Below are 103,899 nucleotides of genomic sequence, written 5' to 3'. Positions count from 1 at the left end.
CCCGCACCCACTACGACGAAGCGACCGCATGGTCGCACCACGCACACCTCCAAGCCGCTTGACCTCTAACGGCATGGGGTGTCTGACACCGCAGCAGCTGCGCATCGCACGTCACGTGGCCGAGGGTGCCACCAACCGGGAGGTGGCGCAGCGCCTCGCGGTGAGCACCCGCACGGTCGACTACCACCTGCGCAACGTCTTCGCCGTCCTCGGCCTGCGCTCCCGGGTCGAACTGGCGCGCATGGTCGAACAGACGGAACCGACCGGTGCACGACCCTAGGGACCGACCGGACGGTATGCCATCCTTCGGGGCAGGACGCCTCGGGTGGCAGGCGCCGCGAGAAGGGCCGTGGACCGGCAAGTGGTCCGCCGCGGGCGCGCTGCCGCGCCGCCGAACGTGGGGGAGGACCGTGATGCACCACGCCGTACGGCCACGACCAGCGCACCGCCCCGGACCGGTGCCCGCCCCGCAGCCGCGCACCCGGCGCGTGCGGTCGTTGATCGACGCCGACGCCCTGCACGTCCTCCATCGCGCCGCCCGCGTGCTGCTGGACGACCTGCCCGACCTGACCGACCGGCTGCTGGCCGTCCTGCAGGAGCAGGAACCGGCCTACCGGGCCGCGGTGGAGAGCGACCCCGTCGGGACCTGGCAGGAGGTGCAGCGGTCGCTGCGGCACAGCGTGACCTCGCTGCTGGACCCCCGCAGCGCCCGGGACGCGGCCCGCCGCTGCTCGTGGAAGATCGGCGCCACCCGCGCCGAACAGGGGCTGCCGCTGGACGCCCTGCTGCACGCGTTTCGCCTCGGCGGGTCGCTGGTGTGGCAGGGGCTGGTCGAGGAGACCTCCAGGACCGCTCCCGAGGACCTACGCCTCCTCGTCCACGTGGCGTCCGACGTCTGGAACTTCGTCGACGAGCACTGCACCCTCGTCGCGGACGCCTACCGCCAGGTCGAGCGGCAGCTGACCTGGCGCCGCGAGAACCGGGTACGGCTGCTGGCCGCCGCCCTGCTCGAGGGCACCAGCCGCATCGCCGACCTGCCCGAGACCGCCCAGGTGCTGGACCTGCCCGAACACGGGCGGTACGCCGTCGTCGCGGTCGCCGGCGAGGACCCCGCCGGATGTGCCGCCGCCCGGGCCGCGGCGGTGCCAGACGGCCTGCGCGTCCACTGGCACACCGGGGTGGAGGTGGACTACGGAATCGTCCTGGTCGGCACCACCGAACCACCGGAGCCGGCGCCCCGGCCGGACGGGCCCGGCTCGGGGATCAGGATCGGCGTCGGCGGCGCCGTCGAGGGGCTGGCCGGCATCGGCGACGCCCGCAGGCAGGCCGACACCGCGCTCCGCATCTGTCCCGCGGGCGGCGGTGCGGTCCGGCTGACCGACCACCTCCCGGCCGCCCTCGTCGTCTCCAGCCCGGAACTCGGCAGGGCGCTGGCCGACCGGGTGCTCGGCCCGCTGCTGCGCCTGGAGCCGGGGGACCGGGACGTGCTCCTGGAGACCCTGGCCACCTGGCTGGCCTGCGACGGCTCCGCGCAGCGGGCCGGCGAGCGGCTCTACTGCCACCGCAACACCGTGCTGAACCGACTGCGCCGCTGCGAGCACCTGACGGGACGCTCGCTGGCCCGCCCCACGGACGTGGTGGAGATCAGCCTGGCCCTCACCGCCCGCCGGCTGCTGCGCGACTGAGGACACCCGCCGTCCCCGTACCTCCTGGGCATCCGCACAGGCTCACCGGGCGGGCACTGGGACGGCGCCCCGACCGCGCGCCAAGTCCTGTACCGGCGGCCGACGCGCGTGCTGTCGTGAGCTCCCCTTACCCCGCAGCCCGTGCCGCCCGGCACGGATCCGAGGAGCCGCGATGCCCGCAAGCCCACCGGACGAGGAACGCGCCGCCCTGCACGTCGAGGATCTCGACGTCGCCTACGGCCGGGCCCTGTCCGCACTCCGCTCCGTGTCACTGACCGTCCCGCACGGCGGCGTCGTCACCCTGCTCGGTGCCAACGGCGCCGGCAAGACGACCCTGCTGCGTGCGGTGTCGGGCACCCTGCGGCTGCACCGCGGGGCGATCACGGGCGGCCGGATCCGTTACGGCGACACCGAGCTCGACGGCCGGGACCCCGTCGCCGCGGTCCGCGCCGGAGTCGTCCAGGTGCCCGAGGGCCGACGCGTGTTCGCCGGGCTCACCGTCGACGAGAACCTGCGCAGCGGCGGCCTCGGTCTCGGCCGGCGCAGCCCGGCACTGGTGCGCGAGGGCCGGGAGAGGGTGTTCACCCTCTTCCCCCGGCTCGCCGAACGCCCCCACCAGGCCGCCGGTCTGCTGTCCGGGGGAGAACAGCAGATGCTGGCCATCGGCCGCGCCCTGATGGCGGCCCCCCGACTGCTCCTGCTCGACGAGCCCTCGCTGGGCCTCGCTCCCCGGATGGTGGCCCGGATCGCCGAGGTCGTCCGCGAGATCAATGCCCAGGGCACGGCCGTCCTGCTGGTCGAACAGAACGCCGGCATGGCGCTCTCGCTCGCGGACCACGCGCACGTCCTGGAGGTGGGGGAGATCCGACTGTCCGGACCCGCCGACGAACTCGCCCGCACCGACGCCGTGCGGCGCCTCTACCTCGGCGAAGAGACCGGCACCGACCACCCGTCCGACGCCGGCCAGGGGGTCGCGTGAGCACCTCCGCACCACGTCCGCAGGCCACCGAGCCCTCCGGGCCCCCCGAACTGCGGGTACGGGACGTCACCGTGCGCTTCGCCGGGCTCACCGCGCTCGACGACGTGTCCTTCACCGTCTCCCCGGGGTCGGTGCACGCGCTCATCGGACCCAACGGCGCCGGCAAGTCCACCTGCTTCAACGTCCTGTCCGGCCTGTGCCGGCCCGCCTCCGGCACCGTCCGGCTCGGCGACGCGGAACTGACCCGGCTCGCCCCGCACCGGATCGCCGCCCTGGGCGTGGCCCGCACGTTCCAGAACATCGTCACCACGGAGGGCACCGTCGCCGACAACCTCATGCTCGGCCGGCACGTGCACTCCCGGGCCGGCTTCACGGCAAGCGCCCTGCGCCTGCCGCGGGCCGTACGCGAACAGCGCGAGCACCTCGCCAAGGCCCGCGAGATCGCCGAACTCACCGGCCTGGAAAGGCACTTCGACACACCGGTCGCACTGCTGTCGTACGGCGACCGCAAGCGGGTGGAGTTCGCCCGCGCCCTGTGTCTGGAGCCGAGCGTGCTGCTGCTCGACGAACCCGTGGCCGGCATGAACGCCGCCGAACGCGCCCGCACCGCCCGGACCGTCCGGGACGTCCGGGACGAACTCGGCCTGTCCGTCGTCCTCGTGGAGCACGACATGGGCCTGGTCATGCGCCTCGCCGACGAGGTCACCGTCCTCGACTTCGGCCGCCGCATCGCCCACGGAACACCCGACGAGGTCCGCGGCGACCCCGAGGTGCTGCGCGCCTACCTCGGCACCGAAACCCCGCAGGAGGACGTGGCATGACCGGCCTCCTCGACAACCTCCTCAGCGGCCTCGCCCTCGGCTCGGTCTACGCGCTCGTGGCCCTCGGCTTCGTCGTCATCTTCAAGGCGTCGGGCGTGCTGAACTTCGCCCACGGCTCCCTGCTCCTGCTCGGCGGCTACCTGATCGCCGTCCTGCACGACGACCTCGGCTTCGCCGGCGCCCTGGCCCTGGCCCTGGTGGTGACGGCGGCCGTGGCCGGAGCGCTCGACCGCTTCCTGCTGCAGCGCGGCGAACCGGATCCGCACGCCGCCCACGTGCAGACCATCGTGACGATCGGCATCGACATCATCCTGGTCACCGACCTGTCCCGGCGCATCGGCGGCGACCTGCTGTCCCTGGGAGACCCCTGGGGCGACTCGGTGCACGACCTCGGGCCGGTGACCGTCGCCGACAGCAGGCTGGCCGCGATCGTCGTGTCCGCCGTGGTCATCGGCGCGGTCTTCGCCCTCTTCCGGTACACCGCCTGGGGGCTGTCCCTGCGGGCGGCCGCCGAGGACCTGGAAGCGGCCTCCCTCATGGGTGTACGGCTGGTGCGGGTACGCACCCTCGCCTGGTGCCTGGCAGGCGCCCTGGCCGCCCTGGCCGCCGTCTTCCTCGTCGCCTTCCCGGCGCCCGGACTGGAACGCACCACCGGACAGATCGCCCTCAAGGCCTTCCCGGCCGCGATCCTCGGCGGGATGACCTCACCCGGCGGTGCCCTCGCCGGCAGCGTGCTGATCGGCCTGACCGAGGCCTTCGTCGTCGGCTACCAGTCCGAACTGCACGTCCTGGGCGAGGGCTTCGGCGACGTCGCCCCGTACGCGGTGATGGTGCTGGTGCTCCTCGTACGGCCCACCGGACTGTTCGGCGCGAGGGGAGCGGCACGTGTCTGAGCCCACGGCCCGCACCCGGGCGCTGCACTGGGGACGGAGAGCCCTTCCCCTCGTCCTCCTCTGCGTCCTGCCCTTCTACCTGGACGCCTTCTGGCTGCGCATCGGCCTGTTCTCCCTGGCGGCCGCCATCGGCGCCGTCGGCCTCGGCCTGCTGACCGGCACCGCGGGACAACTCTCCCTCGGCCACGCCTTCTTCCTCGCCGTGGGCGCGTACGGATACGTCTGGCTGGCCGGCGAGCCCGGACCGGGACTGCCGCCCGTGCTCGCCCTCGTCCTGGCGGTGCTCCTCGCCGGCGCGGCGGGCGGACTGTTCAGCCCCGTCGCCGGCCGGGTGCGCGGCATCTACCTGGGCGTCGCCACGCTCGCGCTCGTCTTCCTCGGCCACCACGTCCTGCTGACCGCGGACTCCGTCACCGGCGGATTCAACGGCCGCTCGGTCCCCCCGCTGCCGGGCTTCACCGACAGCGATCCCCAACTGGTGCTGCTGGGCGTGCCGTTCGGGGCGGCGGAACGGCTGTGGTACCTCGGCCTGGCACTCTTCGCCCTCACCTGGTTCACGGCACGCGGCCTGCTGCGCGGACGCCCCGGCCGTGCCCTGACGGCGCTGCGCGACAGCGAGACCGCGGCCTCGGTGATGGGCGTGCACGTGGCCCGGTACCGCTCGACGGCCTTCGTCGTGTCCTCGATGTACGCGGGTCTGGCCGGGGTACTGCTGGCACTCGCCTTCCGCCGGGTGGTGCCCGACTACTTCGCCCTCGCGCTCTCGGTCGACTACCTCGCGATGATCGTCATCGGCGGTCTCGGCTCCGTGGCCGGAGCCACCGCGGGAGCCGTCTTCGTCACCGCGCTGCCGCTGCTCATGACTCGCTACGCCGACCAACTGCCGCTGGTCGCGGCACCGGGGGCGGCGGACGGCGTGGTCGGCCCGACCGAGGCGGCCCGCTACCTCTACGGCGCGGCCATCGTCCTGGTCCTGCTGTACACACCCGACGGACTGCGCGGGCTGACCCGGCGCCTGCGCACCCGGCGCCGCCTCGAACGTCCACCGGCCACCGCGACTTCGTCCCGGGAATCCACCCCAGCCGTACGAGCCAAGGAGCACACCCCGTGAACGTCAAGCACCACAGGAACCGCCTCACCGGGATCGCCACCGCCGCAGCCGTGGCCCTGCTCATGGCGGGCTGCAGCTCCAAGGCCGGCGACCAGAGCACCGGCGACGGCGCCGACGGCGTCAAGACGGGCCCCGGCGTCACCGACAGCACCCTCAGGCTGGGCGCGCTGACCGACCTGACCGGCCCCTACGCCACCCTCGGCAAGAGCATCGTGCAGGCCCAGAAGATGTGGGCCGACGAGACCAACGCCAAGGACGGCATCTGCGGCCGGAAGGTCGAGATCGTCGTCAAGGACCACGGCTACGACGTGCAGAAGGCCGTCGCCGCGTACGCCGACATCGCGGCGGACGTGGTGGCGCTGCCGCAGGTCATCGGGTCGCCCGTCGTCGCCGCGCTCCTCGACGACATCGAGCGCGACCGACTGCTGACCTTCCCGCAGGCCTGGGCGGCCTCCCTGCTCGGCAAGGACTCCGTGCAGGTCCTGGGCACCACCTACGACGTCGACATGATCGCCGCCGTCGACTTCCTCACCCGCACCAAGAAACTGGGCAAGGGCGACACGATCGGCCATGTGTACTTCGAGGGCGACTACGGGACCAACGCGCTCGAAGGCTCCCGCTGGGCCGCGGGGCGCGCGGGCATGAAGGTCGTCGACCAGAAGATCAAGGCGACCGACACGGACCTGTCCGCGCAGGTGTCCGCGCTGCGCAAGGCGGGCGTGAAGGCGGTCCTGATCAGTGCCGGACCGGCCCAGACGGCCTCCCTGACCGGGGTGGCGGCCTCCCGAGGGCTGCGCGTGCCGATCGTCAGCAGCGCCCCGGGCTTCGCACCCCAGCTCATGAAGACGCCCGCGGCGCCCGCGCTGGAGGGCATGCTGCACGTGGTGAGTGCGGCCCCGGCCGTCAGCTCCGACCTGCCCGCGGTGCGCCGCATGGTCGCCGCCTACCAGAAGAAGTACCCCGGCTCCCCGGTCGACTCCGGCGTGCTGTCCGGGTACAACGCCGCCCAACTCCTGGGCGCCGACCTGAAGAAGGCCTGTGAGGGGGGCAGCCTGGCCCGGGAGGACGTGGTCAAGGCGCACCGCGCACAGAAGAACGCCGACACCGGCCTCGGTTCACCGCAGGACTTCTCGGACGTGGCCCGGCCCGCGAGCCTGGCCACCTACGTGCTGCGGCCCGACCCGAAGGCGGTCGGCGGGCTGGTGGGCGTGGAGGACGCGCACCGCGCCCCCGGAGTCGAGGAGTACCTGACGTCGAGCGGCTCCTGACCTCGCGACAGCTACCGCACCCCGCGTAGCTCCTGTCCGAGAACGGATTCAGCGCCCCGGCTGCTGAATCCGTTCTCGTTCTTCTATTGGACCTTCGGGGCCCGGTCCGGCGACGCTGGAGGGCGTCCGGCGCCGCCGTGCACCCGTTCCGGCGTGCCGGACGCCCGTACCGCGCGACAGCCGAAAGAGGTCACGAGCCCATGGACACTCGCCGTATCGGTGACGTCGACGTCAGCGCCATCGGCCTGGGCGCCATGCCCATGTCGATCGAGGGACGCCCGGACGAGACCCGCTCCCTCGCCACGATCCACGCCGCCCTCGACGCCGGCATCACCCTGATCGACACCGCGGACGCCTACCACCTGCACGCCGACGAGGTCGGACACAACGAGACCCTGATCGCCAAGGCCCTCGCCTCCCACGACCGGGGCGGGGACGTCCTGGTCGCCACGAAGGGCGGCCACCTGCGACCCGGGGACGGGAGTTGGACGCTCGACGGCAGCCCCCGGCACCTCAAGGACGCCTGCGAGGCCTCCCTGCGCCGGCTCGGCGTGGAGGCCATCGGGCTCTACCAGTTCCACCGTCCCGACCCGAGGGTGCCGTACGCGGAGTCCGTCGGCGCGATCCGGGACCTCCTCGACGAGGGGAAGATCCGCATGGCGGGGATCTCCAACGCCGACCCCGCACAGATCGGGCTGGCCAACGAGATCCTCGGCGGCCGGCTGGTCGCCGTGCAGAACCAGTTCTCCCCGGCTTTCCGCTCCAGCGAGCCGGAACTGCGTCTGTGTGACGAACTCGGCATCGCCTTCCTGCCCTGGAGCCCGCTCGGCGGCATCTCCCGAGCGGGCGAGCTGGGCTCCGCCCACGCCGCCTTCGCCACGATCGCCGAGGCGCGCGGGGTGAGCCCGCAGCGGGTGTGCCTGGCCTGGATGCTCGCCAAGTCGCCGGTCGTCGTACCGATCCCGGGCGCGAGCCGCCCCGAGACGATCCGCGACTCGGCAGCCGCCGTGGACCTCGTCCTCACCACGGACGAACTCGCGGAACTCGACGCCGCCTGAGACCGGGTGGGGGCGCGGACTGGCATCCGCGAACGTCCGGTCTCTAGGATGGACTCCCTGTCCTGCCAGGCCAGTTGGCGTGGCACGAAGCTGGGGGAACGATGGAGACCGGTAACAAGCTGTCCACGTCGATCGACGCGACGGTGCCCACGGCCGCGCGCATGTACGACCACTACCTGGGTGGCAAGGACAACTACGCGGCCGACCGGGCGGCGTGCGAGGAACTCGACAAGGTCGTGCCCAGCACGCGCCGGCTGGCCGTGAACAACAGGCGTTTCCTCCAGCGGGTCGTCAAGACGCTGGCGGCGGAGCACGGCATCCGGCAGTACCTGGACCACGGCTCAGGCCTGCCCACCCAGGACAACGTCCACCAGGTCGCCCAGCGCATCGACCCGGACACACACGTGGTCTACGTCGACAACGACCCCATGGTGCTGGTCCACGGCCGCGCCCTGCTGGAGCAGGACGAGCGCACCGCCGTCATCCACGCCGACATGCGGGAGACGGACGCGATCTTCTCGCACCCCGAGACGCAGCGCCTGATCGACTTCGACCAGCCGGTCGCCGTGCTCTTCAACTCGGTGATGCACTGCATCCCCGACAGCGAGACGGACGGCCCCCTGGCCGTGGCCCGCCGCGTGGCCGAACGGCTGGTGCCCGGCAGCTACATGGTGATGTGCCAGCTGGTCAGCGAGGACCCCGAGGTCCGTAAGTTCGTCACCGACTTCATGGACCAGGCGACCCAGGGCCACTGGGGCCGGGTGCGTGAGGAGAAGGACGTCGCCGAGTGGTTCGAGGGCCTGGACATCCTCGACCCCGGCCTGGTCGAGGTCTCCACCTGGCGCCCGGACTCCGAGGTCGCACCCCGTCAGCTCACCCACGAGTGGATCGAGTTCGGCGGCGTGGGCCGCATTCGCTGATCCCCCGGCAGAGCGCGAAAACGCCCCTCACGAGACATCCCCGTGAGGGGCGTTGCCATGCGGTGCCCGGTCTCAGACGCCGTAGCGTCGCTCCATCGTCTCGCGCAGCAGCTCCAGTGAGGCCCGCGGTTCGAGCGCCTCGTCGGCCAGCCGGTCCAGCGCCAGCCGGTACTCCTCGGTCTCGTCCTGGTCCTCGAGGAAGTTGGCGCTCTTGATGTGCTCGAGGTAGACGACGTCGGGCAGATCCAGGCCGCCGAAGCGGAGATAGGTGATCGGGATGGACGGCGCCGAGGCGTTGGTGACGTCCAAGGGCACGATCTGCACGGTCACATTGGGGCGCTGGGCCATCTCGACGAGGTGCTCCAGCTGCGCCCGCATCACGTCCTTGCTGCCCATGACCCGCAGCAGAGCCGACTCGTCGATGATCGCCCACAGCTGCGGGGCGTCCGCGCGCAGCAGCAACTCCGCCCGCCGGGTCCGCAGTTCCACGCGCCGCCTGACCTCGGCGGAGGCCGCGGCGGGCAGACCGCGCTCGACCACCGCCCGCGTGTAGTCCGGGGTCTGCAACAGGCCGGGAACGTACTGGATCTCGAACGTACGGATCGCCGCGGCCGCCTCCTGGAGGCCGACCAGCCGGTCGAACCACTCGGGCATCAACCGCTTGTCGTAACGCTGCCACCAGCCGGGCTCACCGGCACGCTGCAGCAACTTCAGCAGCACCGAGGCCTCGTACTCCTCGGTGTCGTACAGCTCCAGCAGTGCGCGGACGTCGCCCTCGGCCGGAGGCCGGCGGCCCTTGCCCGACTCGATGCGGGACAGCTTCGCGGCGCTGAACCCGAGGGCCCGCGCCGCCTGCTCCTGAGCGAGCCCGGCGTCCTCGCGGAAACCGGCCAACTGCACGCCGACCAGCATCTTCAGCAGGGTCGGAGCCGGCTCGGGCCGGTCCAGGTACGGCTGCAGTCGGGAGATGCGCTGCGAATCGGCGGACATCCAGACTCCCAGTGAACCGGCATAGAGACGACTTACATTATCGCACTCCACCGTCTCGCAGCGCATCCGTCCGTACACGCAAGGGAGTTGGACCCTCTTGGCCCCGGACCTCACAGCAGATGGTCGAACTCGCCCTCCTTGGCACCCGCGACGAACGCCGCCACCTCGGCCGGTGTGTAGACAAGCGCCGGTCCGTCGGGAAAACGGGAGTTGCGCACCGCGATGCCCCCGTCGACCAGAGTGGCCACTTCGACACAGTTGCCCTCGGCATTGCTGTGACGGCTCTTGATCCAGCGGGCGTCCAACGAGCTGGCCCGCACTCCGTTCTGCACTGGTGGCACCGCATTCTCCTTGCTGTTCACGTTCCTCGTGCCGGGCGCTGTGCCCGGCTCCCCGGGTGGGCCGGGCCGGATGTCACCGGCCCCTCCCGCCCCACCCGACTTTCGTGCAATTTCTCGTGCAATTGCACGCGGGCGCTTTCAGCGTGGATAATAGCTGTGGCGTCAACCCCCGGGGAGACGCCCCGTCTTGACGTCGCATCAGGGAGATGCCGTGTCGTCACCTGCGAACCACGTGCTCAGGGAGCCGAGTCGGGCTGCGCCGGGAGCAGGTGGAGCGGACATGACCGGTCTTCCGTCGCGGCTCCGGCCGGTGGACCTCGGCGAACATCCGGCCTTGAGGCCCACGCCTCCGGATGAGGCCACGACCTCCGCCGCGCTGCGCATCAGATGCAGCGGGGACGGGTTCGCCCTGGCCCGCACCTTCACCCGGGACACCTTGCGCTGCTGGTCCCTCGACCACCACAGCGACGACGCCGTCCTCGTGATCACCGAACTCGCCGCCAACGCCGTCGCCCACGCGGTGCCCCGGGCGCCCGCGGGCGAGACGGAGGTGTGGCTGGGGCTCCTGCTCGACCCCGCGCACGTGCTGCTCACCGTCTCCGACCCGGGCGACAACGCGCCCGGGTTCACCGGCGCCGACACCACCGACCTGCGGGAGCACGGCCGAGGGCTGTGCATCGTCGACGCCCTGGCCGAGGAATGGGGCTGGACCCTCAAACCTCCGGCCGGCAAGACCGTCTGGGCCAGGCTGTCGACCTGCCCTCCCCCCTGAGACCACCGTCCGACATGACCGCCGTGGAAAGGCCCCACGCCATGCGCACCGCTCCGACGCACCGACCGAGCACCGAGCGCACCGACGACCACCTGCCGCCGACCGGAGTGGCCAGGACCACGCCCCTCATGGCGCTGGAACGGGTGCCGTGGCGGGACATCAAGGACTCCACCGGCTGCGCGGCCGCCATCCCCCTGCTCCTGAGCAGCGTCGCCTGGGGAGACCCCGAAACCGCCCGGGCCGCCCTCGCCGATCTGCGGATGCGCATCTGCCAGTACGGCTTCGTGGTGGAGCAGGCGACCGCCGCCACGGTCCCCTTCCTGTGGGAACTCGCCCAGCTTCCCCATGTGACCTGCCGCGCGGAGATCATCCACTTGCTCAAGAGCATCGCGGACGCCCGGCAGTGGGAGTCCACGGCCGCCGTCTACCCCAAGCTGCTCAACCACCGCGAGAACCCAGTGGTGTGGGAGCGCGCGGCGCGGCAGGCCGTCCGCGACCGGCGCGGCGCCCTGCGGCGGCTCATGGCCGAGGAGGACACCGAGATCGCCCGGGCGACCACGGAACTGGCCCGCGCGCTCGGCGAGTGACGACCGGTCCGCGAACCCGCGACCGTCCGCTGGCCGCAAGCGCCTTCCCCTGCCCGGTGTAGTCCCGGCCGGCAAGGGAAGAAAGCGCTTGCCCCAAGGACGGAAACCGGGAAGGACCACCGCCGATGGCGTCGTCGCTCGAGAGACCCCTCGACCATCGCTACCGAGGCGAACACCCGATACGCACCCTCGCCTACCTGTTCCACGCCGACCGACACCGCCTGGCGGCGGCGGTCGGCATCTTCACGGTCAAGCACAGCCCCGTGTGGCTGCTGCCGCTGATCACCGCGTCCATCATCGACACCGTCGTCGAGCACCGGCCGATCTCCGAACTCTGGACGAGCACCGGGATCATCCTGTTCATCCTGCTGGTCAACTACCCGCTGCACATCCTCTACGTCCGCCTCCTGTACGGCAGCGTGCGCCGCATGGGCACCGGGCTGCGGTCCGCGCTGTGCACGCGCATGCAGCAGCTCTCCATCGGCTACCACTCCCGCGTCAGCGCCGGTGTGCTGCAGGCGAAGGTGGTGCGCGACGTCGAAACCGTCGAACAGATGGTGCAGCAGACCGCGGAGACCGGGCTCGGCGCCACCACCGTGCTCGTCGGCGGCCTGGTCATCATCGCCGTCCGCACACCGGAGTTCGTCCCCGTCTTCCTCGTCGTCGTACCCGCCGCCGCTCTCGTCGTCGCCCGCCTCAGGTCCCGGCTGCGCACCCACAACGAGCACTTCCGCCACGAGGTCGAAACCCTCTCCTCCCAGGTCACGGAGATGACCCGGCTCATCCCGGTCACCCGCGCCCACGGCCTGGAGGGCAAGGCGCTGCGCCGCATGGACGGCACCCTGCACCGGGTCCTGACCTCCGGGATGCGCCTCGACCTCGTCAACGGCCGCTTCGGCTCGCTGGCCTGGGTCGTCCTCAACGTGGTCGGCGTGCTCGTCCTCGCGGGCGCCGCGCTGGTGTCGTACTACCGCGTCTGGGGCGTCACCGCCGGCGACGTCGTCATGCTCAGCGCCTTCCTGACCACCCTCACCAACTCCACGACAACGTTGGCAGGCCTCGCCCCGGTCATCACCAAGGGCCTGGAGTCCGTCCGCTCGGTCGGCGAGGTCCTCCAGGCACCCGAACTGGAGGACAACGCGGGCAAGGCCGAACTCACCGCGCTGCGCGGCGCCGTCACCTTCGAGGGCGTCGGCCACGCGTACGACAGCGGCCGGCCCGCCGTACGGGACTTCACCCTGTCCGTTGCGGCGGGCGAGACCATCGCCCTGGTCGGCGCGTCCGGCGCGGGCAAGTCCACCGTCCTCAACCTCGTCATCGGCTTCATCCGGCCCACCTCGGGACGCCTGCTGCTCGACGGCACCGACATGGACACCCTCGACCTGCGCACGTATCGCCGCTTCGTGTCGGTGGTGCCGCAGGAGTCGATCCTCTTCGACGGCACGATCCGCGAGAACGTCGCGTACGGCATGGACGACGCCGACGAGAAGACGGTGCGGGCTGCTCTGCGCGACGCCAACGCGCTGGAGTTCGTCGACCGGCTGCCGCAGGGACTGGACACCCTGGTCGGCGAGCGCGGGGCCCGCCTCTCCGGCGGGCAGCGGCAGCGCCTGGCCATCGCCCGCGCCCTGATCCGCGACCCCAGGGTCCTGATCCTCGACGAGGCCACCTCGGCGCTGGACACCACGTCGGAGGCGCTGGTCCAGGAGGCGCTGACGCGGCTGCTGAACGGCCGCACCACGTTCGTGGTCGCGCACCGCCTGTCCACCGTGCGCGGCGCGGACCGCATCGTGGTGATGGGCGACGGCCGCATCCAGGAGATCGGCACGCACCAGGAACTCCTGCGCAGGGGAGGGGCGTACACGGCACTGCACAGCGGCCAGGTCGCCTGACGGCGCACGAGCCGCGGACTGCCGCGCACACGGGCCGTGCGCCGGAACGTAACAAAATCCCGCCAAATGCGCCCCCAATGGCCGCCAACACGAATGGTCTTGCGCTGTTCGGGCATACGCAGCGAAAAATCGAGAGAGGGGCGCTACGTGCTCGTTCCGGACCCGAAGGTCGTCAGGAAGCTGCTGACTCGCTACGCATCGCTGCGGATCGCTCAGGCGGAGAGGGAAAGGGAGGCCACGGCACGGGAACTGGAGGACGTCAGCTACACGCTGTGCGTGATGATGGGCACCACCGACATCCATGACGCGGTCGGCAAGGCGGACGCCCTGCTCGCCGACGCCGGGCGCACGCCGGCCACCACCGACCCGGACGGGGAGAACGGTCTGCGGCTCGCGGTGTGAGGCCGTACCGTCCCGGCTGCCGAAGGGCTAGGAGCGTGCCGCCGGGACGGTGTCCGCCTTTCCGTGGAAGGCGGCGCGGTAGGCCTGTGGGGTGGTGCCGACCACCCGGCGGAACCGTTCGCGGAACGCGGTGGGCGAACCGAACCCCGCCTGCCGCGCGATCCGTTCCACCGGGTGGTCGCTGTTCTCCAGCAGGTACTGGGCACGCCGGACCCGCGCCCGCAGCAGCCACTGCAAGGGCGTGGTGCCCGTCTGTTCGCGGAAACGACGGCTGAAGGTGCGCTCGCTCATCCCCGTGCGGGCCGCCATCGCCGCCAGGGTGATCTCGTCGGCGAGGTGGTCCTCGATCCATTCCAGGAGCGGCTCGAGGGTCGAGCCCTGCGGTACGGGCGGGTACTCGTGCACGATGAACTGCGCCTGTCCGCCCTCCCGTTCCAGCGGCATCACGGACATCCGGGCGCAGTGTGCGGCGACGGCCGAGCCCAGGTCCCGGCGGATCATGTGCAGGCACATGTCCATGGCCGCGGCAGCCCCGGCCGACGTCAGGATCTGCCCGTTGTCGACGTACAGCACGTCCGGCCGCACGTCGACGCGCGGAAAACGGCGGGCCAGCGAATCGGCGGCCACCCAGTGCGTGGTGGCGCCGAGCCCGTCCAGCAGCCCGGCCTCCGCCAGCACGAAGGCCCCCACGCACACGGACGCGATCCGCGTCCCGGCCTCGGCGGCCCGCCGCAGTGCCGCCAGTACGGCGGCGGAGGGCGGCCCGGCCTCCTCGGAGCAGCCCGGCACGATGATCGTGTCGGCGTCCGCCAGCGCCTGAAGCCCCCACTCGACCCGCAGGCCGAAACCACCGTCGGAACGCACCTCAGGTGACTCCGCGCACAGGCGCACCCGGTACGGACGGCGCCCGTCGGGCAGCCGCGTCCAGTCGAACACCGTCATGGGCGCCGCCATGTCGAACGGCACCACATGGTCGAGAGCCAGGATCGCCACTGTGTGCATGACCGCCACGATAGGCGGATTCCCGCCAGGGCCGTAAACCACTGCTGAGCGCGGAAGCCACCCGGTGGGGACCTGAACAGGGCGTTGGCGGGAACCCGTTGGAACCTGTCGTTTCCGCCCCTGTGTGATCAACCGGGCGTTCCCTAGGTTGGGCGGGCACCGTCGACCGCAGCACCGAAGGACACTCCACCCGATGACCAAGTTCCTGCTGACCCTGCACGTCCTGGCCGCCATCGTCGCCGTCGGCCCCGTCACCGTCGCGGCCAGCATGTTCCCGCCCGCCGCCAGACGCGTCCAGGTGGACGCGGACCGACCCGACACGGCGGGGATCGGCACCGTACGGCTGCTGCACCGCATCTGCCGCGTCTACTCCGGCATCGGCCTGGCGGTCCCCCTCCTCGGATTCGCCACCGCGGCCGCGATGGGCGTCCTGGGCGACGGCTGGCTCACCACGTCCATGGCCCTGACCGCCGCGGCCGCCGGCGTCCTGGTCGCCTTCGTGCTGCCCCGCCAGGAGGAACTCCTCGGCGAGCTCACCGAGCACAGGGCCGTCGAGCGCAGCGGCACGGTCCAACTCGCCATGTTCACCGGCGTCTTCAACCTGCTGTGGGCGACCGTCACCGTCCTCATGATCGTCCGGCCCGGCTCCACGACCGGGGCCTGAGCCGCTAACGGCAACCGGCGTTGACGTCAAGCCCTCCACCGGAGTGTGCGTGTCGGTGTGCGGGGGCGCCTACACTCGACAGTCGTGCCCAGGTGCATGGGCCATGACACGAAAGGCGCGTTGACGGGTGTTCCAGGATTCCCCCATCTACGACCGGCTCGTCGCGGAGCGCGGCGACGTTCCCGCCCAGGTACGCAGGGAGGCCGAGCGGGTGACCAGGGAGCTGGAGTACGTCATGCGCCCGCTGCAGTCCTCCCTCGGCTCTTCCCTCGGCTCCTCCCTCCCCACCGACCGTCAGGCCGCCCCGGGCGCGGGCTGGCAGCGAGCGGCCCTGCCCGGCCCGCGGTCCTACTGACCCGGACTCAGCGCACCGCCGAGTCGGCGCCGTTGACGCGGGCCCGCGGCTGCGGGCCGGGTCGGGCGAGCCACTCGGCGACGCTGAGGGCTATCGGCTGGCCCGTGTCCATCTCGACGAAGCCGAACTGCCCCGACTGGTTGCACTCCAGGAACCACCACATCCCGTCCGTGTCCTCCGCGAAGTCGAAGGCGCCATAGGCCAGTTCGGCGTCACTGACGTACGCCTGGACCGCCGCGGCCACGCGCGGCGGAACCTCGACGGGACACCAGGGCGCGGTGCTCGGCGCGAAACGGACGTCCACCGCGTCGGGGTCCGCGTCCTCGGCGACGGCCTTGCGCGCGGCCAGCATCCGCTCGCCCACGACGGTCAGGCGGATGTCGGCCCGCTTGGCGACCCGCCGTTGCAGCAGCGTCGGACCGAACGCGACGGCCGAGAAGTCGGTGTCCGGGGCGACCCGGCTGGTCGGCACCGCCCGGGGCGGGTCCTGCGGATGCGCGCCGGAGACCGGCTTGACCACCAGGTCCGGGTAGCGATCCGCGAACTCGCGGGCGGCCTGCGGAAACGTCGTGATGAGCGTGGCCGGCACAGGCAGCCCGCAGCGCTGCGCGAGCCGGAGCTGCCAGGGCTTGTGGCGGGCCCGGCGCGCCGCGTCCGGATGGTTCATCCAGGGCGCGCCACAGCCACGAAGCATGCCGTAGAGCGCCTGCGAGGCCTCCTCGGTCAGCCAGGCGGAGGGCGCGGCCGACCGGGCGGCCGGGATGCCCGGCCTGCGCACCCAGATGGACCGCAGCCCGTCGATGCTCACGAGGCGCCCCCCGGACGACAGATGGCCCCGAAACGCGCCGTGCACGAACTCGCCGGACAGCGCCACCCCGCCGGTCAGGTCCGCAGGGTCGAGCCGGACCACCGGAACCCCCGTCGCGTTGAGGTGCACGACCACCATGTCGGCGGTCACGTCCTCTTCACAGGTCAGAATCAACACGGTCATTTCGGCCGCGCCGTGTTCAGTCGTCGAAGTGCGTCTTGGAGCCCGCGGTGGAGGTCGTGGTCCCCAGTTCCCTCATCAGGCCGTGGTCGCGGGCGGCTATCCGCCCGTCGAAGAGCACGTTCAACTGCAGTCCGTAGTCATAGACGTACGGAGTCGTGGCTTCCAACTCCGCTGCCGGACGTGCGTAGTTGAGCGCGAACGGTTGCATCGTCTCTCCCTCGCCGGTGCTGCTCGATCAAACGACGGTCGCCCCGCGGCCTCGCTCGGTCCGCCGACTTCCCCGGGCTTCCAGAGACTTATACGAATCGAACGGGTGATTGGTTTCCTTACGGTGCGTAGTCATGGCCCGGGCGGACCTCCTGCTCGCGTCCGCCGGGGGAGGCGCGCAGGGTGCGCAGCGCCAGAAGCAGTACGCCGATGTCGTCCAGGTACACCGGATCGGGCAACAGGTCGGTCGGCAGCACGAAGTACAGCAGCGCGCCCCAGAAGACCCAGCGCGGCCCGGTCGGCAGTCCCGCCCGCCGCAGACTGCGCCGGGCCCGCACCAGCCGCACCAGCAGCGTCACCGCGACGGCCAGTAGCAGAGCCGCCAGTACCGCGGCGACGACGATCACCGTTGTGGTCGAGTCCACGGCCCGCCCCCTCCTCCAGCGGGCGGCAGTGCGCGCCCGTCCCTTGTCGGATTCCCGGTTACGGCCCCGGTATGGCCTGCCGAACGCGGCGCTCATACCTGTGGGTCACCCGAGTGGCACGCCGCGCCGGGGGTGCCTGGTAATGGTCACCGTAACGTCGCACATCGCACATCGGTGGCGCAGGAGCGACCGCACCCTTCCCCTGGAGCCGAGGATGACGATCCGTCCATCAGAAGCCCAATCGAACGCAGCCGACATACCCCTGACCGAACCGACCGTGCCCGCGAGCGATCCCGTCGTCGTGTCGTCGTACGGCGATCCGGTCGGCGAACTCGTGCGTGCCGCCGTGGCCGACCGGTCCCTGGAGGACATCGTCCACCTGGTCACGCTGCTCGAACGGTCGCCGGAGTACGCCCAGGCCACCGTCGCCGCCCTGCGCGCGGTCGGCGTCGACCGTTCCGTGGACGACGTCGCCCGGCTGATCGCCCTGCTGACCCGGCCGCCGCGCGACGCCGACAGCGCGGACGAGGCGATCCGCGCCGCGGCCGAGGGCCGTCCCCTGGAGGACGTGACCCGGCTGGTGGCCCTCCTGCACCGGACCCCGCTGGAACCGCACTGCGGCCAGGAGACGGTCCGGGCGGCCGCCACCGGCCGGCCCGTCGAGGAACTCGTGGAGCTCATCGGCCGGCTCGCCGAGGAGCAACCGGCCCACCCCCAGGCGCCGGCGGAGCAGCCCGGGCCGGACTGGGGCCCTGCCGACGAGGCCGTATCCGCCGATGACACTCCCGCGCGGGACCACTTGGCCGGTCTGCGGCCCGCCCGCGCCCCGGGCCAGACCCTGCGGCCGGCGTCCTGGCCGGCCCGGCTCGCCGCGCTCGCCCTGGTCGTCTGCGGACTGCTCGGCTTCCCGCCGCACCGGGACGGCGAATCCCTGCGCGTCTACGGATTCGCCCTCGGCGTGTCGGTTCTCTGCCTGGCCCTGGGGCTGCTGCTGACGATGCGGCCCGCCGTGCCGGTGCTCGTCGCGGCGGTGCTGGTGCCGGCAGGGGTGGCCGCGACCCAGTTGTTCGAGAACCGGTTCCACTCGGCGGGGCTCTCCCGGGCCATGGACCTCTCCCTCGCCCCGGACTGGCTCGTCGGTACGGCCGCCGTGTGCGCGTCCCTGGCCGCCCTCACCGCCCTGCTCGCCCGCCTGGCGGTGCCGCAGTCACACAGGAGCGTCCCGGCGGAACGGCAGATGGCCGGGGCGAGCCGCGTCGCCGACTGACCCGAACCCGCCGCGCACCCCTCACGGACGCGGAACGCCTGCCCCGGAGCCCGACAGCGGCCGTCTCCCGTTCGTCAGCCGACCTCGCGCCCGGACGTGTCCGGCGGGTCCTGGTCCTGGCCGTCGCCTTCCGCGCGAGTGGGGCGCAGCGCCTTGGTGGAGCCCTTGAGACGTTCGAACGTCCGGGTCAGCTGCTGGAACGGCGATCCGGCGGGCGCACCGGCCGACCCCTCGGACGCCGGGCCCGGCACGGCCTCGCGGTAGGCGGCCAGCGCCTCGTTGGCCCGCTCGGCGGCCTCCCGGTACAGGTCCCGGGACCTGGTCATGGCCTCCAGCGCCTCGGCGTACATGGCCACCAGAGCGCGCTCCCGGGCGAGTTCCTCCTCCAGGGTCAGCAACTGCCACTGCTCCCGCAGCGCGGTGAGCGCCTCGTCGGCGCCGTCCGGCAGGGGCTTGGGCAGCACGGCGTAACGGGTCACGGTCTCGATCAGCTCGGTCGGCTCCGAGCCGTCGAGGAAGACGCTGCGGACGGCGAAGTCGCCGCCGTCGTAGCCCGGCGGCACCGGATGCCCAGGCAGGACCACGGCCCCGCCGCGCGGCACCTCCACCCCGAGGCTCCGCAGGGCCCAGTTCACGACCCGCAGCTGGTCCGGGGCGGCCCGGTGCTCGACCACCCGGTGCCGCAGGCCCGGCGGCAGCCACCGGGTCAGCGGGCGGCGGCCGCGTTCGTCGGTGGTCATGGCCTCGTGGACGACCACGTGGACGGCCCAGCCGCGCACGGCCTCCTTGAACAGGCGCCGTATGGCCTTGTCGTCCGAGGGCAGCGGAGTGAGGTCCCCGAAGGGCAGGCCGGTGGCGGCCTCGTGGTCCCAGGCCGCGTCCGGCGTGTCGGGCCAGAACAGGGTGGCGGGAGAGGGCCACGACAGGTCCCACGGCTGTTCCGCCTCCGCCACCAGCGTCCACTCGGAGCTGTCGTCCCCTGCGGGTACGAGCGTCAGCCGGGCGCGCACGGTCACCTCGCCCGGCACCCGCCATCGGGCCTCGAAGATCCGCTCCGGGGAGTCCTCGGCCGCGGGCAGTTCCTGGAAGTCGTCGAGGGCGTCCTCGTCTTTGAGGCGCCGCAGATGGTGCCGGAGGACGTCGTCAGCGTCCGGTCCGACATGGCGGCCGCGGGCCGCCCAGACGGTGGAGGGGGTGGCGGGACGGTCGGTGGGGGAGCTTGGCATGGATCCATCTGTGAGTGGGAACGGGTGCGAGTTTCAGTATCGTCGCGGCGGGTGGGTGGAGATCAACCGGGGGTCCGGCCCGTGGACACGCGCGGCGTACGGCGGTGAGGTTCCCGCCTGCGGTCACGTGGATCGTCGGCGATCGTGGGCAGGAGCACAGCGGCCGACCGTATCGCGGGAGAAGGAGTGACCTCATGCACCTCGACCTGACCGGGCGCACCGCACTGGTGACGGGCTCCTCCCAGGGCATCGGCGCGGCGATCGCCGCAGGTCTCGCCCGCGCCGGGGCGCGCGTGGGTGTCAACGGACGCCGCGCGGACCGCCTGGACAAGAGCGTCGACGAGCTGCGGTCGCAGGTCCCGGACGGGGAGTTCGTGCCGGTCGCGGCGGACCTGGGTACCGAGGAGGGCGCGGCAGGCGCCGTCGACGCGCTGCCCGACGTCGACATCCTGGTCAACAACCTCGGCATCTTCGGACCCAGGCCCGCACTGGAGATCAGCGATGACGAATGGCGCCGCTATCGGGATTCACTCGCAGTGCATCAGGCTTCAGCGCGGTGGTGAGGCGAATCTGATGACTGCGGCGTGGAGCGTCGCGGGTTCTTGCCCGGCGGAGGGAGCCGGAGCCGGAGCCGGACCAGATCTTGTCGGCGCGCCAGTAGTGCCGTACCAGGTCGGGGAATTCCTGGCGCAGACGGCGGAGACAGACGCCCTTGAGGGAGTCCTCCATGCGCTGGGGTGAGCATCGGTGAACACTTCGTGCCGGAATTTGGTCACGAAGACCGAGTGGACATGCATCACGAAAACACAGTGCCGAGCAGTCCTGATCTTCTGCGTCTCACCCATAACCCGCGCAGGTAGCGTGGCCGTCATGCAGCTTCGGTACAGCTTCCGCCTGTACCCGGATTCCGGCCAACGCACCGCGCTGGCCAAGGCGTTCGGGTGCGCCAGCGTCGTCTTCAACGACGCCGTGCGCGCCCGCGAGGACGCCCGGAAAGCGGGCGAGGCATTCCCGACGGCCGGCGAGCTGTCCAAGAAGCTGATCACTGCCGCGAAGCAGACCACTGCACGGGCTTGGCTGGGCGAGGTCTCCTCAGTCGTGCTCCAGCAGTCCCTGCGGGACGCGGAGGCCGCCTACAAGAACTTCTTCGCCTCCCGCAGGGGCGAGCGCAAGGGAGCGAAGACCGGTGCGCCCCGGTTCAAGTCCCGCAAGGACAAACGGCAGTCGATCCGCTTCACGGCCAATGCCCGCTGGTCGATCACCGATTCCGCAAGGCTGAACCTTCCCAAGGTCGGCGCGGTGAAGGTGAAGTGGTCACGCACCCTGCCCGCACAGCCCTCCTCGGTCACTGTGATCAAGGACGCCGCCGGACGGTACTTCGCCTCCTTCGTCATCGACACCGATCCAGCCGCCGACACCGCCCGGATGCCCGACACCGACACGACGGTCGGCATCGACCTCGGCCTCACCCACTTCGCCGTCCTCTCCGAACGGCACGAAGATCGACTCCCCGCGGTTTTTGCGTCGCGCGGAGAAGAAACTCAAGAAGGCCCAGCGCGAACTGTCCCGCAAGCAGAAGGGATCCAAGAACCGCGAGAAGGCCCGCCTCAAGGTCGCCCGCGCCCACGCCCAGGCGGCCGACGCGCGCCGCGAATTCCACCACCAGCTCTCCACGAAGCTGATCCGCGACAACCAAGCGGTCGGCGTGGAAGATCTGGCGGTCCAAGGACTCGCGCGCACCAGGCTGGCCAAGAGTGTCCACGACGCCGGGTGGTCGGCATTCGTGCACATGCTGGAGTACAAGGCCGCCCGGTACGGGCGGTCCCTGGTGAAGATCGGCCGGTTCGAGCCGACCTCCCAGACCTGCTCGGCCTGCGGCACACAGGACGGTCCCAAGCCGCTGCACATCCGGACCTGGACCTGTGCCGCCTGCGGTGCGGTGCATGACCGGGACCATAACGCCGCGATCAACGTCAAGACGGCCGCCGGACTGGCGGTGACAGCCTGCGGAGCGCCGGTAAGACCGGGACTTGTCCCGGCGCAGCGCGATGAAACAGGAAGCCATGGATCCCCGCCCGAAACCTGTGCCGCGTAGCGGCACAGCAACGGACGAGGAGGCCAGAATCCTTGAGCTTCAGCCCGAGGAGCAAGTCAAGTCGACTCGATCCTCCCGTAGCCCGTGCGCACTCGGGGCGCGAACGTTCCACACCCATCAGCAGCCATTCACTCCTGTCCCGCTTGCGGCCTCCCCACCACACTGACTCCTCGAACGGGGCCCGCCCACCATCCGCATTGGGGCGGGCCCCGTTCACCACGCCGCTAGGGCCTGTCCGGCGGATCAGGGCCCAGGAAAACGGCGGTGCCTGATCGACGCAGGTGAGCGGGGCATGGTGCGTGCGGAGCGAAGACGAAACGGCCCCGACGGGTCCGGAGGAAGTCCGGCACCGTCGAGGCCGTCGTCGGCGTACTACGCGCCGCTCGCCTTGAGCATGTCCTCACGCTCGACCAGCTTCACCCGCTCGCGGCCCTGCGGCTCGCCCAGCGCCTTCTCCGCGGCGTCCAGCTTGTACCAGCCCTCCCAGGTGGTGAAGCGGACGCCCCGCTCGGCGAGGTACGCGTCCACCGCCTCGGGCTCGGGCGAACCCGGCGTCTGCAGACGGCCGTTGCCGTAGTCGTCCAGCAGGTTGGACACCGTCTCGTTGGCGTCGCCCTTGGTGTGGCCGATCAGGCCGACGGGGCCGCGCCGGATCCAGCCGGTGACGTACGTGGACTGCAGGTGCTCGCCGCTCTCCTGGAGGACCCGGCCGCCCGCGTCCGGAACCGTGCCCGAGTCGAGGTCCCAGGGCAGCTTGGGCAGCTTGTCGGAGAGGTAGCCGACCGCGCGGTAGACCGCGGTGACGTCCCAGTCCTTGAACTCGCCGGTGCCCTTGACGTTGCCGGTGCCGTCCAGCGCGGTGCGCTCGGTGCGCAGACCGACGACCTTGCCGTCCTCGCCGAGGATCTCCGAGGGCGACTCGAAGAAGTGCAGGAACAGCTTGTGCGGGCGGTCGCCGACGTCGCGGATCGCCCAGTTCTCCAGGGTCTTGGCGACCATGTCGGCCTGCTTGTTGCCGCGCCGGGTCTCGATCGAGCCCCCGTCGTAGTCGATGTCCTCGGGGTCGACTATGACCTCGATGGTGGGGGAGTGGTCCAGCTCCCTGAGCTCCATCGGGCTGAACTTCGCCTGTGCCGGGCCGCGGCGGCCGAACACGTGGACCTCCAGCGCCTTGTTGGCCTTCAGACCGTCGTGGACGTTCGGCGGGATCTCCGTCGGCAGCAGCTCGTCCGCGGTCTTGGCGAGGATGCGCGCCACGTCGAGCGCGACGTTCCCGACGCCGAGCACGGCGACCTTCTCGGCGTCCAGCGGCCAGGTGCGCGGTACGTCCGGGTGACCGTCGTACCAGGAGACGAAGTCCGCGGCGCCGTACGAGCCGTCGAGCTCGATGCCGGGGAGGGACAGCTCGCGGTCGGCCGTCGCGCCGGTGGAGAAGATCACGGCGTCGTAGAAGGCCCGCAGGTCGTCCAGGCTGATGTCGGTCGGGTAGTCGACGTTGCCGAACAGACGGATCTGCGGCTTGTCGAGCACCTGGTGGAGGGCGGTGATGATGCCCTTGATGCGGGGGTGGTCGGGGGCCACGCCGTAACGGATCAGGCCGAACGGGGCCGGCATCCGCTCGAAGAGGTCGATGGACACACCAGGTTCGGCGGCCACCTCGGACTTGAGCAGGGCGTCGGCGGCGTAGATTCCGGCGGGGCCGGCTCCGACGATTGCTACCCGCAGGGGGCGGGGCATGATCAGGTTCCCTTCGAGCGGCGATAGATCGACTCGACGGGAAGCCTAAACTAAGGCAAGCCTTAGTCGGTACGCGGGTCCGGTCTATGAGCCCATAAGGTCACTTTATGAGTGGGGCGGCTCGTGGACCGACGCGGGGCCGGATGGAACTCGAACACCCGGATCGGCCAACAGATGTCGACCGTGAACGCCCTTGAACACCGCACGACTCACGGCAGCGACTGTTCACGGCAGCGGCTGCTCGGACCAGATCACCTTGCCGTCGGGCGTGTAGCGCGTGCCCCAGCGTTCGGAGAGCTGCGCGACGAGGAACAGGCCGCGCCCGCCCTCGTCGGTCATGGCCGCGTAGCGCAGATGCGGCGAGGTGCTGCTGCTGTCGAAGACCTCGCAGATCAGGGTGCGGTCGTGCAGCACCCGGACGTGGATGGGGTCGCCGCCGTAGCGGATCGCGTTGGTGACGAGCTCGCTGAGGATCAGCTCCGTCGTGAACGTCAGCTCCTCCAGGCCCCACCGGGCGAGCTGACTGCTGACCGAGGCGCGTACCTCCCCGACGGCCGCCGGTTCGCCCGGCACCTGCCACTCGGCGATCCGGTCGGGGGCCAGCGACCGGGTGCGCGCCACGATGAGGGCGATGTCGTCGCCGGCGCGGGCCGTGAGCCGGGAGTCGTCGAGGACGACCCGGCAGGTCTCCTCGGGTGAGCGGCCGGCCCGTTCCAGCGCGCCGCGCAGCAGTTCCAGGCCCTCGTCGATGTCCCGCTCCCGGTCCTCGACGAGTCCGTCCGTGTAGAGCACGAGGCGGCTGCCCTCGGCCAGTTCGAGCTCGGCCGTCTCGAAGGGCAGGCCCCCGAGGCCGAGCGGAGGGCCGGCCGGCACCTCGGGGAACTCGACGCTGCCGTCCGGGTGGATCAGCGCGGGCGGCGGGTGTCCCGCCCGGGCGATCGTGCACAGCCGGGACACCGGGTCGTAGATCGCGTACAGGCAGGTCGCCCCGGTGACGGGGGCGTTGGCGCCCTCCGCCGCCTCGTCCTGGTCGATGCGCCCGACCAACTCGTCGAGCAGCGCGAGGAGTTCGTCCGGCGGGAGGTCCAGGGCGGAGAAGTTGTGCACCGCCGTCCGCAGGCGTCCCATGGTGGCCGCGGCGTGCAGCCCGTGCCCGACGACGTCACCCACCACGAGCGCGACGCGGGCACCGGACAGCGGCAGTACGTCGAACCAGTCGCCGCCGACGCCCTCCTGCGCGGGCAAATACCGGTAGGCGATCTCCAGGGCGTCCTGCGCGGGCAGGCTGCGGGGCAGCAGACTGCGCTGCAGCGTCACCGCCATGTTGTGCTCGCGCGTGTAGCGGCGCGCGTTGTCGATGGACACCGCGGCCCGGGCGACCAGTTCCTCGGCGAGGGCCACCTCGTCCACGTCGAACGGCTCGGGCTTCTCGGACCGCCAGAAACTCACCACCCCCAGCACCAGGCTGCCCGCCCGCAGCGGCACGGCGATCAGCGAATGGATGCCGTACGCCACCACCTGCGCGGAGCGCTCCAGGTCCTGCGCCTGCCAGCCCGCGGCCTCGCTCAGCCGCGGCTCGACCACGGCCTGTTCCGCGGCGAGGCAGCGTGCCTGCGGCGAGGTGTCGACGAGCCGGATCCGCTCGCCGACCGGGTACAGCGGGGCGTCCTTGCGGATCCCGTTCACGGCCGTGCGGCGCAGCGCGGTCGCCGCCTGCGGCTGTCCGCCGCTCAGTACGGCGTCGAACAGGTCCACCGTGACGAAGTCCGCGAACCGGGGCACGGCCAGTTCCGCCAGCTCCTCGGCGGTACGGGTCACGTCCAGGCTCGTGCCGATGGCCACCCCGGCGTCGTACAGCATGTTCAGGCGCTCCCGCGCCGTCTCCGCCCGCCCCGACAGGGCGCGCAGTTCCGTGGAGTCGCGCAGGGTGGCGACGCTGCCGGGCGGGCCGCCCTTGCTGTCGGTGGTCCGCTGGTTGATCGCCAGCAGCCGGTCCTTGACCAGGTGCACCTCGTCCGTGGCGACCCGTCCGGAGGCCAGCAGGCCGGACGTGTCGGGGGCGAGGCCGAGGTCGAAGACATGCCGTCCCTCGGCGTCGTCGGGCAGGTCGAGCAGCCGGTGCGCCTCGTCGTTGGCGAGCAGCAGGGTGCCCTCGCCGCCGACGATGAGCACGCCTTCCCGCACGGCGTGCAGCACCGCGTCGTGGTGTTCGTACATCCGGGTCATCTCGTGCGGGCCCAGGCCGTGCGTCTGCCGCAGCAGCCGTCTGCTCACCAGCGCGGTGCCGGCCGTGGCGAGGGCGAGGCCCGCCGCCGCGGCGACCAGCACCAGCGGGAGCTGCCGGTCGGCGGTGCCGCCCACGCTCTCGGTGGTGATGCCCGCCGACACCAGACCCACGACCGTGCCGTCGTCCGCCTTGACGGGTACGACGGCCTGCACCAGCGGGCCGATCGTGCCCGTGATCTCCTCGGTGACGGTCTGTCCGGCCAGCGCCGGGGCGATCGTGCCGACGAACTTCTTGCCGATGCGGTCCGTCTTGGGATGGCTGTAGCGGACGCCGTCGGTGTTCATGACGACGATGAAGTCCACGTTCGTGGCCTTGCGGGCCGCCTCGGCTCGCGGCTGGAGCACCGCCGACGGATCGGGGGCGCGCAGTGCCGCGACGGTCCCTGGTGCGTTGGCGAACGTCTCGGCGACGGCGACCGAACGGTTGCGGGCCTCCTGCGTGCTGTCGTGCCGCACCTGGAGCACCAGGGCCACCACCGCGGCCACGACCAGCAGCAGCACGATCACCACTTGCAGGACGAACACCTGTCCGGCGACGCTGCGTCCGCCGAGTGCCGACCGCAGCCCCGACCGGCCCGTGCCGCGCCGGTGCCGGGTGAGCGGATGGCCCGGCTGCTTCCCGGGCCGCCGCGGATGCCCGTCGGGCGCTCCGAGGGTGCGGTCGGGCGCATGCGAAGGGCGCGGACCGCTGGGACGACGGGTCGACCGGGCCCCGGATCGACCCAAGAGCCGGACCATGTGCCCATGTCTACACTGCCGCGCCTCAGGAGGCGAGGGGTCACCGGGCGTGACAGCCGTAGCTCCGGATGCCTGCCGTCGCGGGGATGCGCGGGTGACCGCCCGCTTCGGGCCTCATCGCGCGGTGCGGCGGGTGGCGAGGAGGAGGGCGATGTCGTCCGGGCGGTCGACGGCGTGGCGGGCCGTCGCGGTGAGGCGGTCGGCCACACCAGCCAGCGCGCGTCCGCCCGGGCGGACGGCGGGGGCACCGGCCTTGGCGAGGGCCACGCGCAGCGCGCTGATGCCGTCGTCGATGTCGCCGCCGGGCTTCTCGACCAGCCCGTCGGTGTAGAGCGCGAGGATGGCTCCGGGCTCCATATGCAGCTCCGTCACCGGGTAGCGGGCCCGCCCGTCCACGCCGAGCACCACCCCGCCGGCCAGATCGAGGACGTGGGTACGGCCGTCCGGCCGGCGCAGCAACGGCTGCGGATGCCCGGCGCGGGTCGCCAGGGCCACCCCGGTGGCGGGGTCCAGCCGGATGTAGCAGCAGCTCGCGAACAGCCCGGGATCGAGGTCCATGAGGAGGTGGTTGGTGCCGCTCAGGACCTCGTCGGGGGGCCGGTCGTCGAGCGCGAACGCCCTTACGGCGGTGCGCAGCTGTCCCATGGTCGCCGCCGCCTGCACGCCGTGTCCCTGGACGTCCCCGATGACCAGGGCGAGGCCGTCGCCGGACTCCACGACGTCGTACCAGTCGCCGCCCACGTCCATGCCCTGGGTGCCGGGCAGATAGCGCCCCGCGGTCTCCACCTGCGGGTGCGCCGACAGCCGCCGGGGGAGCAGGGCCTGTTGCAGCCCGCGGGCGAGGGCGGCCTCGTTCTCGTAGCGCTGCGCCTTCTCCATGGCGTGGGCGATGAGCCCGGCGAGCGCGGTGAGCACCGTGCGTTCCTCGGTGCTGAAGCTGCGCGGCCGGTCGAAGCCCAGGATGCAGGAGCCGACCGAGCGGCCGGAGGCGATCAGCGGCAGGAAGGCGCGGGCGCCCTCGGTGGCGTCCAGCTGGATTCCGGGGTAGGCGGCGGCCAGTTGTTGCATGGAGTCGAAGAAGAGCGGCCGGCCGGTGGTGAGCGTCTCGACGCCGGGCAGCCGCGTGTCGAGTCCCACCCCTTCGAACGGGGCGAGGAACCCCGGCGGGAAGCCGCTCTCCCAGGCCAGGTACAGATGCCGGTCCTGGAGCAGGTAGATGGCGAGCCGGCGGCTGCCGAACGCGGGCAGCAGTTCCCGCATCACGACGGCGGACACCTGGCGGGCGGTGACCGCCTCCGTCAGCGCGATCGCGAGGACGATGGGGCGGTACACCGGCGCCGGCGTGGCGAGGCCGTCCGTGGGGGTCTCGGCGGGTGCGGTGTCCGCCACCCGGCTCGCCGGACGGACCGTGCAGGTCAGCCGGTCCGGGCCGGGATGCACGGCGAGCGCGAGCCAGCCGCCCTCGGACGGTTGCGCCACGGGCTCGGTACCGTTCGCGGCGGGTCGCTCGACGTGGAAGTGCACCGGGTCCGGCGACAGCAGGGCCCCGCGCAGATGGTCCTCGACGTCGGGCCGGCCGAGCCACGGCACGGCGTCCCACAGGGCCCGGCCCAGCAGCTCGGTCCGCGGCCGGCGCAGCAACTGCGCGGCGCGCGGATTGGCGTAGACGACCAGGCCCTCCCGGTCGAGGCAGAACACCCCGTCCGGCAGCAGGTCGGCCGCTGCGTCGGCGGTGGCGCCCAGACCCGGATCGAGGACGATGCCGCGCACCGGGCCCGGCCCGGGCGGCGCGGTCGGCGGGGCGGCCGGGTCGTAGGGGTTCCACCCGGTGGCCTCGTAGGGACTCCAGAGGTCCATCAGCCGCAGTTCGCCGTCGGTGGTCCGCAGGTACAGCGGCAGGGTCGGAGGTCTGCCGACGGCCGTGTCCCGCAGAGCGAGCAGAATCCGGTTCGCCTCGGACGGGGCCACGGCGTCCGCGAACGCCTCCACCGCTCCGGTGAACTCCGTCGGCGGCACGCCCAGCAGGGTGTGCAGACCCTCGTCCCCGGTCACCAGACCCGTCTCCGGCGTCCACACGAAACGCCCGATGCGCGCGAGCGGCGGACGCGGGGCCGGCGGCCGGACGCACAGCGGCTCGTCGTCCCAGAGCACCGGGGCCGCCTCGTCGTGCAGGTTCCGCAGGGCCGCACCCAGGTCCTGGCCCAGCCGGGCCAGCCGGTCACGCTCGGGCAGTACCTCGGCGGCGTCCTGGACGGAGGGGCGCAGCACCGTGAGGACGCCGTACATGTCGGAACCGGCCACCACCGGCACGTACAGGGAGCCGAACTGGAAGGGCAGGCCGGCCGCGAACTGGGGGTAGCGGCGCATCGTCTCCGTGGCGTTCGGCAGCACCACCTGGACGCCCAGCCGATGGGCGTCCGCGACGGGGAAGGGACGGTCCACGTGCAGCCGCCACCAGGGGCGGAACAAGGGGCCGGGCAGTCCGGCGAGCACGGCGAGGCGCAGCAGTCCGGGGGTGGAGGAGCGCAGGTAGACGCCTCCCGCGTGGCCGCCGGCCGTGCTGACCGCCTCCATCGAGGCGTCGATCAGCAGCGCCGCCAGCCGTGCGGGCTTCGGCTGTGCGTCCTGGGAGCTCCCAGTCATCGGCCCTACCTCGTCCGTGCGCCGTCACGCGGGCGACACAGCAAGAATGCGCCACGACGGGCCCGGACCGCACCTGGGAGGCGACAGCAATCCGGTGGGGAACCCGTACTCCCTCCGTGATCGGCGGCGTCAGCGGCTGCCGGTCCAGTTGTGGGCCACGTCCACCACGACCCGGTCCGAGAGGTGCTGCACCCGGAACGGCAGCCGGGCGCGGACTCCCAGTCCGACCTGCGTCTCGCCCTCGAAGCTGCCCGCGAACCGGGTGTCCTTGAAGGTGCGGTGGTCGGACAGGTCGACGCCGGGCAGCGGGCGTGCCACCCGCCCGGGATAGGTGGGTGCCCCGGTCGCGGGGTCGTAGGCGGGTGCGGCGACCCGCACCTCGAGGACGGCTCCGCCCTTGACCGATATCGGACGGCCTGATCCGTCCTGATGGAGGCGGTCGACGTAGCGGACCCAGTAGCCGAGGCGGCTGCCGCCGCCGGGGACGTCGACGACCAGCCGGTCGTAGCACGCGTGGCTGCCGGTCCTGATGTTCTTCACCGGCGCCGTCGTGCCGGAGGCGCGGGACTTGTCCAGGCTGCCCCAGCCGGTGGGGCACGCCGTGGCCGCGTCGGCCGGGATCGCGGTGAGGGTCCAGGCGGCGCTCATGAGGACCGCCGCGGCCCATGCTGTTCTGCTTCGTCTCATGATGTCCCCCGAGACGTTGATGTGTCTGTTATGTGGTGAGACATCCGGCTTGGCTGAAAGGTTGCACTATTCGCCGCGAAATGAGGCCTGTTATCGAAACATTCGAGGAGTTTGGCGAATGTTGAGTTTCCCTTGCTGTCGCAGAGCTTTCTGAGCCAATTGCAATGACTCGGCGTTCGGTCCGTTGACGCCTTCGAGGGCCGCTCATATGGTCTGCGACGCCATTCCGAAATCCGCTCGAAACTTTCGGCATCAAGAAAGGGGACGAGATGGTCACCCGCACGTCCATCCGCCTGGGCATGGCGAGCCTGCTCGCCATAGCCGGCGTCACCGCCCTGGCGGCACCGGCCGACGCCGCAAGCACTCTCGGGGCCGCGGCGGCCGAGAAGGGCCGCTACTTCGGTGCCGCGGTCGCCGCGAACCACCTCGGCGAATCCGCGTACGTCTCCACCCTCGACACCGAGTTCAACTCGGTGACCCCCGAGAACGAGATGAAGTGGGACGCCGTCGAGAGCACCCGGAACTCCTTCAACTTCGCCGCCGCGGACCAGATCGTGAGCCACGCCCAGAGCAAGGGTATGAAGGTCCGCGGACACACCCTGGTCTGGCACTCGCAACTGCCGAGCTGGGTCGGCACGCTCGCCGCCGCCGACCTCAGAACGGCGATGAACAACCACATCAACCGGGTCATGGGCCACTACAAGGGCAAGATCCACTACTGGGACGTCGTCAACGAGGCCTTCCAGGACGGCAGCAGCGGAGCCCGGCGCAGCTCGCCGTTCCAGGACAAGCTCGGCAACGGCTTCATCGAGGAGGCGTTCCGCACCGCGCGCGCGGCGGACCCGGCCGCCAAGCTCTGCTACAACGACTACAACACCGACGGCGTCAACGCGAAGAGCAATGCCGTCTACAACCTGGTCAAGGACTTCAAGGCCCGCGGCGTGCCCATCGACTGCGTCGGCTTCCAGTCCCACTTCAACAGCGCCTCCCCGGTCCCGGCCGACTACCAGGCCAACCTCCAGCGCTTCGCCGACCTCGGCGTCGACGTCCAGATCACCGAGCTGGACATCGAGGGCTCCGGCACCGCCCAGGCCACCAGCTACAGCAACGCGGTGAAGGCCTGCCTGGCCGTCTCCCGCTGCACCGGCATCACGGTCTGGGGCGTCACCGACAAGTACTCCTGGCGCGCCAGTGGCACACCGTTGCTGTTCGACGGCAACTACGCCAAGAAGGCCGCCTACACCGCCGTACTCACCGCGCTGGGCGGCACCAGCTCCGGCGGCGGCGGTACGGCTGCCTGCTCCGTGACGTACAGCAAGCAGGAGGAGTGGGGCGACCGCTTCAACGGCAAGGTCACCGTCACCGCGGGCAGTTCCGCGATCAGCACCTGGACGACGACGGTGACCGTCACCGCCCCGCAGAAGATCTCCACCACCTGGAACGGCACGCCCACCTGGGACAGCAGCGGCAACGTCATGACGATGAAGCCGAACGGCAACGGCAGCCTGGCCGCCGGAGCGTCGACGAGCTTCGGCTTCACGGTCATGAAGAACGGCAGCACCGCGGCGCCGGTGCCGGGTTCCTGCACCGCGTCCTGAGCGCCCTCGACCGGTCCCGACAGAGCCCGGGCCTCCCGGCCGATGTGGCCGAAGCCACGTCACCGAGGAGGCCCGGGCCATGTCGTACGGCAGGACCGCGGGCTACCGTTTCGCGCAGTCCCCTGTCTCACCACACACATCGGGCGGCCCGGCAGTGCAAGCAGATCTCTCCCCGGTCATAGCGGCGACCGCCCAGTGGCTGACCTGCGCCTACCCGTCGGGCGGCGGCGCGCTGTCCTCCGCCCTGTGCGAGGTACAGGCACGGCAGGCCGTGACGGTCGCGGCCTGGCTCCGGTATCCCACGCCGATGGACGCCGCGCTGGTCGGCATGGCCGGGCCGGGCGGCTCGGCCCGGCTCGACTGGATCACCGGCGCGGACGGGACCGGCGCCCAGGACACGGACGAGCACGCCTGGCGCACCTGGGTCGACGAGGTCGTGGCGAGCTGGGCGGCCTGTCTGCTCACCGACCCGGAACTGGCCGACCTGGCGGTGGCCGCACTCGCCGCAGGCAGCCACACGGCCGCTGTGCCCGCCGAGTTCCGCCGCCTGCTCGCACCCGACGAGGCGGACCGCCGCGCGGCCGCCCTCCTGCGCCACCCCGACCTGCTGGCTCCCGTGGCCGAACTCCACCACTCCCAGCTCGTGGCACACCTGAAGCCGGGCCAGGCCCTGATCGCCTGAGGCGGCCGACGGTCAGTCGTGCTTGCCGCGGCCCGTCAGCGCGTCCCGCAACCGGTCGATGAGGCCGGCCCCCGGTGCCAGCAGCTTGTTCGCCGGAGGCGTGTCCGGGGCGGACGGATGCGGCCGGGTCGGCGCCGTCTTCTTGGCCATACGGACCTTGTCACCCAGGCCGTCGAGAGCCTCCGGCGGGCACGCCGCCCGCAGCTGCGGGAAGAGGTTCTGCTCCTCGTCGGCGATGTGGGAGCGGATCTCGGTCATCAGCATCCCGACGAGCCGGTCGAACTCGGGATCCTCCGCCTCGCAGCCCTCCAGATCCTTCATGATCTGCTCGGCCCTGGAGTGGTCCTCGATCTCCTTGTCCGCCATCGTGTTCCCGTTCACCAAGTACTCGCGCACCGCCGGGTAGAGGTACTCCTCCTCGGCCACCGAGTGCCGTACCAGCTCCATCGTGGCCTGCTCGGCGTACACCTTGCGGTCCTTGTCACCGGACGGCAGGGCCTCGATTCGACCGAAGATGTCCTCGACCTCCCGGTGATCGGTCACCAGCTCGTCGATGACGTTTCCGCCGTGTCCCATGCTCTCCACCTCCAGCCAGACGCAGCGGCTCCGGGGCGGACCCGCCACGGCCCCCCGAGTGCCCACCGGCGCCCGCACTACGCGCGGTCAAAGCCCCTGCCGAATGGGTGTGGGCGGGGCACATCGAAGGAACTCGCACCGGGACACAGGCGTACGACGCCCCGGGAGGCCGACGTGACCGACGCTCTGGACGAACCGCTCGCGCGAGTACGCGGGGAAGTGGCCGCCAGGGCCGAGCGGCTGTGGGACGTCGCGCTGACCCTGCACACCGAGCCCGAGTACGCCTTCGAGGAGCACCGGGCGGCGGCACTGCTCTGCGGCGAACTCGCCTGGGAGGGGTTCGTCGTCGAGCGGGGCGTCGCCGGACTGCCCACCGCCTTCTCCGCACGCTCGGGCGCGCGGCCCAGGCCCGCGGTGGCCCTGCTCCTGGAGTACGACGCCCTGCCCGGCCTCGGGCACGCGTGCGGCCACAACCTGATCGCCGCCGCCGGTCTCGGCGCCGCGCTGGCCGTGCGGGCCGCCCTGCCCGCCGACGCCGGAAGCGTGTGGGCCGTGGGCACGCCCGCCGAGGAAGGGGGTGGCGGCAAGGTCACCGAGGTCGAGGCCGGGCTGTTCGACGACGTCGACGCCGCGCTGATGTTCCATCCCGGCGTGTACAGCTGGCGGTGGGCGCCGCTGACCGCGCAGGCCCAGTACCGGGTCGCCTTCCACGGTCGGGCCGCGCACCCCACCGGCAACCCCACCGAGGGCATCGACGCCCTCGCGGCGCTGATCCAGCTGTTCAACACCCTCGCCGTGGTCGGGCGACGGCTGCCCGGGGGCTCCCACGTCCAGGGCATCGTCACCGACGGCGGCCGGGCGACGAACATCGTCCCCGAGTACGCCGAGGGCCTGTTCGGGCTGCGCGCCGCGACGACCGCCGCCCTGGACGACCTGGCCGGGGAGCTCCTGACCTGCGCGCACGGCGTGGCCCGGGCGACGGGCACGACGGTCACCGTCGAACGCGCCACACCGCGCTACGAGCACTTCCGCGACAGCGCGGTGCTGTCCGAGCGGTTCGCCCGTCACCTCATCCGCACGGGCCACGGCATCACGCCCCCCGAACCGGGCGTGTACCTGGGCTCCTCCGACATCGGCAACGTCAGCGGACGCGTCCCGGCCATCCACCCCTTCGTGGCGATCATGGATCCGGACGGCTCCGACCACACTCCCGAGTTCGCCGCCGCGGCGGCGTCCGACCGAGGCCGGGAGGCGATGCTCGCGGCGGCGGAGGCACTGGCCTGCACGGCGGTCGAGGTGCTCCTGCGCCCGGAGGTGCGGGAACGGGCGTGGCAGGACCTCACGGCCACGGCACCGTGAGGTAGACCGTGAGGTAGGGGGTCACTCGGCAAGGAGTTCGGCGGTGTGCAGTTGGTACACGTTGAACGCTCGCCGGATGACCGGCTGGGCCACGTTACGTACCCGTACGCCACCGGCCGTCATCCCGTGCTCGGTGCCCGCATGGGCGTGGCCGTGGACCGAGAGGTCGGCACCGGCCGTGTCGATCGCCTCCGCCAGCAGGTAGCTGCCGAGGAACGGGTAGATCTCCGGCGGCTCGCCGGCCAGGGTGTCGGCCACGGGGGAGAAGTGGGTGAGCGCGATCCGCAGTTCGCAGCCCTTGTCCGCCAGCTCCTCCAGTGCGGTGTGCAGTGCGTCCGCGCTGCGCCGGGTGTAGCGGACGAACTCCTTCATCAGCGGCTCGCCGAACTCGCCGGCGCTGCGTCCGACGAACCCGCCGCCGAAGCCCTTGGCTCCGGCGACGCCGAGGCGCGTACCGTCGCACTCGACGACCGTGCCCTCGCCCTCCAGCACCCTCACGCCCGCGTCCTGGAGGATGGCGGTGACCTTCTCGGGCTGCTCGTCGTGATGGTCGTGGTTGCCGAGCACCGCGACGACCGGCACCGGAAGCCCCCGCACCTCCTGGGCCACCACCCGGGCCTCCTCCGGCGTGCCGTGCCGGGTGAGGTCACCCGCCAGAAGCAGCAGGTCGGCGCAGTCGGGCAGGGTGTCGAAAGCGGGCCGCAGCAGACCCTGGCTGTCGGGCCCCATGTGGATGTCACCCACGGCGGCGACGCGGATCATGGCAGGTCCTCCGCATGGTCGGGGGAGGTGGTCTCCGCCACCACGACGTCCGTGTGCACGGAGATTCCGGTCAGCTCCTCGCGGACGGTCCGCAGTACCGTCTCGCGGCACTGGGTGGAGGGCACCGTGCCGGTCACCACGACCGATCCGGCCCGCACCTCCGCCCGTACGCCCAGTTCACCGAGTTCCTCCGCGGCGAGCCGGTCGCGCAGGTGGGCGACCCGGTACTCGACGTTCTCCGCGGCAGGGGCCTGGCCCAGTCCGTGGGCCCGCCCCGCGCCGGTCTCGCTCATCGCCGTTCCTCCTTCGGCCTCGGCGGAATGACCTCCAGCCGCTCCAGGAAGTAGAAGAACGCGTCGGGCATCGGATCGTCGCCGCACGCCCTCCGCACCCGCTCCCAGTCGACCTTCTCCCGCAGCGTCCGGGCGATCGGGAGCACCGCCCCGAAGTCGCAGTGGTGCTCGGAGAACGCGGCCACCAGACTGTGCACCAGATCGGTCGGCGACAGCACCGGCATGAACACCGAGTCGACCGACAACTCCTCGGCCCGCTCCAGCAGTTCCGTGGTGACCGGCTGGTGCGCCAGCTCGAAGATCAGGTCGACCTGCTGTCCCAGACAGCTGGACTTGAGCAGCCAGTCCTCGGGCGGCGTGTACACCGGCAGTCCGGCCTCGCGCAGGGTTTCGGCGACGGCGTCCGCGTCCTCGGGCCGGAAGCAGAAGTCGACGTCGTGCTGCAGGTTCTGAGTGCTTCCGTGCGCGTACACGGCGACACTGCCCGCCAGCGCAAAGGCGTGTCCCTTGCGTTTGAGGATCGCGCCGACCTGCTTGGTGGCCTGCAGGATCGCCTGATTGCGATCCAGGGGCAGGTCGTCGGCGAGCACGTCGTTCTGCGGGACGAGTTCGGGGTCTCCCGTTGCCAGACGCAGTTCCGCGACGCCTGCGCGCTGGTCCAGAGCGTCGTCGTCCGCGTGCCGCGTCATCGCTGCCCCCTTTCCTGGTCGACTTCCTGGTCGACGGCGAGCCCCGAGTACCCGGCGCGCCGCCATCGACACGAACGCCGCACGCGGGGACGCGAGGTCGTCACTCGGCCGCCCGTTTCGGGGCACCCGGTTCCCATGAACGGCAACGACACTCAGCAGCAGACCTCCCCGGAGGAACGCCGGATCGTCGAGCGACTGGTGCCGGTCTGGCTGGAGGAGACGGAGCGGCACGACAGCGCCGCGGCCCGTGAGGCCCGTACGGGCTGGGAGCGGGGCTCGCTGTCGGACCGGTCCGCCCAGGACCTGGCCCACTGGGTCACCGCCCGGGTCACCGACACGGGCTTCAACGAGGAAGAGGGCCCGCAGGTGGAGGGCCCCGTCCGGATCACTCCCGCGGACAAGGAGACTGTCCACCGCTGGCTGACGGCACAGGGCCACAGGATCTGACCCACGCAGGCGCCGCGGCCGCCCGCACCCGCTCAGTCGAGAGCGCGGACGCCGTCCTCAGCCCTCGGTCTTCTGCTCGGTCCACGTCCACGCGTACTGCAGCCAGTCCGCCACCGTCAGAGCACTCAACCCGACTGACACCAGGCGGGCACTCCGCGGTGCGGCGGCGTAGCAGGCGACCAGGCTTCCGGCCACCCAGGCGGCGGTGCAGAAGGGGCAGGAGACGAGTTCTCCGACGGCCCGGCGGACACCGCTGCCGCGGGGCGCGTCGTTGACCTCGCCGCCTGCCCCCTCCTCCGCACGGCGGGTGAACGGCGCGCGTACGAAGCTGGTGATCCGGTCCTTGGACAGCAGCCTGGACGCCTTGAACGTCGCGGTGCCGAGCAGTGCCACGTCCCAGGGCGGAACACGGTCGGGCAGCCGCACACCCCGACGCCGTGCCGCAACGGAGAACAGCACCGCACCCCCGGCGAACGCCGTGGCGAGCGTGGCGTAGCCCGCGAGAGGCGCCTCGTCCTGGTCGTCGTAACGTCCGTCGTCAGTGGTCATGCCGCCCCGGGTGCCCCGGTCGTCCCGTGGGCACACGTGACGGGCCGGCGGCCGCAACAGGATCACCGGCCGGGGTGACGGACTCGACGGGCCGGGTACCCGAGCGGCCGCACGGACGTGACCGACCGGCGGCGGCCGCCCCGCAGCCCGGTCCACGTGTCGCAGCAGCCACGAGTCGAAGGAGCCCAACGAACATGACGGACGTGTCGAGCAAGGGGCCCGCTCCGGACGACGACCGGAAGGTGCTCACCAACCGACAGGGCCACCCCGTTCACGACAACCAGAACCAGCGCACGGTCGGCGCCCGCGGCCCGGCGGCCCTGGAGAACTACCAGTTCCTGGAGAAGATCAGCCACTTCGACCGGGAGCGGATCCCGGAGCGGGTCGTCCACGCCCGGGGCGTGACCGCGTACGGCTACTTCGAGGCCTACGGCGCCTGGGGTGACGAGCCGATCAGCCGCTTCACCCGGGCCAAACTCTTCCAGGAGCGCGGCAATCGGACCGACCTGGCCGTCCGCTTCTCCACCGTCATCGGAGGCCGTGACTCCTCCGAGGCCGCCCGTGATCCGCGCGGCTTCGCGGTGAAGTTCTACACGGAGGACGGCAACTGGGACCTGGTCGGCAACAACCTGGGCGTCTTCTTCATCCGGGACGCGATCAAGTTCCCGGACGTCATCCACGCCCTCAAGCCCGACCCGGTGACCTTCGAGCAGCAGCCGCGGCGCATCTTCGACTTCATGTCGCAGACACCCGAGTCCATGCACATGCTGGTCAACCTGTTCAGCCCGCGCGGCATCCCGGCGGACTACCGCCATATGCAGGGGTTCGGCGTCAACACCTACAAGTGGGTCAACGACGAGGGGCGGACCGTCCTGGTCAAGTACCACTGGATGCCCAAGCAGGGCGTGCGCAGCATGACCGAGGAGGACGCCGCGAACGTTCAGGCGGAGGGCCTCGGGCACGCCACCAAGGACCTGTACGAAGCCGTGGAGCGCGGCGAGTACCCGGAGTGGGAGCTCCTCGTCCAGATGATGGACGACCACGACCACCCGGAGCTCGACTTCGACCCGCTGGACGACACGAAGACCTGGCCCGAGCAGGAGTTCCCGCCCAAGCCGGTCGGCAGGATGGTGCTCGACCGGATGCCGGAGAACTTCTTCGCCGAGAACGAGCAGATCTCCTTCGGCACCGGCGTCCTCGTCGACGGTCTGGACTTCTCCGACGACAAGATGCTCGTCGGCCGCACCTTCTCCTACAGCGACACCCAGCGCCACCGCGTCGGCCCCAACTACCTCCAGCTGCCGGTGAACCACGCGAAGAACGCCGACGTACGCACCAACCAGCGCGACGGTCAGATGACCTACCACGTGGACGGCGCGGGGGAGAGGGCCGACGTCAACTACGAGCCCTCGATCAGGGGCGGTCTGCGCGAGGCCGAGTACCCCACGCAGGACGAACAGGGACCGGAGATCCATGGGCGGCTCACCCGCAAGCGCATCCCCCGCACCAACGACTATCTGCAGGCGGGCCAGCGCTACCTGCTGCTGGAGGAGTGGGAACGCGAGGACCTGGTCAAGAACTTCACCGACCTGCTCGCCCAGTGCGACCGGCCGGTGCAGGAACGCATGGTCTGGCACTTCCTGCTGGTGGAGAACGACCTCGGTCTGCGGGTCGGTGACGCCCTGGGCATCAGCCCCGACGACGTCTTGGGCCTGGAGCCACTGGCCTCCCAGGACCTGACCGACGAGGACCGGGAGCGCCTGGCCAGGCTCGGCAAGAACCCGCCGCGCGACGTCGAGGGCCTCACCATGACCCACTGCGTCCCGGACGAGCGGCACGTCGTGACCAGGTGAACGCGTGACCAGGTGACCGGCGTGACCGGCCGGGTGCCGGGCGAGGTCTGGACGACCCGCCCGGCACGGGCGTCCGCGCCGGTCAGGCGGGCAGTTTGGCCCGCAGGCGGCCGGCCGTGGCGGCGGGCCCGGCGGTGGCTCGGACGGAACGGCGCACCAGATGTGCGTCCCGCCGCAGGTCATGGGCGGTGTGGCGACCTCGCCACCACAGCGAGGGGTGCCCGGCGGTGTCGTCCGCCGCGATGAGCAGCCCGCCGAGCATCGAGAGGTTCTTCAGGAAGTGGATGAGCTGCTGTTCGCGCTCGGAGGGATCCTCGGCTTCCCAGAACCGGTGCCCGGCGATTGTCGTGGGCACGAGGGTGCCCGCGATGGCCAGCGCCGCGACCCGCGGGACACGGCCGATGCCGAGCAGCACACCCGCCGCCACCTGTACGGCACCGCTGAGACGTACGACCTGTTCGGTGCGGTCCGGCAGCGCCTCGACGCGCTCGGTGACCGGCTGGACGACGGGCTCGGCCACGGGGGCCACCGCCTCGGGATCGCGCAGTGAGTTCAGGCCGCCGGCGACGAACATCGAGGCGAGCATCGGGCGGCCGACCAGACGCAGAAGACTCATGAGGCCTCTCCAGGGGTGTGGGGGCAAGCTGCGCTCCCCGGGTTCCCGACCGGTGGCGGCTCATTCGACGCCGGCCACTCCACCCGTGTCGTCCTGGTTCAGTTCTCACAGGCCGGGAACGCGGTCCGTCGTACGCCAGGACCCGAGGCGAGGAAGAAGCGGTGCGCCGATGACCGAGTACGAACGTTCCCGCACGATGCCGGCCCAGCCGGAGCACGTCTTCGACCAGGCCAGCCAGGTGGAGCAGCTGGACGCCTGGCTGCCCGGCGACCTGCACGTGCGCGTCGACGACCCGCCTGCCGTCACCGTGCACGAGGACCACACCGACCAGGACACCCCGGCGCTGCTCCAGTCCCGTCGCGATCAGCTGCGGCTCGAGTGGGGAACGCGCGAGCAGGGCAGCTACGCCGGCTGGCTCCAGGTCGCCGGACTCGACAGCGGGGCCAGCGAGGTGACCGTGCACCTGTCGTTCTTCGACGACAGCCACGACCCCGGCCGCCAGACCGTCCAGGACGCCCTGGACAGCAGCCTGCGCCGCCTGGAGGAGCAGGTCCGCCTGCGCGTCGACAACGCGGCGGGCTGACGCCGGCCCCGACCGGCCGGGCTCGGGCCGACCATCAGCGCTGTGAGTACTTCCCTGTCCGGTAGCTCGGCCGGATCCCGGTCCGGCGCCGGATCGCGACGACCCGCAGGGCCAGCGCCACGGCCAGCAGCACCCAGGCCACGACGCAGTACGCCCACGCGGTCACGCCCCGCGCCACGCCGACGGCGCTCCAGATCGCCCAGAGGGCCAGCACCGTGCACAGCGCGGTCCACGCGATGTCCGAGATACGGCTGCGCAGTTGCCCCCGCTGGTTCGTACCCGGTTCGAGATCGCCGAGCCCGGAACTGTCCGCTGTGCCTCGCAGTGTCACGGGTCGCTCCCTTCGCTCACAGGTGTGTGGGCTTCCCGGGTACCCGCCGTACGGACCGCGTAGCGCGGAAGGGGACGTGGCCCGACACGGGCACGGACCCCCGGCTCGTAAGAGATTTCTGTGAATTTCCGAGACGGTTGAACACCCGCGGTCCCGGCTCCGTATAGGGGCGGGGGATTTCCATGCCCGTACGGACGACACGCGCAGGAGTACTTCCGTGGGACACAACAGGCGCAGACGCCCAACAGGCGCACGACGTGCGACCTTTGCCGCAGTGGCACTGATGCTGGGCGGCGGCGGGCTGATGGCGGTCAACGTGTACGCCTCGGCGACCGACGGCGGTGGGCCGGGCGACGAGGGGGACGGCCGCGCGCGGGTGCTGGGGGCCGCGACGATCGACTGCCCGGACGTCGGCACCCTGTTGACCTCCGTGCCTGACGAGGCGGGGACGGAGGTCGACAAGGAACTCGCCGCCCTGGACCAGCAGGTGGCCGAGGCCTACCGGAAACTCCAGGACCCGGCACAGAACGCGGAGCCCGAGAGCGGGATCATGGACCCCCTCAAGGAGGACCGAGCCGCGACGATCGAGCGCATCAACGCCGCCATCGAGCGTGTGGGGGAGCGCCCCGAGGGACTCGACGCCATGGCGGCCTGCACACTGCGTGAGCCCCGGAACCAGACCGGCGAGCAGGACGGCGGCGAGGAGCAGCCGGGCGACGGCCAGGACCAGGGCGACGGCCAGGACCAGGACGGCGGTGCCCAGCAGCCGGGCAACGGCGGCCAGGCCGGCAACGGCCCCGTGGCCGCCGACTACGCGGACATCACCACCGTCCAGCCCAGCGCGGCGAACGCCCAGGCGGACGCCTCCGGTGGCACCTTCGTCACCAGCTGCGGGGTGAACGAGGGCGGCCTGTTCAACTCGGACAACGTGATCGTCGCCCCGGGTGTCTCCAACGGAGCCCACCACTTCCACGACTACGTCGGCAACCAGGCCAACGACGCCTTCGCCGGCGACGAGGACCTCGCCAACGGTGACACGAGCTGCGTGGACCAGGGCGACAGGTCGTCGTACTACTGGCCCGTGCTGCGGCTGCAGAACGGCACTCAGGAGCAGGACGCGGCCGCCCCGGGCGGAGGCATCGAGGGCAACGCCGGTGAGATCGTCACGCCCCGGCAGGTCACCCTCACGTTCGTGGGCAGCCCGCGCGGCGAGGTCACGGCCATGCCGAGGCTCCTGCGCATCATCACCGGCGACGCCAAGGCGTTCGTCAACGGAACCGCGAACGCCAACGCCTCCTGGAGCTGCACCGGGTTCGAGGACCGGCAGCTGAAGGACAAGTACCCGCTGTGTCCGCAGGGCAGCGACGTGGTCCGCACCTTCAAGTTCCAGAGCTGCTGGGACGGCCGCAACATCGACAGCGCCAACCACCGCACCCATGTGGCGTTCGCCCAGGCCGACGGCGCCTGCCCGGCCGGATTCAAGGCCATCCCGCAGCTCGTGCAGCGCATCGTCTACGACGTCGACGCGCCGAGCCTTCAGGACGGCGGCCGTACCACCCCGCTCTTCGCCGTGGACTCCTTCCCGGAGCAGCTGCACAAGCCCGTCACCGACCACGGCGACTTCATCAACGTCTTCGACGAAGACCTGATGGCGGAGATGGTCGACTGCATCAACGAGGGCCGACAGTGCGGCGCCGGCGCGGACCAGGACCCCGGCAACGGTGAGGACCCGCAGGACCAGCCGTCCGAGCAGCCCACCGACCAGCCGTCCGACGAGCCGACCGAGCAGCCGACGGCGGCTCCCGCCCCCTCGAACGGCGACGACAACGGCAACGGCGGTGACAACAACAACGGCGGCAACGGTGAGCAGGGCGACAACGGCCAGGCGAAGCCGGACGCCTCACCCACGGCACCGGCCGACGACGAACCCAAGGACGAACCCAAGAGCGACACCAAGCCCACGCCGGCACCGAGCGCCTCCGCCACCCTCCCCGAGGCCTGGTCGAACGACCTGGTCGAGACCGGCGAGGACGACAGCACCGCCTCCGGCACCCCGACGACCGGAGCCGTGGCACAGCCGCCCGCCGGCGCCGGGACCGAGCCCCAGACGGCCGGTGGCTCACTGGCCGAGACCGGCAGCCAGCTGTGGCCCGCCGCGGCCGGAGCGGTTCTTCTCATCTGCGGCTTCGTACTCCTGCGGCGCACCCGGCGCGGTTCCCTGTAGGCCGGCCCGGCTCGACGCGCGGAAAGGCGCACCCCTGCCTACGATCACTTGACGTGGGACACGCATTCGAAGAGCTCGTGGAGAAACAGCGCGCGGCGGACCAGGCGCACCATCGGGTCGAGGACCTGAGCCACGCCTACGGTCCGCCCGCCGAGCACAAGTGGTCCATGAAACAGACCACCACGTACGAGACCGCGTTCCGTGCCTGGCGCGATCTCGATCGCGACATCCGGACCGCGGTGGCGGAGTACGCGAAGGAGCAGGGCCGGCCGCGCCAGGAGGTGGAGACGGACGTCCGGGCGGCCGTGCGCCGTCCGCAGCCGCAGTAGGGACCCGGTACGGCGGGACCGAAATCTTGCCGTACCGGCAACTCTCCTTGGCCGCCGACCGGGCGCGACGCAGGCTTGGGCCTCATGACCCACATCCACGCGACGACGCAGGCCTCCGAGTTCTGGGAAGCCCGTTACAAGGACAGCGAACGAGTCTGGAGCGGCCGCCCCAATCCGCTCCTCGTACGGGAGGCGAGCCACCTCCCACCGGGTACCGCCCTGGACCTCGGCTGCGGTGAGGGGGCCGACGCGGTGTGGCTGGCCTCGCGCGGCTGGCAGGTCACCGGCGTCGACATCTCGTACACCGCCCTCGAACGTGCCGCCGCACACGCCGCCGAGGCCGGGGTGGGCGACCGTACGGCATGGGAACGGCACGAGCTGGGCACGACGTTTCCCCAGGGCTCCTTCGACCTGGTCAACGCCCAGTTCCTGCAGTCCCCGGTGCACCTGGACCAGCAGGGCGTCCTGCGGCAGGCCGCCGCCGAGGTCGCCGAGGGCGGCACGCTCCTGATCGTCATGCACGCCGGGTGGCCGTCGTGGCAGAGCGAACCGCCCTTCGAGGCGGAGTTCCCCACGCTGGAGGGCACCCTCGCGGAACTCGCGCTGCCCGAGGAGAGCTGGAGCGTGGAAACCATGGGCGCGGTACGCAAGAAAAGCGTTTCGCCCGAGGGGGTCGAGGGCTACCGCGAGGACAACGTCTGGCGGATCCGACGTACATAAGGGCCGGAATTGGTGTCCGCGTTTGGAAATCACGGCGACGGCTACCCGACCCGTGGATACACCCGCAGTCAAACGCGGCTTGGAGTGATGGAACGTGGCCGGAGACCAGAAGGCCAAGGCGAAGAAGGAACAGGCCAAGGGAAAGGCCAAGGAGGCGATCGGCCGCACGACAGGCAACGAGCAGATGGAGGCCGAGGGCCGAGGCGGCCAGGCGAAGGGTGACGCACGTCAGGCCAAGGAGAAGGGGAAGGACACCTTCAAGCACTGACGGTGCCTGAACCGACCGAAACTCGACCACACTCTCAGCGGGATCCCCATTCCACACCCGGGGATCCCGCTGACTGCTCTGTCACCGGATGACAAAGGCACAAAAAGCCACTGCGTTCCCGTGAGCACCACCTGAATACACAGCGTTCACGGCCCTACCGTCCGGCTATGAACCTGAGTCGCAGCAAGAAAAATCGCAGCGGGAAAAGAACGTGGCGCAGCGCCGCCCTTGCGGTGCTGCTGATTGCGGGGGCGCTCACAGCCGCCTCCCCGGGTGCCGCGCAGGCGCGCGCCGAGCGGACCGAGACGCCCGTGACCTCGACGTCCCCGGTCGCCGGGGTGACCGAGTCGGTGGTGCGGGTGAAGGTGCCGCTGCCCGCGTCCGCCGGGGCCCGTCCGGCGGCGTGCGACTGGCTGTCGTACCTGCGCTACCGCTCCTCCGCCGGACCGGCCGCCTCGGCCGACGCCGACCGGATCCTCGTGGCCCAGCCGGGCATCCTGGAAGGGGCCGGTGCCTTCGACAGCGTCGCCCGCAACACCGTCGCCCGGGCCGCCGAGCAGGGCAGCCATATCGAGTTCTGGGCGCTGGACCGCCGCTCCAACTGCCTGGAGGACCGCACCGGAATCGCCTCCGGCGACCAGCACACGGCCGTCGACTACTACTACCGGGGCAAGCAGGTCGAAGGCCGGACCTTCACCGGACACGTCACCAACGACCGCCTCGGCTGGATGGCGAAGCTCGGCATCGAGCAGACCGTCCGCGACCAGTACGACCTGCTCACCGCCGAGCTGCCCGACCAGGGGCTGCGCAAGAGCAAGGTGCTGTGCGGCGGCCACTCGCTGGGCGGCGTGATCACCGGCTACTTCGCGGCCGCCGACTTCGACGGCGACCGCACCACCACCTCGGACGCCGGCTACAACCAGTGCGCCGGCTACTTCGCCCTCGACACCACCGTCTCCACCTCACTGGCCGACCTCAGCGGCAGCATCCCGGACGACACCAACCTGCCCGACATCGGCCTCGGACACGGCGCGGTGCAGGCCGGGCTCGACAGCGGGGTGCTGCCCCGCTCCCTGTCCGCTCCGGTGCTGCTCAACCCCGAGACCATGACCGTGCTCGCCATCGCCGGCCTGGGTGCGCTCCGGGACCCCGGCGGCGAGGCCGACCTGCCCCGTTACCTGCCGTCGAACGTCAACATCGAGGCCACCAACCGCTTCCTCTTCTCCAAGGACACAGCCACCTTTCTCAAGGGCTCACCCACGGTGAAGGACTTCCGGCTCACCAACGCGGCGATGCTGGGGGCCCTGATGGACGACAACTCGGTGCCGCTCGCGTTCCTGCAGAGCAGCGTGGGCTTCTTCGACGGCGGGCCGGTCGTCGACAAGAACTTCCCCGTCGCCAACGGCAGCGACCAGCAGGCGGGCCTGTTCGGCACCGACTACAAGGCCATCCCCGACCAGCCGAACGGCCCGCTGTACACATGGCGTAATTACGACCGTGTCGGCGACCCCGACGACCCCGGATACCGGTCAGCCGACGGCACGCCGTTCACCTCGGCCGCCAAGGAGGTCACCGACATCCAGGAGCTCGCCCGCAGCATGGCCGAACAGCCGCTGGACTTCACCGAGCAGTACTTCCCGACCAAGCTGGTCACCGACATCCAGCTGGCGACCTCGCCGCAGGTGAAGCGGCTCGTCGTCCATCCCGAAGGGCTCACCGCCAACCCGACGCTCACGGTGCTCGCGGGCGACGGACTGCTGGCGGGCCGTGCACCGGCCGACCTGGACCCGGTGATCGCCGAGGGCTACCAGCACCTCGACGTGCTGACCGCGGCGCCCGTACAGAACAACGGACTGCCCGAGCCCGTCTCCACCAGCCTCGCCGGATTCGCCAAGAACCCCGCATAGCGGTCCTCGCACGGCTGTGGGCCCGGGAGGATTCCTCCCGGGCCCACTGGCACGTGTACGGCTCAGACCTTGCCGGCGGCGAACGTGGCCGCCTCTTCCGCGTTGTCGCGGTAGCTGAGGTGGGCCCCCGTGTCACCCCCTCCGGACTCGCAGACGGGGTCGCCCTCCGCGCAGATGTCGAGCGTGCGGCTCTGGTAGGTGCCGGTGACGCTCTTGCCGATGGCCCGGATCGGGTTGCCGAACAGCAGCACGGCGGAGACCTTCGGTTCGAGGGCGGCGGGGATCGAGGCGACGATGGGGCTGCCGACCACCGCACCCGCGCTGCTGATGCCGATCGAGTTGTCGACGACGTTCGCGCCCTGCGAATATCCCACCAGAATGAAGCGCTGGTTGGGACACGCGGCGGCTTGGCTTGTGACGTGGTTGACGAGATCCCTGTTTCCCTGTGCCGCCGAGGTCAGGGAAAGGTTCGCGGGATAGTTCACGCCGTAGCTGGACAGGGTTTTGCCGGTGATTTTCCTCTGGAGTTCGGAATACACCGGGTCTCCGACGATGAAGCCGAGCGTGCCCGGCTCGAAGGTGCCGCGGGCCGATACGACCTCGACGTCGGTACAGGCAGCGGCTGTTGCGGCTGCCGCGGTGGGGGCCGAGACGGTCGCCAGTCCGGCCCCGCCGGCCAATGAGAGCGCGGCGAGGCACAAGCGGATACGCATGGGGAAACCTCCGCGTGCGGGGCGCGTGATGCGCCTGCGAAATGGAACGGCCCCGAACGTATTCGCTTTTCCAGCGGAGTGTTATGCAGAGGATTATGGAATTGTCGCGGCTTTTTGAGCTCTCGTGAGCAGCGTTCCGGGAATTTCATTGGCTGTCCGGCGCCTGCTCGCGTAATGCCTCGGCGCGCAATGCCAGCACGAGATCCAGACGGGTGTCCGGCTCGTGCAGGGCCTCGCCGAAGAGCTTCTCCAGCTGCCGGAGCCGGTAGCGGACCGTCTGCGGGTGGATGTGGAGCCGGGCGGCGACGTCGGGGACGTTGCTGCCGCTGAGCAGCCAGGCCAGCAGGGTCTCGGCGAGGCGGGGACGCTGCCCCGGGGAGACGGCGTCCAGCGGGGCCAGGACCCGTGCCTGCAACCGGGCGAGCAGCGGTTCGTCGCAGTGCAGCAGCAGCGTCGACAGATGGTCGGCGCAGTGCACCACGCCCTGCCGGGGCAGGATCCCGCGGCCCATCAGGCCCAGGGCCCGGGTGGCCCAGCGCAGGGACTGCGCCGCCTCGGTGACGCCGACCGTCGGGCCGATCGCGGCCGGCCGTCCGCGCAGCGCGAGGGCGAACGCCCGGCCGCCGAAACGGCCGGACACGTCCGGGTCGGGCACCAGCATGCGCGGCGGCCGCGACGCCATGTCCACCAGCGCGCCGGCGGCGGCCAGCGGCCGCTCCTCCTCGCGCTGCTCAGGCCCGGCCGCCAGCGCCACGACGGCGACCTGCCGCGGCACCGGCCACCGCGCACCGTGCGCGAGATCCTGCACGGCCTCCAAGGCGACCGGCCCCTCGCCCAGCAGCAGGTCGAGCAGGCGCTTGCGACGCCGTTCCACCTCGTCCGTGCTGTGCGACCGGGCCTCCGCGTAGCCGGCCGCGGCCGCCTCCGCGACCTCGTGCACGGTCCGGAACGCGAGTTCGCCCAGTGCCGTCACGACCGCCGAGTCCAGCCCGAGCTGTTCCGCGGTACGGCCCATCAGCCGCCAGGCGTGCAGCCCTCCGACGCGCAGCGCCGACTGCAGCGCGTCCAGGCTGCGGCCCTCCAGGGCCTCGCCGCGCCCGAGTTCGTAGTACGTCGCGGCGATCGCGTCGCCCTGGCCGCGCGGGTCGGCGATGTGGTCGACGAACAGCGTCAGCGCCTGCACCACCCCGGCTCTGAGGTTGCGCCGGTCGTCACCGTCGGCCAGGCGGAGGTACTCGGGAACCTGTCTGCGCACCTCCTCCTCCACCTCGTCGGCGACGGATTCGAGCTGCGCGCGCAGTAACTTGGCCAGGTCGGGCGGCACCGGCGGGGCTCCGGGGCCGGCCGGCACGCCGTGCGGGACGGGGACAGCCATCGCGGACACTCCTTTCACCCGGAAGCGGCTCACCCGCGGGTTGTTTCCCGTGAGGTGAGTGGGACGTCCCGTGTTGGACGGACGGTCCCTGCGCTCCGTTCCGTGCCCCGCCGGCTCCGACATCACTCGGGCAGGCCCAGCGCACGGGCGAGCATCGGCCACGACGCCGCGAACTCCCCCTTCCAGTAGGCCCAGCTGTGCCCCCCGCCCGCGTAGAAGTGCGTGGTGACCGGGACGCCGAGGCGCGCGAGCGTGTCCGTGAAGCTGTGAGCGGAGGGCCACAGGGCGCTCTCCAGCGCCTCGGGCAGCGGATCACCGCTCCCGCCGACCAGCCCGCTGCCGTTGGACACGTACAGGGCGGTACCGCGCAGCCCTTGCGCGCGGGCGCGCGGGTTGAAGTCGCGCCAGGTGAGCAGGTTCAGGATCGGGCTGCCCCACAGGGAGTGCCGCAACAGGTTCTCACGGGCCACGATGGCGTCCATGATGGCCGGCACGCCGGGCGCGGTGGTGTCGAGGATGCCGCTGTAGGAGGCGGCGGCGGTGAAGGCGCCCGGGTGCCGGGCCGCGTGCGCCATGGCCCCGTACCCGCCGGTGGACACCCCGGCGACGGCCCGCACGCCGGAGGCGCGGTAGTCGCGGCGCAGCAGCGCGGGCACCTCCTCGACCTGGAATCTCTCGTAGTCGGGCCCGTCGCGCCAGGCGGTGGGAATGCCGGTGGGACCCGCGTCCGGCATCGCCACGATCAGGTCCCGGCCCTCGGTGAAGGCCTCGATGCCGGTCTCCCGGGTCCAGGACGTGTAGTCGTCGTGGGCACCGTGCAGCAGGTACAGCACGGGGTACGTCCGGTCCGGCCGCGTGTCGAATCCCGACGGCAGGATCAGCCGCACCGCCGCGTTGCGGCCCAGGGCGGCGGAGTTCACGGACAGGTCCAGGGTGCGCGGCCCGAGCCGGGTCGCGGCCCGGGCCCGGCCGGTGGCGGCCCCGGTTCCGAACAGGACGGCCAGACCGGCGACGGCGGCCGCCTTGGCGACGGTACGCCGGGGCACTTCGGTGGGGCGGTGGGGCATGGCGGCTCCTCGGCTCTCGGTTCAGTGGTTCTGCTGGGCTCCTCCGCCGGCGTGCGCCCGCTCGCCGAGCAGCCGCCGCAGATGTACGGCGATCTCGTCGACGTGCGGCGGATCGAGCAGCGACAGATGGTGCCCGCGCACGGGGACGACCTCCAGGCGCGGACACACCTCGTCCCAGCCCAGCGCCTCGTCGTCCCGGTCGTACGCCGGGTCGCGCACGGTGTGCGGCGCGGGTTCGGTGGCCCGGTAGAGCACCACCCGGCCGTCGTAGGTGCCCGGCCGGTGCGCCTCGCCGACCCGCAGGTCCAGGTAGGAGGCCCGCTGGTGCTCCAGTGCCGCCGCGGGCACGTCGACGGCCTCGCGCAGCGCCCGCAGCACGGCGTCGATACGGTCGCCGTCGTCGGCCGTCGCCACGAGTTCGTCGTAGGGCAACTCCAGCCGGGCACCGTAGGTCTCGTCGACGTGCCGGGCGAAGCCCTTGAGGTGGGCGCGGATCCGGTCGGCCGGTGTGCGCCCCGGCTGGGGGAGGGGCCGTACGGAGTCGATGAGCACCACCAGGTCCACGTCCCGCCCGGCGGCGGTCAGGTGCCGGGCGGTCTCCTGCGCGACGAACCCGCCGAAGGACCAACCACCCAGCAGACACGGCCCGTCGGGGCGAGTGGTGGCGATGACCTCCGCATACCGGCGGGCCTTCTCCGCCACCGTCCGCGCTGCTTCCACCCGCTCCAGCCCGTAGACCGGCCGGTCGTCCCCGAGCCGTTCGGCCAGTGCCCGGTAGACGTCGGTCGGCCCGCCGGCGGCGTGCACGAGGAAGAGCGGGGGCCCGGAACCGGCGTCCCGCAGCACCCTCACGGGCGAGCCCTCGCCCACCTTCCGCCGGATACGCCCGGCCGCTTCCTCGACGGTGGCGGTGCCGAGCAGGTCGCGCAGCGGCAGCTCGATCCCGAACTCGCGCTCCACGGCCGTACGGATGCGGACGGCCATCAGCGAGTCCAGCCCGAGGTCGGCCCACGCGGCGTCCGCTGTGATCCGGGCCACGGGGTGCCCGGTGACGGCGGCGACGTGGTGGCTGAGCCGGGCGACGACGGAGGTGGGTTCGGCCGGAACGGAGGCGGACGCGGTCCGAGGGGGCGTGACGGGTGCGTCCGCAGACGCCTTCCCGCGGTCCCGAGCCCCGTCCGTCCACCAGTGCCGCTCGTGCCGCCAGCGCGGTGCGGGCAGGTCGATGACCCGGCCGGGCGGCAGGGGCAGGGCGAGCCCCGCGGCGTACAGGGCCCCGAGCTGCCGCACGAACCCGGCCGAGCCGTCCGCGTCGCGGCGCAGGGTGCCGACGGCGAGGGCCTCGGGCACGGTGTCGGCCACGGCCCGCGTCAGGACCGGGTGCGGCGAGATCTCCACGAAGGCGGTGTGGCCGTCGGCGGCGGCCGCCGCGAGCGCCCGGTCCAGACGCACGGGCCGCCGCAGGTTGGCCGCCCAGTGCGCCGCGTCGAACTCGCAGTCCCCGCGCGGGTCGTCCAGGACGGTGGAGTACACGGGCACGCGCGGCCGCCGCCCCTGAATCCCGGCCAACGCCTCGGTCAGCTCCGGCAGCAGCGCGTCCACCTGCGGCGAATGCCCGGCGCCCACCACCCGCATGGCCCGCGCCGCCCGGCCTTCCCGCTCCAGCCGGCGTACGAGTCGAGACACCTCCGGCTCGTCCCCGGTGACGACCTTCTGACGCGGCGAGGAGTGCACGGCGACCTGGACTCCGGGCAACTCCCGCAGGAGGGCGTCCAGTTCGTCGTCGTCCAGGTCCACGACCGCCATGGCGCCCCCACTCAGCCGGCTCAGCAGCCGGGCCCGTACGGCGATCACGCGGGCCGCGTCCGACACGTCCAGGGCGCCCGCGCAGACGGCGGCGGCCACTTCGCCCATGGAGTGGCCGATCACGGCGGCGGGTTCGACACCGTAGGAGCGCCACAGCTCGGCGAGCGCCACCTGGAGCCCGAACAGGACGGGCTGCGCGACCTCCAGGCGGTCGAGGCCGTCGCCGGACGCCAGCCGGTCGTACAGGGACAGACCGCACTCCGCGGCCAGCTGGGGATCGAGCTTCTCCACGGCGGCCGCGAACGCGGGCTCCTCATCCAGCAGCCGCCGGCCCATGCCGGCCCACTGGCTGCCGTACCCGGAGAAGACCCACACCGGCCCAGGTCCGACGAGACCGCGCTCGCCCGTGACGACCCGCGCATCGGGACGCCGATCCGCCAACGCGCCCAGCGCATCGGCGAGTTCGTCCCGGTCGCGGGCGGTGACGGCGGCCTGTACGGGCCCGCGACCGGTGCGCCCGGCGAGCGTGCGCGCCACGTCGGCGAGGCGCGCGGTGCTGCCCTCACCCGTGCGGAGCCAGTCGGCGAGCCGGGCCGCGGTGTCGCGGACGCGTTCGGTGTCGACGTCGGAGAGCGGGTACAGGCGGGCGGCGGGTTCCGCCCCCGCGTCGGCCACCAGGTTTCCCGGCCGCCATTCCTCCAGCACGGCATGGGCGTTGGTGCCGCTGAACCCGAAGCCGGAGACCCCGGCGGTGGCCGTGCCGCCGTAGCGGGGCCACGGTTCGGGCTCGGTCACCACCCGCAGGCGGGCGTCGCCCAGGGCGCCGCCGTCCGCGCAGTGCGGGGAGGACGGGATGCGGTCGTGGTGGAGGGCGAGGACCGTCTTGACCAGGCCGGCGATGCCCGCGGCGGACTCCAGGTGGCCGAGGTTGCCCTTGACGGAGCCCAGCAGCAGCGGCTGGTCGGGGTCGCGGCCGGCGCCGAGGACGGCATCGAGGGCGCCCGCCTCGATCGGGTCGCCGAGCGGAGTGCCGGTCCCGTGCGCCTCGACGTAGTCGACACCCGCCGGATCGAGCCCGGCCCGGGCGTACGCGCTCCTGAGCACGGCCTGCTGGGCGGCGGGGTTGGGCGCCATCAGGCCGCCGGACCGGCCGTCGGAGTTGACGGCGGTGGCACGGATGACCGCCAGCACCCGGTCGCCGTCCCGCTCGGCGTCGGACAGCCGCTTCAACAGCACGGCCGCGCACCCCTCACCCCGGCCGATCCCGTCGGCCGCCGCCGAGAACGGCTTGCACCGCCCGTCCGGCGCCAGCGCCCCCGCCCGCCCGAAGGCGACACCGACGGTGGGGGAGAGCAGCAGGTTGACCCCGGCGGCGATCGCCGTGTCGCTCTCGCCGGTCCGCAGGCTGACACAGGCCTGGTGCACGGCGACCAGCGAGGACGAACAGGCCGTGTCCACGGCCACGCTCGGCCCATGGGTGTCCAGGACGTACGCCAGCCGCCCGGCGGCGACGCTCAGCGCCGCACCGGCCGGCGCCCACGGATCGACGGCGTCCGGGTCGGCCCCGGTGAGCTGCCCGTACTCCGGCGCGGAGATGCCGACGAAGACACCGGTGGCGGTACCCGCCAGGGACGCGGCCGGGACGGCGGCATGGTCGAGCGCCTCGTGGACGACCTCCAGCAGGATCCGCTGCTGCGGGTCCATCACCGCCGCCTCGCGCGGGGTGACATGGAAGAAGTCCGCGTCGAACCCGGCGACATCGTCGAGATAGCCCCCGTACGAGGGCGCGTCGGCGGGCGGAAACGCCGTGAAGTCGCGCCACCGGTCCTCGGGCACCCGGCGGATGGCATCGACGTCCTCGCACAGCAGCCGCCAGTAGTCGGCCGGCCCGTGCACCCCGCCGGGCAGCCGGCAGCCGACCCCGATGACGGCGACCGGCTCACCGGGCGCCGTGGCGACAGGCACCGGGAGGGAGACGACCTCCTCCGGGCCGCCGCACAGGCGGGCCACCAGTGCCTCACCGGTCGGCGTCTCCCACAGCAGCGTGGAGGGCAGTTCGCGACCGAGCAGGTGCGAGAGTTCCCCGGCCAGGACGACCGCGTCCCGCGAGGACACGCCGAGATCCGCGAGCGGCCGGTCCATCGGGACGTTCTCGGCAGCCATGTCGTTCCAGGCGGCCGCCCGCTCGGCGATCAGCCGACGCAGCGCCGCCGCGTCGACGCCCGTCATCCCACGCCTCCGGACACCCCGACGGCCCGCCCGTAGGCGCCCTCCAGATAGCGCGCCCGGGTGAGCGCCCGCGACACCTTGCCGCTCGATGTGCGCGGCACGGTCCCCGGAGCCACCAGCACCACGTCCGCCGGCCGCAGCCCGTGCCGTGAGGACACCGCCGCGCGCACCGCACGTACCAACTCGGGTACGTCGATGGCGTCGAGGCGCGTACTGCGCGCGTGCTCGGCCACGACCACCACCCGCTCACCTCCCGAACCGGGCACCGAGAACGCGGCGAGCCGGTCGCGGCGCACCGCTGGGTGCGCCTCCTGGGCGGTGGCCTCGACGTCCTGCGGGTAGTGGTTGCGCCCGTCGACGACGATGAGGTCCTTGAGCCGCCCGGTGACCACCAACTGCCCGTCCAGCACGGTCCCCAGATCGCCGGTCCGCAACCAGCGGCCACCGGCCTCCGGATCCGCCACCTCACCGCCGAAGACGTCCCGGCTCTCCGCGTCCCGATTCCGGTAACCCCGCCCGACGTTGGGCCCCTGCACCCGGATCTCACCCACCTCGCCCTCGGACAGGACGACACCCGTCGCGGGGTCGGTGATCCGCACCCGCTGCCCGGCCGGCGTACCGCAGCCGGCCAGCAGCACGGCCCTGGGATCGTCCGGACGGGCGGGCAGGGCCTTGCCGGCGGCGAGGGCGTCCCGGTCGAGAGCGAACCGGCGCAAGGGCTCACCGGGCCGGGCGGCACTGACGAACACCGTCGCCTCGGCCAGCCCGTACGAGGGACAGTGACAGTCCGGCGGCAGCCCACGCTCCGCGAAGGCGGCGTGGAAACGGTCGACGGTACCGGGGCGTACCGGCTCGCTGCCGTTGATCAGCGCGGCGACAGCGTCCAGCCGCAGATCCGCCTTCTGCTCGGCCGTGACGGCGGAGGCGCAGTAGTCGTAGGCGAAGTTGGGCGCGGCGGTGAGCGCCCGCGGATGCGCGGCCAGCAGCCGCAGCCAGCGCACCGGCTGGTGCAGGAACGCCGTCGGATCCATGAGCACCGACAGCAGCCCCCGCACGACGGGAGCGGCCACACTCAGCACCAGCCCCATGTCGTGGTACAGCGGCAGCCAGCCGACGCAGGTCACCGGATGCGCGTCGGCCCCGTAGGCGGTCAGCGCCTGCCGCGCGTTGGCGACGACATTGCCGTGCGTGATCTCCACGCCCGCCGGCGCCCGCGTCGACCCGGAGGTGTACTGCAGATAGGCGACCTCCCCCTCGTCCACGGCGACCGGCTGCCAGTGCTGGGCGGCGGCGTCGGCGACCTGGTCGGCGGTGACGACGCGCACGGAGTCACCCGCGCAGAACTCCCGTACGGACTCCAGCTCGCGACCGGTGGTCACCACGACCGCGCAGGACGCGTCGGCCAGAACCCCCGCGAGCCGGTCGGCATGTCCCGGCAGACCGGGCGGATACAGGGGTACGGCCACCATCCCGGCCGTCAGCGCCGCCAGGAACCCGGTGACGTACTCGACGCCCTGCGGGCACAGCAGCGCGACCCGGGCACCCGGTTCGGCCTCCTCGGCGAGCCGGGCGGCGAGCGCCCGTACCCGCAGGTCCAGGCGCCGCCAGGTCAGCGTGCGGTGTACGCCGCGCGAGTGCGGGGCGGGGTGATCGACGAAAGTGAACGCCCGGCGGTCGGGGGCGACTTCGGCCCAGTGCCGCACGTATTCCGGCAGGGTCCGGCATGCGGGCGTGAGCGGGGGGCGGCTGTCCTTCAAGGGGGTGGCTCCTCACGTCGCGGAAACGTCTTGCGGGGCGGAGGCGTTGCACGGTCGAACGGAACGGGGGCTCAGAGCGGGATGTTGCCGTGCCTCCGCTGCGGCATCGGCGCCCGCTTGCCCCGCAGCGCGCGCAGGGCGCGGCAGACGTGGGCGCGCGTCTCGCGCGGGGCGATGACGGCGTCGACGTATCCGCGTTCGGCGGCGAGATAAGGGGTGCCGTACGTGCTCTCGTACGTGGCCACGAGACGGGCGCGCAGCGCTTCGGGATCGTCGGCGGCGGCGAGTTCACGCCGGTGCAGGACGCCGACCGCGCCCTCGGCGCCCATGACGGCGATCCGGGCGGTGGGCCAGGCGAGGTTGACGTCGGCACCCAGATGCTTGGAACCCATCACCGCGTAGCCGCCCCCGTACGCCTTGCGCACGACCACGGTCACCTTGGGAACGGTCGCCTCGGCGTAGGCGTACAACAGTTTGGCGCCCCGCCGGATGATCCCGCCCCGCTCCTGCCGCACGCCGGACAGATAGCCCGGCACGTCGGCGAAGGTGAGCAGCGGGATGCCGAAGGCGTCGCAGAACCGCACGAACCGCGCGGCCTTCTCGGAGGCGTCGATGTCGAGCACTCCGGCCGAATGCAGCGGCTGGTTGGCTACGACGCCGACCGAACGGCCCTCGACCCGGGCCAGGGCGCAGATGATGTTCGGCGCGAACAGCTCCTGCACGTCGAGGAGCTCACCGTCGTCGACGACCGCCCGCAGGATGTCACGCATGTCGTAGACCTGCGCGAGCCGGTCGGGGACGATCTCGTCGAGCCAGTCCGCGGCGGGGGCACATCCCGGGGCGTAGTCCGGCGGCCGTTCGAGATTGTTGGCGGGCAGATACGACAACAGTTCCCGTACGGTCTCCAGGGCGTCGCCCTCGTCGGCGGCGAGGAAGTGCGCGTTGCCGTTGACGGCGTTGCTGGCACGTGCGCCGCCCAGGTCCTCGGCGGTGGTGCGCTCGCCGGTCACGGCCTCGATGACGTCCGGCCCGGTGACGAACATGTGCGAGGCGCCGTCCACCATCACCGTGAAGTCGGTGATGGCCGGCGAGTACGCGGCCCCGCCCGCGCACGGCCCCAGCACGACCGAGATCTGCGGGATCACCCCGGACGCCTGCACGTTGCGGCGCACCAGCTCGGCGTAGAGGGCGAGGGAGGCGACGCCCTCCTGGATGCGGGCGCCGCCGGAGTCGTTGAGCCCGACGACCGGACAGCCGGTCTTGAGGGCGAGGTCCATCAGGGCGACGGTCTTCTCCCCGAAGGCCTCGCCCATGCTGCCGCCGAAGACGGTGGAGTCCTGGGCGAACACACACACCGGACGGCCGTCGACCGTGCCGTGCCCGGTGACGACCCCGTCACCGTACGGCCGGCGTCCCCCGCCCTCGGCGGACCGGGCCCGGACGAACTGCCCCGTCTCGGTGAAGGACCCCGGGTCCAGCAGCCGCTCGATCCGTTCCCGGGCCCCGAACTCCCCGCGTCTTCTCGGCCCCCCCGGCGCCAGCGCCGCCGCTCGGCGGCGTTCCAGTTCGGCGACACGGTCGACGGTGCGGTCGGGTAAGCACGGCGTCTCGGCCGTCTCGGCCGCCTCGGCCGCCTCGGGTGTTGTCGTCACCTCTGTCGTCACAGCCACCTCCGAAGTCGCCTTCGAATATGGCAGCGACCAGGAGGCGGCCCGGGCGGATCGGCGGTGCGTTTGCCTGAGGTGAGTGCGGGGGGACGCCGGTTAGTCCCGCTGTGACAACCGGCCCGTGTCCGGCGTCAGTACCAGCCCGTCTGGGCCAGGACATGGCCGTCGCAGGCGAGCAGGGCGCGCGAGACACGGCCGTTGAGGTTGTTGCCGATCTTCGTGTAGGCGTAGGTGATGCCCGAGTCGACGGTCTCCGAGACCCACCCGTCGGCCCGTCCGGCACCGGAGTTGGACCGTTCGAGAACGGCTGCGCAGTTGGCCCGGGAGTTCTCGATCCGCGCGAAGGACCCGCACGTGCTCGAGTAGAAGTACTTCAGCGCCATCCCCTCGGCGTACCGGGTGGCGCCGACCTGCCCGAAGGTGCCCGAGCAACTGGAGATGGTGGGGTACTGACCCTCCATCCCGTAGGCCCCGTAGTTCCCGCCCTGGAAGGGCGCGGCCTGGGCGGAGACCGGGGTGAGCGCCAGCACCGCGGCGGCGCCTCCGGTGGCCAGCAGAGTGGTGAACGATCGACGGCTCATGAGCCCTCTTCCCTGTGTCGGCGATGTCCTGACGTGCGGTCGCCGACCGGCTTCCCCCGTCCGCGACTCGTCTCGGACCCTAGGAGGCGGGAACGCCGCGAGGTACCTGACACATGTCAGGGTGGCGAGGCGCCGTGCCGGCGGTCAGGCCAGGTGGGCGAAGACGACCAGGTTCTCCGTGTAGTCCTTGACCTTGCGGTCGTAGTCACCCGCACAGGTGATGAGCCGGACCTGGGCCTGCGGGGTGTCGGCGTACACCCGCCGGTCGGGGAAGTTCTCCTTGTGGAAGGTCTCCACGCTGTCGACCACGAAGGTCGCCGTACGCCGGTCCGCCCGCGTGACCCGGAAGGTGTCCCCCTCGTCCAGTTCACGGAGGTCGGCGAAGACTGCGGGAGACGTCGCCGTGTCGACGTGCCCGGCGATGATCGCCGTACCCGACTCGCCGGGAGAGGCCCCCCTGGCGTGCCAGCCGACCAGGTTGACGTCGTCGGCGGGCGGCGGTTCGAGTTGCCCGTTGGGGCCGATGGCGAGGGTGGTGAAGGGGGCGTCGACGGAGATCTCGGGGATGATCAGGCGCAGCGGTCTCGCCCGCGGCAGCCGCTTTCCCGCCGGCTCTTCGGCCGGCTCTTCGGTCGGCTGGGCCGACGCTCCCGGCTGCGCGGCACGCGGCTGCGCGACACGGGGCGGGGGAGCTGAGTCGTCCGGAGTGTCACGGTCGCCGATCAGGGTCAGGGCCAGGGCCAGAAGGGCCACGGCGCACAGCACCAGCCAGCTCGACCGGGACTTCTGCCCGGCCGGTGCCGGGTCGGCGTCGGGTGCCGGGTCGGTGTTGTCGGGGGAGGAAGAAGGAGCTGCCATCGGACACCACCTCACTCGGGCACGGCAGCGCGGGGGATGAGGGACAGGGAACGCCGGCCGGGCCGCCACCCGGCGCACGAGTGGCGGCCACGGCCGCTATCGCGTCCGGCATGGATCAGGCCAGGTTTCCGGCCGACCTGTTGCGGCGTGCCGCGTACAGACCGGTGCCGGCGACCGCCAGGACGGCCAGCCCGCCGGCGGTCACACCCGGCGAGGCAAGCGCGCCGCCTCCGGTGTGCATCCCGCCACGGGGCTTGTCGTGGTCGCCCTTGCTGTAGTCGCCCTTGCCGTGGTCCCCCTTGCCGTGGTCCCCCTTCGAGTAACCGCCGTCGGACGAGTCCTTGTAGGTCTCCGGGTCGTGCTTGGGGTCCTTGGCGGTGCCCCACTCCTCGTCGTCCGCGACGGTCAGCGCGCCGCCTCCGGTGTGCATGCCGCCGTGCGGCTTGCCGTCCTTGCCGTCCTTGCCGTCCTTGCCGTCCTTGCCGTGCTCCTTGCTGTAGGACGAGCTCTCGTGGCTGTCCGAGGACTTCTGGCTCCAGTCACCGTCGGCCGCTTGGGCGCCGGGTGCGGCGATCCCGACGACGGCCGCGGCCGCCGCCGCGGCCAGGAGCATGCGTGTAGAGCGCATCTGCATTCCTTCCGCCTCGGCCGGGGCAGCTGCCACTTCGTCAGCTGACGTAACCCGGCCTCGACGTGATCCACCGTCAGCCAGCCTCCGGGGTCCCGCCACTCCAGAGGCTCACTCGGGCGAACGGGGCCGGCACACGGGTCGGCGTCGGCCTCACCTCAGGACCGCCTCCCAGGTGTCGACGGCGTAGTGGACGCTCATCCCGTTGCGCGCGTACAACTCGGGCGCCCCGGTGGCGTTGGCGGTGTCCACGCCGAGCCCCACCGCGTCCCGTCCCCGCGCGGCGAACGCGGCGAACGCGTGCCGCAGCAGGAACCCGCCCAGCCCCCGCCCCCGGGCCTCGCGCAACACGCCGATGCTGCGGATCCACCCCATGGCCTCGCGGTCGTCACGGGCGATCAGGAACCCCACGTCCCCGAGGTCTTCGGCGCTGACGATCCACACCAGGGACCAGTCGAGCCGGTCGGCGTCGATGTCGTGCAGCCACTGGCCGTACGCGCGCGGCTGGAAGTCGAAGTGCTCGGCGAACCCGGCCTGATAGAGCTGGTGGGTGCGCACCCGGTCGGCCTCGGCCTCGCAGGAGCGCACCCGCACCCCGGCGGGCGGTGTGGGCGGCAGGTCCTCGGCAGGCCGCAGGGCCCGCCGCAATACGTGATACCGCCGTACGACCGTCCATCCCCGTGCGCGGAGCAGTCCCGTGTCCAGCGTGGGCGCCACGTTGAGATGCAGATGCACCACGGCCCGCTCGGCACCGTTCGCACGCGCCTTGTCCAGCGCCCTGGCCTCCATCGCGTCCAGAATCCGCTCCCCGGCCGGCTGGTGATCGGGCAGCACATAGTGGTCGGCGTCGATGCGTTCGCTCTTCGACTCGTCCCACAGCAGCCCGTACGCGACCAGCCGTTCCCCCTCGAAGGCCAGCCAGGAGTCCCGCTCGAGGTCGGTTTCCGGATGCTTGAGATCCGCCTCGACCGTGTGCAGATCGGTCTCGCCCTGGCCGATCTCGATCAGGTCGACCGCGTTGAGCAGGTCGGTGATGACCGGGGCGTCGGCGAGCGAGGCGGGGCGCAGCAGAGAGGACATGGGGTCAGGGTCCGGGGGCGGAGTGGCCGCCGCAACGGGTTTTCGCCCGGCGACGCGTCGCTGCGACCGGGTGGCCGGATCCTTGGCCGGGCGTACGGCCCGGTCGGTGGCGGCGTGGACCTTCGAACGGCGTCGTCGGGAAGTCCGGGCAGGCGCGAACTCCATGGTCCGGCGCGCGGACCGCAGGCCCGCGCGCCGGCGTGCGACGGTCAGGCGAGGTGGTGGACGTGCTGGTCGGACAGCTCGTAGCGGGCGCCGACGACGGCCAGTTGACCGGCGCTCACCTTCGCGGCGAGATCCGGCTCGGCGGCGAGCCGCGCGTGGACGGCCCGGATGTTGGCGTCGATGGTCGAGTCGACGCGGGCGTCGCCTTCCCTGGTGCGGTCGATGTTCGGTGCTATCTGGTCGGCCAGATACTGGATGTGGGCGGGCAGCTCCTCGCCGGAGATGTCCGCCTCGACGGCGGCGCGCACGGCACCGCACGACTGGTGGCCGAGCACCAGCACCAGCGGGATCTCGAGTTCGAGGACGCCGTACGCGATGCTGCCCAGCACGGCCTCGTCCAGGACTTCCCCGGCGGTGCGCACGGTGAGCAGGTCACCGAGGCCCTGGTCGAAGACGAGCTCCGGCGGTACCCGGGAGTCGACGCACCCGAGGACGACGGCGAACGGGTGCTGGCCCGACGTCAGAGTCTGCCGGACGGTGGGTGTTTCGTCCGGGTGCTTCTCCCGGTAGGTGCGCCAGCGCTCGTTGCCCGCGGTCAGCTCCCGAAGGGCCTCTTGGGGGGTGCTGGGCCTGCGGCTCGTGCCACGGCTCGCGCCGGAGGCGGGGACCGCGCCCAGGGTGACGCCGGTGCCGAGGACCGCGGCACCGGTCAGACCGGCGCGCAGGAAGCCACGGCGGGCGGGACGGGCCGCGCCGAAGCGGGTGCGGGTGGAGGCGGCCGGCTGGAGACCCGAGGGTCTGAGGGGGGTGTCTTCAGAGTTCACGGACATGAACGTATGTCCGAGTCCGGGGTTGATCCTTCGCGTTACCGAACCATGGCCGTATACGGGAAAGTCATCAGCGGATCTTGGCCTCCTCTTGGGATTGGCCAGCGCTTTCCTTGACCTTGACGGTACGTCCGTGTGCCACGCGTGAACTCGGGCAGCAGCTGTGACGTGCGCCGGACGATCGGCGCGACACAGGCGATGTCGGGAGAAAGGCGGCAGCGTGGTCAAGGCAGGGCCCGAGGGGCAGTCCAATCCGCCGAGCAGGGGAAACATCCCGAAATCCGTCACGAACATGCCACGGCAGGTCAGGGAGGAACTGACCCGAAGGCTCCGCCGGAACAGGCGTGCCTTCCGTGAGGAGGACGTCCAGGTCGTCGAACGCCCGCTGCTGAGGCGCGCGGTCGGTGCCTCGGCGCTCGGCAACTGCATGGAGTGGTTCGACTTCGGCGTCTACAGCTACCTCGCCGCCACCCTCGGGAAGGTGTTCTTCCCGGGCGCCTCGCCGGGCGCCCAGCTGATCTCGTCCTTCGCGACCTTCGCCGCGGCGTTCGTCGTCCGGCCGCTCGGCGGCCTGGTCTTCGGCCCGCTGGGCGACCGTATCGGCAGGCAGAAGGTGCTCGCCACCACCATGATCATGATGGCGGCCGGCACCTTCGCCATCGGCCTGATCCCCGGGTACGGCACCATCGGCATCGCGGCCCCGGCCCTCCTGCTGCTCGCCCGTATGGTCCAGGGCTTCTCCACGGGCGGTGAGTACGGCGGCGCCACCACCTTCGTCGCCGAGTACTCCCCGGACCGCCGGCGCGGCTTCCTGTCCAGCTGGCTCGACTTCGGCACCTTCACCGGCTACGCCCTCGGCTCCGCCCTGGTCACCGTGCTGAACCTGCTGCTCACCGATGCCGAGATGCTCTCGTGGGGCTGGCGCGTGCCGTTCCTGATCGCCGGGCCGCTCGGCGTCATCGGCCTCTACATGCGGCTCAAGCTGGAGGAGTCCCCGGCGTTCCAGCAGCAGTTGGACGAACACGAGAAGAGCCTCGCCCAGGAGTCGGCGGGCAGCGAGCTGCGCGTCATCGTGAGGACCCACTGGCGGCCGCTGCTGGTCTGCATGGGCCTCGTGCTGCTCTACAACGTGACCAACTACATGGTCACCGGCTTCCTGCCCACCTACCTGACGGAGACGCTGGACCGCTCCAGCGGCTCCGCGGACGTCCTGGTGCTGATCGGCATGGTGTGGATCATGCTGCTGATCACCTTCATCGGCCGGCTCAGCGACCGCGTCGGCCGACGGCCCGTCTACGCCGTCGCCGCCGCCGCGATGATCGTCCTCGCCGTGCCGTCCTTCCTCCTCATCAAGGCGGACGGAACCTGGCCACCGATCCTCGGCGTACTGGTCCTCTCCACCCTGCTGGCCTGCTGGCCTGCTGGCCTGCTTCGCCGCTCCGAGCGCCGCCACCCTGCCCGCCCTGTTCCCGACCGCCGTCCGCTACGCGGCCATGGGCATCGGCTTCAACTTCGCCGTCGCCGCCTTCGGCGGCACCACCCCGCTGGTGACCGAGGCGCTGGTCGGCCTCACCGGCAACGCCATGATGCCCGCGTACTACCTGATGCTGGCCGGCGTCATCGGCCTGGTCACGGTGAGGTTCCTGCCGGAGAGCGCGCAGGTTCCGCTCAACGGCTCGCAGCCGATGGTCGGTTCGCGGGAGGAGCGGCGGGAACTGATCAGCACGTCCACGGACCTGTACCGGGTGGCACGAGAGCACAGCGGCGTCCGCTGACGAGGGGATGGGCGCAGGTGCCGGTCAGGGCGCGACGCGGTGGAGGCGCGCGTCGGCCCGGGCGGACGAGTACAGGAACTCGACCACCATCGCCCCGGCCCCGATGACACCGGCGTGTTCACCGAGCCGTGAGGTGACGACCTGGAGGTTGGCGGTCGTACGGGGAATCGCGCGCTGGTAGAGCAGTTCGCGGACGCCGGTCATGAACGGGGCGCCGGACAGGTCCCCGGCGAGCATCAGTACCCCCGGATTGAGGAGGGTGACCACGGTGACCAGGACCTCGCCCGCGCGGCGCCCGGCCTCCCGGGCCAGCCGGATGGCGTCGGGGTGGCCTTCCGCGAGCAGCCGCCGTACGTCGGAGCCCGACGCGGTGGCCACGCCCAGGTCGGACAGTTGTCTGGCCAGGGCCCGGCCGCTGGCCACGGCGGCCAGACAGCCGTGGGACCCGCACATGCACAACGCGTCGGGCCGGTCGTGCAGCCGGATGTGGCCGATGTCGCCGGAGCCGCCGTCGATACCGCGGTAGACCTTGTTGCCCACGACGACACCGGCGCCGATGCCGGTGGACACCTTCACCAGGACGAACGCCGAGCAGTCGCGGTGGCCTGCCTGGTGCTCGGCCAGCGCCATGAGGTTGGCGTCGTTGTCCACGAAGACGGGGACGGGGCCGCCCTGCGCACCGGCGCCCACATGATCGGCGTACGCCTTCTGCAGGCGTTCCCGGACGGGGTACCGGTCCCAGCCGGGCATGATCGGCGGCTCGACGACCCGTCCCGTCTCCCAGTCGACGGGGCCCGGCACGGACAGCCCGATGCCGCAGACGTGGGCGGCGTCGATGCCGGCCGCGGCGATCAGGTCGGGGAACCAGCGGGCGAGCCGGTCCAGCACCTCGTCCGGGCCGTCGGTGATGTGCAGCGGGCCGGTGTGCTCGGCGAGGATGGTGCCCGCGAGGTCGAGGACCGCGGCGCGCGCGTGCCGGGTTTCGAGGTCGACGGCGATGACCGAAGCGTGCGAGGGGTCGAAGACGATCCGGTGGGAGGGCCGGCCGCCCGTCGAGGCGCCGCTGGTGTGGCGCAGCCAGCCGGCCCGGTTCAGGAGGTCCAGGCGCTGCCCGATGGTCGACCGGGACAGGCCCGTGGCGCGTTGCAGGTCGGCGCGGGTGTTGGCGCGACCGTCGCGGATCAGCTGGAGCACGTCCCCCGCGCTGACCTGGCTCGGCGTCGTCATGAGGGTCCCCATCGCTCAGCTCTTGTCCGCGCCGCTGGTCAGGCCCTCGGTGAGCAGGCGTTCGGCGGCGAAGAACAGGAGTACCACGGGGATCGTCAGCACCACGGAGCCCGCCATCAGGACGGTCTTGGGCACCTCGACGCCGCCGGACAGCTGCGCCAGGCCCAGGGAGACGGTCCACTTGTCGGGATCGGCAGCCAGGAAGAGCAGCGCGAAGAGGAACTCGTTCCAGGCGATCATGAACACGTACAGGCCGGTCGCCATCAGGGACGGCAGTGCGAGCGGCAGGATCACCTTGCGGACGGTCTGCAGGCGGCTGCAGCCGTCGAGTGCCGCCGCCTCCTCGACGGAGCGGGGGATGGTGACGAGGTAGTTCTTCAGCATGTAGACCGACACCGGCACGGTCTGCGCGACGTAGACCACGGCCAGTCCGACCAGGCTGGAGGACAGCCCGAGCCTGGCGAAGATGACGAACAGCGGGACGGCGAGCAGGGTCGCCGGGAACAGGTACACGGCCAGGAACAGCGCGCTGACCTGGCGGTGGCCGAAGAACCTCAGCCGGCTGACGGCGTAGGCGCCCGGCACGGCCGCCAGCAGGGTCAGGGCGACCGTGCCCAGGGAGACCAGCGCGGAGTTGAGCAGGAACCGCAGGAAGCCCTGGCCGCCGTCGTCGGTGGACCGCAGGACGTCGCGGTAGGTGGACAGGGTGAAGTCCCCGGCCGACACCCACAACGAGCCCGGGTCGAGCAGGAGCGCGTCGATGGGTTTCACCGACAGCAGCAGCATGGAGAAGAAGGGCAGCAGGGTGATCACGGCGAGGAACGCGATGACCAGCCGGCGGAGCACGCCGAAGAGTTGTTCTTCGAACCGAGCCCTGGTCAGGGCGGCCTTTCGCGTCACGACTCCTCCTGGACCCTGGCGCCGAAGAACCTGAAGTAGAGGCCCAGCAGGATGACCAGCGAGACGGCCAGGACGAGTGACTGGGCGGCGGCCGCGCCGACGTCGTAGCGGGCGGTGAGGAAGTCGTAGACGCGGACGGCGGCCACGTCGGTGCCCGCCCCGCCTCCCGTGAGCAGGTAGACGTCGTCGAACTTGTTGAACGTCATGATGAACCGCAGCACGCACAACAGGGCGATGACCGGCATCAGTTGGGGCAGCAGGATGTGGCGGAACCGCTGCGAGACGGTCGCCCCGTCGACCAGGGCGGCCTCCTCCAGTCCGTCCGGCACGGCCTGCAGCCGGGCCAGGAGAAACAGGAAGGCGAACGGGAAGTAGCGCCAGCACTCGAAGGCGATGACGGTCAGCAGGGCCAGCGGGATGTCGAAGTGCAGGCCGGCCAGGTGGACTTCGTAGGTGCGCGCGGACAGGAAGGCGATCGGGTCGTCCCAGCCGAACAGGCGCCGCCCCCAGTCGTTGACCACGCCGTACTGCGGACTCAGGGCGACCTGCCAGGTGAAGGCCACGGCGACGACGGGGGCGACGTACGGCAGCAGCATCGCCGCGCGCAGCAGTCCGCGGCCGCGGAAGGGCCTGCGCAGGGCGAGCGCGGCGGCCAGGCCGAGGGCGACGGAGCCCAGCGTGGCACCGGCGGTGTACAGCAGCGTGGTGGTCAGGCTGGACCAGAAGCCGGCGGAGTCGAAGACCTGGGCGAAGTTGTCGAGGGACCAGTTGCCGAACAGGCCCATGCCCTGGATGTCGACGAGTCTGGCGTCCTGGAACGCCAGCAGTACCGTCCACAAGATGGGCAGGACGACCACCACGAGGACCACGAGGAAGGTGGGGGAGACGAAGGCGAGGCCCGCCCGGTTGGCGCGACGTTCGGCGGTCATCGGGCGGCGGGCCCGGGACGGGGGCGGGCCGGTGGGCTTGGGGCCGGCTTCCCGGCGCTGCGGTGCGCCGGCGGGGGCTGTGGTCATGAGGAGCCCTTCGTGACGTCCGGGCGGGCGGCTACTGCAGGGACTTCTTGAGGGCGGCGACCTCGTCGTCGGCTTCGCGTGCCGCCTCGGAGGGCGAGGTCTGGCCGCCGGTCATGGCGCTGATGGCCTTGGGCACGGGCAGTTCGCCGTTGGTGGCGCCGACGAGGGCCCCTTCGCCCTGGGCGATGCCCCAGCGCCGCATCTTGCCGACGCCGGCGGCGAGTTGGTCGAGCAGACTCGCCGGGAAGACCTCGTCGAACGGCTCGCGGGTGTCGACCCCGATGTCGCTGTGCCGCCAGGCGTCGAGATAGCGGTCGGGCTGCGCGGCCGTCCCCTCGCGGACGGGGATCTTGCCCTCGGGCGCCATGCCGAACCAGGGCTCGTAGCCGCTGCCCATCATGTACTCGACGAACTCGCGGGAGGCGGCCGTCTCGGCCGTCCTGGTGGTCACCCACGAGGTGATCTCGCCGAACTGCGCCGCCTCGGTGGCGTCGGGGCCCTTCATGGCGGTGACGATGCCGCTGTTGCGGGACAGGAACCGCGGGTCCGCCTTGCACGCGGAGCAGCTGGGCAGGGCGTCCTTCCGCAGACCGGCGAGTTCGTCCAGCAGGAACGACGACCAGACGACCATGGAGGAGCGGCCCGCGAAGTAGGTGGCGCGGGTGGAGTCGACGGTCTGGGTGCCCGGGGCGCCGTAGACGCGGGCGAGTTGGTCGTACGTACGGAAGGCGGTTTCGCAACTCGGGGACTCGAGCGCCACGTCGTGGCGGTCGTCGACGAGTTGGCAGTCGTTGGCCAGGGCCAGGCTCTCGAAGCTCTGCGAGGTGAACACGTCACCCGGGTCGGTGGCCGCCGAGACACCGTCGTGGCCGTCGGTGGTCAGCGCCTCGGCGGCGGCCACGGCCCTCGCGTAGGTGTCGGGGGCCGCCAGCTGTTTCCGGTCGAACTGGTCCTTGCGGTACACGAGCAGCTGCAGCCAGGCGTCGGAGGGGACGCCCAGGCTGGTGCTCCCGTCGGAGGTCAGGGCGAGCGCGTTGGCGTTGAAGGTGTCGCGCCCGAGTTCGTCGACGATCCGCTTCGGAATGTCGGTGTTGAGCAACTCGTTCGAGTACATCTGCCAGATCTGGCTCAGCGTGGTGGCCCCGATGACGTCGGGGAGCGTGCCGGAGGCCGCCGCCGACATGATGAGCTGGGGCAACTGGGCCTCGGCGACACCGACCAGACGCACGGTGATGCCGGTCTTCCGCTCGAATCCATCGACGATCTTCTGGGTGGCCGCCACCCGATCCGGAAGGCTCTCCTGGGACCAGACGGTGATCTCACGGTCGGGTCTTCCCGGCCCGGTACCGCTGGAGCAGCCCGTCAGCAGCCCGAACCCCAGAGCTGCCGTGATGCCCACCGCGATCAGCTTCGACCGCCGGCTCTTGGCGCGCATGGCGTGTCCTCAAATCGACTTACGTCTGGTCAGCACGCATCTCAGCACCAGTTTTGCGTGTTGACAAGACATAAGTGCGGGTTATTGTCGACTCAACCGACACCCGCACCCCCTTCGGAGCCATCCGTGGAATGCGCTGTCCAGCCCGCCGACCTACGCCCGATTCCGAGGGGCACCCTCAGGACCGCCGTCCAGGAGCAGCTCCTTCCGGGGGACACCCTGCAGGCCAAGTGGGACATCGCCCAGGAGTCCGGCTACGACGCCATCGAACTGCGCGCCAGAGGCGACTTCCACTTCACCGCCCGCCTCGAGGAACTGCGGCAGGCCCGCAAGGACGGCGTGGTCATGCCGACGGTGTGCGTCGACATGCCGCACTTCTTCGGCGCCTTCGACGAGGACCAACGCCGCGACGCCATCGCCCAGTTGAAGGCACAGCTCACCGTGATCGCGGAACTCGGCGGTCTCGGCGTGCAGACCCCGGCCGCCTACGGCATGTTCTCGCGCCGTCTGCCGCCCTTCGAACCCCCGCGCACCGAGCAGGAGGACCGCGAGATCCTGCTGACCGGCCTGACCGAACTCGGCGAGCACGCGCGGGCGGAGGGCGTCACCCTCTTCCTGGAGCCCCTCAACCGGTACGAGGACCACATGGTCAACCGGCTCGACCAGGCCGCCGACCTGATCCGCGCGACCGGCATGGACTGCATCAGGATCGGCATCGACAGCTACCACATGAACATCGAGGAGAGCGACCCCGTCGCCGCGATCCTCGCCCACGCCGACCTGATCGGCCACGCCCAGGTCTCCGACTCCAACCGCCTCCAGCCCGGCGCCGGCCACCTCGACTGGCCCGCCTGGCTCAGCGCCCTGCACACCATCGGCTACGACGGCCACCTCGTCGCCGAGTGCCGCCTCACCGGCGACCCGATCGAGGCCGTCCGCTCCATCCCCGCCTTCCTGCAGAGGTCCGGCGCGTGAGGGGTCTCCTGGACCGGCCCGCGCCCACCGCGTCCGCAGCCCTGACACTGTGGCGCGGTGCGGCGCGGGTCCTCCTCGACAACTGGACCGGCACCTCCACCGTCCCCTCCCGCACCCTCTACCCCCACCAGTGGAGCTGGGACTCCGCCTTCATCGCCATCGGCCTGCGCCACCTGTCCGCCCGCCGCGCCCAGCGGGAACTCGAATCGCTGCTCGCCGGGCAGTGGGCCGACGGGCGCCTGCCGCACATCGTCTTCAACCCGGCGCTGCCGCACGACGCGTACTTCCCCAGCCCGGACTTCTGGCGGTCCTCCCGCGCCGGCCGGACCGCCGGTGCCCCGTCGGCGCCGGAGACCTCGGGCATCGTCCAACCCCCCGTGCACGCCCTCGCGGCCTGGCTCGTCCATCGCGCGGACCCCGCGGAGTCGCGCCGCCGGGGCTTCCTGGCCCGCGCCTACCCACGGCTCCTCGCCTGGCACGACTACCTGCTCACCCGCCGCGACCTCGGCGGCGGGGGACTGGCGGCCGTCGTCCACCCGTGGGAGCCCGGCATGGACAACAGCCCCTGCTGGGACGGGCCTCTGCAGCGCGTCGACCCCGCCGCACCCGACGCCTACCACCGCGCCGACCTGAACCACGGCAACCCCGCCGACCGGCCCACCGACCTGGACTACGGCCGCTACGTCCGGCTGGCGGCCGACTACCGCGACGCCGAGTACGACGACCAAGCGGTACGGCACCGCTTCGCGGTGGAGGACCCCTGCTTCAACGCCCTGCTGATCGTCAGCGAGTCGGCGCTCGCCGACATGGCAGCCGAGCTGGGCAGGTCGGGTGCACCGCACACGGCACGGGCCGCCGAGCTCACCCGACGGCTCGTCAGCCGCCTGTGGGACGACACGTCCGGCCTCTTCCGCGTCCGCGATCTCGCCACCGACGCCCTCGTCGACGAACGCAGCGTCACCGGCCTCGTCCCGCTCGCCGTCCCGCACCTCTCGCGGGACGTCGTCAAGCGCCTGCACGAGACGCTCGACGGCCCCCACTTCAAGGCACCGGCCACGCACCTGATCCCCAGCTACGACGTCACCGGCCACGCCTTCGACCCCCACCGCTACTGGCGCGGCCCGGCCTGGTTCAACACGGCCTGGCTGATCCACCGGGGCCTGCGCACCCACGGCCTGACGGCGCAGGCCGAGCGCCTGCGGCAGGGTTTCCTCGCGGAGGCGGGCCGCTCCGACTTCGCCGAGTACGTCGACCCCGTCACCGGCGGGGGCCGCGGTGCCCGCCGCTTCTCCTGGACCGCGGCCCTCACCCTCGATCTGCTGCGCACCTAATTGTGCACTGCATTTGAGACAACCTGACCGGAGAAAAGGTGCAGACCTATTCCGGGCGGCCCGCTTCCCCCAGGCTGCCCGGCGCCGAGGGCATATGCCGAAGGTGTGAATGAGTCAGCCTCGCACATCGAATAGTCCTGCCGGTTGATTGTTCAACGGGCGCGCTGCGACAATCCCCTCCCGGCAGCGTCGTCACCCAGCGACGTATGAGCCGGTCGCCGAACAGGGCCCGCAGTCCACCGGAAATGCGAATCACGCGAATTTCGGATTCACGAACCCCCCACAAAGTCCGCGCAGAGCATGAAGGTGCCATTTTGTCGACTCCCGAACGTGCGGGGCAACGATCGGTGTCCCACGATCCCGCGTACCAGTCCCTCCGCCGCGCCCACCGCAGATTCGGTGGCCGCTCGACGGCCGTCGCCGTCGGTGGATTCCTTCTCTACGTACTGCTGTCCAGCTTCGCGCCCGGGCTGATGAACAGCTCCCTGAGCGGTCACCTCACCCTCGGACTGGCCCTGGGGCTCGGACAGTTCGTGATGATGGCGGTGATCGTGTGGCGCTACCTCGTCCACATGCGCACCCGCGTCACACCGGTGACCCGCGGCCTGCGCGGACTCGCGCGCCACCACGACGAGGTCGCGGCACGAGGACGAGCGGCGGCCGAACCGCCGGTGGCCCCCGGGGCGGGGGAGTTCCGCCCGTGGTGACGACCGGCGCCGCGGTCGTGGACCGCTTCGGCCTGCAACTGACGCTCGTGCTCTTCCTGTCCGTGGTCGTGGTCACCCTGTTCACCGCGCTGCTGACCGCACCGCAGCGCGACGAGATCAGCGAGTTCTACCTCGGCAACCGCACCATGAGCCCGCTGCGCAACGGGCTGGCGATGTGCGGGGACTACCTGTCGGCCGCGACCCTGCTGGGCAGCACCGGCCTGGTCGCCCTGACCGGATACGACGGACTGCTGTACCTGTGCGGCACCGCGGTCGCCTGGATGATGGTTCTGCTGCTGGTCGCCGAACCCCTGCGCAACGCGGGCAAGTACACGCTGGGCGACACCCTGGCGCTGCGCCTGAAGCACATGCAGCGGCCGGTACGACTTGCCCTGGCCCTGTGCACGCTCGCCATCACCACCCTCTACCTGGTGGCCCAACTCGTCGGCAGCGTCGCCCTGCTGACCCAGTTCACCGGCGAACCCAGCGCCACCACCCGCACCCTGTGCGTCGTCGTCATCGGCACCATCGTCATCGTGTACGCGGCCATCGGCGGCATGCCCGGCGCCACGTTCATCCAGATCGTCAAAGCCGTGATGCTGATCTCGGGTGTCACCGTGACCGCCGTGATGGTGCTGAACCGCTTCGACTGGAACATCGACGCCCTGCTCGCCGCCGCGGCGGACAACAGCGGCTCGGGTACGCGCTTCCTGGAACCCGGGCTCCGCTACGGCGCCAGCACCACCAGCAAACTCGACTTCTTCAGCCTGCAGTTGGCCATCGTCCTCGGCCTGGCCGCGCTCCCGCACGTGATGATGCGGCTGCTCGCCCCGAAGTCGAGCAGCGTCCTGCGCTCCTCCGTGGTGTGGGCCATGGGCCTGGTCAGCCTGGTCTGCCTGGCAGCGGGCATTCTCGGCCTGGGCGCCACCGCCATCGTCGGCCGGGACGCCATCGCGCAGACCGACCGCAAGGGCGACGCGGCCGTTCTGCTGCTGGCGTACGACCTGGGCGGCGCCGTCCTCACCGCCCTCCTGTCCTGCCTGGCCTTCGTCACCCTCCTGGCGGTCGCCGCGGGCCTCACCCTGGCCGCGGCCTCCTCCCTCGCCCACGACCTCTACGGCGAGGTGATTCGCAAGGGCAGGGCGAAGGAGACGGAGGAACTCGCCGTGGCCCGGCTCGCGGCGGTCGTCATCGGCGTCCTCGGCATGCTGCTCGCCCTCATCTCCTGGGGCGCCAACACCGCCACCCTGGCATTCCTCGCCTTCGCCATCGCCGCCTCCGCCATTCTGCCGACACTCGTCTACACCCTCTTCTGGCGGCGCTTCACCGCACAGGGCGCCCTGCTCAGCCTCTGCGGCGGCCTCCTGTGCTCCGTCCTGCTCGTCGTCTTCTCGCCCGTCGTCTCCTCCACCCCCAGCTCGCTCTACCCGTCCGCCGACTTCGCCTGGTTCCCGCTGCAGAACCCCGGTCTCGTCTCCATCCCGGCCGGCTTCCTGCTGGGCTGGCTCGGATCGGTACTGAGCCGGCCCGAACCCCCGGAGACCTACGAGGACTTCGAGGTCCGCACCCTCGTGGGAGTCGACTAGAGGTGTTCGAGGCGTTTGGACCGACAAGTCGTAGCAGCGTGGGTCAACAGACGGTCGGTCCATTCCTCCGTCCCTTTGAGGCCGGATGGTGAATGTGTGGAGTTTTCGTTCCCCATCCATGCGCAGGAGGTGCCCAGGTTGTGCGGTACGGCTCCGGAAAGCTCAGTCACTCGATGCGGGCTTGCGGCAACAACTTATGTGCAGTACTTAGATGAATCATGAATTTGTTCAGCCGGGGCACCCCGTTCCGCCGCACGGAACCGGCCACCGCTCCCAAGCCCCCCACAGCGTCACCGGCTGCCGCCACCACAGCCCTTCTGGATCCCGCACTGGCAACGCTGACCGGGGAATGGGTCATCGACCCCGCCCACAGCAGGATCGGTTTCTCCGTGCGCCACGCCATGGTCACCACGGTGCGCGGAGCCTTCACGGAATACCAGAGCCGCCTGTACTTCGACGGCCGCGACCCGGCCCGCTCACAGGCGGAAATCATCATCAACACCGCCAGCGTCGACACCGGCGTGGAACAACGGGACGCCCACCTGGTGGGCCGTGACTTCCTTGACGCCAGGGCCTATCCACGCATGCGTTTCACCAGCACCTCGGTCGAACTCGCGGACGCCGACGTCTACCGCATGACCGGCGACCTCACCATCAAGAACTCCACCCGCCCCGTCGTCCTGGAACTCACCTACATAGGCCACGTCACCGACCCCTTCGGATACGACCGTGTCGGCTTCGACGGCACCACCACCATCGACCGCTCCGAATGGGGCCTGACGTACAGCACCAGACTGGCCGAAGGCGGTGCCATGGTGAGTGAAAAGGTGCGTCTCCAATTCGACATCGCCGCAATTCGCACTCCGCCCGTCGGCTGACGGAATTCGGACGTCGGTCTCCGTCCGGCTACCAGTGCAGCGGAAGGCCGGCGAGGTAGTCGTCGAGCAGGCCGGAGATGATCCGGTGGTCGTTGAGGGAGGGGTGCCAGTCGCAGCCGAGGTGGTCCAGACCGGGGTCGTCGTAGTACCAGTGGCGGACCCGGTCGTCGCCCTGCCGGTTGCGCTCCTGGACGATGCGCAGGGCGGCCCGCGTGAACGCCGTGGTGTTGGACAGGTGGGCGGCGCTGACCACGATGAAGGTCTTCGGGCCGTACCGGGCGCGCAGCTTGTCGAGAAAGCCCTGATACGCGGTCTCGTAGGCGGCGACCAGCTCGTCCTCCGTGCTCCAGCGCTCGCCGGGATTGAGCGGCGTGGAGAAGTCGTTGATGCCCAGACCGACCACGACCACCTGGGGCCGCCAGGTGCCGGGATTCCGCCAGACATCGCCCTCGACGTTCAGCAGCGCCCGATCGTAGTAAGTGCGGAAGTCGGTATCAGGACTGCTGCCGTTGTAGTTGCGGACCATGCCCCGGCCGGAGAAGGCGTTGATCTGGTAGTCGGCATTGAGCTTTCGGGCGGTGAGGGCGCCGAAGGAGAGGTCGGCGTTGCTGTTCCGGTTCACTCCTCCGTTGGTCGAGCAGTCGCGTGTGCCGGAGACATTGCCGTATCCGGCGGTGAAGGAATCACCGATGAACTCGATCTGCCGGCTCCGCGCCCGCGGCCCGGGGAGGACGGCGCCACCGGGAGGGGCGACGAACCCGCCGAACCGGCCTGCCGCCCACGGGCTCTCGGTGCGCTTGACGAGCCGCACGCCGTGCTCGGCGTCGGAGAGGCCGTCGACCCAGGAGAGGGTCCGGCCCGGAGTGACCAGCGTGGCGAGGGTCGTTCCGTCGATCTGGACGTCGTAGTCGTTGTCGGCGTCGTCGAGGGCGATGCCGACGCCGGTACCGCGGAAGCGGCCCTCGAAGCAGATGCCGGGCCAGGTGTATCGCACCCACCCGTCGGCGGCGCTCTTGACCCGGCCCACCGTGTGGTACAGGGTCCGCGCGCCGGATGCCTGCGCGGGAGGGGCGATCGCGGCGACGGCGCCCGCAGCGGCGGCGGTCATCAACGTTCTCCTGGATAAGCGGCCAGGCGTGTGCATGTGGCCCTCCTCTGTGATGGCGGCGTGGGCATGGAGTCATGAGAGCGCTCCCGTGACTCGGTTCCATAGAAAGTGACCGCCACTCAGGCCTCCGTCAACCCCTGGCGAAAACCTGGTCCCGGCGGTCGGCGGCCCTCATGAGATCGTTGGCCCTGCGACCACCGAGACACCGGCGCGCCCGTTCGCGCGGCACCGGTGCCAGGGACGTCGGGATGCCGAGCCTGTCGGCCGTTATGACCATGGAGGGAGAGCCAGGGCAGGGACCCGAGGTACGCAGGGAGACCGATGACACCGTGCATACCGATGACACCGTGTATGCGGAACGCCGGAACCCCGAGGGCCCCCCGACGCACCATGAACGCGAACCGACGAACCACGAGCGAGGCCGAGCCGGACGGCTCCGACAGACACGAGGGGTCCGCGCGAGCGCTGGCCCGGCTCGCCCTGCTGTGCGTGGCCGGCGCCGTCGCGTCAGTGGTCGCCGGCGCCGGCCAGTGGTTCATCCTGCTGCTCGGCCTCGCCGGACTCGCCCTGGCCGGCGCGGGCATCTGGTGGGCCCTCGCGCACCGGGGAGTGGCGCGCCTGCTCGGTGCCCTGCTGGCGCTGGCCGCACCCGTAGGTGTCCTGATGCTGTACGCCGTATCGGGCCTGTGGCCGGTGGCGGTGACCGCGCTCGCCTTGTGGGCGGCGGCGCTGGCCTGCGCCAGGAGCGCGCTGCGGCGCCTGCGCAAGCCGCACGGCGTACGCTCCCGTTCTGCCCGGCCGCCCCGCCGCCCGGTACTGATCATGAACCCGCGGTCCGGGGGCGGAAAGGTCTCCCAGCACGGGCTGGCCGAGCGGGCCGAGGCGTTGGGCGCCCGCGTGATGATGCTCGACCTCGACGCCGGACCGGACGCGGTGACGCTGGCTCGGCGGGCCGTGGCCGAGGGCGCGGACCTGCTCGGCGTGGCGGGCGGTGACGGTACGCAGGCCCTGGTGGCGGGAGTGGCGGCCGAGCACGGGGTGCCGTTCGTCGTCCTGGCGGCCGGGACCCGCAACCACCTGGCCATGGACCTGGGCCTGGACCGCGACCACCCGGTGAGCGGCCTGGACGCCCTCTCGGACGGCGTGGAACTCCGTATCGACCTGGGCGACGTGGCCGGGCGGCCGTTCGTCAACACGGTCTCCTTCGGGGCGTACGCGGAGATCGTGCAGAGTCCCGACTACCGGGACGCCAAGGCGGCCACCGCGCTCGACCAGCTGCCGGGCCTGCTGGTCGGCGAGACCGGCACGGTCCTGGAGGTCCAGACCGACGACGCCCGCGTGCACGCCCCGCAGACGTTGCTGGTGAGCAACAACCCCTACGGACGGGCCGACCCCCTCGGCGGCGGGCGCAGACCGCGGCTCGACGGGGGCACGCTCGGCGTGATCGCGATCCGGGTGGAGGGCGCGGCGCAGGCCGCCGAACTGGCGCTGCGCGGTGAACGGGCCAGCAGCATCACCTCCCTGACGTCGCGTCGGGTGGTCGTGAACGCCGACGAGGAGCTCATTCCGGTGGCCGTCGACGGTGAAGCGCTCACCCTGCCCCCTCCCGTGGTGTGCACGGTGCGTCCCGGCGCACTGCGCGTGCGCGTGCCCAGACATCGTCCCGGCGCCTCGTACGTCGCGCCCTCCGTCGACTGGCGGCGGGTGGTCCGCCTCGCACTCGGCCACGATCCCCTTCCGATCCGCACGAACCAGGAGCAGAGCGATGCTTGACCGCCCGCTGCCGCACGACCGGTCACAGCGAGGTCTGATGCGTGATCTCGCCGCCCTCGACCAGGCGCTCTACGAGGCCGTGACGGTCACCAGGACGCCCGCGTTGGACGCCGCCCTGCGGCGGTTGTCCGCGGCGGCGGACCACTCGAAGATCTCCTTCATGGTCGCCGGGTTCCTGGCGCTGCGCCCCGGTCGGCCGCGTCGCGCCGCCGTTCTCGGCCTCGCCGCCGTCGGCGTCGCCTCGACGACCGCCAACCTGCTCGGCAAGCGTCTGGTCCGCCGGCCCCGGCCCCACCGCGCCGAGGACTCGCCGTTTCCGTGGCGGCACGTGCCCATGCCGGCCTCCGCGTCCTTCCCCTCGGGCCACACGGCCTCGGCCGTCGCCTTCGCCGCGGCCGTGGGACCCGCGTTCCCGGCAGCCACGGTTCCCCTCGGCCTGCTGGCCTGCGCGGTGGGCTATTCACGGATCCACACCGGCGTGCACTACCCGGGAGACGTCGTCGCCGGCGCCGTACTGGGAACAGGTGCGGCGGCCGCGGTCCTCGCGGCGGCCCGCTGGGACGACTGAGCAGGGGCGCGCTCCGCCGCCCAGGGACGGGGACATGGAGAGGCACCGAACCGCCGCGACCGGCCGCGGTGCCGTGGTACCCGGACGCGTGACGGCGCGGACGCCGAGCCACGGGCACGGGAGGCGGGCGGATCCACGAACTGGATCCGCCTCCCGCCGGGCGTGACCGGGGCGTGCCGAGGCCCGGGGGCGCCGCAGAACCTTCCTGGCGTGCACGGGACGCAACCTCCGGGCAACAGCCCGGGAGTCTTCCTGCGGAAGCCGACCCGCAGCGGCGCACGACAGCGGCCAGGAGCTGGGGACCAAGGGCTGGGGAAGACCGGCCGCATCGAGCGCGCCGCCCACCGAGTGGAGCGAGGCGGGGCCGACTTCAGCGGCTGCGGCCTCCCGCCCTCGCCCGCCGAAAGGCGCCGACCGAATCTGTCGCGGTCGGCTGCAGCGGCGCCCCCGCCCAGCCGGCCTCGGCATGCCGGCCCGCGGCCGCCGGTCAAGGGGGCGCGGTGGCGGTACGGCCACGGATGACGCGCAGGAGGTCCAGTTTCCCCGCGTCGCTGCTTCCGGTCGCTGCCGTGTAGGTGACCATGCGCAGGTCGGCGCCGGGGACGACGAGGACGTCGCAGTCGAGCAGGATGTCGCCGGTCTCCGGGTGCCGGATCGTCTTGCGGTCGGTGGTGTGCTGGACGGCGGCCGTCTGCGTGGCCCAGTGACGGGCGAAGGTGCCGGACGTTTCTCGCAGTTCCGTCAGGAGACGATCGAGTTGGGCGTCCCCGGGATAGCGGGAGGCGGCGTCCTTGAGGTCGGCGACGATCGACGCCTCGAAGGCGTCCTGTCCGCGCTCGGACTGCACGGGCAGCATCGCGGCGTGGGCGAGGCCGTTGCCGAACAGGGCGCGGGCGAGGTTGCGTTCGGCGGCCGGGACCATGGTGGGGTCGCCGTGCAGGGCGCTCCACGCGGTGTTCCACCACACCAGGGTCCAGTCGGCGGCGAACACCCCGATCGGGACGTCGCCCAGGCGCGCGGCGAGCCGTTGGATCCCCGCGGGCACATGGGTGCTGACCGTCCCGTCCCGCGGCGGCAGGAGCCCGGCGCCGCGGTACAGCTGGTCGCGCTCGGCGCGGGAGAGCTGCAGGGCCCGGGCGAGGGCACCGACGACCTGGGCCGAGGGGTTCTTCGCGCGCCCCTGCTCCAGGCGCAGGACGTAGTCGACGGACAGCCCGGCCAGCTGCGCGAGTTCCTCGCGGCGCAGTCCCGGAGCACGACGGCCGTCCGTCACGGTGAAGCCCGCGTCGGCCGGGGAGAGGCGGTCGCGCCAGGCACGCAGGAGTGCGGCGAAGTCGGAACGGGAGGCAGCCATGGGTTCATTCTCGCCGCCCGGCGCCGCATCAGCCTGGGTACTGCCAGTCCTAGTGACGGGGACGGCACTGGTTGGGGTGGTCAGCGGCGGCGAGTGTGGAGATGCGCCTGAACCGGGCGCCCACAGCTGAGCAGTTGAGGAGTCCCCATGAAACACACCATCGTGATGACGGGCGCGAGCCGCGGGATCGGCCGTGTCGCCGCGGAGCACATCCTGCGCCGGTCTCCGGACGCGCACCTGCTCGTGGTGGCCCGCGGATCCTCCGGTGCGCAGCTCGTCGCGGAACTCGGCGCGGGCGGGCACAGGGTCTCGTACGTCGCGGCGGACCTCGGCTCGCTGGAGAGCGTCGGCGCGGCGGCCATCGGGATCCGCGACCGGCTCGACGGCGGTGAACTGCCGCCGCTGCGCGGCTTCGTCGGGAACGCGGGCATCCAGTACACGAACGCGCTCACCGAGGGACCCGACGGGTTCGAGTCCACCTTCGCCGTCAACGTGCTCGCCAACCACCTGTTCGTCCGGCTGCTCCGGGACCGCTTCGCCGCTCCCGCGCGGATCGTGATCACCACCAGCGACACCCACTTCGGCGACTTCCGGCACAACCTGGGCATGGTGCCCGGCCCGTCCTGGAGGTCCCCGGACGTCCTGGCCCGCGCGGGTGCCTTCCCCAAGCCGGACACCACCGCCGCCGGCCGCACCGCGTACTCGACGAGCAAGCTGGCCGCCCTCTACCTCGTGCACGAGTACGCGCGCCGCCTGCCGGCCGGGATCGACGCCGTTGCCTACAACCCCGGTTTCGTCCCCGGCACCGGTCTCGCCCGCAACGCGGACCCCGTCTCCCGGTTCGCGATGCGCCGCGTCCTGCCGACGCTGACCCTCACCCCGTTCGCCACCAGCCGGAGCGCCGCGGGCCGCTGCCTGGCCGACGTCGTCCTCGGCACGACACGGGCGCCGACCGGCTCCTACGTCGACCGCGCCCGGGTGGACCGCTCGTCGCGGGAGTCCTACGACCCACAGCGCGAAGCCGAACTCTGGGCTGCCGCCGAACGGTTCACCGAGGCACACGCCGCCAGGACGGATGCGCCCTGAGGTGAGAATCGGCGTCCTGCGGCGCCACCGCCTCATCAGGTCACTTGTCCCGGACCCTTGACTCGGAGCGCCTCCAGTCGCGATCCTCGTCGCATATCTTGCGCCGGTCATGACAATCCCGCCTCCGGGTCCCGGGATCGTCGGGCTCCTCGACCGCGCCACCCCGCCGACCGAGGGACGTGGGCAGTGACCATGACCGGACGCCCGTACCGCAGGCGCAAAGACGTCACCGTCGTCTCGCTGCTCCTCCTCGTGCTGGCCATGACCCTCGGCCCCACGCCGAGTTCGGCGGCCGGCACCGACTGGTGGGTACCGACCGCACGGCCGGCGCCGGACTCGCAGATCAACGTCAGCGGCGAGCCGTTCACCGGCACCAACGCCGAGGGCGAGGTGCGCGGGTTCGTCGACGCGCACAATCACCTGATGTCCAACGAGGCCTTCGGCGGCCGGCTCATCTGCGGCAAGACGTTCTCCGAGGCGGGCGTCGCCGACGCGCTCAAGGACTGTCCCGAGCACTACCCGGACGGCACGCTCGCGATCTTCGACTACATCACCCACGGCGGTGACGGCAGGCACGACCCGGTCGGCTGGCCGACGTTCAAGGACTGGCCGGCGTACGACTCGATGACCCATCAGGCGAACTACTACGCCTGGGTGGAGCGGGCCTGGCGCGGCGGACAGCGCGTCCTCGTCAACGACCTCGTCACCAACGGCATGATCTGCTCGGTGTACCCCTTCAAGGACCGCGGCTGCGACGAGATGACGTCGATCCGGCTCCAGGCGAAGCTGACCTACGACCTGCAGGCGTACATCGACAAGATGTACGGCGGCCCCGGCAAGGGCTGGTTCCGGATCGTCCTCGACAGCGCGCAGGCCCGACAGGTCATCGAGCAGGGCAAGTTGGCGGTCATCCTGGGCGTCGAGACGTCCGAGCCGTTCGGCTGCAAGCAGATCCTGGACATCGCGCAGTGCAGCAAGGCCGACATCGACGCCGGGCTCGACGAGCTGTACGGGCTGGGCGTGCGCAGCATGTTCCTGTGCCACAAGTTCGACAACGCGCTGTGCGGGGTCCGCTTCGACGAGCACGGGCTCGGTACGGCGATCAACGTCGGCCAGTTCCTGTCGACGGGTACCTTCTGGCGGACGGAGAAGTGCACCGGTCCGCAGAAGGACAACCCCATCGGCGGCGCGGCGACCGAGGCCGAGGCGGACCTCCCGGACGGAGTCGAGGTCCCGGAGTACGAGGCGGACGCCCAGTGCAACGTCCGCGGCCTCACGGACCTCGGTGAGTACGCCGTGCGCGGCATGATGAAACGCAAGATGATGCTGGAGATCGACCACATGAGCGTCAAGGCCACCGGCCGGGTGCTCGACATCTTCGAGGCCGCCTCGTATCCCGGCGTGCTCTCCTCGCACAGCTGGATGGACCTCAACTGGACCGAGCGGGTCTACGCGCTCGGCGGCTTCGTCGCCCAGTACATGCACGGTTCCGAGGAGTTCAGCGCGGAGGCGAAGCGCACGGACGCGCTGCGCGAGAAGTACGGCGTGGGATACGGCTACGGCACCGACTTCAACGGTATCGGCGACCATCCCGCCCCGCGCGGCGCGGACGCCGCCGACAAGGTCACGTACCCGTTCAAGAGCGTCGACGGCGGCTCCGTCATCGACAAGCAGACCACCGGTCAGCGCACCTGGGACCTGAACACCGACGGGGCCGCCCACGCCGGCCTCGTCCCGGACTGGATCGAGGACATCCGCCGCGTCGGCGGCCAGGACGTGGTCGACGACCTCTTCGGCGGCGCGGAGTCCTACCTCGACTCCTGGGGAGCGTCCGAGCGGCACCAGGCCGGGGTGAACCTCGCCAAGGGCGCCGCGGCCGCGGCCAGTTCGGCGGAGTCGAACCCCGTCACCAGCTACGCGCCCGGCCGGGCCGTGGACGGCGACGGCGGCACCCGCTGGGCCAGCGACTGGAGCGACGACCAGTGGCTGCGGATCGACCTCGGCGCCACCCACCGCGTCGGACGCGTCACGCTCGACTGGGAACGCGCGTACGGGAAGTCGTACCGCATCGAACTCTCCACCGACGGTGTGAGCTGGCGGACCGCCTGGTCCACGACCGCCGGTGACGGCGGCCTGGACACGGCCCGGTTCGCCGGCACGCCCGCCCGCTACGTCCGCGTCCTCGGCCTCGACCGCGGCACCGACTGGGGATACTCGCTCCACGAGGTGGGCGTCCACAGCAGCTGACGGCCGACCCCACCCGGCAAGAACCCGGCAAGAGCACGAGAGCACCAGGACAGGACGCGCATATGGCTCGGATGCCGTTGGTGGAACGGCGCCGGCAGCTCACCGAAGCGGCGATCAGGGCAATGGCCCGGGACGGCGTCGCCAAGACGACGACCCGGTCCATCGCCGCCGAGGCGGACGTGTCCCTGAGCGTCTTCCACTACTGCTTCGACTCCAAGCAGGCCCTGATCGAGTCCGTGATCACCACCATCACCGACCACTACGTGACCCTGGTGAAGGAGGCCCTGCGCCCCAGAGCCACGCTCGAGGAGACCGTCCGGGCCGGCTTCCAGGCGTACTGGGACCACGTCCGCGCCCATCCCGACGAACACATGCTCACCTACGAACTCACCCAGTACGCCCTGCGCCAGCCAGGGTTCGAGCACCTGGCGCGACGCCAGTACGAGCTGTACGCCGACGCCTACACCGAGCTCATCGACCAGCTCCGCCAGGACATGCGCCTCCAACTCCGCGTCCCCGTCCCGGTACTGGCCCGCTACCTGGCCGCCATGACCGACGGCCTGACCCTCAACTACCTGGTGCTCGGCGACGCGACCACCTGGACCGACATCCTCGACACGATCACTGCCCACATCGCCGGCCTGGTCGACGCCGACAGCACCTCGACGCCCCGGCCGGACGTCCTTCACTGAGGGGCGCCATGTCCGTTTCCGGCGCAGGATGGGATGAGGAAACGACTATCTCGGGGGACTCTCCAACGGGAGGCCACCATGACGGCGTCGCAGAGCGAGGAATCCACCCGGGCGGGAGAAAGCAGGCCCCTGTGGGCCGGGATCGCCGGGATCCTGGCCGGCGCACTGATGATCGCCGGCCATGTCCTGACCTGGCGAACGCCGGACACCGAGGACGACGACGCGATCCGTGAGGTCGTGACGTTCTACTCCAAGGACAGCAACCAGGCACTCGCCGAGACCTCCGCCCTGCTGCTGCTCGCGGCCGGACTGGCGTTCCTGTGCTTCCTGCCGGTACTGGTACGCGCCGCCGGCGGCCGCTCCACCCTCGCGCTCACGGGCGGGACCGTCTTCGTGGTGCTTCTCATGGTCGCGGCGATCGCCGGGAACATCTACGGCATCACGGCGAACCACGTCGACGTCTTCCGGGTCGTACCCGGCCCTGATCGCGATCCTGCTGATGGACGTGGCGTACGGGGGACTCGTCGCGGCGATGGTGGGCGCCGCGGTGCTGCTGCTCGCCCTCTGGCGCACTTCCCGTGGCACCGAAGGTGTCGCGATGCTGCCCTCGTGGCTGACCTGGGCCGCTCTCGTCGTGGGTGTGCTGTGCCTGGCGGGGCCGTTCAGTGCCTGGCTGACCCCGATGCTGCTGGCGGTGTGGCTGGTGGCGGCCGGCCTCGTGGTGATGCTGAAGCGAGCGTGAGGCCGGGCGAGGGCACCGGTTCAGCGCAGGTCGAGCCGCATCAGGACGCGGGGGTGTCCGGCCAGCACCGACGTGGTGTCGGCGGCGTGGGTGAACCCGGCGCGTTCGAAGTTCCTCCGCAGCCCGGCGTACGCCATCGTCAGGTCGACCTTGGCGTCGCCGTTGTCGAGGGGGTACGCCTCGATCGCCGGTGCGCCGTGGGCGCGGGCGAACTCGACCGCGCCGGCGATCAGGGCGTGGGAGATCCCCTTCTTCCGGTGACCGGGGCGCACGCGGATGCACCACAGCGACCAGACCGGCAGGTCGTCGACGTGCGGGATCTTGCGGTTGCGCGCGAAGGAGGTGTCCGAGCGCGGTGCCACGGCGGCCCAGCCGACCGGCTCGTCGCCGTCGTAGGCGAGCACCCCCGGAGGGGGGCCCGTACGGCACAGCTCGGCGACGTACTCACCGCGGGCCGGTCCGCGAAGCTCGTTGTTGAGCCTGGAGGGGATCCGGTAGCTCAGGCACCAGCAGACGTTGGCTCCAGGTGACTTCGGGCCGAGCAGGGCACGGACATCCTCGAAGACCGAAGCCGGGCGAACGTCGATGGTCATGGCACCACGATGTCAGGAGGGCCCGCGATACGCAGCCGCGTTTCCGGCGGCGCCTAGACCGGCGCGAAGGAGCGCAGTTCGTCCGCGCCGGATCGCACCACGCCGTAGCTGTGCTCCGGCACCTCGTTCCAGGCTCCTGGCAGATCGCCCAAGGGCTCGGACACGACGAGGCGCGTTTCCTCGGACAGGTCCTTCAGGAACGACACGTCGGGGTGCAGTGCCCGCAGCGAGTCCACGCGGCTGCTGTAGTACAACGAGCGGGCGTCGCCGTCGCTGGCGTAGCGGAACGCCCAGACACTGGTGCCGTCGGTGGTCGCGATGGTCATCTGGAGCGGGGCGGTTATGCCGTGTGCGTGACCCGTGCGCTCGACCAGCCCGGCCATCCGGGCGACCGCCCCCGGAGGGTCGTCCTCGAGTCCCATGGAGAGCGCCAGGAAGAACATCACCTCGGAATCCGTGGACCCCTCGATGGCGGCGAACAGCGAGGGGTCCACGGCCAGGCAGAGGTCCCTGCGCATGGCGGGGAAGCCGGCGATGGCTCCGTTGTGCATCCACATCCAGCGGCCGTGCCGGAAGGGGTGGCTGTTGGTCTGCTGCACTGCCGTGCCCGTCGACGCGCGGATGTGGGCGAAGAAGAGCGAGGACCTGACGTGCCCGGCGATCTCCCGCAGATTGCGGTTGTTCCACGCCGGTCCGGTCTCGCGGACGACGGCCGGGCTGCCGAGGTCCGCGTCCTGCGCGTACCAGCCGATGCCGAAGCCGTCCCCGTTGGTCGTCTCCACGCCCATCCGGGAGTGCAGGCTCTGGTCGATGAGTGAGTGCGCGGGCTTGTACAGGATGGTTTCGAGGAGCTGCGGAGTCCCTGAGTAGACGAGCCACCGGCACATGGCGATCACCTCCGAGGCAGGTCGAGACGCGAGAGGACCGGGGCGGACACAGGGACCCGGCGCCACGACAGCTCCGGCCGCCGCGCTGCCGACGCCCTCCGACGTCGCGCCGGGACGGGCCCATGGGTACCACGGTCGCTCGTGAACCCGTTGATCGCATACGGACGCGTGCGAGCACCGTCTCCACCTCTGGGTGTGGGTGGAGACGAGCGTGCGCGGTGGCTCAGGACGAGCGCAAGGGGATGGTCTCGAGCAGTTCGGCGGCCATCCGGCGGGCGGGCGCCGCGGTCTGGTCGGCGATGCGGTGGAAGGTGTCGTGCGCGGGCTGCGCCGGCCAGTCGGCGGGGAGGTGCCGGGCGGGCAGGCGTGGGTCGGTGCGGATGATGTCGAGCCACTCGCTGATCAGACGCAGCCGGTTGCCGACCGGGTCGCCGGAGCCGGTGTCGAGCCAGGCGGTCCAGTGCTTGTCGAAGTCGGCGTACCGGGCGGCGACGCTGTCCAGGTCCCAGGTGTCGCGGATCATCAGGCCGACGTCGGTCGCGTCGTCGGCCGTGGCGTGGAAGATCTTGACGTGGGCCGCGAGGCCGAGTTCGGCGACGATGCCGGAGACGTCGACGTCACCGGGTGCGATCCACAGGCCGCTGTACAGGGCGCCGAAGCCCGACCAGGTGAGCCGGGAGCGCAGGTCGTGACGCTGGCGCTGCCAGGACTCGGGGAGGGAGAAGCCGAGGAGGGTCCAGGTGCCGTCCCAGTCGTCGTTGACGGCGCCGGTGTCCCACAGGCGCTTGCTTCCGTCCCGGAGGATCTCGGCGGCCTGCGGGGTGAGGCCGAAGTACATGCGGCGTCCCTCGCGCTGGCGTTGCAGCAGACCGCGGTTGACCATGCGGGAGAGCGTGGAGCGCACGGCCTGCTCGCCGACTCCGGCCCGGGCGAGGACGTCGATGATGCTGCCCGAGTACACGCCCAGCGGCCCCTCGTCCAGAACGTGGTTGCCGAAGAAGGCGAGCATGAGCGACTGGGGGCGCAGCTGCGGTCCGCTGGGGGCGTCGACGGCGGTCTGCCGGAGTTCTTCGTGCACGTCGACAAGGGTACGGTCGCCCGCCGGAGCCCCCGCGGGCGACCGGGCGTCAGCCGCGGACGCGGTCGGCGGGGTGGGCGAGGTCATAAGGACGCGGGTAGGACGCCGGGCGGTAGTGCACGTAGCGGGCGGGCGTGGTGGGGTCGGCCTCGGCGGCGCGGGCATTGAGGGCGTCGGGGTCGGCGGCCTTCCAACGGCCGGTGGCGATGCGGTCCTTAAGGGTGTGCAGGGCGGCGATCTGCTCGCCGGGGCTGAAGGTGCAGTGGCCCGCGTTCTCGACGTAGGACTGCCGCAACAGGGGAGCGGAGCCCGCGGCGGCGACCGCCCGGCGCAGGGCGCTTTCGGCCTGGACGGGGATGAGTCCGTCGCCGGTGGTGTGGATGTCCAACTGGGGCTTGGTCAGTCTGCCGGTGAAGGAGCTCGTACGGGCCATCTTCTCGACCGCTCCCCGGTCGGCCTTGATGCGGGGCGCCTTGTTCAGCGCGGTGAGGTCGTTGCGCAGGGACAGGCCGGCCTTGGAGTAGAGCTCCGCGACCTCTTTGTGGAGCGGGGAGCGGTGGAGCATCGCCGTGTAGTCGACCCCGGTGTTCCAGGACATGTTGCCGCCCACGCGGCCTTCCGCCTCCTGCCGCCAGGAGAACGCGGGGTAGAGGATCAGGCCCATGACCCCTTGGTACTGGTTGGCCTCCTGGGTGTCCCAGTCGGTGGGTGCCGGGCGGGGCTGGGCGGGGTTGTTCCAGCCGGGGATGTTGTGGAGCGCGGCGGCCAGCGCGATACGGGCCCGGCCGGTGCTGGTGGACTGTGCGCCGGTCACGGCCGCGGACAGGGTGTTCGCCGCCGCGGCGGCCTCGCTCTGGCTGCCGAGTCCCGTCAGCGGGATGCCGGAGTCCGGCGCGAGCAGGGTCCTGAGAGCGAATACCGGGTCGAGGGTGCTGTTCCAGTTGGCGACGCCGCCCTGCACCAGGCCGCACATGGAGAGGGATCCGTTGATGCGCTGCGGGTGGCGTTCGGCGATGGCGGTGGTGACGAGTCCGCCGTAGGAGGTGCCCCAGGCGATGGTCTCGCGGGCCGGGCCGAACCGGCCGGTGAAGGCATCGAGGGTGGCGAGCTGGTCGGGCACCGCGTCCGTGACCGCCCAGCCGGTGGTGGCGTAGGAGGAGCCGATGAGCGCGTAACCGGCTTTCAGCAGCAGGGACTTGGTGGCGTCGTCGGGGGCGTTCTGGGCGGGGTTGGGAGACCCGGCCGGGCGATAGCCGTGGCTGTACAGCAGGACGGTGCCGTTCCAGCGCGCGGGCATGTCCATCAGATAGGCGGCGCCGGACGGCAGCGTGCCCTCGACATGAGCGGTGGAGTCGGCGGCGCGGGCGGCCGGGGAGACCGGGCCGCACAGGAGCAGAGCGGCCAGGACGACCAGGGTGCGGGTTCTGGTGCGGGTTTTCACGGGCGTAGCTCCCTTTCGGGCGGGCGGGCCGTGGGCGCCATCGGGTGCCCGCTCGGCGGGTTTTCCCGGTGGGGGTGGGGAGGTGGCGGTGCTGTCGCAACCTCACTTGTCCGGAGTGCTGACAGCGCGAAGGTAGGTGTGTAGATTGCCGCCGTCAAGAAAGTGCACAACATTCAGTGCTGAGTCATGAGTCGAGCAGCCGTGGCCCGTTCGCCGCTTCGCTGCCTCACTCATCGTCCGCACGCCTCGTGACCAGGGCAGTTCATGCCACTCACACCATCCACCCGTTTGCCTTCCGTCAGGAGGAGCCCATGCAAAGGCGCATTCTCGGGCTTGCCGCAGTACTGATCACCATCGTCGGCGCAGCCGGCTGCGGGTCCTCGGACTCGGGATCGAGCGGGCCGTCGGCCTCGAGCGGGGACAAGACCGCCACCGTGAAGGTCGGCATCATCCCCATCGTCGACGTCGCGCCGCTCTATCTGGGGCAGAAGAAGGGCTTCTTCGACAGCCGCGGCATCAAGCTGGAGATGGTGAGCGCCCAGGGCGGCGCGGCCATCATCCCCGGCGTGGTGAGCGGTCAGTTCCAGTTCGGGTTCAGCAACACCACGTCGCTGATGATCGCCCAGGTCAAGGGAGTTCCGGTCAAGTCCGTGGCCAACGGCGCGGCCTCCAACGGCAAGGTCGGCGCCGACGTCACCGGAGTGGCCGTGAAGCAGGACAGCTCGATCAAGTCGGCCAAGGACCTGGCCGGGCGCACGGTCGCGGTGAACACCCTGCAGAACATCGGGGACACGACGGTGCGCGAGTCGGTCCGTCAGGCCGGCGGCGACCCGTCGAAGGTCAAGTTCGTCGAGATCCCGTTCGACCAGATGCCGGCCGCCCTGGACGGCGGGCGGGTGGACGCCGCCTGGATGGGCGAGCCCGCGATGACGATCGCCAAGGGCCAGGGTGCCCGCGTGGTGGCCTCACCGTTCGCCGAGACGGACCCCAAGCTCACCGTGGCGACGTACTTCACCTCGACCCAGGTGCAGCAGCAGAACCCCGACCTGGTGAAGAAGTTCACCGAGGCCATGACCGAGTCGCTGCAGTACGCCTCCGATCACCCGGACGAGGCGCGTCAGATCCTCGCCACCTACACCAAGATCAGCGGCGATGTGCAGCAGAAGCTCACGCTGCCCAGCTGGCCGGCGAGCGTCGACATGGCCTCCCTGCAGAAGCTGGCCTCCCTCAGTGAGAAGGACGGCCTCTTCGGCGACAAGAAGCCCGATCTGGACGCCCTGTTCTCGTGAGCCACCACGACCTCACCCCTGTGATGGCGCCCGCTGCCGGGCCGGCCATCGGTTCCGGCAGCGCCTCCGGCCGGCGCCGCCCGGTTCCCACCGCTGCCCTGCGCGGCCTGGCCGGACTGGCCGGCCTGGTCGCCGTACTCGAGGTACTGCCGCACGTCGGACTGGTGTCCGCCGACTACCTGCCCCCGGCCTCGGAAACCGGTCGTGCCCTGTGGCAGTTGCTCGCCGAGGACCCGTTCTGGACCGCGCTCGGCGACACCCTGACCGGCTGGGCGCTGGGCCTGGCCATCGCGGTCGGGGCGGGTGTGGTGGCCGGGGTGGCCATCGGCTCCGTGCCCCTGCTGCGTGCCGCGACGGCCTCCACCATCGAGTTCCTGCGGCCGATCCCGTCCGTGGCCCTGATCCCCGTCGCGGTGCTCATGTACGGAACGGACCTGCGGTCGAAGCTGCTTCTGGTGGTGTACGCCTCCTTCTGGCAGGTGCTCGTCCAGGTGCTGGCAGGCATGCAGGACGTCGACCCGGTCGCCGACGACACGGCCCGGAGCTACCGGCTGGGCAGGTGGGGGCGGGTACGGCACGTCATGTGGCCGACCGCGCTGCCTTACGTGATGACGGGCGTACGGCTGGCCGCCACGGTGGCTCTCGTCCTCGCCGTCACCGCCGAACTGGTCATCGGCTCCCCGGGGTTGGGGCGCGAGCTCGCCGTCGCGCAGTCCTCCGGCGCCGTACCGCAGGTCTACGCCCTGGTGCTGGTCACGGGGCTGCTCGGGGTCGCCATCAACCTCGTCGCACGGGCGGTGGAACGCCGCGCGCTGCACTGGCACCAGTCGAACCGCAGGAGAGGGGCCGAGGGATGACCGTCCGTACCGTGTTCCGGCGCGCCCTGCTCGCCGGCGGCCTGCCCGGGGCCTTGTTCGCCCTGTGGTGGTTCACCAGCGCCGGCAGCACCGACTTCTATCTCCCGCCGCTCTCCACCACCCTCGGAAAGTTCGGAGAGGTCTGGACACCCGAGCGGCTCCGGTCGGACGTCCTGCCCAGCCTGCTCCGGCTCACCGCCGGCTACCTCCTCGCCGTGGTCGCCGGAGTGGGACTCGGGCTGGTGGTGGGCACCGGCAGGGTCGTACGGGACGTACTGGAGCCGGTCCTGGAACTCTTCCGTGCCATCCCGCCACCCGTACTCGTACCGGTGATCATGCTGTTCGCCGGCATCGGCGACACCATGAAGGTGATCGTCATCGTCAGCGGCTGCATGTGGCCGATCCTGCTCAACACCGTCGAGGGCGTCCGCGCCGTCGACGAGGTGCTCAGCGACACCTGCCGGTCCTACGGCATCACGGGACCGACGCGCCTGTGGCACCTGGTGCTCAGATCGGCGAGCCCGCAGATCGTCACGGGCATGCGGCAGGCACTGTCGATCGGGATCATCCTGATGGTCATCAGCGAGATGTTCGCCTCCAGCAACGGACTGGGCTTCACCATCGTCCAGTTCCAACGCTCCTTCGCCATCCCCGAGATGTGGAGCGGCGTCCTGCTGCTCGGCCTGCTCGGCTTCCTCCTCTCCCTGCTCTTCCGATTCGCCGAGAACCGCGCCCTGGCCTGGTACCACGGCCTGCGCCGCGCACAGCGCAACCCCTGACAAGGAGACGTCGATGCTCGACGTACAGGACCTGCAGAAGATCTACACCGGCCGCCACCGCAACGTCGAGGCGCTGCGCAACCTCACCTTTCACATCGCCGCGGGCGAACTGGTGTGTCTGGTCGGTCCGTCGGGCTGCGGCAAGACCACCCTGCTCAAGTGCATGGCGGGACTGCTCACTCCCACCCGTGGCGAAGTGCGCCTGGACGGCCGTCCGGTCGACGGGCCGCCGCCCGGCATGGCGGTCGTCTTCCAGGAGTACGGCCGCTCCCTGTTCGCCTGGATGAACGTACGGGACAACGTCGCCCTGCCGCTGCGCCGCAAGAAGCTCGGCACAGCACGTGAGCGCGAGCTGGTCGACCACGCCTTGGAGGTGGTCGGTCTCGCCGACGCCCACCAGGCGTACCCGTGGCAGCTGTCCGGAGGGATGCAGCAGCGCGTCGCCATCGCCCGCGCCGTCGCGTACGAGCCCAAGGTGCTGCTCATGGACGAGCCCTTCGCGGCGGTCGACGCGCAGACCCGCGCCGACCTGGAGGACCTCATCCGGCGCCTGTGGCGCGAACTGGGTGTCACCGTCCTGTTCGTCACCCACGACATCGACGAGGCGGTCTACCTCGGACAGCGCACCCTCATCCTGTCCACGTCGCCGACCGTCGTGCAGGAGGACCTCACCATCGACCTCCCTGACGAGCGCGACCAGTTGCACACCCGCTCCAGCACCCGCTTCGCCGAACTCCGCGCCCACGTCTACGAACAGATCCAGCGAGCCAAGAGGCACAGCGGTGACGTGAACGGGGCGCAGATCGCGGACCGGATGCCGCAGGCGGCTCCGACGAAGGCGCAGACCGGAGTGGTCGGTTCCGAGTAGGCCGTCGGCGGCTGCCGCTCACACGGCCGGGATCCGCCGGCCGAGTGTCCTGCGCGGATGTAGGCACGACGCCGCCCGCGCCCGCGCGGTGCTCGGAGCACCGGCGAGCGCGGCCGGACTGCGTGGGCTGCCTGGAATCCGCCGGGTGGTGCGGCTGCCGGTCAGCGGCGCAGCTTCACCTTGCTGACCGCGGCGACACCGAAGGCCGCGAGCGCGATCTGGATGATCCACTCGACCCAGTCGACGCCCTCGGTGTCGGCGACATCGAGGCCGGATGCGATGCCGGTTCCGATGAACGCCGCGATGATGCCGACCCCGATCGTCCAGAGGATGCCGATCCGCTGACGGCCGGGGAGGACGAGTCGGCCGAGAACACCGATCACGATACCGATGACAATTGCGCTGATGACGCCTGAGATCTCCATGAGCGGTCTTTCACCCCTCACTCGTTGGTGACGAACGAGTGCCCCATCGAGAAGGCATCAGTCCGTCTCTCATCACGACTCCGTTCGTCCGCCGGTGCGCCGGGCCTGGCATTCCGGGTGTCCCCCGGTCAAGCAGGGGGTTCTTTCCAGTACGGAGTCGGGGGACCGTCGGAGCGAGATACGCCGGCGACGTCTATAGCGTTCCGGTGCATGAGGACGTGCCGCGTCGGCCGTCCAGTGAAGGAGCCGCACCCAATGGACCGGACCAACGCCACGCGCCGGAGCGTGCTCGCGCTCGGCACCGCTGCGGCAGCCACACCCTTGCTCGGCGGAGTTCCGGCCCAGGCCCAGGCCGCGGCGGGAGAACTGGACGAGCTGGGCATCACCGAGCTTCGCCGGCGGATGGACGACGGGCGGCTCGACGCCGAACGGCTCACCCGCTACTACCTGGAGCGGATCGAACGCGTCGATCCCCTCCTGCACGCGGTGATCGAGGTCAACCCCGACGCGCTGCAGGAGGCCCGTCGCCTGGACGCCGAAGGCAACCGCCGCGGGCCGTTGCACGGCATGCCCATCCTGCTCAAGGACCTGGTGGAGACCGCGGACCGGATGCACACCACGGCCGGATCACTCGCCCTGGAAGGCCTACGGCCGACAGCGGACGCCACAGTCGCCGCCGGATTACGTGCGGCCGGTGCCGTCATCCTCGGCAAGACCAACCTGAGTGAGTGGGGGGCGGGATGTCGCTCACCCACCACGCGGGGTGGAGCGCCCGTGGCGGGCAGACCCGGAACCCGTACAAGCTCGACCGGTCGCCGAACGAGTCCAGCTCCGGTGCGGCGGTCGCCGCCGCGGCCAACCTGTGCGTCGCCGGGATCGGAACCGAGACGAACGGCTCGATCATCGACCCCGCTTCGGCGAACTCCGTGGTCGGGGTGAAGCCGACCGTCGGACTGGTCGGGCGCGGGGGAGTGATCCCCGGGGTGCCCAGCCAGGACAGCGTCGGTCCGATCGCGCGCACGGTCCGCGACGCCGCGATCCTGCTCGGCGCCCTCGTCGGCGTCGACGACCGCGATCCTGCGACCGAGGCCAGCCGCGGGCACTTTCATCGTGACTACACCCGGTTCCTGGATGCCGGGGGACTCCGGGGAGCGCGGATCGGCGTACCGCGCGCCGTGTACTTCGGTTACAGCCACCACGCCGACGAGATCGCGGAGCGCGCGATCGCCACGTTGCGCGAGGCCGGTGCAACCGTGGTCGACCCGGCCGACATTCCCACGGCCGAGCAACTCGAGGACCTGCCCAGCTCGCCGGTCGTCCAGGTGTACGAGATCAAGCGCGCGCTGAACTCCTACCTGGCCGGCGCCCGCGGTGACCACCCGCGCAGCCTGGCGGAGCTGATCGCGTTCAACCGTGCGCACGCCGACCGCGAACTGCGCTACGTGCGCCAGGACGGACTGGAGGCGGTGCACGAACTGCACGTCACCGAGCGCGAGTACCGCGAGGCGCTGGCCACCAACCACCGGCTGTCGCGCGCCGAGGGCATCGACGCGGTACTGCGCCGATTCCGCCTGGACGCGCTGGTGATGCCGACCACCGGACCGCCGGCCAAGATCGACCTGATCCGCGGGGACAGTCACGGCGGCGGCGCCTCGACGCCCGCCGCGCTCGCCGGATATCCGGCGATCAGCGTCCCGGCAGGCTTCGCGTTCGGCCTGCCGGTCGGTCTGACGTTCATGGGCACGGCGTGGAGCGAGCCGACCCTGCTCCGCCTGGCCTACGCCTACGAGCAGGCCGGCCGAGTGCGCCGCCCGCCGACATACCGTCCCGCGGACGTCGGTTTCTGACCCGACCGCGGTCCATGTACTGCGAGTTGAGGCGGCCGACGTCTTCCGTCGGCGGACCTTCACAGAAGGGCACCGTCGTGCCTGCCGACGAGACCGGCAACTCCATCAACAACCACCTGAGCACCTGGACGATCGCCTACACCATCGAGGGCATCCGCGAGTGGATCTTCCAGCAGCACAAGTGAGCCGCGTTCAAGGCATCTCCACGCATGATCTCGATGCGTGTGTGATCACCGCGGGTCATTGACATACTCCGGCCGTGGATACGAGTGCGAGGGCAGACGGGCTCCGGCCGGTGCGACCGGTTCGGCCGGCGCCTGCGATCGGAGCGGGCCGTCCCGTGGAATTGGGCGCTGCGGCCCGCAGAACCGGCGGATGTCGAGGCGATCGCGGAGCTCCGGGCGACGGTGATGCGCCCGGACCTGGAACGATTGGGACGGTTCGACGAGCATCGAGTCCGGCAGCGGCTGCGGGATTCCTTCGCCCCGCAGCACACGTCGGTCATCGTGTCCGACGGTGCCTTCGCGGGCTGTGTCGCGGTGCGTCCGGCCGAGGACGGGCGGTGGCTGGAGCACTTCTATCTCGCTCCGGACCTGCAGGGCCGCGGGCTCGGTTCGGCCGTCCTGCGGCACCTGCTGGAGCGGACCGACGCCGACGGTGCGCTCGTCCGCCTGAACGTCCTGCAGGGCAGCGCCGCCCGGCGACTGTACGAGCGCCACGGGTTCACCGTGGAGGTTCAGGACCCGATCGACGTCTACATGGTGCGACGGCCGGATGAGGGCGCCCTCGGAACGTGAGGTGGGATGCGGATGGTCATGCGGTACGTCGTTCGTGTGGGCCCTTGCCTCTTGGCCGTATCCGGTACAGCACACACCGGCGAAGCAGCCCTTCGGCCACGCTCGGATCCTCGAAGTCGTCGGCCGGGTCCCGGATCATGCCGATCCGGCGCATCACTGCCCGGGAACGTAGGTTGTCGACGGTCGTCGACGCAACGATCTCCGGCAGCCCGAGAGCGTCGAAGCCGAAGGCCAGGCAGGCCAGGGCAGCCTCGGTGGCGTAACCGTGACCCCAGGCCGAACGCGCCAACCGCCACCCGATGTCCACCCCCGTGAACGGCATGTCCTCGTCCACCTCGTCCAGGCCGGCGCGGCCGACGAACTCACCGGTCTCCAGCCTGGGGCCACTGCTGACACCGGAGCAAAGCGATGTGTTCTCGGACTTCGGGATCGGCGTTCATCGCCGCCCACGGTCCGAGGGCGGACTCCCGCCACCGGGGGAGCAGAAGACGATCAGTACGCAGTTCTGGCATGCCGGTCAGCCAACGCCATCACGATCGGGGTGTCGATCGGTTGTGTCGAATCTTGCGGTGCTCGCCCATGCCCGCCGCACCGCGCAGATCTTCTTTACGGCCCGGGACGGCGTGCGGCTCTGTCGTGGTCAAGGTGTCGCGCAGCAGATCCCGCAGTGTGAGTGCCGCCGGTAGCGGGGCAGCAGGCAGCGCCACATGTACGGTCCGGCGCAGGGCCGGGTCGGTGAGGGGGCGCAGGACGAGTTCGTCGGGGACCGCCCAGGCGGCCAGCGAGGGGACCAGTGCCACCCCGAGTCCGGCGGCCGCGTAGCCGAACTTCCCGGACCACTCCGCGATCCGGATGATCTTCCTGGGGGTGAAGCCCGCCCGCGAGCAGGCGTCGGCGAGCATCGTGGGACGGTCGCCGTACGCGTTCTGGAGCCAGGCCTCGTCGCGCAGTTCCCACAGGTCGACCGTCCTGGCGTCGGCCAGGCGGTGCTCGCGGGGGAGAGCGACGAGGAGCTCGTCCTCGCACAGCATCGTCGTCGTGACACCGTCGGCCGGCGGCAGACCGGACGGGTAGTCGCTGACGACGGCGAGATCCAGCGCTCCGTCCGTGAGGCGCTCCACCAGCGTGTGGGTCGGGCCCTCGACCGCGACGACCTCGACATCCGGCCTGGCGTCCCGGAGTGCCCGCAGGGCGGTGGGCACCAGCGAGATGTTGGCGGTGGCGAACGCGCCCATGTGCAGCAGCCCGCCGTGCCCCGCGTGCAGCACGGCCAGCTCCCGTTCCGCCCGCGACAGCCGGTCGAGCACCTCCATGGCGTGGCGGTGCAGCGTACGGCCGGCGGGGTTCAGCCGTACGCCCCGAGGAAGCCGTTCCAACAGCGGTCCGCCCGCCTGCTGTTCAAGCGTGGCGATCCGTCGGGACACCGCGGACTGCGTGTAGTTGAGCCGAACCGCTGCTTTCGTGAACGATCCGGTCTCGGCAACGGCCACGAGCAGCCGCAGTGCGTCGATCTCGAACACGTTCCCCCTCCCCCCAAGGCCCTCATCCGGCCACCACCATCGTGGCCAACACATTCCCCAGACGCATAGATCCCATGCAATCCAGTCGCTGGTGGAATGCCTTGCCCCACCCTAACGTCGTTCACGCGGCGGAGCTTCGGAGGGGGAGCGAGCTCCGCCGCACCCAATGGCCGATGAGATCCGAGGGGGGAAGTGTGTTGTCACGAGGGGGAGTTGGGATGGGGCGGGACCGGTGACCCGGCGGCCTGCGCTCACGGTGCCGGCGATGCTGGCCGATCTGGAGGACCTCGTGCTCTGCGAGTCCTTCTCGGCGGACCACGCGGCGCTGGCGCGAAGCGCCGAGGTGGTCGGCGCCCTCGGGACGAGGCTGTTGGGGGCCGCGCCGGAGACGATCGTGATCGACGGTGTGACCCATCTGCGGTGGAGCTTCGGCACTCCGCGGGTCCTGCTGATGGGACACCACGACACGGTGTGGCCCATGGGCTCGCTCCAGACGCACTCCTGGTCGGTTGCCGACGGGATCGCCCGCGGTCCCGGGGTCCTGGACATGAAGGCGGGCCTGGTGCAGATGTTCCACGCGCTGGCCTCCCTGCCCTCCCCGGACGGGGTGTGCGTACTGGTCAACGGGGACGAGGAAGTCGGCTCCGCGACCTCCCGGCGGCTGATCGAGGAATCCGTGCGGGGGTGCGCGGCCGCCTTCGTGCTGGAGGCGTCCGCGGACGAGGGGGGTGCCCTCAAGACCGCCCGCAAGGGCACTTCGCGATACGAGGTCGTGGTGCACGGCCGGGCCGCGCACGCGGGTCTGGAACCGCACAAAGGAGTCAACGCCGCGGTCGAGGCCGCTCATCAGGTGCTGGCCGTCGCCGGCCTCGGGGACTCGACGGGCGCGGTCGGTGTCGCCCCTTCGGTCCTGGGCTTCGCGACCGTCACGCCCACCCTGCTGTCGGCCGGCAGCGCGCGCAACACGGTGCCCGCGCTGGCGCGGGTGTCGGTGGACGTGCGAGCGCCGACCACGGCGGCACAGAACCGTATCGACGAGCTCATGCGGGGGCTCACCGCCCGGACGCCCGGAGCCCGGCTGGAAGTGCTGGGCGGCAGGCAACGGCCGCCCATGGAACCGGAGTCCTCCGCCGGACTGTTCGCCCTCGCCTCCCGGCTCGCCGCGGAACTGGGCCAGGAACCGCTGCGGGGCAGCGCCGTCGGTGGTGCCTCGGACGGCAACTACACCGCGGCGGCGGGCTGTCCGACGCTGGACGGCCTGGGCGCCGTGGGCGGTGGCGCGCACGCGGACACCGAGTACGTCGAGATCGCGCAGATGGTCCCCCGCACCCGGCTGCTCGCTCACCTCATTGACCACACGACCAGCTGAAGCGGCCTTGACGAGTGTCGCTCCGAAACGAAACCGAGGCCCCTGTATGAGCGTGCCGGGTTCCCCGTCCCCTGAAGCCGCCCAACTGGCTTCCCGTAGAGGCTTCGGCCGACTCGAACACACCTTCCTGCCGAGGAAGGAGGTCGACGTGCAGGAGAAGTACCGGGGACTGTTCATCGCCGCTTCCCTGACCGGCATCGCCGTCCTGGCGACCGGAGGCATCCTGTTGTGGGTCTACACGAGCTGGTGGGTGGCGTGGTACCCCCTGTTCTTCTCCGCGCTGGGCACCGGTGCCCTGCTCAACAGCCCCAACTTCCGGAAGAAACTCGGCAGTCAACGCCTGCACCTCTTCGAGAGGGGGCTGCTCGTGGACAGGGGCGCCGGCCAGTTGTTCGCGGTCCGCTGGGACCAGGCGGTCCATTACCAGGAAACCGTCCAGGAAGTGATCATCTACAAGGGCACGAAGACCCCTTACAACACCACGCACACCTCCACCCTGGTAGCGCCCAACGGCACCAGGGTGCAGATCTCGTCCCGCTTCGCCGACTTCGGGACCTGGCTGCCCCTGATCTCCGAGGCCATCGCCCGCGCCCAGGCCCAGAAGGTGTGGGAGGCGGTCCGTGAGGGTCAGAAGGTGAGTCACGGCCCGTTCAGCGTGGACGCCACCGGTATTTCCACCGAACGCGAAGGGGTCCTGCCCTGGTCGGCCGTCGCGACGATCGATGTCGGCGGGGGCTTCGTGGCCGTCCGGCAGCACGGACAGCCCAGAGCCTGGGCGCTCGCCAAGGTCGAGACCGTGCCGAACCTTCTCGTCTTCCTGACCATCGCCTCGAACCTCTACGGCTGAGGAGCAGGTGTCACGGTGTACCTGGTGGCGGGCGCATGCACAGCCGCATGTGCCCGCACGCGGCCGTGGCCGCGTGCGGGACACCGGGTCAGCTGAACGGATCCAGTGTGAGGTAGGCCTGCCGAGGGTTGCCGTCGTGGACGAGGGACTCGTGATGGCCGACGTCGTCGAAGGCGAAGGCGTATGCCTTTCCGTCGGCCATCTGCGCATGGATGAGCCGCGCGTAGTGATTGGTGACGGCGTCCTGGTAGAAGGCGGTCGCCGAGGCGTCGGGCTGATTGGGGTTGGCCAGCAGCGTGGAGCGGTTGAAGCCTGCGCACAGGGTGCGCGAGATCGGCCCGCGCACCGCGTCGTTGGGCGCGTCGAGGAGCCTGTGGCAGCCGAAGATGCTGTTCGCGTCCGGCTTCTGGAAGCTGGTGACGACGGCGCCGGAACTGTTCGTGAAGTTCATGACGTTGCCCGATACCCGGCCGTAGTACTTGGTGTTCGGCTGATCGGCGAACGGCGTGACCGTCAATGTCGTCGACGCGTACTTCTGCCAGACGCGGTTGACGTAGTCGTCCATCACGGAGGCGGACAGGGCTCCGGTCTCCAGCCCGTACCCGGGTGAAAGCGCACGTAGTGCCGTCCCGTCGGACCGGGTCTGGATCAGGTTCCCCCAGCCGCCCGACTGCCCGCGCAGGCCGTTGAGGACCGCGTTGTATCCGCCCGCCTTGAGATGACCGGTGTTGATGGTGCTGCCGTCGGCGCGCTGCACACCCACTGCGTACGGGGCGGAGAACATGTCCACCTGGGTGCTGTTGAGCCACAGCCCGGCATCGTTGAGCGTGTACTCCGACCAGTTGAACAGGATGTTCCGGTTGGGGTCGCTCGGATTCTGCACGGCGGGCTGCACCAGGCCGCCGGTGGTCAGCTTGAAGACGAGCTTCTGGCCGTAGGAGAAGTAGATCCGGCCGGAGAACTTGGGTATCCGGATCGTGGCCGACTGTCCTGCGGCCGGTCCGGGGATGGCAGCGTCCGGTGCCGGTGTGGGTGGGTTGCCGCCGGCGGGCCAGGGGTGGAACGTGCCGCCCGCGTCGGCCCAGCCCTGCTGGCCGGTCGAGAGCAGCGTGCCGAGGTTGTAGATGTAGACCTGTTCGCCGCGGCCGGAGCTGTTGGTGATCTTGAGGGGGATCGTGGCGGGCACCGCCTGCGCGGGCGACGGCGCCGCGAAGGCAAGCAGTGCGCCCAGCAGGGCGGCTACCGCGGCCAGGGCTGCGAGTGGGTGTCTGTTGTGTTGGGGGAGCACTCTCGACCTCCGTGCGAGTGGGGGGAATCGAGCAGGAGCGGCTTGGTCCGTACCTATTGAGAGCGCTCTCAGCGTCGCGCTGAGACGAGGACATGTCAATGCGTAGGGCGTGGAGGTGTGTTGCCCCGGACGGCCCCGCTCGGTGTCGTCCGGTCGGCGGATCCGAGGCGGGGCGGCGCACGGCACAGTGGAGGTGTGAACGCAGACGACAGGAACATCCTGGCCCGGGGACGTGTGGCGACCAGGCTTCCAGCCCAGGACCTGGACCGGGCGCGGCGTTTCTACGCCGAGCAGCTCGGTGGAGCCCGTCGACGAACGGCCCGGTGGGCTGCTGTATCGGTGCGGCGGCACGGACTTCGCCCTGTTCAAGTCGGCGGGAACCTCGCCCGGCACCTTCACTCAGATGGGATGGGAGGTCGACGACATCGAGACCGTCGTGTCCGAACTCAGCCGGCGGGGCGTGGCGTTCGAAGAGGTCGACCTGCCCGGGTTCCGAACGAAGGACGGAATCGCCGACATCGACGGGAACTACCCGAGCAAGGGAGCCCGTGGCGAACGGGCCGCCTGGTTCCGCGACAGCGAGGGAAACATGCTGGGCATCGGTGAACCGGTCGTCTGAGTAGAGCCCCGTACGGCGTTCGACTCCCGTACGCCCGACGTCCGGTCGACGCCCCCGGAAACCCGCCGCACGACGGCGGACAGAAAGCGTGCGCCAGAGTGTTGCCCACGCGGACACCGACGCCGTCGAAGGCCGAGCCGTCCCCGTGTTCTCCGGTGTGCGGACTTGGCGCAAATGCAGCCGCGCGGACCGGAATCCGCGATTGTTCCCTGCCTGGCGGCGTCAGCACATGCCAGTCGACTGCTGTTCATTAACTGCCGAGTAATGCGCAGGACGACTTTTGTTTCCCTGGGGATAACCGGCGTCGTGCAGCACGCCTGAACACCTATTCGGAATTCGCTCATTTATTTCCGGCGGCGGCACAACCAACCGGAAACACGGCCCGTCTAAGTCGGGGAATCAACGACGCGCGGGGGGTGACGTCCCCGAAGGAGACGCCGTGCGTCCCGAATGCTCTGGGGGCCTGCCACACATGGATTGCCCGACCGTGCCCACGGCCGTATTGCCGCACGCACGAACGTTTCTGCCTTCGGGGCGTCGCCGTACCGCAACCAGGAACTGCTGCTGGGCACCCGTGTCTACACCGTCCCCCGCCTCACCGTGCGAACCGGCGCCGGAAAGCCGGCGGACCGCAGCCACGACGCGCGGCCGGGGCTGCGCATTGCCGCCCCACGTTCCGGGACCCCCGCACAGAAGCCGACGATCACGGCCCGGTGCCCGGCGGACAGCGAGGTGTACCTGTGGGCGCCGAGGTTCGCGGGCACCGCACGGCTCACCGGCGACTCCGCGCGCGGCCTGACCGGGCGGTTCCGGTCCGACCCCGTCGCCAAGATCGCCGCCATGCAGCGCCTCGGCACGGTCCCGGCGTCCGGCCGCCTGCGCATCGAGCTGTCCCCCGAGCGGACGGGCACCGTCCCGGACGGCGCGGTCGGCTGCCTGGACACCGCACGGCTGCGCACCGCCGTCGGGCGGCTCGAGGCAACCGGCGCCACCGAGGTGACCGTCTCCGGCGGCACGATCCGGGCGGAACTCCCCGCCGGCAGCACGGGAACCGCCGTCGTCGCGCCCCCCCGGATCGCCGGTTGGCGGTGTGCCGCGGGCGACGCGTCCGCCGTACCCGCGGGGGATTACTACGGACTGATCGCCGTGCCCCTCGACGGCACCTCGACCCACGTCACCTGCACGTTCCGCCCGCCCGGTCTGCGGCTGGGCGCGGTTGTCGGGGGCGTCTCGTTGCCGGCCCTGGTCCTGCTCGGTGCCAGTGCGCGCAGACCATGGGCGGGTTCCAGGAGGCCCCGGGCATCGGCTACGGCTTGGCCCTGACCAGTCCCGCGTCGTACGCCATGATCACGGCCTGGATACGGTCCCGTGCCCCGATCTTGGCGAGGACCCGGCCGACGTGTTTCTTCACCGTGGACTCGGTGAGCACGAGCCGTTCGGCGATCTCGGCGTTCGTCCAGCCCTGGCCGATGGCGACCAGTACCTCGTGTTCGCGGTCGCTGAGCGTGTGCAGCCGGGGGTCCGGCGGCGGGGGAGCGTCGGTCGGGGCGAGTACCTGGTGGGCGTAGGCGTCCAGCAGCCGCCGGGTCAGGCTCGGGGCCACGACGGCGTCGCCGGTGGCGACCGCGTTGATGCCCGCGACGAGTTCCTCGGGGCGGGCGTCCTTGAGCAGGAATCCGCTGGCACCGGCCCGCAGGCCCTCGTACGCGTACTCGTCGAGGTCGAAGGTGGTCACGATGAGCACGCGGGTACGGCCCCCGCCGGCGACGATCCGGCGGGTCGCCTCGATGCCGTCCATGCCGGGCATGCGTACGTCCATCAGGACGACATCGGGGCGCAGTTCCGCGGCGAGGCGGACGGCTTCGGACCCGTGCTCGGCCTCGCCGACCGGCGTCATGCCGGGGGTGCCCTGCAGCAGCATGCGGAAGCCGAGGCGTTGCAACGGCTGGTCGTCGGCGATCAGCACCGTGGTCATGACAGATGTTCTCCTGATGCCGACGGGGCGGGTGCGGCGGGCACGTCGAGGACCACGTCCACGATCCAGCCGCCCACGGTGTCGCGTGGGCCGATGGTGACGGCACCGCCGTACATGGCGGCCCGCTGGCGGATGCCGACCAGGCCGTGCCCGGGTTCGCCGGTCCCGCCTCTCGGCTCCGTTCGCCCGCCCGCCCCGGGCGGTGCTCCCGTGTCGGCGACCCGGATCCGCACGTCCCGGGTGTCGGCGGCCACGGTGACCTCGGCGGCGGAGCCCGTACCGGCGTGCTTGATCGTGTTGGTGAGCGCCTCTTGGATGATGCGGTACACCGTGAGCTGTACGCCGTTGCCCAGAGCGTCGAGATCCCCCATCGTCCGGTAGGTCACCGTCAGCCCCGCCGCGCGGACCCGGCCCAGCAGTGCGTCGAGGTCACGGATGCCCGGCTGGGGGCTGAGCAGCCGCACGTTCTCCTGCTGCTCCGCACGGAGAACGCCCAGCACGCGGCGCAGTTCGCCCATGGCCTGCCGCCCGGTGTCGCCGATGATCCGCAGGGCTTCGGCGGAGTTCTCGTTCCTGTTGGCGGCGAGGGTCGCGGCGCCGTCGGCGAGTCCGACCATGACGGAGAGGTTGTGGCCGACGATGTCGTGCATCTCGCGTGCGACCCGGGAGCGTTCGGCGGCGGCGGTGAGCCGGACGCGTTGGTCGCGCTCGATCTCCAGCCGCGCGGCCCGGTCCTCCAGCGTGGCCAGATACATCCGGCGGATACGGAGCGTGAGTCCGATGGCGACGGCCGCGGTCGCCGTTCCCACCAGGAAGAAGATGCCGGGCAGTGGATGCTCGACGGGCACCAGGAAGAACACGGCCAGTACCAGTTCGACGAGGGTCACCGCCGCGGCCCAGCCCAGTATCCGCAGCGAACCGTGCAGGGCGAGGCTGTACAGGGCGACGAGCATGCTGATGCCGGCCTGCTGCCAGATCCCCAGGGACCACTGGGTGAGGGACACCAGCGCGATCGCGAAGAACGTGAAAGCCGGGGCCCTGCGACGCCACCACAGCGGCACGATGGTTGCGATGGCGAATACGAGCACCACGGCGGTCGGCAGATCGCCGCGGTTGCCGGTGTCCCCGAAGGGGCCGTCGTCGCCACCGCCGGAGAACACGTCGGGCAGGCTGATGAGGGCGATGGCCAGCACGACCACGGTGTCGAGCAGCCACGGATGCCGCCGGTCCAGCCGCTGCTGTCGGCGCTGCCCGCGCAGCAGACGGCCCAGGAGCGGGTGCGCCCAGGCGGCGTCGAGCCCAGAGGGCGGGGGGAGTGCGGTCCCCCGGGCCGTGTCCGCGCCGGCTGCCGACGGTTCCGGATTCATGGCACCCATTGTCATCGGTTCGCTGGTCAGGCGTCGGTTCGTGCCAGTCGGTATGCCGCTCCGGCGAGAGTCAGTGCCACCCAGCCGGCGAACACCGCGAGCCCGGCTCCTGGCGAGAGGGCGTCCGAGGACTCGTGCAGGGCGTACATGGCGGACCCCGCGTTGCCGGGGAGGTAGGGGGAGATCGTGTCCTCCCACGAGTTGGGCAGCAGGCTGGTCAGGCCGGACAGGATGAGCAGGACGCCGACCAGGATCGCGATGCCGCCCGCGGTGGACCGGACCAGGACTCCCAGGGCCACGCCGAACACGCCGACCAGGCCGAGGTAGAGGCCGGCGCCGACCAGGCTGCGCAGTACTCCTTCGTCGCCCAGGGACAGCGCGATCTTCTCGCCGTCCAGGCCCAGACTGCCCAGCTGGAACGCGGCCAGCGCGCCGATCGTGGCGAGGACGAACGCGGTCGTCCCGAACACGGCGCTCTTCGACCACAGGACCGGCAGCCGTCGTGGCACTGCGGCCAGCGTGGAGCGGATCATGCCGGTGCTGTACTCGCCGGCGGAGATGAGCACCCCGAGCACCCCGATGGCCAGCGACGCGAAGGTCGAGCCGGTCAGGGCCACGCTGATCGCGTCGCTCGCGCCGCCGGAACCAGGGCCGGGCGGCCCGTCGTTCGTGGAGGCGTCGGGACTGTAGGTGGCGGAGGCGATCGCCCCGATGGCGATCAACAGGAGGAGGGCGACGCCCAGGGTGATCCAACTGGAGCGCAGCGACCAGAACTTGGCCCACTCCGAGCGCAGCACCCGGCGGCCGGTCACTGTGCGGACCGACACCGTGGGAAGGGTCGTGACGGTCATCAGGCGGCCTCTCGGGCGGTGGTGGCGGGGGCGCTGTGGTACTCCACGGCGTCGCTGGTGAGTTCCATGAACGCCTCCTCCAAGGAGACGGACCGCGGGGTGAGTTCGTACAGCGGCACCCCGTGCTGAGCGGCGATCGTCCCGATCTCACGGGCGTCACGCCCGGAGACCAGTAGTTCCTCGGCCGAGGAGGAGCTGATCGTGACATCCGGGCCGGCCAGCAGCGAGCGCAGCTTCTGGGCCTCGGTGGTGGCGACCTTCACACCGCCGCCGCCCGCCTCCCGTACGAAGTCGTCGACCGTCGTGTCCGCGAGCAGCCGCCCCCGCCCGATGATCACCAGATGGTCGGCGATCAGCGCCGTCTCGCTCATCAGGTGCGAGGAGAGCATCACCGCGCGGCCCTCGTCGGCCAGCCCGGACAGCAGATGGCGCACCCACAGCACGCCCTCCGGGTCGAGGCCGTTGACCGGTTCGTCGAGCATGACGACCGCGGGGTCGCCGAGCAGGGCCGCCGCGATGCCGAGCCGCTGGCCCATGCCGAGCGAGAAGGCGCCCACCCGCTTGCCGGCCACACTGCCAAGACCGGCCAGCTCGATGACCTCGTCCACCCGGCGGCGGGAGATGCCGTGGGTGTGCGCGAGCGCCATCAGGTGACCGACCGCGGTGCGCCCGGGGTGGACGGACTTGGCCTCCAGCAGGGCGCCGATCTCGTGCAACGGCGCGGCGTGCTGGGCGTAGCGACGCCCGTTGACGGTCACCGAGCCCCCGGTGGGGGAGTCCAGGCCGATGATCATGCGCATGGTCGTGGACTTGCCCGCGCCGTTGGGGCCCAGGAAGCCGGTCACCTCACCGGGCTTGACGGTGAAGCTCAAGTGGTCGACCACCGTCTTGTCCCCGTACCGCTTCGTCAGCTCACGCGCTTCGATCATGGGAGTGGGCCTTCCTCGCCTCGAACTCGGCCACGGGCACACCGCGGCATCCGTGTTCGACGCTATGAGGGCATCCCGTCCCGACTCTGGGACCACGGGAGACTCTTCGGCGGTCGACTGGTACCGCGGTACCAGTCCGAGGCGTCTAGGGGGTGTTTCGAAAGTCTTGTGCGGTGCCCGCGGTGTCCGGTGCGTGCTCTCGGTGTGCCGGACGAAAGGCCCCGTCGATGGCCCGGACGTACTTGGGGTTTCGGCCGGTGCGGCGAGAGTGCGTGCCGGGCGCCGTGGGTGC

Annotated in this window: 92 protein-coding genes and 7 pseudogenes; 52 read left to right on the top strand and 47 right to left on the bottom strand. The window is 71.3% G+C overall.

What is annotated here, in order from left to right; genetic code table 11:
* The 9 genes from AC5P09_RS26800 to AC5P09_RS26760 all read left to right on the top strand — a co-directional run.
* On the top strand, positions 1-280 hold a 280-nt coding region (locus AC5P09_RS26800), incomplete at its 5' end, for a response regulator transcription factor (protein WP_493876321.1).
* A 133-nt stretch (positions 281-413) separates the two neighbouring features.
* Positions 414-1,685, top strand: coding sequence for a PucR family transcriptional regulator (locus AC5P09_RS26795; protein ID WP_493876320.1), 1,272 nt, complete (start codon positions 414-416; stop codon positions 1,683-1,685).
* 172 nt (positions 1,686-1,857) lie between these two features.
* Positions 1,858-2,664: an ABC transporter ATP-binding protein gene (locus AC5P09_RS26790; protein ID WP_493876319.1), complete on the top strand. Its 807-nt coding sequence runs from the start codon at positions 1,858-1,860 to the stop codon at positions 2,662-2,664.
* Entirely contained in the window at positions 2,661-3,485 is an 825-nt protein-coding gene (locus tag AC5P09_RS26785; protein ID WP_493876318.1) for an ABC transporter ATP-binding protein, read from the top strand. The genes AC5P09_RS26790 and AC5P09_RS26785 overlap by 4 nt, the downstream gene beginning before the upstream one ends.
* The gene (locus tag AC5P09_RS26780; RefSeq protein WP_493876317.1) at positions 3,482-4,378 is read left to right on the top strand and encodes a branched-chain amino acid ABC transporter permease; all 897 of its coding nucleotides are present in this window, start codon (positions 3,482-3,484) and stop codon (positions 4,376-4,378) included. The genes AC5P09_RS26785 and AC5P09_RS26780 overlap by 4 nt, the downstream gene beginning before the upstream one ends.
* Positions 4,371-5,489: a branched-chain amino acid ABC transporter permease gene (locus tag AC5P09_RS26775; RefSeq protein ID WP_493876316.1), complete on the top strand. Its 1,119-nt coding sequence runs from the start codon at positions 4,371-4,373 to the stop codon at positions 5,487-5,489. The genes AC5P09_RS26780 and AC5P09_RS26775 overlap by 8 nt, the downstream gene beginning before the upstream one ends.
* The gene (locus AC5P09_RS26770; protein ID WP_493876315.1) at positions 5,486-6,757 is read left to right on the top strand and encodes an ABC transporter substrate-binding protein; all 1,272 of its coding nucleotides are present in this window, start codon (positions 5,486-5,488) and stop codon (positions 6,755-6,757) included. Before AC5P09_RS26775 ends, AC5P09_RS26770 begins: the two co-directional genes overlap by 4 nt.
* Before the next feature lie 200 nt (positions 6,758-6,957).
* Positions 6,958-7,815 (top strand): aldo/keto reductase, encoded by an 858-nt coding sequence (locus tag AC5P09_RS26765; RefSeq protein WP_493876314.1) that lies wholly within the window; start codon positions 6,958-6,960, stop codon positions 7,813-7,815.
* Positions 7,816-7,916: 101 nt separating this feature from the next.
* Complete coding sequence (locus tag AC5P09_RS26760) at positions 7,917-8,735, top strand: SAM-dependent methyltransferase (RefSeq protein WP_266451392.1); 819 nt, start codon at positions 7,917-7,919, stop codon at positions 8,733-8,735.
* 72 nt (positions 8,736-8,807) lie between these two features.
* On the opposite strand, the gene AC5P09_RS26755 is transcribed toward AC5P09_RS26760, so the two are convergent.
* Together AC5P09_RS26755 and AC5P09_RS26750 are read right to left on the bottom strand one after the other, a co-directional pair.
* A complete protein-coding gene (locus tag AC5P09_RS26755; RefSeq protein ID WP_493876313.1) occupies positions 8,808-9,725 on the bottom strand; it encodes a helix-turn-helix domain-containing protein in 918 nt (305 codons plus the stop codon).
* Positions 9,726-9,835: 110 nt separating this feature from the next.
* Positions 9,836-10,066, bottom strand: coding sequence for a DUF397 domain-containing protein (locus AC5P09_RS26750; RefSeq protein WP_307680312.1), 231 nt, complete (start codon positions 10,064-10,066; stop codon positions 9,836-9,838).
* Between the two features lie 280 nt (positions 10,067-10,346).
* On the opposite strand from AC5P09_RS26750, the gene AC5P09_RS26745 reads away from it, so the two are divergent.
* From AC5P09_RS26745 to AC5P09_RS26730, 4 genes are all read left to right on the top strand, one after another.
* A complete protein-coding gene (locus AC5P09_RS26745) occupies positions 10,347-10,838 on the top strand; it encodes an ATP-binding protein (protein ID WP_493876312.1) in 492 nt (163 codons plus the stop codon).
* A 41-nt stretch (positions 10,839-10,879) separates the two neighbouring features.
* Positions 10,880-11,425, top strand: a complete 546-nt coding sequence (locus tag AC5P09_RS26740) for a hypothetical protein (RefSeq protein WP_493876329.1) — start codon at positions 10,880-10,882, stop codon at positions 11,423-11,425.
* 125 nt (positions 11,426-11,550) lie between these two features.
* A complete protein-coding gene (locus AC5P09_RS26735; RefSeq protein ID WP_493876311.1) occupies positions 11,551-13,317 on the top strand; it encodes an ABC transporter ATP-binding protein in 1,767 nt (588 codons plus the stop codon).
* A gap of 147 nt (positions 13,318-13,464) precedes the next feature.
* Positions 13,465-13,719 carry a DUF5133 domain-containing protein gene (locus AC5P09_RS26730; RefSeq protein ID WP_493876310.1) on the top strand — a complete coding sequence of 85 codons (255 nt, stop codon included), beginning with the start codon at positions 13,465-13,467 and terminating at the stop codon, positions 13,717-13,719.
* Positions 13,720-13,746: 27 nt separating this feature from the next.
* Here the strand turns inward: AC5P09_RS26730 and AC5P09_RS26725 are convergent, their stop codons facing one another.
* Entirely contained in the window at positions 13,747-14,721 is a 975-nt protein-coding gene (locus AC5P09_RS26725; protein WP_493876309.1) for a GlxA family transcriptional regulator, read from the bottom strand.
* A 193-nt stretch (positions 14,722-14,914) separates the two neighbouring features.
* Between AC5P09_RS26725 and AC5P09_RS26720 the strand changes: the two genes are divergently transcribed.
* A complete protein-coding gene (locus AC5P09_RS26720) occupies positions 14,915-15,385 on the top strand; it encodes a hypothetical protein (protein ID WP_493876308.1) in 471 nt (156 codons plus the stop codon).
* 127 nt (positions 15,386-15,512) lie between these two features.
* Positions 15,513-15,740 (top strand): hypothetical protein, encoded by a 228-nt coding sequence (locus AC5P09_RS26715; protein WP_493876307.1) that lies wholly within the window; start codon positions 15,513-15,515, stop codon positions 15,738-15,740.
* Between the two features lie 7 nt (positions 15,741-15,747).
* On the opposite strand, the gene tgmB is transcribed toward AC5P09_RS26715, so the two are convergent.
* The 3 genes from tgmB to AC5P09_RS26700 form a co-directional block, all read right to left on the bottom strand.
* Positions 15,748-16,731 carry an ATP-grasp ribosomal peptide maturase gene (gene tgmB, locus AC5P09_RS26710; RefSeq protein ID WP_493876306.1) on the bottom strand — a complete coding sequence of 328 codons (984 nt, stop codon included), beginning with the start codon at positions 16,729-16,731 and terminating at the stop codon, positions 15,748-15,750.
* 16 nt (positions 16,732-16,747) lie between these two features.
* Complete coding sequence (gene tgmA, locus AC5P09_RS26705) at positions 16,748-16,939, bottom strand: putative ATP-grasp-modified RiPP (protein WP_493876305.1); 192 nt, start codon at positions 16,937-16,939, stop codon at positions 16,748-16,750.
* Between the two features lie 118 nt (positions 16,940-17,057).
* On the bottom strand, positions 17,058-17,363 hold the full coding sequence (locus tag AC5P09_RS26700) for a YkvA family protein (protein ID WP_266451404.1): 306 nt from the start codon (positions 17,361-17,363) through the stop codon (positions 17,058-17,060).
* A 277-nt stretch (positions 17,364-17,640) separates the two neighbouring features.
* Between AC5P09_RS26700 and AC5P09_RS26695 the strand changes: the two genes are divergently transcribed.
* Entirely contained in the window at positions 17,641-18,630 is a 990-nt protein-coding gene (locus AC5P09_RS26695) for a hypothetical protein (RefSeq protein WP_493876304.1), read from the top strand.
* 74 nt (positions 18,631-18,704) lie between these two features.
* On the opposite strand, the gene AC5P09_RS26690 is transcribed toward AC5P09_RS26695, so the two are convergent.
* Positions 18,705-19,856, bottom strand: coding sequence for a ubiquitin family protein (locus tag AC5P09_RS26690; protein ID WP_493876303.1), 1,152 nt, complete (start codon positions 19,854-19,856; stop codon positions 18,705-18,707).
* Between the two features lie 194 nt (positions 19,857-20,050).
* Between AC5P09_RS26690 and AC5P09_RS26685 the strand changes: the two are divergent.
* Both AC5P09_RS26685 and AC5P09_RS26680 read left to right on the top strand, forming a co-directional pair.
* A pseudogene (locus AC5P09_RS26685) lies at positions 20,051-20,377 on the top strand (SDR family NAD(P)-dependent oxidoreductase); the annotation flags it as partial.
* Positions 20,378-20,726: 349 nt separating this feature from the next.
* Positions 20,727-21,951 (top strand): annotated as a pseudogene (locus AC5P09_RS26680) (RNA-guided endonuclease InsQ/TnpB family protein).
* Between the two features lie 372 nt (positions 21,952-22,323).
* Here the strand turns inward: AC5P09_RS26680 and AC5P09_RS26675 are convergent.
* From AC5P09_RS26675 to AC5P09_RS26660, 4 genes are all read right to left on the bottom strand, one after another.
* Positions 22,324-23,688, bottom strand: coding sequence for an FAD-dependent oxidoreductase (locus AC5P09_RS26675; protein ID WP_493876302.1), 1,365 nt, complete (start codon positions 23,686-23,688; stop codon positions 22,324-22,326).
* Positions 23,689-23,913: 225 nt separating this feature from the next.
* On the bottom strand, positions 23,914-26,712 hold the full coding sequence (locus AC5P09_RS26670; RefSeq protein WP_493876301.1) for a SpoIIE family protein phosphatase: 2,799 nt from the start codon (positions 26,710-26,712) through the stop codon (positions 23,914-23,916).
* Between the two features lie 114 nt (positions 26,713-26,826).
* A complete protein-coding gene (locus AC5P09_RS26665) occupies positions 26,827-29,355 on the bottom strand; it encodes a SpoIIE family protein phosphatase (RefSeq protein ID WP_493876300.1) in 2,529 nt (842 codons plus the stop codon).
* A gap of 129 nt (positions 29,356-29,484) precedes the next feature.
* The gene (locus AC5P09_RS26660; RefSeq protein ID WP_493876299.1) at positions 29,485-30,042 is read right to left on the bottom strand and encodes an AMIN-like domain-containing (lipo)protein; all 558 of its coding nucleotides are present in this window, start codon (positions 30,040-30,042) and stop codon (positions 29,485-29,487) included.
* A 269-nt stretch (positions 30,043-30,311) separates the two neighbouring features.
* On the opposite strand from AC5P09_RS26660, the gene AC5P09_RS26655 reads away from it, so the two are divergent.
* Together AC5P09_RS26655 and AC5P09_RS26650 are read left to right on the top strand one after the other, a co-directional pair.
* On the top strand, positions 30,312-31,640 hold the full coding sequence (locus AC5P09_RS26655) for a glycoside hydrolase family 10 protein (protein ID WP_493876298.1): 1,329 nt from the start codon (positions 30,312-30,314) through the stop codon (positions 31,638-31,640).
* A gap of 154 nt (positions 31,641-31,794) precedes the next feature.
* Entirely contained in the window at positions 31,795-32,322 is a 528-nt protein-coding gene (locus tag AC5P09_RS26650) for a hypothetical protein (RefSeq protein ID WP_493876328.1), read from the top strand.
* Between the two features lie 12 nt (positions 32,323-32,334).
* Here the strand turns inward: AC5P09_RS26650 and AC5P09_RS26645 are convergent, their stop codons facing one another.
* On the bottom strand, positions 32,335-32,898 hold the full coding sequence (locus tag AC5P09_RS26645) for a hemerythrin domain-containing protein (protein ID WP_493876297.1): 564 nt from the start codon (positions 32,896-32,898) through the stop codon (positions 32,335-32,337).
* A 174-nt stretch (positions 32,899-33,072) separates the two neighbouring features.
* On the opposite strand from AC5P09_RS26645, the gene AC5P09_RS26640 reads away from it, so the two are divergent.
* Positions 33,073-34,257 carry an amidohydrolase gene (locus AC5P09_RS26640; RefSeq protein WP_493876296.1) on the top strand — a complete coding sequence of 395 codons (1,185 nt, stop codon included), beginning with the start codon at positions 33,073-33,075 and terminating at the stop codon, positions 34,255-34,257.
* A gap of 21 nt (positions 34,258-34,278) precedes the next feature.
* On the opposite strand, the gene AC5P09_RS26635 is transcribed toward AC5P09_RS26640, so the two are convergent.
* The 3 genes from AC5P09_RS26635 to AC5P09_RS26625 are packed head-to-tail and all read right to left on the bottom strand — an operon-like array spanning position 34,279 to position 36,001.
* Positions 34,279-35,019, bottom strand: a complete 741-nt coding sequence (locus AC5P09_RS26635) for a metallophosphoesterase family protein (protein ID WP_493876295.1) — start codon at positions 35,017-35,019, stop codon at positions 34,279-34,281.
* Positions 35,016-35,312, bottom strand: coding sequence for a BON domain-containing protein (locus AC5P09_RS26630; RefSeq protein ID WP_493876294.1), 297 nt, complete (start codon positions 35,310-35,312; stop codon positions 35,016-35,018). Before AC5P09_RS26630 ends, AC5P09_RS26635 begins: the two co-directional genes overlap by 4 nt.
* A complete protein-coding gene (locus AC5P09_RS26625; protein WP_493876293.1) occupies positions 35,309-36,001 on the bottom strand; it encodes a nucleotidyltransferase family protein in 693 nt (230 codons plus the stop codon). Before AC5P09_RS26625 ends, AC5P09_RS26630 begins: the two co-directional genes overlap by 4 nt.
* Before the next feature lie 135 nt (positions 36,002-36,136).
* On the opposite strand from AC5P09_RS26625, the gene AC5P09_RS26620 reads away from it, so the two are divergent.
* Entirely contained in the window at positions 36,137-36,448 is a 312-nt protein-coding gene (locus AC5P09_RS26620; protein ID WP_493876292.1) for a hypothetical protein, read from the top strand.
* A gap of 57 nt (positions 36,449-36,505) precedes the next feature.
* Here AC5P09_RS26620 and AC5P09_RS26615 read toward each other — a convergent pair whose 3' ends face one another.
* On the bottom strand, positions 36,506-36,997 hold the full coding sequence (locus AC5P09_RS26615; RefSeq protein ID WP_493876291.1) for a DUF1360 domain-containing protein: 492 nt from the start codon (positions 36,995-36,997) through the stop codon (positions 36,506-36,508).
* Between the two features lie 194 nt (positions 36,998-37,191).
* On the opposite strand from AC5P09_RS26615, the gene AC5P09_RS26610 reads away from it, so the two are divergent.
* Positions 37,192-38,850 carry a catalase gene (locus AC5P09_RS26610; protein ID WP_493876290.1) on the top strand — a complete coding sequence of 553 codons (1,659 nt, stop codon included), beginning with the start codon at positions 37,192-37,194 and terminating at the stop codon, positions 38,848-38,850.
* Between the two features lie 82 nt (positions 38,851-38,932).
* On the opposite strand, the gene AC5P09_RS26605 is transcribed toward AC5P09_RS26610, so the two are convergent.
* Complete coding sequence (locus tag AC5P09_RS26605) at positions 38,933-39,466, bottom strand: DoxX family protein (protein ID WP_493876289.1); 534 nt, start codon at positions 39,464-39,466, stop codon at positions 38,933-38,935.
* A 169-nt stretch (positions 39,467-39,635) separates the two neighbouring features.
* On the opposite strand from AC5P09_RS26605, the gene AC5P09_RS26600 reads away from it, so the two are divergent.
* Entirely contained in the window at positions 39,636-40,049 is a 414-nt protein-coding gene (locus tag AC5P09_RS26600) for an SRPBCC family protein (protein WP_493876288.1), read from the top strand.
* 34 nt (positions 40,050-40,083) lie between these two features.
* On the opposite strand, the gene AC5P09_RS26595 is transcribed toward AC5P09_RS26600, so the two are convergent.
* Entirely contained in the window at positions 40,084-40,380 is a 297-nt protein-coding gene (locus AC5P09_RS26595) for a hypothetical protein (RefSeq protein WP_493876287.1), read from the bottom strand.
* Positions 40,381-40,663: 283 nt separating this feature from the next.
* On the opposite strand from AC5P09_RS26595, the gene AC5P09_RS26590 reads away from it, so the two are divergent.
* The 5 genes from AC5P09_RS26590 (at position 40,664) to AC5P09_RS26570 (ending at position 45,828) form a co-directional block, all read left to right on the top strand.
* Positions 40,664-42,604: a DUF1996 domain-containing protein gene (locus AC5P09_RS26590; RefSeq protein WP_493876327.1), complete on the top strand. Its 1,941-nt coding sequence runs from the start codon at positions 40,664-40,666 to the stop codon at positions 42,602-42,604.
* A 53-nt stretch (positions 42,605-42,657) separates the two neighbouring features.
* Positions 42,658-42,933: a hypothetical protein gene (locus tag AC5P09_RS26585; protein WP_266451425.1), complete on the top strand. Its 276-nt coding sequence runs from the start codon at positions 42,658-42,660 to the stop codon at positions 42,931-42,933.
* Positions 42,934-43,017: 84 nt separating this feature from the next.
* Positions 43,018-43,653, top strand: coding sequence for a class I SAM-dependent methyltransferase (locus tag AC5P09_RS26580; protein ID WP_493876286.1), 636 nt, complete (start codon positions 43,018-43,020; stop codon positions 43,651-43,653).
* A gap of 94 nt (positions 43,654-43,747) precedes the next feature.
* The gene (locus AC5P09_RS26575; RefSeq protein WP_266451427.1) at positions 43,748-43,921 is read left to right on the top strand and encodes a CsbD family protein; all 174 of its coding nucleotides are present in this window, start codon (positions 43,748-43,750) and stop codon (positions 43,919-43,921) included.
* A 233-nt stretch (positions 43,922-44,154) separates the two neighbouring features.
* Complete coding sequence (locus AC5P09_RS26570) at positions 44,155-45,828, top strand: hypothetical protein (RefSeq protein ID WP_493876326.1); 1,674 nt, start codon at positions 44,155-44,157, stop codon at positions 45,826-45,828.
* Positions 45,829-45,890: 62 nt separating this feature from the next.
* Here AC5P09_RS26570 and AC5P09_RS26565 read toward each other — a convergent pair whose 3' ends face one another.
* From AC5P09_RS26565 to AC5P09_RS26515, 11 genes are all read right to left on the bottom strand, one after another.
* Positions 45,891-46,541, bottom strand: a complete 651-nt coding sequence (locus AC5P09_RS26565; protein ID WP_493876285.1) for a cutinase family protein — start codon at positions 46,539-46,541, stop codon at positions 45,891-45,893.
* A 145-nt stretch (positions 46,542-46,686) separates the two neighbouring features.
* Positions 46,687-47,916, bottom strand: a complete 1,230-nt coding sequence (locus AC5P09_RS26560) for a PucR family transcriptional regulator (protein WP_493876284.1) — start codon at positions 47,914-47,916, stop codon at positions 46,687-46,689.
* A gap of 122 nt (positions 47,917-48,038) precedes the next feature.
* A complete protein-coding gene (locus AC5P09_RS26555) occupies positions 48,039-48,983 on the bottom strand; it encodes an alpha/beta hydrolase (protein WP_493876283.1) in 945 nt (314 codons plus the stop codon).
* A gap of 21 nt (positions 48,984-49,004) precedes the next feature.
* Positions 49,005-53,018, bottom strand: coding sequence for an acyltransferase domain-containing protein (locus tag AC5P09_RS26550; protein WP_493876282.1), 4,014 nt, complete (start codon positions 53,016-53,018; stop codon positions 49,005-49,007).
* Positions 53,015-54,775, bottom strand: a complete 1,761-nt coding sequence (locus AC5P09_RS26545) for a fatty acyl-AMP ligase (RefSeq protein WP_493876281.1) — start codon at positions 54,773-54,775, stop codon at positions 53,015-53,017. The genes AC5P09_RS26550 and AC5P09_RS26545 overlap by 4 nt, the downstream gene beginning before the upstream one ends.
* Before the next feature lie 71 nt (positions 54,776-54,846).
* Positions 54,847-56,340 carry an acyl-CoA carboxylase subunit beta gene (locus tag AC5P09_RS26540; RefSeq protein WP_493876325.1) on the bottom strand — a complete coding sequence of 498 codons (1,494 nt, stop codon included), beginning with the start codon at positions 56,338-56,340 and terminating at the stop codon, positions 54,847-54,849.
* A 233-nt stretch (positions 56,341-56,573) separates the two neighbouring features.
* On the bottom strand, positions 56,574-57,023 hold the full coding sequence (locus AC5P09_RS26535; protein ID WP_493876280.1) for a hypothetical protein: 450 nt from the start codon (positions 57,021-57,023) through the stop codon (positions 56,574-56,576).
* 144 nt (positions 57,024-57,167) lie between these two features.
* Positions 57,168-57,881 carry a class F sortase gene (locus AC5P09_RS26530; RefSeq protein WP_493876279.1) on the bottom strand — a complete coding sequence of 238 codons (714 nt, stop codon included), beginning with the start codon at positions 57,879-57,881 and terminating at the stop codon, positions 57,168-57,170.
* Between the two features lie 115 nt (positions 57,882-57,996).
* On the bottom strand, positions 57,997-58,509 hold the full coding sequence (locus AC5P09_RS26525) for a hypothetical protein (RefSeq protein WP_493876278.1): 513 nt from the start codon (positions 58,507-58,509) through the stop codon (positions 57,997-57,999).
* Between the two features lie 153 nt (positions 58,510-58,662).
* Positions 58,663-59,589, bottom strand: a complete 927-nt coding sequence (locus AC5P09_RS26520) for a GNAT family N-acetyltransferase (RefSeq protein ID WP_493876277.1) — start codon at positions 59,587-59,589, stop codon at positions 58,663-58,665.
* A gap of 209 nt (positions 59,590-59,798) precedes the next feature.
* Complete coding sequence (locus AC5P09_RS26515) at positions 59,799-60,578, bottom strand: carbonic anhydrase (RefSeq protein WP_493876276.1); 780 nt, start codon at positions 60,576-60,578, stop codon at positions 59,799-59,801.
* A gap of 295 nt (positions 60,579-60,873) precedes the next feature.
* On the opposite strand from AC5P09_RS26515, the pseudogene AC5P09_RS26510 reads away from it, so the two are divergent.
* Positions 60,874-62,356, top strand: a pseudogene (locus AC5P09_RS26510) (MFS transporter).
* Positions 62,357-62,380: 24 nt separating this feature from the next.
* On the opposite strand, the gene AC5P09_RS26505 reads toward AC5P09_RS26510, so the two are convergent.
* Genes AC5P09_RS26505 through AC5P09_RS26490 form a run of 4 tightly spaced genes read right to left on the bottom strand, consistent with a single transcriptional unit; the run spans position 62,381 to position 66,934 of the window.
* The gene (locus AC5P09_RS26505) at positions 62,381-63,595 is read right to left on the bottom strand and encodes an ROK family transcriptional regulator (protein WP_493876275.1); all 1,215 of its coding nucleotides are present in this window, start codon (positions 63,593-63,595) and stop codon (positions 62,381-62,383) included.
* 3 nt (positions 63,596-63,598) lie between these two features.
* On the bottom strand, positions 63,599-64,483 hold the full coding sequence (locus tag AC5P09_RS26500; protein ID WP_493876274.1) for a carbohydrate ABC transporter permease: 885 nt from the start codon (positions 64,481-64,483) through the stop codon (positions 63,599-63,601).
* The gene (locus AC5P09_RS26495) at positions 64,480-65,499 is read right to left on the bottom strand and encodes a carbohydrate ABC transporter permease (RefSeq protein ID WP_493876273.1); all 1,020 of its coding nucleotides are present in this window, start codon (positions 65,497-65,499) and stop codon (positions 64,480-64,482) included. The genes AC5P09_RS26500 and AC5P09_RS26495 overlap by 4 nt, the downstream gene beginning before the upstream one ends.
* Positions 65,500-65,530: 31 nt before the next feature.
* Positions 65,531-66,934, bottom strand: coding sequence for an ABC transporter substrate-binding protein (locus tag AC5P09_RS26490; RefSeq protein ID WP_493876272.1), 1,404 nt, complete (start codon positions 66,932-66,934; stop codon positions 65,531-65,533).
* A gap of 126 nt (positions 66,935-67,060) precedes the next feature.
* On the opposite strand from AC5P09_RS26490, the gene AC5P09_RS26485 reads away from it, so the two are divergent.
* The 5 genes from AC5P09_RS26485 to AC5P09_RS26465 all read left to right on the top strand — a co-directional run bounded on the left by AC5P09_RS26485 (position 67,061) and on the right by AC5P09_RS26465 (position 72,411).
* Complete coding sequence (locus AC5P09_RS26485) at positions 67,061-67,909, top strand: sugar phosphate isomerase/epimerase family protein (protein ID WP_493876271.1); 849 nt, start codon at positions 67,061-67,063, stop codon at positions 67,907-67,909.
* Positions 67,906-69,240, top strand: coding sequence for an MGH1-like glycoside hydrolase domain-containing protein (locus AC5P09_RS26480; protein ID WP_493876270.1), 1,335 nt, complete (start codon positions 67,906-67,908; stop codon positions 69,238-69,240). The genes AC5P09_RS26485 and AC5P09_RS26480 overlap by 4 nt, the downstream gene beginning before the upstream one ends.
* Positions 69,241-69,587: 347 nt before the next feature.
* Positions 69,588-69,947, top strand: coding sequence for a DUF485 domain-containing protein (locus AC5P09_RS26475; RefSeq protein ID WP_493876269.1), 360 nt, complete (start codon positions 69,588-69,590; stop codon positions 69,945-69,947).
* Complete coding sequence (locus tag AC5P09_RS26470) at positions 69,941-71,533, top strand: solute symporter family protein (RefSeq protein WP_493876268.1); 1,593 nt, start codon at positions 69,941-69,943, stop codon at positions 71,531-71,533. The genes AC5P09_RS26475 and AC5P09_RS26470 overlap by 7 nt, the downstream gene beginning before the upstream one ends.
* Positions 71,534-71,751: 218 nt before the next feature.
* Positions 71,752-72,411, top strand: coding sequence for a YceI family protein (locus AC5P09_RS26465; RefSeq protein ID WP_493876267.1), 660 nt, complete (start codon positions 71,752-71,754; stop codon positions 72,409-72,411).
* Between the two features lie 28 nt (positions 72,412-72,439).
* On the opposite strand, the gene AC5P09_RS26460 is transcribed toward AC5P09_RS26465, so the two are convergent.
* Complete coding sequence (locus AC5P09_RS26460; RefSeq protein ID WP_493876266.1) at positions 72,440-73,519, bottom strand: SGNH/GDSL hydrolase family protein; 1,080 nt, start codon at positions 73,517-73,519, stop codon at positions 72,440-72,442.
* A 390-nt stretch (positions 73,520-73,909) separates the two neighbouring features.
* Between AC5P09_RS26460 and AC5P09_RS26455 the strand changes: the two genes are divergently transcribed.
* Both AC5P09_RS26455 and AC5P09_RS26450 read left to right on the top strand, forming a co-directional pair.
* On the top strand, positions 73,910-75,292 hold the full coding sequence (locus tag AC5P09_RS26455) for a diacylglycerol/lipid kinase family protein (RefSeq protein ID WP_493876265.1): 1,383 nt from the start codon (positions 73,910-73,912) through the stop codon (positions 75,290-75,292).
* A complete protein-coding gene (locus tag AC5P09_RS26450; RefSeq protein WP_493876264.1) occupies positions 75,285-75,860 on the top strand; it encodes a phosphatase PAP2 family protein in 576 nt (191 codons plus the stop codon). Before AC5P09_RS26455 ends, AC5P09_RS26450 begins: the two co-directional genes overlap by 8 nt.
* Positions 75,861-76,347: 487 nt before the next feature.
* On the opposite strand, the gene AC5P09_RS26445 is transcribed toward AC5P09_RS26450, so the two are convergent.
* A complete protein-coding gene (locus tag AC5P09_RS26445) occupies positions 76,348-77,214 on the bottom strand; it encodes a helix-turn-helix transcriptional regulator (protein ID WP_493876263.1) in 867 nt (288 codons plus the stop codon).
* Positions 77,215-77,361: 147 nt separating this feature from the next.
* On the opposite strand from AC5P09_RS26445, the gene AC5P09_RS26440 reads away from it, so the two are divergent.
* The 4 genes from AC5P09_RS26440 (at position 77,362) to AC5P09_RS26425 (ending at position 81,981) form a co-directional block, all read left to right on the top strand.
* Positions 77,362-78,300, top strand: a complete 939-nt coding sequence (locus AC5P09_RS26440; RefSeq protein WP_493876262.1) for an SDR family NAD(P)-dependent oxidoreductase — start codon at positions 77,362-77,364, stop codon at positions 78,298-78,300.
* Between the two features lie 192 nt (positions 78,301-78,492).
* Positions 78,493-80,547, top strand: a complete 2,055-nt coding sequence (locus tag AC5P09_RS26435; RefSeq protein WP_493876324.1) for a galactose-binding domain-containing protein — start codon at positions 78,493-78,495, stop codon at positions 80,545-80,547.
* Between the two features lie 62 nt (positions 80,548-80,609).
* Positions 80,610-81,239 carry a TetR/AcrR family transcriptional regulator gene (locus AC5P09_RS26430; RefSeq protein WP_493876261.1) on the top strand — a complete coding sequence of 210 codons (630 nt, stop codon included), beginning with the start codon at positions 80,610-80,612 and terminating at the stop codon, positions 81,237-81,239.
* A gap of 499 nt (positions 81,240-81,738) precedes the next feature.
* On the top strand, positions 81,739-81,981 hold the full coding sequence (locus AC5P09_RS26425; protein ID WP_493876260.1) for a hypothetical protein: 243 nt from the start codon (positions 81,739-81,741) through the stop codon (positions 81,979-81,981).
* Positions 81,982-82,001: 20 nt separating this feature from the next.
* Here the strand turns inward: AC5P09_RS26425 and AC5P09_RS26420 are convergent, their stop codons facing one another.
* The 4 genes from AC5P09_RS26420 to AC5P09_RS26405 all read right to left on the bottom strand — a co-directional run bounded on the left by AC5P09_RS26420 (position 82,002) and on the right by AC5P09_RS26405 (position 85,980).
* Positions 82,002-82,574: a GNAT family N-acetyltransferase gene (locus tag AC5P09_RS26420; protein WP_493876259.1), complete on the bottom strand. Its 573-nt coding sequence runs from the start codon at positions 82,572-82,574 to the stop codon at positions 82,002-82,004.
* Positions 82,575-82,627: 53 nt separating this feature from the next.
* Complete coding sequence (locus AC5P09_RS26415) at positions 82,628-83,461, bottom strand: class II glutamine amidotransferase (protein WP_493876258.1); 834 nt, start codon at positions 83,459-83,461, stop codon at positions 82,628-82,630.
* Between the two features lie 223 nt (positions 83,462-83,684).
* Positions 83,685-84,539, bottom strand: a complete 855-nt coding sequence (locus AC5P09_RS26410) for a PaaX family transcriptional regulator (RefSeq protein WP_493876257.1) — start codon at positions 84,537-84,539, stop codon at positions 83,685-83,687.
* A 49-nt stretch (positions 84,540-84,588) separates the two neighbouring features.
* On the bottom strand, positions 84,589-85,980 hold the full coding sequence (locus tag AC5P09_RS26405) for an alpha/beta hydrolase family protein (protein ID WP_493876256.1): 1,392 nt from the start codon (positions 85,978-85,980) through the stop codon (positions 84,589-84,591).
* A gap of 311 nt (positions 85,981-86,291) precedes the next feature.
* On the opposite strand from AC5P09_RS26405, the gene AC5P09_RS26400 reads away from it, so the two are divergent.
* From AC5P09_RS26400 to AC5P09_RS26385, 4 genes are read left to right on the top strand one after another with little or no spacing between them, the layout of a single operon-like run.
* The gene (locus AC5P09_RS26400; protein ID WP_493876255.1) at positions 86,292-87,269 is read left to right on the top strand and encodes an ABC transporter substrate-binding protein; all 978 of its coding nucleotides are present in this window, start codon (positions 86,292-86,294) and stop codon (positions 87,267-87,269) included.
* Positions 87,270-87,292: 23 nt separating this feature from the next.
* Complete coding sequence (locus tag AC5P09_RS26395) at positions 87,293-88,126, top strand: ABC transporter permease (protein ID WP_493876323.1); 834 nt, start codon at positions 87,293-87,295, stop codon at positions 88,124-88,126.
* A complete protein-coding gene (locus tag AC5P09_RS26390) occupies positions 88,123-88,905 on the top strand; it encodes an ABC transporter permease (protein ID WP_493876254.1) in 783 nt (260 codons plus the stop codon). The genes AC5P09_RS26395 and AC5P09_RS26390 overlap by 4 nt, the downstream gene beginning before the upstream one ends.
* 13 nt (positions 88,906-88,918) lie before the next feature.
* Entirely contained in the window at positions 88,919-89,773 is an 855-nt protein-coding gene (locus AC5P09_RS26385; protein ID WP_493876253.1) for an ABC transporter ATP-binding protein, read from the top strand.
* A gap of 161 nt (positions 89,774-89,934) precedes the next feature.
* Here the strand turns inward: AC5P09_RS26385 and AC5P09_RS26380 are convergent, their stop codons facing one another.
* Positions 89,935-90,198, bottom strand: coding sequence for a GlsB/YeaQ/YmgE family stress response membrane protein (locus AC5P09_RS26380; RefSeq protein ID WP_493876252.1), 264 nt, complete (start codon positions 90,196-90,198; stop codon positions 89,935-89,937).
* A gap of 210 nt (positions 90,199-90,408) precedes the next feature.
* Between AC5P09_RS26380 and AC5P09_RS26375 the strand changes: the two are divergent.
* The 3 genes and pseudogenes from AC5P09_RS26375 to AC5P09_RS26365 form a co-directional block, all read left to right on the top strand.
* Positions 90,409-90,906, top strand: a pseudogene (locus AC5P09_RS26375) (amidase family protein); the annotation flags it as partial.
* Positions 90,907-90,938: 32 nt separating this feature from the next.
* Positions 90,939-92,045: an amidase family protein gene (locus AC5P09_RS26370; RefSeq protein WP_493876251.1), complete on the top strand. Its 1,107-nt coding sequence runs from the start codon at positions 90,939-90,941 to the stop codon at positions 92,043-92,045.
* 353 nt (positions 92,046-92,398) lie between these two features.
* Positions 92,399-92,842, top strand: coding sequence for a GNAT family N-acetyltransferase (locus AC5P09_RS26365; protein WP_493876322.1), 444 nt, complete (start codon positions 92,399-92,401; stop codon positions 92,840-92,842).
* Positions 92,843-92,858: 16 nt separating this feature from the next.
* Here AC5P09_RS26365 and AC5P09_RS26360 read toward each other — a convergent pair.
* Together AC5P09_RS26360 and AC5P09_RS26355 are read right to left on the bottom strand one after the other, a co-directional pair.
* Positions 92,859-93,354, bottom strand: a pseudogene (locus tag AC5P09_RS26360) (GNAT family N-acetyltransferase).
* A gap of 18 nt (positions 93,355-93,372) precedes the next feature.
* Positions 93,373-94,362, bottom strand: coding sequence for a LysR family transcriptional regulator (locus tag AC5P09_RS26355; protein WP_493876250.1), 990 nt, complete (start codon positions 94,360-94,362; stop codon positions 93,373-93,375).
* A gap of 265 nt (positions 94,363-94,627) precedes the next feature.
* On the opposite strand from AC5P09_RS26355, the gene AC5P09_RS26350 reads away from it, so the two are divergent.
* Both AC5P09_RS26350 and AC5P09_RS26345 read left to right on the top strand, forming a co-directional pair.
* Positions 94,628-95,731, top strand: coding sequence for a M20 family metallopeptidase (locus AC5P09_RS26350; protein ID WP_493876249.1), 1,104 nt, complete (start codon positions 94,628-94,630; stop codon positions 95,729-95,731).
* A 148-nt stretch (positions 95,732-95,879) separates the two neighbouring features.
* Positions 95,880-96,578, top strand: coding sequence for a DUF6585 family protein (locus AC5P09_RS26345; protein WP_493876248.1), 699 nt, complete (start codon positions 95,880-95,882; stop codon positions 96,576-96,578).
* A gap of 88 nt (positions 96,579-96,666) precedes the next feature.
* Here AC5P09_RS26345 and AC5P09_RS26340 read toward each other — a convergent pair whose 3' ends face one another.
* Positions 96,667-97,866: a glycoside hydrolase family 64 protein gene (locus tag AC5P09_RS26340; RefSeq protein WP_493876247.1), complete on the bottom strand. Its 1,200-nt coding sequence runs from the start codon at positions 97,864-97,866 to the stop codon at positions 96,667-96,669.
* A 195-nt stretch (positions 97,867-98,061) separates the two neighbouring features.
* Here AC5P09_RS26340 and AC5P09_RS26335 point away from each other — a divergent pair.
* Both AC5P09_RS26335 and AC5P09_RS26330 read left to right on the top strand, forming a co-directional pair.
* Positions 98,062-98,485 (top strand): annotated as a pseudogene (locus AC5P09_RS26335) (VOC family protein).
* Between the two features lie 516 nt (positions 98,486-99,001).
* A pseudogene (locus AC5P09_RS26330) lies at positions 99,002-99,808 on the top strand (YfhO family protein); the annotation flags it as partial.
* On the opposite strand, the gene AC5P09_RS26325 reads toward AC5P09_RS26330, so the two are convergent.
* The 4 genes from AC5P09_RS26325 to AC5P09_RS26310 are packed head-to-tail and all read right to left on the bottom strand — an operon-like array spanning position 99,792 to position 103,607.
* On the bottom strand, positions 99,792-100,460 hold the full coding sequence (locus tag AC5P09_RS26325; protein WP_493876246.1) for a response regulator: 669 nt from the start codon (positions 100,458-100,460) through the stop codon (positions 99,792-99,794). The pseudogene AC5P09_RS26330 and the gene AC5P09_RS26325 overlap by 17 nt on opposite strands.
* On the bottom strand, positions 100,457-101,827 hold the full coding sequence (locus AC5P09_RS26320; RefSeq protein WP_493876245.1) for a sensor histidine kinase: 1,371 nt from the start codon (positions 101,825-101,827) through the stop codon (positions 100,457-100,459). Before AC5P09_RS26320 ends, AC5P09_RS26325 begins: the two co-directional genes overlap by 4 nt.
* A gap of 26 nt (positions 101,828-101,853) precedes the next feature.
* Positions 101,854-102,678, bottom strand: coding sequence for an ABC transporter permease (locus tag AC5P09_RS26315; protein WP_493876244.1), 825 nt, complete (start codon positions 102,676-102,678; stop codon positions 101,854-101,856).
* Positions 102,678-103,607, bottom strand: coding sequence for an ABC transporter ATP-binding protein (locus AC5P09_RS26310; protein WP_493876243.1), 930 nt, complete (start codon positions 103,605-103,607; stop codon positions 102,678-102,680). Before AC5P09_RS26310 ends, AC5P09_RS26315 begins: the two co-directional genes overlap by 1 nt.
* Between the last annotated feature and the right edge of the window lie 292 nt (positions 103,608-103,899).

Source organism: Streptomyces sp. a15, from assembly GCF_059026085.1.
The sequence above is the reverse complement of the archived record's forward strand: the minus strand, read 5'-3'. Positions and strand labels throughout refer to the sequence as shown.

Coding starts and splice junctions, on each gene's coding strand:
- AC5P09_RS26760 (WP_266451392.1), top strand. CDS start 7,917: ATGGAGACCGGTAACAAGCTGTCCACGTCGATCGACGCGACGGTGCCC.
- AC5P09_RS26660 (WP_493876299.1), bottom strand. CDS start 30,042: ATGAGACGAAGCAGAACAGCATGGGCCGCGGCGGTCCTCATGAGCGCC.
- AC5P09_RS26670 (WP_493876301.1), bottom strand. CDS start 26,712: ATGGTCCGGCTCTTGGGTCGATCCGGGGCCCGGTCGACCCGTCGTCCC.
- AC5P09_RS26550 (WP_493876282.1), bottom strand. CDS start 53,018: ATGACGGGCGTCGACGCGGCGGCGCTGCGTCGGCTGATCGCCGAGCGG.
- AC5P09_RS26565 (WP_493876285.1), bottom strand. CDS start 46,541: ATGCGTATCCGCTTGTGCCTCGCCGCGCTCTCATTGGCCGGCGGGGCC.
- AC5P09_RS26435 (WP_493876324.1), top strand. CDS start 78,493: ATGACCGGACGCCCGTACCGCAGGCGCAAAGACGTCACCGTCGTCTCG.
- AC5P09_RS26505 (WP_493876275.1), bottom strand. CDS start 63,595: ATGGGGACCCTCATGACGACGCCGAGCCAGGTCAGCGCGGGGGACGTG.
- AC5P09_RS26390 (WP_493876254.1), top strand. CDS start 88,123: ATGACCGTCCGTACCGTGTTCCGGCGCGCCCTGCTCGCCGGCGGCCTG.
- AC5P09_RS26460 (WP_493876266.1), bottom strand. CDS start 73,519: ATGACCGCCGCCGCTGCGGGCGCCGTCGCCGCGATCGCCCCTCCCGCG.
- AC5P09_RS26665 (WP_493876300.1), bottom strand. CDS start 29,355: ATGACTGGGAGCTCCCAGGACGCACAGCCGAAGCCCGCACGGCTGGCG.
- AC5P09_RS26520 (WP_493876277.1), bottom strand. CDS start 59,589: ATGTCCTCTCTGCTGCGCCCCGCCTCGCTCGCCGACGCCCCGGTCATC.
- AC5P09_RS26380 (WP_493876252.1), bottom strand. CDS start 90,198: ATGGAGATCTCAGGCGTCATCAGCGCAATTGTCATCGGTATCGTGATC.
- AC5P09_RS26620 (WP_493876292.1), top strand. CDS start 36,137: ATGAACGGCAACGACACTCAGCAGCAGACCTCCCCGGAGGAACGCCGG.
- AC5P09_RS26780 (WP_493876317.1), top strand. CDS start 3,482: ATGACCGGCCTCCTCGACAACCTCCTCAGCGGCCTCGCCCTCGGCTCG.
- AC5P09_RS26415 (WP_493876258.1), bottom strand. CDS start 83,461: ATGTGCCGGTGGCTCGTCTACTCAGGGACTCCGCAGCTCCTCGAAACC.
- AC5P09_RS26530 (WP_493876279.1), bottom strand. CDS start 57,881: ATGGCAGCTCCTTCTTCCTCCCCCGACAACACCGACCCGGCACCCGAC.
- AC5P09_RS26745 (WP_493876312.1), top strand. CDS start 10,347: ATGACCGGTCTTCCGTCGCGGCTCCGGCCGGTGGACCTCGGCGAACAT.
- AC5P09_RS26765 (WP_493876314.1), top strand. CDS start 6,958: ATGGACACTCGCCGTATCGGTGACGTCGACGTCAGCGCCATCGGCCTG.
- AC5P09_RS26315 (WP_493876244.1), bottom strand. CDS start 102,678: ATGACCGTCACGACCCTTCCCACGGTGTCGGTCCGCACAGTGACCGGC.
- AC5P09_RS26720 (WP_493876308.1), top strand. CDS start 14,915: ATGACCAAGTTCCTGCTGACCCTGCACGTCCTGGCCGCCATCGTCGCC.
- AC5P09_RS26725 (WP_493876309.1), bottom strand. CDS start 14,721: ATGCACACAGTGGCGATCCTGGCTCTCGACCATGTGGTGCCGTTCGAC.
- AC5P09_RS26455 (WP_493876265.1), top strand. CDS start 73,910: ATGAACGCGAACCGACGAACCACGAGCGAGGCCGAGCCGGACGGCTCC.
- AC5P09_RS26590 (WP_493876327.1), top strand. CDS start 40,664: ATGCTGGGCGGCGGCGGGCTGATGGCGGTCAACGTGTACGCCTCGGCG.
- AC5P09_RS26690 (WP_493876303.1), bottom strand. CDS start 19,856: ATGCCAAGCTCCCCCACCGACCGTCCCGCCACCCCCTCCACCGTCTGG.
- AC5P09_RS26600 (WP_493876288.1), top strand. CDS start 39,636: ATGACCGAGTACGAACGTTCCCGCACGATGCCGGCCCAGCCGGAGCAC.
- AC5P09_RS26755 (WP_493876313.1), bottom strand. CDS start 9,725: ATGTCCGCCGATTCGCAGCGCATCTCCCGACTGCAGCCGTACCTGGAC.
- AC5P09_RS26740 (WP_493876329.1), top strand. CDS start 10,880: ATGCGCACCGCTCCGACGCACCGACCGAGCACCGAGCGCACCGACGAC.
- AC5P09_RS26625 (WP_493876293.1), bottom strand. CDS start 36,001: ATGACGCGGCACGCGGACGACGACGCTCTGGACCAGCGCGCAGGCGTC.
- AC5P09_RS26605 (WP_493876289.1), bottom strand. CDS start 39,466: ATGAGTCTTCTGCGTCTGGTCGGCCGCCCGATGCTCGCCTCGATGTTC.
- AC5P09_RS26425 (WP_493876260.1), top strand. CDS start 81,739: ATGGACGTGGCGTACGGGGGACTCGTCGCGGCGATGGTGGGCGCCGCG.
- AC5P09_RS26655 (WP_493876298.1), top strand. CDS start 30,312: ATGGTCACCCGCACGTCCATCCGCCTGGGCATGGCGAGCCTGCTCGCC.
- AC5P09_RS26535 (WP_493876280.1), bottom strand. CDS start 57,023: ATGAGCCGTCGATCGTTCACCACTCTGCTGGCCACCGGAGGCGCCGCC.
- AC5P09_RS26560 (WP_493876284.1), bottom strand. CDS start 47,916: ATGGCTGTCCCCGTCCCGCACGGCGTGCCGGCCGGCCCCGGAGCCCCG.
- AC5P09_RS26400 (WP_493876255.1), top strand. CDS start 86,292: ATGCAAAGGCGCATTCTCGGGCTTGCCGCAGTACTGATCACCATCGTC.
- AC5P09_RS26675 (WP_493876302.1), bottom strand. CDS start 23,688: ATGCCCCGCCCCCTGCGGGTAGCAATCGTCGGAGCCGGCCCCGCCGGA.
- tgmA (WP_493876305.1), bottom strand. CDS start 16,939: ATGCAACCGTTCGCGCTCAACTACGCACGTCCGGCAGCGGAGTTGGAA.
- AC5P09_RS26635 (WP_493876295.1), bottom strand. CDS start 35,019: ATGATCCGCGTCGCCGCCGTGGGTGACATCCACATGGGGCCCGACAGC.
- AC5P09_RS26645 (WP_493876297.1), bottom strand. CDS start 32,898: ATGGGACACGGCGGAAACGTCATCGACGAGCTGGTGACCGATCACCGG.
- AC5P09_RS26795 (WP_493876320.1), top strand. CDS start 414: ATGCACCACGCCGTACGGCCACGACCAGCGCACCGCCCCGGACCGGTG.
- AC5P09_RS26495 (WP_493876273.1), bottom strand. CDS start 65,499: ATGACCACAGCCCCCGCCGGCGCACCGCAGCGCCGGGAAGCCGGCCCC.
- AC5P09_RS26525 (WP_493876278.1), bottom strand. CDS start 58,509: ATGCGCTCTACACGCATGCTCCTGGCCGCGGCGGCGGCCGCGGCCGTC.
- AC5P09_RS26555 (WP_493876283.1), bottom strand. CDS start 48,983: ATGCCCCACCGCCCCACCGAAGTGCCCCGGCGTACCGTCGCCAAGGCG.
- AC5P09_RS26370 (WP_493876251.1), top strand. CDS start 90,939: ATGTCGCTCACCCACCACGCGGGGTGGAGCGCCCGTGGCGGGCAGACC.
- AC5P09_RS26350 (WP_493876249.1), top strand. CDS start 94,628: ATGCTGGCCGATCTGGAGGACCTCGTGCTCTGCGAGTCCTTCTCGGCG.
- AC5P09_RS26395 (WP_493876323.1), top strand. CDS start 87,293: ATGGCGCCCGCTGCCGGGCCGGCCATCGGTTCCGGCAGCGCCTCCGGC.
- tgmB (WP_493876306.1), bottom strand. CDS start 16,731: ATGACCGTGTTGATTCTGACCTGTGAAGAGGACGTGACCGCCGACATG.
- AC5P09_RS26490 (WP_493876272.1), bottom strand. CDS start 66,934: ATGCGCGCCAAGAGCCGGCGGTCGAAGCTGATCGCGGTGGGCATCACG.
- AC5P09_RS26320 (WP_493876245.1), bottom strand. CDS start 101,827: ATGAATCCGGAACCGTCGGCAGCCGGCGCGGACACGGCCCGGGGGACC.
- AC5P09_RS26580 (WP_493876286.1), top strand. CDS start 43,018: ATGACCCACATCCACGCGACGACGCAGGCCTCCGAGTTCTGGGAAGCC.
- AC5P09_RS26790 (WP_493876319.1), top strand. CDS start 1,858: ATGCCCGCAAGCCCACCGGACGAGGAACGCGCCGCCCTGCACGTCGAG.
- AC5P09_RS26420 (WP_493876259.1), bottom strand. CDS start 82,574: ATGACCATCGACGTTCGCCCGGCTTCGGTCTTCGAGGATGTCCGTGCC.
- AC5P09_RS26445 (WP_493876263.1), bottom strand. CDS start 77,214: ATGGCTGCCTCCCGTTCCGACTTCGCCGCACTCCTGCGTGCCTGGCGC.
- AC5P09_RS26430 (WP_493876261.1), top strand. CDS start 80,610: ATGGCTCGGATGCCGTTGGTGGAACGGCGCCGGCAGCTCACCGAAGCG.
- AC5P09_RS26630 (WP_493876294.1), bottom strand. CDS start 35,312: ATGAGCGAGACCGGCGCGGGGCGGGCCCACGGACTGGGCCAGGCCCCT.
- AC5P09_RS26440 (WP_493876262.1), top strand. CDS start 77,362: ATGAAACACACCATCGTGATGACGGGCGCGAGCCGCGGGATCGGCCGT.
- AC5P09_RS26465 (WP_493876267.1), top strand. CDS start 71,752: ATGAATTTGTTCAGCCGGGGCACCCCGTTCCGCCGCACGGAACCGGCC.
- AC5P09_RS26735 (WP_493876311.1), top strand. CDS start 11,551: ATGGCGTCGTCGCTCGAGAGACCCCTCGACCATCGCTACCGAGGCGAA.
- AC5P09_RS26325 (WP_493876246.1), bottom strand. CDS start 100,460: ATGACCACGGTGCTGATCGCCGACGACCAGCCGTTGCAACGCCTCGGC.
- AC5P09_RS26610 (WP_493876290.1), top strand. CDS start 37,192: ATGACGGACGTGTCGAGCAAGGGGCCCGCTCCGGACGACGACCGGAAG.
- AC5P09_RS26385 (WP_493876253.1), top strand. CDS start 88,919: ATGCTCGACGTACAGGACCTGCAGAAGATCTACACCGGCCGCCACCGC.
- AC5P09_RS26310 (WP_493876243.1), bottom strand. CDS start 103,607: ATGATCGAAGCGCGTGAGCTGACGAAGCGGTACGGGGACAAGACGGTG.
- AC5P09_RS26450 (WP_493876264.1), top strand. CDS start 75,285: ATGCTTGACCGCCCGCTGCCGCACGACCGGTCACAGCGAGGTCTGATG.
- AC5P09_RS26615 (WP_493876291.1), bottom strand. CDS start 36,997: ATGACCACTGACGACGGACGTTACGACGACCAGGACGAGGCGCCTCTC.